94 protein-coding genes (2 of these 94 cut by a window edge) are annotated in these 115,343 nt (G+C 36.3%); 51 read left to right on the top strand and 43 right to left on the bottom strand.

Annotated elements, in window-relative coordinates:
* The 4 genes from WC623_RS08970 to WC623_RS08985 form a co-directional block, all read right to left on the bottom strand.
* Positions 1 to 190 carry the beginning of a long-chain fatty acid--CoA ligase gene (locus WC623_RS08970; RefSeq protein WP_372850113.1) on the bottom strand. The gene continues 1,724 nt to the left of window position 1, outside the view, so the window shows 190 of its 1,914 coding nt (coding positions 1-190); the start codon lies at positions 188 to 190; the stop codon falls past the left edge of the window.
* Between the two features lie 80 nt (positions 191 to 270).
* Positions 271 to 597, bottom strand: coding sequence for a HesB/IscA family protein (locus WC623_RS08975; RefSeq protein WP_372850115.1), 327 nt, complete (start codon positions 595 to 597; stop codon positions 271 to 273).
* 18 nt (positions 598 to 615) lie between these two features.
* Positions 616 to 1,029, bottom strand: a complete 414-nt coding sequence (iscU, locus tag WC623_RS08980) for a Fe-S cluster assembly scaffold IscU (protein ID WP_372850117.1) — start codon at positions 1,027 to 1,029, stop codon at positions 616 to 618.
* A gap of 36 nt (positions 1,030 to 1,065) precedes the next feature.
* Positions 1,066 to 2,277 (bottom strand): IscS subfamily cysteine desulfurase, encoded by a 1,212-nt coding sequence (locus WC623_RS08985; RefSeq protein ID WP_372850119.1) that lies wholly within the window; start codon positions 2,275 to 2,277, stop codon positions 1,066 to 1,068.
* Positions 2,278 to 2,401: 124 nt separating this feature from the next.
* Here WC623_RS08985 and mce point away from each other — a divergent pair, with 124 nt between their 5' ends.
* The 8 genes from mce to WC623_RS09025 all read left to right on the top strand — a co-directional run bounded on the left by mce (position 2,402) and on the right by WC623_RS09025 (position 8,104).
* A complete protein-coding gene (gene mce, locus WC623_RS08990) occupies positions 2,402 to 2,803 on the top strand; it encodes a methylmalonyl-CoA epimerase (protein ID WP_372850121.1) in 402 nt (133 codons plus the stop codon).
* Positions 2,804 to 2,821: 18 nt separating this feature from the next.
* Positions 2,822 to 3,109, top strand: a complete 288-nt coding sequence (locus WC623_RS08995) for a hypothetical protein (protein WP_372850123.1) — start codon at positions 2,822 to 2,824, stop codon at positions 3,107 to 3,109.
* A gap of 93 nt (positions 3,110 to 3,202) precedes the next feature.
* The gene (locus WC623_RS09000; RefSeq protein WP_099437417.1) at positions 3,203 to 3,451 is read left to right on the top strand and encodes a type B 50S ribosomal protein L31; all 249 of its coding nucleotides are present in this window, start codon (positions 3,203 to 3,205) and stop codon (positions 3,449 to 3,451) included.
* 70 nt (positions 3,452 to 3,521) lie between these two features.
* A complete protein-coding gene (locus WC623_RS09005) occupies positions 3,522 to 4,697 on the top strand; it encodes a putative sugar nucleotidyl transferase (RefSeq protein ID WP_372850125.1) in 1,176 nt (391 codons plus the stop codon).
* A 58-nt stretch (positions 4,698 to 4,755) separates the two neighbouring features.
* Positions 4,756 to 5,517, top strand: coding sequence for a triose-phosphate isomerase (gene tpiA / locus WC623_RS09010; RefSeq protein WP_372850127.1), 762 nt, complete (start codon positions 4,756 to 4,758; stop codon positions 5,515 to 5,517).
* Entirely contained in the window at positions 5,517 to 6,356 is an 840-nt protein-coding gene (prmA, locus tag WC623_RS09015) for a 50S ribosomal protein L11 methyltransferase (RefSeq protein WP_372850129.1), read from the top strand. Before tpiA ends, prmA begins: the two co-directional genes overlap by 1 nt.
* Before the next feature lie 15 nt (positions 6,357 to 6,371).
* Positions 6,372 to 7,739: a UDP-N-acetylmuramate--L-alanine ligase gene (murC, locus tag WC623_RS09020; RefSeq protein WP_372850131.1), complete on the top strand. Its 1,368-nt coding sequence runs from the start codon at positions 6,372 to 6,374 to the stop codon at positions 7,737 to 7,739.
* 29 nt (positions 7,740 to 7,768) lie between these two features.
* Positions 7,769 to 8,104 (top strand): helix-turn-helix domain-containing protein, encoded by a 336-nt coding sequence (locus WC623_RS09025; RefSeq protein ID WP_372850133.1) that lies wholly within the window; start codon positions 7,769 to 7,771, stop codon positions 8,102 to 8,104.
* On the opposite strand, the gene WC623_RS09030 is transcribed toward WC623_RS09025, so the two are convergent.
* The 5 genes from WC623_RS09030 to mqnC form a co-directional block, all read right to left on the bottom strand.
* A complete protein-coding gene (locus WC623_RS09030) occupies positions 8,101 to 9,219 on the bottom strand; it encodes a GNAT family N-acetyltransferase (RefSeq protein WP_372850135.1) in 1,119 nt (372 codons plus the stop codon). The genes WC623_RS09025 and WC623_RS09030 overlap by 4 nt on opposite strands.
* A gap of 92 nt (positions 9,220 to 9,311) precedes the next feature.
* Positions 9,312 to 9,503 (bottom strand): hypothetical protein, encoded by a 192-nt coding sequence (locus tag WC623_RS09035; RefSeq protein WP_349786351.1) that lies wholly within the window; start codon positions 9,501 to 9,503, stop codon positions 9,312 to 9,314.
* Positions 9,504 to 9,917: 414 nt separating this feature from the next.
* On the bottom strand, positions 9,918 to 12,938 hold the full coding sequence (locus WC623_RS09040) for a two-component regulator propeller domain-containing protein (protein WP_372850137.1): 3,021 nt from the start codon (positions 12,936 to 12,938) through the stop codon (positions 9,918 to 9,920).
* On the bottom strand, positions 12,856 to 13,629 hold the full coding sequence (locus tag WC623_RS09045) for a LytR/AlgR family response regulator transcription factor (RefSeq protein ID WP_372850139.1): 774 nt from the start codon (positions 13,627 to 13,629) through the stop codon (positions 12,856 to 12,858). The genes WC623_RS09040 and WC623_RS09045 overlap by 83 nt, the downstream gene beginning before the upstream one ends.
* Before the next feature lie 63 nt (positions 13,630 to 13,692).
* Entirely contained in the window at positions 13,693 to 14,817 is a 1,125-nt protein-coding gene (gene mqnC / locus WC623_RS09050; protein WP_372850141.1) for a cyclic dehypoxanthinyl futalosine synthase, read from the bottom strand.
* Positions 14,818 to 14,931: 114 nt separating this feature from the next.
* Here mqnC and WC623_RS09055 point away from each other — a divergent pair, with 114 nt between their 5' ends.
* Together WC623_RS09055 and WC623_RS09060 are read left to right on the top strand one after the other, a co-directional pair.
* Complete coding sequence (locus WC623_RS09055; RefSeq protein WP_372850143.1) at positions 14,932 to 16,176, top strand: M16 family metallopeptidase; 1,245 nt, start codon at positions 14,932 to 14,934, stop codon at positions 16,174 to 16,176.
* Positions 16,169 to 17,443: a M16 family metallopeptidase gene (locus WC623_RS09060; protein WP_372850145.1), complete on the top strand. Its 1,275-nt coding sequence runs from the start codon at positions 16,169 to 16,171 to the stop codon at positions 17,441 to 17,443. The genes WC623_RS09055 and WC623_RS09060 overlap by 8 nt, the downstream gene beginning before the upstream one ends.
* Before the next feature lie 23 nt (positions 17,444 to 17,466).
* On the opposite strand, the gene WC623_RS09065 is transcribed toward WC623_RS09060, so the two are convergent.
* From WC623_RS09065 to WC623_RS09080, 4 genes are all read right to left on the bottom strand, one after another.
* Entirely contained in the window at positions 17,467 to 19,365 is a 1,899-nt protein-coding gene (locus WC623_RS09065; protein ID WP_372850146.1) for a DUF3857 domain-containing protein, read from the bottom strand.
* Positions 19,365 to 21,365 carry a DUF3857 domain-containing protein gene (locus WC623_RS09070; protein ID WP_372850148.1) on the bottom strand — a complete coding sequence of 667 codons (2,001 nt, stop codon included), beginning with the start codon at positions 21,363 to 21,365 and terminating at the stop codon, positions 19,365 to 19,367. Before WC623_RS09070 ends, WC623_RS09065 begins: the two co-directional genes overlap by 1 nt.
* 70 nt (positions 21,366 to 21,435) lie before the next feature.
* A complete protein-coding gene (locus tag WC623_RS09075; RefSeq protein ID WP_372850150.1) occupies positions 21,436 to 23,268 on the bottom strand; it encodes a PQQ-binding-like beta-propeller repeat protein in 1,833 nt (610 codons plus the stop codon).
* 39 nt (positions 23,269 to 23,307) lie between these two features.
* Positions 23,308 to 25,557 carry a S41 family peptidase gene (locus WC623_RS09080; protein ID WP_372850152.1) on the bottom strand — a complete coding sequence of 750 codons (2,250 nt, stop codon included), beginning with the start codon at positions 25,555 to 25,557 and terminating at the stop codon, positions 23,308 to 23,310.
* A 196-nt stretch (positions 25,558 to 25,753) separates the two neighbouring features.
* Between WC623_RS09080 and guaB the strand changes: the two genes are divergently transcribed.
* Positions 25,754 to 27,223: an IMP dehydrogenase gene (gene guaB / locus WC623_RS09085; RefSeq protein WP_372850154.1), complete on the top strand. Its 1,470-nt coding sequence runs from the start codon at positions 25,754 to 25,756 to the stop codon at positions 27,221 to 27,223.
* 50 nt (positions 27,224 to 27,273) lie between these two features.
* On the opposite strand, the gene WC623_RS09090 is transcribed toward guaB, so the two are convergent.
* From WC623_RS09090 to WC623_RS09100, 3 genes are all read right to left on the bottom strand, one after another.
* Complete coding sequence (locus WC623_RS09090) at positions 27,274 to 27,987, bottom strand: hypothetical protein (protein ID WP_372850156.1); 714 nt, start codon at positions 27,985 to 27,987, stop codon at positions 27,274 to 27,276.
* A 19-nt stretch (positions 27,988 to 28,006) separates the two neighbouring features.
* Positions 28,007 to 30,001: a 7TM diverse intracellular signaling domain-containing protein gene (locus WC623_RS09095; RefSeq protein WP_372850158.1), complete on the bottom strand. Its 1,995-nt coding sequence runs from the start codon at positions 29,999 to 30,001 to the stop codon at positions 28,007 to 28,009.
* 102 nt (positions 30,002 to 30,103) lie between these two features.
* A complete protein-coding gene (locus WC623_RS09100) occupies positions 30,104 to 30,886 on the bottom strand; it encodes an HAD-IIA family hydrolase (RefSeq protein WP_372850160.1) in 783 nt (260 codons plus the stop codon).
* Between the two features lie 304 nt (positions 30,887 to 31,190).
* On the opposite strand from WC623_RS09100, the gene WC623_RS09105 reads away from it, so the two are divergent.
* On the top strand, positions 31,191 to 31,751 hold the full coding sequence (locus WC623_RS09105) for an NADPH-dependent FMN reductase (RefSeq protein ID WP_372850162.1): 561 nt from the start codon (positions 31,191 to 31,193) through the stop codon (positions 31,749 to 31,751).
* A gap of 19 nt (positions 31,752 to 31,770) precedes the next feature.
* On the opposite strand, the gene WC623_RS09110 is transcribed toward WC623_RS09105, so the two are convergent.
* A complete protein-coding gene (locus tag WC623_RS09110; protein WP_372850164.1) occupies positions 31,771 to 32,673 on the bottom strand; it encodes an aldo/keto reductase family oxidoreductase in 903 nt (300 codons plus the stop codon).
* Positions 32,674 to 32,837: 164 nt separating this feature from the next.
* On the opposite strand from WC623_RS09110, the gene WC623_RS09115 reads away from it, so the two are divergent.
* From WC623_RS09115 to WC623_RS09135, 5 genes are all read left to right on the top strand, one after another.
* Complete coding sequence (locus tag WC623_RS09115; protein ID WP_372850166.1) at positions 32,838 to 33,503, top strand: FadR/GntR family transcriptional regulator; 666 nt, start codon at positions 32,838 to 32,840, stop codon at positions 33,501 to 33,503.
* Positions 33,503 to 34,729: an MFS transporter gene (locus tag WC623_RS09120; protein WP_372850168.1), complete on the top strand. Its 1,227-nt coding sequence runs from the start codon at positions 33,503 to 33,505 to the stop codon at positions 34,727 to 34,729. The genes WC623_RS09115 and WC623_RS09120 overlap by 1 nt, the downstream gene beginning before the upstream one ends.
* 77 nt (positions 34,730 to 34,806) lie before the next feature.
* A complete protein-coding gene (locus tag WC623_RS09125; protein ID WP_372850169.1) occupies positions 34,807 to 36,114 on the top strand; it encodes a Gfo/Idh/MocA family protein in 1,308 nt (435 codons plus the stop codon).
* Positions 36,115 to 36,230: 116 nt separating this feature from the next.
* Positions 36,231 to 38,324 (top strand): RagB/SusD family nutrient uptake outer membrane protein, encoded by a 2,094-nt coding sequence (locus WC623_RS09130; protein WP_372850171.1) that lies wholly within the window; start codon positions 36,231 to 36,233, stop codon positions 38,322 to 38,324.
* A gap of 105 nt (positions 38,325 to 38,429) precedes the next feature.
* Complete coding sequence (locus WC623_RS09135; RefSeq protein ID WP_372850173.1) at positions 38,430 to 39,134, top strand: DUF1080 domain-containing protein; 705 nt, start codon at positions 38,430 to 38,432, stop codon at positions 39,132 to 39,134.
* Between the two features lie 49 nt (positions 39,135 to 39,183).
* Here the strand turns inward: WC623_RS09135 and WC623_RS09140 are convergent, their stop codons facing one another.
* Positions 39,184 to 39,648 (bottom strand): Lrp/AsnC family transcriptional regulator, encoded by a 465-nt coding sequence (locus WC623_RS09140; protein ID WP_349786370.1) that lies wholly within the window; start codon positions 39,646 to 39,648, stop codon positions 39,184 to 39,186.
* A gap of 218 nt (positions 39,649 to 39,866) precedes the next feature.
* On the opposite strand from WC623_RS09140, the gene WC623_RS09145 reads away from it, so the two are divergent.
* From WC623_RS09145 to WC623_RS09175, 7 genes are all read left to right on the top strand, one after another.
* Complete coding sequence (locus WC623_RS09145) at positions 39,867 to 40,916, top strand: PLP-dependent cysteine synthase family protein (protein WP_372850175.1); 1,050 nt, start codon at positions 39,867 to 39,869, stop codon at positions 40,914 to 40,916.
* Between the two features lie 12 nt (positions 40,917 to 40,928).
* The gene (locus WC623_RS09150; RefSeq protein ID WP_372850177.1) at positions 40,929 to 42,650 is read left to right on the top strand and encodes a protein-disulfide reductase DsbD family protein; all 1,722 of its coding nucleotides are present in this window, start codon (positions 40,929 to 40,931) and stop codon (positions 42,648 to 42,650) included.
* Between the two features lie 269 nt (positions 42,651 to 42,919).
* Complete coding sequence (gene fabF / locus WC623_RS09155; protein WP_372850179.1) at positions 42,920 to 44,173, top strand: beta-ketoacyl-ACP synthase II; 1,254 nt, start codon at positions 42,920 to 42,922, stop codon at positions 44,171 to 44,173.
* A 192-nt stretch (positions 44,174 to 44,365) separates the two neighbouring features.
* Positions 44,366 to 45,994 (top strand): acyl-CoA carboxylase subunit beta, encoded by a 1,629-nt coding sequence (locus WC623_RS09160; protein ID WP_372850181.1) that lies wholly within the window; start codon positions 44,366 to 44,368, stop codon positions 45,992 to 45,994.
* A gap of 102 nt (positions 45,995 to 46,096) precedes the next feature.
* The gene (gene trxB, locus WC623_RS09165; RefSeq protein WP_372850183.1) at positions 46,097 to 47,059 is read left to right on the top strand and encodes a thioredoxin-disulfide reductase; all 963 of its coding nucleotides are present in this window, start codon (positions 46,097 to 46,099) and stop codon (positions 47,057 to 47,059) included.
* 116 nt (positions 47,060 to 47,175) lie between these two features.
* Positions 47,176 to 49,080, top strand: coding sequence for a beta-N-acetylhexosaminidase (locus WC623_RS09170; RefSeq protein ID WP_372850185.1), 1,905 nt, complete (start codon positions 47,176 to 47,178; stop codon positions 49,078 to 49,080).
* 37 nt (positions 49,081 to 49,117) lie between these two features.
* Positions 49,118 to 49,747 (top strand): hypothetical protein, encoded by a 630-nt coding sequence (locus WC623_RS09175; protein WP_372850187.1) that lies wholly within the window; start codon positions 49,118 to 49,120, stop codon positions 49,745 to 49,747.
* A gap of 2 nt (positions 49,748 to 49,749) precedes the next feature.
* On the opposite strand, the gene WC623_RS09180 is transcribed toward WC623_RS09175, so the two are convergent.
* Together WC623_RS09180 and WC623_RS09185 are read right to left on the bottom strand one after the other, a co-directional pair.
* On the bottom strand, positions 49,750 to 50,382 hold the full coding sequence (locus WC623_RS09180; RefSeq protein WP_372850189.1) for a response regulator: 633 nt from the start codon (positions 50,380 to 50,382) through the stop codon (positions 49,750 to 49,752).
* A 69-nt stretch (positions 50,383 to 50,451) separates the two neighbouring features.
* Positions 50,452 to 53,295, bottom strand: a complete 2,844-nt coding sequence (locus tag WC623_RS09185) for a two-component regulator propeller domain-containing protein (protein ID WP_372850191.1) — start codon at positions 53,293 to 53,295, stop codon at positions 50,452 to 50,454.
* Between the two features lie 193 nt (positions 53,296 to 53,488).
* Between WC623_RS09185 and WC623_RS09190 the strand changes: the two genes are divergently transcribed.
* A complete protein-coding gene (locus tag WC623_RS09190) occupies positions 53,489 to 54,346 on the top strand; it encodes an AraC family transcriptional regulator (protein ID WP_372850193.1) in 858 nt (285 codons plus the stop codon).
* Positions 54,347 to 54,506: 160 nt separating this feature from the next.
* Here the strand turns inward: WC623_RS09190 and WC623_RS09195 are convergent, their stop codons facing one another.
* Together WC623_RS09195 and WC623_RS09200 are read right to left on the bottom strand one after the other, a co-directional pair.
* Positions 54,507 to 55,103, bottom strand: a complete 597-nt coding sequence (locus WC623_RS09195; RefSeq protein WP_372850195.1) for a hypothetical protein — start codon at positions 55,101 to 55,103, stop codon at positions 54,507 to 54,509.
* Positions 55,090 to 55,587 (bottom strand): RNA polymerase sigma factor, encoded by a 498-nt coding sequence (locus tag WC623_RS09200; RefSeq protein WP_372850197.1) that lies wholly within the window; start codon positions 55,585 to 55,587, stop codon positions 55,090 to 55,092. The genes WC623_RS09195 and WC623_RS09200 overlap by 14 nt, the downstream gene beginning before the upstream one ends.
* A gap of 132 nt (positions 55,588 to 55,719) precedes the next feature.
* Between WC623_RS09200 and WC623_RS09205 the strand changes: the two genes are divergently transcribed.
* The 4 genes from WC623_RS09205 (at position 55,720) to rpmA (ending at position 58,536) form a co-directional block, all read left to right on the top strand.
* Positions 55,720 to 57,150 (top strand): dicarboxylate/amino acid:cation symporter, encoded by a 1,431-nt coding sequence (locus WC623_RS09205; RefSeq protein ID WP_372850199.1) that lies wholly within the window; start codon positions 55,720 to 55,722, stop codon positions 57,148 to 57,150.
* 3 nt (positions 57,151 to 57,153) lie between these two features.
* A complete protein-coding gene (locus tag WC623_RS09210; protein WP_372850201.1) occupies positions 57,154 to 57,678 on the top strand; it encodes a hypothetical protein in 525 nt (174 codons plus the stop codon).
* An 82-nt stretch (positions 57,679 to 57,760) separates the two neighbouring features.
* Entirely contained in the window at positions 57,761 to 58,072 is a 312-nt protein-coding gene (rplU, locus tag WC623_RS09215; RefSeq protein WP_048904572.1) for a 50S ribosomal protein L21, read from the top strand.
* Positions 58,073 to 58,128: 56 nt separating this feature from the next.
* Complete coding sequence (gene rpmA / locus WC623_RS09220) at positions 58,129 to 58,536, top strand: 50S ribosomal protein L27 (RefSeq protein ID WP_372850203.1); 408 nt, start codon at positions 58,129 to 58,131, stop codon at positions 58,534 to 58,536.
* A 75-nt stretch (positions 58,537 to 58,611) separates the two neighbouring features.
* Here rpmA and WC623_RS09225 read toward each other — a convergent pair whose 3' ends face one another.
* The 3 genes from WC623_RS09225 to rnr form a co-directional block, all read right to left on the bottom strand.
* Positions 58,612 to 58,977 (bottom strand): helix-turn-helix domain-containing protein, encoded by a 366-nt coding sequence (locus WC623_RS09225; RefSeq protein WP_372850205.1) that lies wholly within the window; start codon positions 58,975 to 58,977, stop codon positions 58,612 to 58,614.
* A 140-nt stretch (positions 58,978 to 59,117) separates the two neighbouring features.
* On the bottom strand, positions 59,118 to 60,086 hold the full coding sequence (locus WC623_RS09230; RefSeq protein ID WP_372850207.1) for a polyprenyl synthetase family protein: 969 nt from the start codon (positions 60,084 to 60,086) through the stop codon (positions 59,118 to 59,120).
* A gap of 34 nt (positions 60,087 to 60,120) precedes the next feature.
* Positions 60,121 to 62,253 (bottom strand): ribonuclease R, encoded by a 2,133-nt coding sequence (rnr, locus tag WC623_RS09235; protein WP_372850209.1) that lies wholly within the window; start codon positions 62,251 to 62,253, stop codon positions 60,121 to 60,123.
* A gap of 101 nt (positions 62,254 to 62,354) precedes the next feature.
* Here rnr and WC623_RS09240 point away from each other — a divergent pair, with 101 nt between their 5' ends.
* Positions 62,355 to 63,254: a mechanosensitive ion channel family protein gene (locus WC623_RS09240; RefSeq protein ID WP_372850211.1), complete on the top strand. Its 900-nt coding sequence runs from the start codon at positions 62,355 to 62,357 to the stop codon at positions 63,252 to 63,254.
* Positions 63,255 to 63,257: 3 nt separating this feature from the next.
* Here WC623_RS09240 and WC623_RS09245 read toward each other — a convergent pair whose 3' ends face one another.
* Positions 63,258 to 64,943, bottom strand: a complete 1,686-nt coding sequence (locus WC623_RS09245) for an ABC transporter ATP-binding protein (RefSeq protein ID WP_372850213.1) — start codon at positions 64,941 to 64,943, stop codon at positions 63,258 to 63,260.
* A 97-nt stretch (positions 64,944 to 65,040) separates the two neighbouring features.
* On the opposite strand from WC623_RS09245, the gene WC623_RS09250 reads away from it, so the two are divergent.
* Entirely contained in the window at positions 65,041 to 66,354 is a 1,314-nt protein-coding gene (locus WC623_RS09250; RefSeq protein ID WP_372850215.1) for a nicotinamide mononucleotide adenylyltransferase, read from the top strand.
* Here the strand turns inward: WC623_RS09250 and WC623_RS09255 are convergent.
* Complete coding sequence (locus WC623_RS09255; protein WP_372850217.1) at positions 66,351 to 66,794, bottom strand: GNAT family N-acetyltransferase; 444 nt, start codon at positions 66,792 to 66,794, stop codon at positions 66,351 to 66,353. The two genes, WC623_RS09250 and WC623_RS09255, sit on opposite strands and share 4 nt — an antisense overlap.
* Positions 66,795 to 67,286 carry a YajQ family cyclic di-GMP-binding protein gene (locus WC623_RS09260; protein ID WP_372850219.1) on the bottom strand — a complete coding sequence of 164 codons (492 nt, stop codon included), beginning with the start codon at positions 67,284 to 67,286 and terminating at the stop codon, positions 66,795 to 66,797. It abuts the gene before it with no gap.
* A gap of 91 nt (positions 67,287 to 67,377) precedes the next feature.
* Here WC623_RS09260 and WC623_RS09265 point away from each other — a divergent pair, with 91 nt between their 5' ends.
* From WC623_RS09265 to WC623_RS09275, 3 genes are all read left to right on the top strand, one after another.
* Positions 67,378 to 68,169 (top strand): hypothetical protein, encoded by a 792-nt coding sequence (locus WC623_RS09265; protein WP_372850221.1) that lies wholly within the window; start codon positions 67,378 to 67,380, stop codon positions 68,167 to 68,169.
* A gap of 128 nt (positions 68,170 to 68,297) precedes the next feature.
* Positions 68,298 to 70,355, top strand: a complete 2,058-nt coding sequence (gene ppk1 / locus WC623_RS09270; RefSeq protein ID WP_372850223.1) for a polyphosphate kinase 1 — start codon at positions 68,298 to 68,300, stop codon at positions 70,353 to 70,355.
* 5 nt (positions 70,356 to 70,360) lie between these two features.
* Positions 70,361 to 71,248, top strand: coding sequence for an exopolyphosphatase (locus WC623_RS09275; protein WP_372850225.1), 888 nt, complete (start codon positions 70,361 to 70,363; stop codon positions 71,246 to 71,248).
* Here the strand turns inward: WC623_RS09275 and WC623_RS09280 are convergent.
* From WC623_RS09280 to WC623_RS09330, 11 genes are all read right to left on the bottom strand, one after another.
* A complete protein-coding gene (locus WC623_RS09280; protein ID WP_372850227.1) occupies positions 71,211 to 71,705 on the bottom strand; it encodes a 4'-phosphopantetheinyl transferase superfamily protein in 495 nt (164 codons plus the stop codon). The two genes, WC623_RS09275 and WC623_RS09280, sit on opposite strands and share 38 nt — an antisense overlap.
* A complete protein-coding gene (locus WC623_RS09285; RefSeq protein WP_349787380.1) occupies positions 71,702 to 71,956 on the bottom strand; it encodes a phosphopantetheine-binding protein in 255 nt (84 codons plus the stop codon). The genes WC623_RS09280 and WC623_RS09285 overlap by 4 nt, the downstream gene beginning before the upstream one ends.
* Entirely contained in the window at positions 71,957 to 73,225 is a 1,269-nt protein-coding gene (locus tag WC623_RS09290) for a beta-ketoacyl synthase (RefSeq protein WP_372850229.1), read from the bottom strand.
* Positions 73,218 to 73,664 carry a 3-hydroxyacyl-ACP dehydratase FabZ family protein gene (locus tag WC623_RS09295; RefSeq protein WP_372850231.1) on the bottom strand — a complete coding sequence of 149 codons (447 nt, stop codon included), beginning with the start codon at positions 73,662 to 73,664 and terminating at the stop codon, positions 73,218 to 73,220. Before WC623_RS09295 ends, WC623_RS09290 begins: the two co-directional genes overlap by 8 nt.
* 42 nt (positions 73,665 to 73,706) lie before the next feature.
* On the bottom strand, positions 73,707 to 74,759 hold the full coding sequence (locus WC623_RS09300) for a type III polyketide synthase (protein ID WP_372850233.1): 1,053 nt from the start codon (positions 74,757 to 74,759) through the stop codon (positions 73,707 to 73,709).
* Positions 74,749 to 75,501 carry a methyltransferase domain-containing protein gene (locus tag WC623_RS09305; protein ID WP_372850235.1) on the bottom strand — a complete coding sequence of 251 codons (753 nt, stop codon included), beginning with the start codon at positions 75,499 to 75,501 and terminating at the stop codon, positions 74,749 to 74,751. The genes WC623_RS09300 and WC623_RS09305 overlap by 11 nt, the downstream gene beginning before the upstream one ends.
* Positions 75,498 to 76,631, bottom strand: coding sequence for an FAD-dependent oxidoreductase (locus WC623_RS09310; RefSeq protein WP_372850237.1), 1,134 nt, complete (start codon positions 76,629 to 76,631; stop codon positions 75,498 to 75,500). Before WC623_RS09310 ends, WC623_RS09305 begins: the two co-directional genes overlap by 4 nt.
* Positions 76,632 to 76,698: 67 nt before the next feature.
* Entirely contained in the window at positions 76,699 to 77,676 is a 978-nt protein-coding gene (locus tag WC623_RS09315; RefSeq protein WP_372850239.1) for a type IX secretion system membrane protein PorP/SprF, read from the bottom strand.
* A gap of 2 nt (positions 77,677 to 77,678) precedes the next feature.
* Positions 77,679 to 78,626 (bottom strand): gliding motility-associated C-terminal domain-containing protein, encoded by a 948-nt coding sequence (locus WC623_RS09320; RefSeq protein WP_372850241.1) that lies wholly within the window; start codon positions 78,624 to 78,626, stop codon positions 77,679 to 77,681.
* A gap of 35 nt (positions 78,627 to 78,661) precedes the next feature.
* Positions 78,662 to 79,345, bottom strand: coding sequence for a hypothetical protein (locus WC623_RS09325; protein WP_372850243.1), 684 nt, complete (start codon positions 79,343 to 79,345; stop codon positions 78,662 to 78,664).
* Positions 79,346 to 79,376: 31 nt separating this feature from the next.
* Positions 79,377 to 81,245, bottom strand: coding sequence for a hypothetical protein (locus WC623_RS09330; RefSeq protein WP_372850245.1), 1,869 nt, complete (start codon positions 81,243 to 81,245; stop codon positions 79,377 to 79,379).
* Positions 81,246 to 82,036: 791 nt separating this feature from the next.
* On the opposite strand from WC623_RS09330, the gene WC623_RS09335 reads away from it, so the two are divergent.
* Entirely contained in the window at positions 82,037 to 82,486 is a 450-nt protein-coding gene (locus tag WC623_RS09335; protein ID WP_372850247.1) for a DUF1572 family protein, read from the top strand.
* A 52-nt stretch (positions 82,487 to 82,538) separates the two neighbouring features.
* On the opposite strand, the gene pgl is transcribed toward WC623_RS09335, so the two are convergent.
* From pgl to WC623_RS09355, 4 genes are read right to left on the bottom strand one after another with little or no spacing between them, the layout of a single operon-like run.
* The gene (pgl, locus tag WC623_RS09340) at positions 82,539 to 83,264 is read right to left on the bottom strand and encodes a 6-phosphogluconolactonase (protein ID WP_372850249.1); all 726 of its coding nucleotides are present in this window, start codon (positions 83,262 to 83,264) and stop codon (positions 82,539 to 82,541) included.
* Positions 83,265 to 84,776 (bottom strand): glucose-6-phosphate dehydrogenase, encoded by a 1,512-nt coding sequence (gene zwf / locus WC623_RS09345; protein WP_372850251.1) that lies wholly within the window; start codon positions 84,774 to 84,776, stop codon positions 83,265 to 83,267. It lies immediately after the preceding gene.
* A 12-nt stretch (positions 84,777 to 84,788) separates the two neighbouring features.
* Positions 84,789 to 86,204 carry an NADP-dependent phosphogluconate dehydrogenase gene (gene gndA, locus WC623_RS09350; RefSeq protein ID WP_372850253.1) on the bottom strand — a complete coding sequence of 472 codons (1,416 nt, stop codon included), beginning with the start codon at positions 86,202 to 86,204 and terminating at the stop codon, positions 84,789 to 84,791.
* Positions 86,205 to 86,207: 3 nt separating this feature from the next.
* On the bottom strand, positions 86,208 to 86,972 hold the full coding sequence (locus WC623_RS09355) for an ROK family protein (RefSeq protein ID WP_372850255.1): 765 nt from the start codon (positions 86,970 to 86,972) through the stop codon (positions 86,208 to 86,210).
* Between the two features lie 257 nt (positions 86,973 to 87,229).
* Between WC623_RS09355 and WC623_RS09360 the strand changes: the two genes are divergently transcribed.
* The 16 genes from WC623_RS09360 to WC623_RS09435 form a co-directional block, all read left to right on the top strand.
* Entirely contained in the window at positions 87,230 to 87,844 is a 615-nt protein-coding gene (locus WC623_RS09360; RefSeq protein ID WP_372850257.1) for a sterol desaturase family protein, read from the top strand.
* Positions 87,845 to 88,015: 171 nt separating this feature from the next.
* Positions 88,016 to 89,524, top strand: coding sequence for a PQQ-dependent sugar dehydrogenase (locus WC623_RS09365; protein ID WP_372850259.1), 1,509 nt, complete (start codon positions 88,016 to 88,018; stop codon positions 89,522 to 89,524).
* 133 nt (positions 89,525 to 89,657) lie between these two features.
* Complete coding sequence (locus WC623_RS09370; RefSeq protein ID WP_372850261.1) at positions 89,658 to 92,822, top strand: SusC/RagA family TonB-linked outer membrane protein; 3,165 nt, start codon at positions 89,658 to 89,660, stop codon at positions 92,820 to 92,822.
* 12 nt (positions 92,823 to 92,834) lie between these two features.
* Positions 92,835 to 94,694 carry a RagB/SusD family nutrient uptake outer membrane protein gene (locus WC623_RS09375; protein WP_372850263.1) on the top strand — a complete coding sequence of 620 codons (1,860 nt, stop codon included), beginning with the start codon at positions 92,835 to 92,837 and terminating at the stop codon, positions 94,692 to 94,694.
* Positions 94,695 to 94,710: 16 nt separating this feature from the next.
* Entirely contained in the window at positions 94,711 to 95,697 is a 987-nt protein-coding gene (locus WC623_RS09380) for a DUF5017 domain-containing protein (RefSeq protein WP_372850265.1), read from the top strand.
* 317 nt (positions 95,698 to 96,014) lie between these two features.
* Positions 96,015 to 99,059 (top strand): SusC/RagA family TonB-linked outer membrane protein, encoded by a 3,045-nt coding sequence (locus WC623_RS09385; protein ID WP_372850267.1) that lies wholly within the window; start codon positions 96,015 to 96,017, stop codon positions 99,057 to 99,059.
* A 22-nt stretch (positions 99,060 to 99,081) separates the two neighbouring features.
* Positions 99,082 to 102,339 carry a SusC/RagA family TonB-linked outer membrane protein gene (locus WC623_RS09390; RefSeq protein WP_372850269.1) on the top strand — a complete coding sequence of 1,086 codons (3,258 nt, stop codon included), beginning with the start codon at positions 99,082 to 99,084 and terminating at the stop codon, positions 102,337 to 102,339.
* A 15-nt stretch (positions 102,340 to 102,354) separates the two neighbouring features.
* Entirely contained in the window at positions 102,355 to 104,223 is a 1,869-nt protein-coding gene (locus tag WC623_RS09395) for a RagB/SusD family nutrient uptake outer membrane protein (RefSeq protein WP_372850271.1), read from the top strand.
* Between the two features lie 16 nt (positions 104,224 to 104,239).
* On the top strand, positions 104,240 to 105,196 hold the full coding sequence (locus tag WC623_RS09400) for a DUF5017 domain-containing protein (RefSeq protein ID WP_372850273.1): 957 nt from the start codon (positions 104,240 to 104,242) through the stop codon (positions 105,194 to 105,196).
* A 37-nt stretch (positions 105,197 to 105,233) separates the two neighbouring features.
* Positions 105,234 to 106,145: a hypothetical protein gene (locus tag WC623_RS09405; protein WP_372850275.1), complete on the top strand. Its 912-nt coding sequence runs from the start codon at positions 105,234 to 105,236 to the stop codon at positions 106,143 to 106,145.
* A 26-nt stretch (positions 106,146 to 106,171) separates the two neighbouring features.
* Positions 106,172 to 109,795: a hypothetical protein gene (locus WC623_RS09410; protein ID WP_372850277.1), complete on the top strand. Its 3,624-nt coding sequence runs from the start codon at positions 106,172 to 106,174 to the stop codon at positions 109,793 to 109,795.
* The gene (locus WC623_RS09415; RefSeq protein ID WP_372850279.1) at positions 109,795 to 110,529 is read left to right on the top strand and encodes a DUF1961 family protein; all 735 of its coding nucleotides are present in this window, start codon (positions 109,795 to 109,797) and stop codon (positions 110,527 to 110,529) included. Before WC623_RS09410 ends, WC623_RS09415 begins: the two co-directional genes overlap by 1 nt.
* A gap of 51 nt (positions 110,530 to 110,580) precedes the next feature.
* Positions 110,581 to 111,912: an acetylxylan esterase gene (locus tag WC623_RS09420; protein ID WP_372850281.1), complete on the top strand. Its 1,332-nt coding sequence runs from the start codon at positions 110,581 to 110,583 to the stop codon at positions 111,910 to 111,912.
* 125 nt (positions 111,913 to 112,037) lie between these two features.
* Positions 112,038 to 113,183, top strand: a complete 1,146-nt coding sequence (locus WC623_RS09425) for an alpha/beta hydrolase family protein (RefSeq protein WP_372850283.1) — start codon at positions 112,038 to 112,040, stop codon at positions 113,181 to 113,183.
* Between the two features lie 51 nt (positions 113,184 to 113,234).
* Positions 113,235 to 114,359: a right-handed parallel beta-helix repeat-containing protein gene (locus WC623_RS09430; RefSeq protein ID WP_372850285.1), complete on the top strand. Its 1,125-nt coding sequence runs from the start codon at positions 113,235 to 113,237 to the stop codon at positions 114,357 to 114,359.
* Positions 114,360 to 114,366: 7 nt separating this feature from the next.
* Positions 114,367 to 115,343, top strand: partial view of a hypothetical protein gene (locus tag WC623_RS09435; RefSeq protein ID WP_372850287.1) — the start only. 1,411 nt of this gene lie beyond the right edge of the window; 977 of the gene's 2,388 nt are visible here — the first part of the coding sequence; its start codon is at positions 114,367 to 114,369; its stop codon lies off the right edge, out of view.

Below are 115,343 nucleotides of genomic sequence, written 5' to 3' on the forward strand. Positions count from 1 at the left end.
CTTTTTTGATATCACGTGCTAAGAAAAATGCAGATATAGCATCGGCACAGTCCAATGTATGTTGATAGGAGATCTCTTCCCATTCTTTGTCCTTCTTGTGGATAAGGAATGTTTCTTCAGGTTTATGGATATTGGCTACTACATTTCGCAATAAAGTTGGAATGGTAGAATGCTCGTTAAATAATTCCATAGATAAGGATTTGGTTATTTATAAAAATAGGCCGGTACAGATTGAACTGTACCGGCCTATGCAAATATAATAATTGTATTTTAAACAGAAAAACTCTCTCCACAACCGCAAGAGCGACTTGCATTGGGATTGTTAAAATTGAATCCTTTTCCATTTAAACCATCAGAAAAGTCTAGTTCAGTTCCTGCCAGATAAAGGAAGGATTTCATGTCTAATGCTATTCTGATACCTCTATCTTCAAAAAACTGATCGCCTGTCTTCTCTTCATTATCAAAGTCCAGGTTATATGATAATCCTGAACATCCCCCTCCTTTAACAGATACACGCAAGAAATAGGTAGTATCCATTTGAGCCTCTTCCATTAACTGGTCGATTTTGCTTTTTGCTTTATCAGTGATTGTGATCATTTTTTTAATATCTAAATACTAGTGATGCGACTTAGGCAATTCAATTGGTTCCATGCCATTTTTAACACGGTAATCATTGATTGCTGATTTAATTGCATCTTCTGCTAATACTGAGCAGTGAATTTTTACTGGTGGTAAAGCTAATTCTTCTACAATATCCATGTTGTCAATTGTTAAAGCTTCATCAATACTTTTACCTTTTAACCATTCTGTAGCTAAAGAAGAAGAAGCAATTGCTGAACCGCAACCAAATGTTTTAAATTTAGCATCAGTAATCAGGTTGTTTTCATCTACTTCAATCTGCAAACGCATTACGTCGCCACACTCAGGTGCACCAACTAATCCAGTACCTACAGATTTGCTATCCTTATTTAAAGTACCAACGTTTCTTGGGTTGGTATAGTGTTCCATTAATTTTTCCGAATAGGCCATATTAATATTTTTAAATTTCTATCTTATTGATTCTCTCTAGTGTTCTGCCCACTCAATTTTGCTCAGATCAATACCATCTTTAAACATTTCCCAAAGTGGAGAAAGATCTCTTAAATGGTTAACAGCTTTTTTAGTGTTTTCAATTGCATAGTCAATTTCTTCTTCTGTAGTGAAACGACCAAGTCCGAAACGGATTGAAGAGTGTGCTAAATCATCTGAAAGGCCTAAGCTTTTCAACACATAAGAAGGTTCTAATGAAGCAGAGGTACATGCTGAACCTGAAGAAACCGCAAGGTCTTTCATTGCCATCATTAATCCTTCACCTTCTACATATTTAAATGAGATGTTTGATACATGTGGTAACCTATGTTCTTTGTTTCCATTTACGTAACTTTCTTCCATTTCACTTAAAGCTGATTCCAGCTTGTCTCTTAAAGCAGAAAGACGTTTCGCTTCAGCGTCCATTTCTAAACGACAAAGTTCACATGCTTTACCTAAACCAACAATACCCGGTACGTTTAATGTACCAGAACGCATGCCACGCTCATGACCGCCACCATCAATTTGTGCAGTAACTTTAACCCTTGGGTTTTTACGACGTACATAAAGTACACCAACGCCTTTGGGGCCATACATTTTGTGTGCAGAGAAAGCCATTAAATCTATGCCATCTGCATTTACATCTACAGGTATTTTACCTACTGCCTGTGTAGCATCAGTCATAAACAATGCGCCATATTTATGTGCAATTGCTGATATTTCTTTAACTGGCTGAACTACACCAATTTCGTTATTTCCATACATGATGGTTACCAGGATAGTTTGCTCTGTCATGGCAGCTTCAAGCTCCTGCAGATCGATTAGACCATCCTCTTTTACTTTTAGATAAGTAACTTTTGCACCTAATTTTTCAAGGTGTTTGCAAGTGTCTAAAACAGCTTTATGTTCAGTAGTAGCGGTAATAATATGATTACCTTTCTCCTGATACATTTCAAACACACCTTTAATACCTAAGTTATCAGCTTCTGTAGCGCCTGAAGTGAAAATAATTTCTTTTTCAGTACAGCCAATTAGTTTTGCGGCTTGTTCACGTGCATAGTCAACACCTTCTTCAGCAACCCATCCGAATGCATGATTACGGCTTGCAGCATTACCAAATTTGTTCGTGAAATAGGGCAACATCGCTTCCAGTACTCTTGGATCAAGAGGCGTAGTTGCGTTATTATCTAAGTAAATAGGAAGTTCCATTATAATATATTTGTTCTTATTAATATACAAAGATACAAAAAAAGATTGCCAACAATGATAGAAATGCCTATGATGGTATATGGAAAACATGCATTTTTACATTTTTTTAACGTTATAGACAAATATGAATAAGATAGAGCATATAGGTATTGCGGTAAAGGATATGGATAATTCCTGTAATCTCTACGAAAAGCTACTCGGAACTACATGTTATAAAAAGGAGGAAGTGGCTTCGGAGGGTGTAAATACGGCATTTTTCAAATCAGGAATAAATAAGATTGAGTTGCTCAGTGCCACCACATCTGATAGCCCAATTGCTAAATTTCTTGAAAAAAGAGGAGAGGGGATCCATCATGTCGCTTTTGACGTTGATGACATTGTATTGGAAATGGAACGATTAAAAGCAGAAGGGTTTGTATTATTAAACGAAGTTCCTAAGTTGGGAGCTGATAATAAGCTTGTTTGTTTTGTACATCCAAAGGGAACGAATGGGGTGTTGGTAGAGTTGTGTCAGGAGATCAGATAGATAAACGATTAAATATAAATGGAAGATTTTAAATCTTTAAGTAAGATGATCAGTACAGATTTTGAGGTTGAAGAAATGCTGACTGAAGATATGTTGAGGTTACGCTTAATTGAGGCGTTTGCTTATCTGTTAGATAATAATATCTCAAAAATGATGAATATTCTTTATCGCACTGATGTAGATGAAGAAAAGTTAAAAAAGCTGTTGATCAGTAATTCTGATTTGCCTTCTGCAGAAGTGATTGCTGATGCTTATCTAAGTAGACAAAAGCAAAAAATTGAAACTAGAAAAAAGTATAGCAGATAATTTTTCCACACATACTTGATATTGAAAAATAAATTACTGATATTTGCATCCTTAAAAATAAGCGACAAATAAGTATTAAGTATATAAAATATTATGAAAAAAGATCTGCATCCATCAAACTATAGATTTGTAGTGTTTAAAGATATGTCAAACGAGTATTCTTTTTTAACTAAATCTTGTGTAGATACTAAAGAAACTATCCAATGGGAAGATGGTAATGAGTATCCTTTATATAAATTAGAGATTTCACACACATCTCACCCTTTTTACACTGGTAAAATGAAATTGGTTGATACTGCTGGTCGTATCGATAAATTCAAAACTCGTTACGCTAAAAAGTAATTATATAGAAATAAGAATTTATTTGAGTCCCGATGCTGATGCTTCGGGACTTTTTTTATTTTTGTAGCTTATGATAATCAATTTATTTGATGATGCGGCCTGGCTTGCTCTAAGGCCGTTATCTTTTACAAGGCCGGTAGCAGATCTTCGTGTAGGAATTCTGACGATTGCTGAAAAATGGCAGAAATATTTGAATGCAGATTCTGGTTTTGTCGCTCAGGCCTATTTAGCTGATAAATTTCCTTTATTAAATGATGCAGAACTTTATATCAACGGTTCCGTTTGTCCGGATGAAGCATTAGTTGAGGCTGTTTTATCGCTTAAAACAGGAGAGGTACTTACAAAGAATGGTATGCATATCGCCAGCAGGCTGATGTTGACTGAAGCTTTTCATAATGAGCTGTATAAACGCTTTGATGCAAAAGAATATACTAGAGATTTTATAAGAATATCCGTTCCTGAAGATATATTCAGAAATAATGATACTGAGCTTAGAAAAGATTTTGCTTTATTAACCAAAGGAAAAACATCTGTAGCATTAAGTGGCACCAATACATTTCTGGGTGATGAAATATTTGCAGAGGAAGGAGCTGGAGCTGAATGCTGTACTTTTAATAGCTTGAATGGACCTATATATATTGGTCAGAATTCTCAGGTTTGGGAAGGGTGTCATATCCGTGGATCATTTGCACTATGTCATGATTCTCAGGTTAAAATGGGAGCCAAGATTTATGGCCAAACTACGATCGGACCTTTTAGTCGTGTAGGCGGAGAAATTAATAATGCGGTTGTCTGGGGTTACTCTTCTAAAGGTCATGAGGGATACCTTGGTAATTCTGTCGTTGGACAATGGTGTAACATTGGAGCGGATAGTAATAATTCAAACCTTAAAAATAATTATGCTGATGTGAAGTTGTGGGACTATGAAATGGAAAGTTTCCGGGAAACGGGGCTGCAGTTTTGTGGTTTAATTATGGCTGATCATGCAAAATGTGGTATCAATACTATGTTTAATACCGGTACTGTAGCTGGTGTGAGCGCTAATGTTTTTGGCCCTGGTTTTCCCCGCAATTTCATACCAGACTTTGCCTGGGGTGGTTCACAGGGGTTTGATGTGTATAAACTCGAAAAAATGTTTGAAACTGCAGAAAAAGTGTATGAGCGCAGAAACATACCTTTTGATAGTACCGAAAAGGCTATCTTGCAGGCAATTTTTGAAATCACTAAGATTTACAGACCTTTTTAGTTTTAATACATTTATACTTAGATTGAAAATATAACCTACTAAATAATAACAATACGTAATGAGAAAAAAAATAGTTGCAGGAAATTGGAAAATGAATTTGGACTATGCAAACGGCATATCTTTATTTTCAGAAATTGTAAATATGGTAAGAGATGAAAAAAAAGGCGATCAGATCGCAATTATTTGCGCTCCATATATTCATTTAAACAGCCTGGCTAAATTAGGTGGTGATGTTGTTAAGATAGGCGCTCAGAACTGTCACCAAAACGACAATGGTGCTTTTACAGGCGAGATTTCTGCTGGAATGATTAAATCTGTTGGTTGTGAGTATGTCATCATTGGTCACTCAGAAAGACGTCAGTATTTTGCAGAAAGCAATGAGTTGCTAGCGACTAAAACTGTTAAAGTATTGGAAAATGGACTTTCTCCGATTTTCTGTATTGGTGAAACACTTGAAGAAAGAGAAAATGGAACTTATTTTGATGTACTTAAAACTCAATTGGAGCAAGGTGTTTTTGGTTTAAGTGCAGCAGATTTTGCGAAAGTTGTTATCGCTTATGAACCAGTATGGGCTATCGGTACTGGTCTCACAGCAAGTTCTGATCAGGCTCAGGAAGTACATGCTTTTATTAGAAAAGAAATTGCAGCAAAATATAACAGTGAGATAGCAGAAGATACAACTATTTTATATGGCGGCAGCTGTAACCCTAAAAATGCTGCAGAGCTCTTTGCTCAGGCTGATATTGATGGTGGTTTGATTGGTGGAGCATCTCTGAAATCAAGAGATTTTGTAGATATCGTTAAAGCTTTTAATTCTTAATGAAATATATACAGGTAACTTTTAGGTTTAATACCATTGAGGAGTATCAGCAGGATTTATTAATTGCTGAGCTTGGAGATATAGGTTTTAATACTTTTGAAGAAGTAGATGGGGGATTTCTGGCATTTATTGATTTAAACACGTTTAGTGAAGATCAGTTAAAAAATGTACTGAAGCAGTTTGAGGATGATTTTGAATGTAATTATGCTATTTCTGAAATTGAAGGTAAGAACTGGAATGAGGAGTGGGAAAAGAATTTCGAGCCTTTGATTATTAATGATCAATGCTATGTGCGGGCAACCTTTCATGATGCGCAGCCCGCATATCCTTATGAAATTGTGATCGACCCTAAAATGGCCTTTGGGACAGGGCATCATCAAACAACTACAATGATGATGCAATATATTCTTGAAACAGAGGTAAAGGGTAAGGAAATTCTTGACATGGGGTGTGGGACAGCTATTTTAGCTATCCTGGCTGCCAAGAAAGGTGCTTCTAGTCTTGTTGCAATTGATAATGACGAAGTTTGCTATGAAAGCTCTGTTGAGAATGCAGCGTTAAATGGTGTAACGAACATGGAAGCATTTTGTGGAGGAAAGGAAGCTATTCCCTCAAAAGAATTCGATATCATACTCGCTAATATCAACAGGAATATATTGATTGATCAGATTCCCGTATATGCTACCGTGCTGAAATCGGGTGGCCAGATTTTCTTCAGTGGATTTTATGAATCTCCCGATCTGGATATGATTAAAGCAACTTGTTTGCCATTCGGTATTAAATATGTTAATCATAAAAAGATTGGTGAATGGGTTGCGGCTTCATTTATAAAAGATTAATTAGAACATCATAGTATGCGTATACATTTTATAGCTATTGGTGGCAGTGCTATGCATAATTTAGCTATTGCTTTACATAAAAAAGGTTATCAGGTGACTGGTTCAGATGATGCCATTTTTGAACCTTCACAAAGTAGGTTGGATAAATATGGTCTTTTACCTGCCAAAATGGGTTGGGACGAGGCCAGGATTAGTTCTGATCTGGATGCTGTTATTTTAGGTATGCATGCGTTAACAGATAATCCTGAATTGCTTAAAGCTCAGGAAATGGGCATTAAAATATATTCTTATCCAGAATATATTTATGAACAGACGAAAGATAAATTAAGAGTTGTAATAGGTGGAAGTCATGGTAAAACGACAATTACGTCGATGATTTTACATGTGCTTAACTATTACAAAAAAGATTTCGATTATCTGGTCGGGGCTCAGCTTGCGGGTTTCGATACAATGGTGAAAATTACGAATGAAGCACCTTTGATTGTGATTGAAGGTGATGAGTATCTGGCTTCGCCAATAGATAGGAGACCTAAATTTCATTTGTATAAAGCTAATCTGGCTGTTATTAGTGGAATTGCATGGGACCATATTAATGTATTTAAAACTTATGCAGATTATACCCTTCAGTTTGAGTTGTTTATAGATACAATTGTACCTGGAGGAAAATTAGTTTATTGCAGTGCCGATAAAGACCTTGAGAAGATAGTTAAGGAAAGTAAAGCTGATGTACAAAAAATTGGCTACGAGATTCCTGACCATGTTGTTAAAAATGGCATAAGTTACCTCTTGCCAGATGAAACTCCGCTTAAGGTTTTTGGTGATCATAATCTTATGAATATAAATGCTGCAAAATTAATTTGTTCAGAACTTGGTATTGATTATAAACAGTTTGATATTGCTATAGGTTCTTTCACTGGGGCTGCAAAGAGGTTGGAGCTTTTACGCAATAGTGATGAGACAAGTGTGTATAAAGATTTTGCACATTCACCGTCAAAGCTAAAGGCAACAGTGGACGCAGTTAAAGCTCAATTTCCCAATAGGAAATTAGTTGCGTGTATAGAGTTACATACATTTAGCAGTCTGAATAAGGATTTTCTGGTTCAATATGCAGACACCATGGCGACAGCTGATACGGCAATTGTATACATTGATGAAAAAACTTTTCAGCATAAACGTCTAGAGCCTTTTTCTAAGGAAGATGTTCAAATGGCGTTCAAAAGGGCTGATTTGCTGTTTTTTGATAATTCAGAACGGTTAAAAGAATATTTTTATAGAGTAAATTTTTATCGTACGAACTTACTTTTGATGAGTTCAGGAAATTTTGGGGGAGTTGATCTTGTTAATTTGGCACGTGAGTTGAATACAGTTGAGCAAGGAATATAAATACAAGATTACACACCTAAATTAATAATATGAATATCATTGGAAAAAACATTAGACAACTGCGCCAAAAAAATGGTTGGAGCCAAGGGGAAGTAGCCAAGCGTCTAAATATTTCAATCCCTGCTTTTTCAAAAATCGAGACTGGTATTACTGATATAAACATTTCCAGACTTGGCCAGATTGCAGGTCTTTTCGAGGTTTCTACGATGGACATTATCTCTAAGGAAGGAGAGAACCCTCAGTCCCTTAATTTTGAGGAAATTAATAATTTGAAAGAAAAGCTTTCACTTAGAGAAGAAGAAATCATTAAACTTCAAAAAAAGGTTATCGATCTTTACGAAGAAATCAGAGAGAAAAAAAATTAAAATATTTTACGCATCGTCAGGTGTCGCTTTCCAAAAGTGGCACCTGTTGCTTCATGAATCGAGAGCATCTTATCGTTGAAGTCTCCAACCCAGGAAAGTTCCAGCTCATCATACTGATTCATAGGTAAAACATACTCTTTCAGTTTAATGAACAAAGCAGATTCAAGACCATGTTTTTGAAATGCAGATTTTGTTCCCATTACAATTGCCCGCATACGGTTTACACCTACCCATCGTTTGTATACAAACTTCAATTTTTCTAATAAACCTAGTTTCCCGTTGAAATCTTTAATCATTTGGTTGGCATCTGGTATAATGACTACAAAAGATGCTGGTTCCCCATTAATATAGGCAAACCAGATTAGTTTCTCGTCCATAATGGTTTGCATTTTTTGAAAGCTTTCTTCAAGTGTTTCCTTTTTAATAGGTACAAAATTTTCAAAGTCTTTCCATGCATCATTGTAAATTTCCATTAGGTCAGCAACATATTTTGAAGCATTCTTTTTTGAAAAGTGTTCAAATGTATATCCTGGTTTATTAGCCACCCAATTGGCAATTTTCGTAAAGCGTTCCGGGAATGGTTTTCTAACTGCCAAATGATTGGTGATTTGCTCATACTCCTTTTTAAAGCCATAATCAATAAAAAACGAATGATAGTATGGGTGATGGTAATTCATGCCATAGGATGGAGGCGTAAAGCCTTCTACAAGTAAACCCCAGAATGAATCATTCTCGCCAAAGTTGATAGGACCATCCATTGCTTTCATGCCATTTTTCTGCAGCCATGATTTTGCAGTATCAAATAATAAAAAAGCAGCATCTTTATTATTCACACATTCAAAGAAGCCTATTCCTCCGGTAGGTTGTTCCCATTGGAATGCTTTTTTATCATTTATAAAGGCTGCAATACGACCAATTGGAATCCCATTATCATCTTTTAGTACCCATCTTACGCATTTCCCATGTTGGAAAAAAGGATTTTTATGGGAATCAAATATTTGCTCAATATCCTGATCAAGGGGGCAGATCCAATTTTTATCATCTTTATAAATCAATCTCGCAGTGTCTAAAAAATCTTTCCTGGAACGCTTTCCGGATACAAGGGTTATTTGCATTTCTCCTATTAGGGATTTAAAAAATGAACTAGTGGTTTTAAATTAAAAAGCATCCCGTTAAGGATGCTTTATTAATCAATATTTTTTTGTTGTTAATAGTCGTCATCATCATCATCCGAACCAAAACTATCAAAGGTGTCCAGATCATCTAATGGCATATCGAGGTCGTCATCTTCATCATCATCGTATGATTTCTTTTTACTTGTTCCTTCATACGAATCATCCAGATCATTTTCCGGATCTTCTGCTTTGCTTTTGTTAATTGGTTTTTTTGGAGTTTTCATTACAAAAAATATAATTCCGTAAGGGTTTTATTTGATAAGTTAAATTTACTAAAAATCTTTTTAAATCAAAAGAACGATGTTTTTTTAAATTTTCAGCAATCAAAAGTAACACAAAAAGGAAAACTCACAAAGAATTTATTTAAAATAATCTTACCAAATTTTTGATGAGTTGATGGCCTGAGAAATAGGGGTAAAAAAAATGGTAAAGCTATGAACTTTACCATTTTTTAACACACAAATGAAACCTGAATTGAGATATAGTTTTAGGTTAGGTAAAAATATCTTTGATCAATCCTATAAGAACGCTTTTTACAAACTTCTGTTTGTTTTAATATATATAACAAGTTTAATGCTAATTCTTTAATGATTAATGCAAACTTAGTAAGTGGTATGAATAATTGAGTAAACGGTAAATTAGTGTATCAATGGCACTAATATCGAAACATAGGTGCCCGATAAACCGTTTTGTTTAATGTCTATTTGTATAGGATTTGGTTCAACCTGGTTCAATAAGTTGATACGTTCTTTAGTCAGACTCATACCTTTACTGACATGGTGCCCCTTTTTGTTATTTAGTGAATTATCTATTCCTACACCATCATCAATAATCTGTATGAGCAACTGTTCTTTTCCCTGAAAATCAATATGGATGTTTAAATGACCGCCTTCTTCTTTAGGCATTAATCCGTGCCATATTGCATTTTCAATATAAGGTTGGAGGATCATAGATGGGATCATGGTTTCCTCTTTATCGATTTCAGGGTTTACACGGATTGTGTATTGGAACTTTTCCCCAAATCTCTTTTTCTCCAGGCTAAGGTACAATTCCAGGTAGTCAAGTTCTTCTTCCAGACTGATAAAGCTTTTAGTACAGATTTCCAGATTTTTTCTGATCAGTTTAGCGAATCCCGTTAATATTTTGTTTGCTGAATTTGTATCCTTGGTGTTGATGTAGTGCTGGATAGAGTTCATCACATTAAAAACAAAATGTGGGTTCATCATTGCTTGTAATGCCCTTTGCTCGAGCATTAAAATCTTGTTTTTTAGCAGGAGTTGCTGCTGTTCCTTATTTTTCTGTACTCTTGTTATTATCACTGCAATTTTATAGAATATAAAACCAGCAATAATAAAAACTCCTGCCAGAAACCATAATGTTTGCCAAAAATGACGTTTTAAGGAGAAGTTTACACTGTTTGGACTACTCCAGTTATTACCTGCAGATTTAGCACTGATTTCAAAAGTATAGTCACCCGGTTCCAATGAAGAAAATTCTAATCTGCGACTTTTGGTTTCAGTCCAAACAGCATCAGGTTTTAGACGATAGCGGTACAGAATGTTTTTATTCTGGAAGTCGATCGCACTATAGGTAAATGCAATATTGTTATGTGCTGGAGCAAGCGTGTGCATTGCGTAATTAAGCCCTAGTTTTTTCTTATTGTTTATAATGGATGTGATTAAAACTTTAGGAGCTTCATGAGGATTGTCTCCTTTGTGATAGGAAAAATATACCATTCCATTATTTGTTGCAAAATAGGCATAATGGTTATCAACATATAAGCCATTTACATCATCTGCCAATAAAGCATTCGTATATTCAAATGATTCGACTGCATATTTTTTATCATTTAATGCGATTCTGTTGATGCCACTATTGGTTACAATCCATAGGTAGTTTCCTTTAACAAATACCTTTTTACAGATGTTACTGGCAAGACCGTCTTTCTGAGTTATCAATCTGATAACTTTTTTATTTCTGAAGAATGCAACTCCATAACCATCAGTCGCAAGAACAATAGTTCCATCAGGGAGTTCTTGTATATCATTAATCCTTTTGGTTAATAGAGCCTGATCTCCATAATAACTATACAGAATGCCTCCTGAGAGTTCTGAAAGTCCATTTACATTTGAAAACCATAGATTTTGCTTGCTGTCGTGGAATACGCTGTATGCTCTATTACTAAAAAAATCTACACCTTGTTTGAAGTAGATGGAAGTGAATTGGAAGTGATTTACTCTGTCTGGCAAGATAAATACACCGGATGAAAATGCCATTGCCAGTGTATTGTTTTTGGGGATACTAAAACTTTTAATTACAAACATACTGTTGTTTGTTTCTTTCAGGTAATCAATATTTTTTTTACCGTTTACATTATTTATCCGACCTAAGCCATAATCAGAACTAAAATACAGGGTTTGGTGTGCAGTATCATAAACCATCTGTTTAATGGCATTATATCTTTTTTTATCAGGTAACTGAATTCTACTGATTTTGTTAGAGGCAAGGTTCAGAATATTAATCTGACCATCATCTAATCCCAACCATAAGTTATCGTTTGGGTCTTTAACTACACTTTTTACAATATCGGTACTTAAGCCATTTTCTTTATTGATGATGTACAAGCGCCTATCTTTTTGGGGCAGCATAAAGATGCCATTATTTGTGGTAAACCACATGTTACTTTTTGAGTCTTTGATTACCTGGCTGGTAGATATATTGTCTAAGTAAGTTGTTGTTATTCCGGAATGGTCTATGTGATGTGCACCATTCGCATTACTTAACCACAGGTCATCTTTTTCAAAGTAAAAATATCCTGGGTTATTGGTCAGCAATGCCGTATCAATTTTTAGGTGTAAATATTGGGTGGCACCTTTTCTTATATTCAGACCTTTTTTATCTAAATATCCAAGGCTTTTATCAGGCAGGTTAAGTATTGTTTTATAGGAGAGGGGTAACGTTCCGTGAGATGATACGGTAAAGGTTTTGTTGTTAAAAATGCGGATACATTCGTTGCTAAAAGCCCATATTGATCCATTTGTATCTTCATGTATAAATGTGTTTGTATATGGATGAATGGCACTGGCAGATATGTATTTTATGATGGCTTTACCATCCCACATAACCAATATATTTTTATTTGTACCAAACCAGATCCTTCCTTTGCTGTCTTCGAAAAAAGAGACAATTACTGCATTAACTTTTAATAGTTTTAATAGCTTATCGTTGTTTTCATTATATATTTTTCCATTGAGGAAATAACTAAGTTGTCCATTTAGTGCTAAGAACCAGATTTTACCACTTTTATCTTCCTTTAGCTGTAAGATTTGGTTATCAGGGAGCCCGTCATCTATAGAAAAGTTCTCAAATACTTTTCCGTCAAACCTACTTACTCCCGCATCTGTTGCTACCCAAATATATCCTTTGGAGTCTTGAATGGTATAATAGCAGTTGTTGCTTGGAAGTCCTTTTTTGGTGGTGAAGTGTTGTAAAAAGGTAGTTTGTGAGTATACTGAAAAGTTAGATATCAGCAATGTCAATACTGCAATTAAAAACCTCGTTGTCCGATATGTATTGCTATTTGTCAATATTTGTGTATGATTTAATCTTATCACTGAAATCTGCGGCACGTCTTCTGGATACGGCAATCTTTTCGCCATTTTTTAGGATCACTTCCAATCCGTTTTTTGAATTATACTCCTTTACATAATTGAGGTTGACGATACTTGATTTGTGTATTCTTATAAATTGGTAATCAGGTAATATTTCTTCATACTCTTTCAATACTTTAGATACTGTGATTTTATCATTGTTCTGAAGGTAGAAAACTGAATAATTACTATCTGCAGCAATATGGATTATATCGTCAACATTAACCAAGCTGTATCCTTGTCCGTTTGGCAAGCTGATTTTTCTGATTTCATTTCTGTCAGCAAGGTTTACTGCCAGATTTTGAAGGCTTTCTTTGTGATGATTATCTTTTTTATTGACACTAATGTATTTTTCTGCTTTATCGACCGCGACTTTTAGTTCATCAATATCAATAGGCTTTAATAAGTAATCAAGTGCATTCGCTTTAATCGCTTTTAGTGCATATTGATCGTATGCTGTAGTAAATATGACGTGCGCATTGTGCGATTGTGCATCTGGGATTAATTCAAAGCCATTTTCACCAGGCATGGCAATATCCAGAAATATTAGATCAATACTATTATTGGCAAGAAGTGTACGGGCTTCGGTCACAGATTTTGCTATGCCGGAGATGTGTATATGCTCACAATTTTCCTGTAAAAGAAAGTATAATGAAGAACGGGCGAATTCTTCATCGTCGACAATAATAGTATTTAGCACATTTTTTGTTTTTAATAAAGGTCAATTTATTAAAAAAAAGGTAAAAACAAGCGCTTTTAACTGTTAATAATCTATTACCTGTTCTTCCAGGTGGTCTGGTAAATCACGATAATTATACTGTTGGCCACGTAATTGCGGTTCAAAACCGGCTTCTCTGATTGCATCCTGAATGCCCTTTGCCGTAAAACGATGAGGCGCACCAGCAGCAGATACTACATTTTCTTCGATCATGATAGAGCCAAAATCATTTGCACCCGCATGTAGACAAAGTTCGGCAACATTTTTACCTACAGTAAGCCATGATGCTTGTATATTCTTAATGTTGGGAAGCATGATGCGGCTTAAGGCGAGCATACGGATGTACTCATCACCAGAAACATTATTACTAATCCCTCTTAAGCGTTTCAATAATGTACCATCATCCTGAAAAGGCCATGGAATAAATGCCAGGAATCCATTAGCATCAGCAGGCTTCTCACTTTGTACTTCTCTTATCCAAACCAGGTGTTCAAAGCGTTCCTCAATAGTTTCTACATGACCAAACATCATTGTTGCTGAGGTTGTAATATGAAGTTGATGTGCAGCTCTCATTACATCCAGCCATTCCTGACCACCACATTTACCTTTAGAAATCAACCTGCGGACTCTGTCGTTCAATATTTCAGCTCCGGCACCAGGAAGTGAATCCATCCCGGCTTCTTTTAGTGCACTTAAAACTTCGGTATGAGAAATTCCCTCTAATTTAGCTACATGTGCAATTTCCGGCGGACCCAATGCATGTAATTTAAGATCAGGGTACAATTCTTTAAGCTTTTTAAAAAGGTCTGCATAGAATTTCAGGCCCAGATCCGGATGATGTCCTCCCTGAAGAAGTAACTGATCTCCACCTAGTCTAAAGGTTTCTTCAATTTTAACTTTATAAGTTTCAATATCTGTAATATAGCTTTCTTCATGTCCAGGTCTTCTAAAGAAGTTGCAAAATTTACAGTTAGCAATACATACGTTTGTAGTATTCACATTACGGTCAATCTGCCAGGTAACCTTACCACTGGGTACTTGTTTTTTTCTCAGCTCATTAGCAACATAAGCAAGTTCAGCAGTTGAAGCATGATGATATAAAAACACACCCTCTTCTTTCGTTAAAAAGTCGAAACGTAGGGCCCTTTGTAGTAATTCGGCAGTATTCATGCTACAAATATACCATAACTTGTTTTTATCAATATAATTTGTTTGTCTTAATTAAAGATGAACTGAATTCCACTGTCCATTATTCCTATATTTGGCGCAAATATTTTTTAAAATATGGTAGATTTTAATCGTTTTACATTAGCCAACGGATTACGTGTACTTGTACACGAAGATGATACAACACCCATGGCGGTGTTAAACATATTATATGATGTAGGGGCAAGAGATGAAGAAGAAGGTAGAACAGGTTTTGCCCATTTATTTGAGCACCTGATGTTTGGTGGCTCGGTGAATATTCCAAGTTATGACGAACCATTGCAACGAGTAGGAGGTGAGAACAATGCTTTTACAAGTAACGACATTACCAATTACTACATTACTTTGCCAGCAGTAAATCTGGAAACTGCATTCTGGTTAGAGAGTGACCGTATGTTGAGTCTTGCTTTCTCTGAAAAGAGTCTTGAAACACAGCGTAATGTAGTATGTGAAGAGTTTAAACAACGTTACCTGAATCAGCCTTATGGCGATGTGTGGTTAAAGTTACGACCTCTTGCTTATACTACTCATCCATATAGGTGGGCAACAATCGGACAAGATTTGAAGCAGATTGAGGAAGCTAAAATGGAGGATGTAAAAGCATTTTTCCAAAAGCATTATAATCCTAAAAATGCCATTATGGTAGTAGGTGGGAATGTTAAAACTGCTGATGTAAAAGTTCTGGCCGAGAAGTGGTTTGCACCAATTCCTGCAGGGGAAAAATACCTGAGAAAATTACCCAGGGAACCGAAGCAAATAGAGGAGCGAAGAGAAACAGTTAAAGCAGATGTGCCTTTAAATGCTCTCTATATGACCTTTAAAATGCCTTCAAGAATGGATGCTGAATATCAGGCCTATGATCTGATGTCGGATGTATTGTCGCAAGGTCAATCTTCCAGATTATACAACAGTTTATTGAAAGAACAACAGCTGTTTAGTGATATTCATGCCTATATCACGAGTAGTATAGATGAAGGATTATTTGTAGTAGAGGGTAAATTGGTTGAAGGTGTTAGTCTTGAACAAGCAGAGATTGGCATATGGACTGAATTAAATAAGCTTATTCAGGAACCAGTTACTGATGAAGAGATTACAAAAGTAAAAAATAAGTCGGAGTCTATAATGGTTTTTGCGGAGATGAGTTTATTGGATAAAGCCATGAATCTTGCTCATTATGAATTGTTAGGCGATGCTGCGGGATTAAATTCAGAGATTGATAAATATCTTTCTGTAACGCCTGAACGTATACAACAAGCTGCAAAGAATACATTTACAAAAGAACAATGTTCAGTTTTACAATATTTAACTACACAAAATGCTTAACCGTACACTAGCCCCTGAATCAAAACTGGTTGATGAAATTAGTTTCATTGAACCTTTAAAACAAGTGCTGGATAATGGTATACCCGTTTTTACCATTAATGCAGGTAAACAGGAACTTGTTCGTATAGAATTTATATTTGAAAATGTTAATTGGGATGCTTCAAGACCTTTGGATGCTATTGCAACGAGTCATTTAATTAATAATGGTACCAGTACACTTAGTGCTAAAGAAATTGCTGATAAGGTTGATTACTATGGTGCTTTTTTGCAAACAGAATATGGTGCAGATCAAACCTGTATTAAGCTGTATACTCTAAATAAGCACTTACAATCGGTATTACCTATTCTACGTTCTATTTTAAATGACAGCATTTTTCCGGAACAGGAATTGGCTATTTTTATACAAAATCAAAAACAATCGCTACAGGTAAATTTGCAGAAAAATGATTTTCTTGCCAGAAAGCATTTTGCGAATGCACTTTTTGGCGAAACTCCTTATGGTTCTAATATTGAGCCATCCAACTATGATGTACTAAAAAGAGCAGATTTGCTTAACCATTTTAAAGTAGCTTATACCTCTCAAAACTGTACCATCTTCGTGGCTGGTAAGTTTGAAGATGCTGAATTTAATATCCTAAATGGTGTTTTTGGAAATAAATGGGATAATATTGAAAAGGCTAAACCTAATAAATTTGAGTTCTTAGCAGATCATAAGGGCGAAGTTTTAGTAGAACGTCCCGAGGCTATTCAGTCGGCCATAAGAATGGGTAGACTAGCCATTACAAGGAATCATCCAGATTTCCCTGGCTTCCAGGTTCTAAATTGCCTTTTAGGAGGTTATTTCGGTTCTAGATTAATGGCTAATATTCGCGAAGATAAGGGGTATACTTATGGGATTGGTTCAGCTGTGGCTTCTTTAAAAGATGCTGGCTATTTCTTTATTGCTACGGAAGTAGGAGCAGAGGTATGTAACAATGCGTTAGCAGAGATTGAAAAGGAGATTAGTATACTTAAAGATGAACTGGTAGTTGAAGAAGAACTGGCATTGGTCAGGAATTATATGTTGGGTTCCATGTTGGGTAGCCTGGAAAATGCTTTTTCACATGCAGATAAATTTAAAAATGTCTATTTCTCTGGATTGGATTATAGTTATTACAAGAATTATATTAAAACAGTAAAAACTATAACTGCAGAAGATTTAAAAGCACTGGCTAATAAATACCTGGACACGAACAGCTTTACTAAAGTTGTTGTAGGGAAGAAATAAATAATAATATAAAAGTATCCTGACTATTCTATTTTAGTCAGGATACTTTTTAATTTATCAGCCTGATACATCTTTTTAGAAAAGGCGACATAATCATTATACTTTTCCGGAGGATACTGCTTATTTACCATTGTTTTAACACGGGTATAAATAAGTGTATTGTCTTTAGCTATAACCTTTGCTGTATAGCTGCCAAATTCAGATTCTATTAGAACATCTTTAGGAATAAATTCTACTTTATATCCCTGAGGGATGGTGTAAACAATTTCATCGGTATCATAATAGCCATATTTAATGCTGAAAGGTGTTTTCCTGGCTTCAATAGCAGTCGGGGTACTTCCTTGTCTGTTTAATAGGTTTAAAGTAAGGAATAGCTTGTCGCCCCCTTTTGTGAGCATTTGTGTGCTTTTTAAATTTATCTTTTCATTTAATACAGGAGTATGTTTATCTGGTTGCGTATAACTAAGGTCTGTTATCTGCATATTTGGAATGCTCAGGTTATTCATAAGCTTTTTTCTTTTTTCTCCAGGTTCAATAATCATCATCTGAATATTGTCTTCATATTGAGAATTTCCATATTCTGTTTCAATTGCAATATTTGCTGAACCTTCTGCATCAAGATCAACTAGTGTTTTTCTTTTTTGATAATTACTTTTTGGGTTATATATCGGAGTTTGTGCCAGTTGCCCACCATTTTCAGTAATTAATAATACAGTTCTGTTTGAATTACCATTGCCAATAAAACCAGCGGGCTTGTATTGACTTGTACATTCCAACCAGGTTGTATCCTTTTCCATGGGTACACAGAGTATCATATGGTTTGCCTGGTTCATACTTGCATAGTTCTTGTTTAATGAAGGCATATCATTACCAATTACAACCAGGTTAGACTTTATTCCAGCCTCAAGTAACATTGCTTTCATATAGTTCGATAAGCCTTTGCAGTCGCCATAATTCACTGTTGATACTTTATCTGCTGGAATTGGCACATAGCCTCCAATGCCTAACTGTACGCCTACATATCTGGTATTAGATTGTAAGTAATGATATAATATTCTAATCTTTTCATGATCTGTTTTTGCATCTTTAATCAGATTTTTAATTTTAGCTTTTATAGCTTCAGGAAGTACTTGTCTACCATTACTTAAGGTAAATAGCCATGAACCCATATTTTTCCAGGTTTCAATATCAGCCTTCGAGTTATCGTACTCAAATTGATTTGGTGCAAGACTTACCCAAGACGTTATATTTTTTATACCTGTACTAATTGGTTCGTAATCTATTGCCGGCAAATTTTGACAAGCCCATTTATAGTGTGTTTTATCCTTTACCTTTATAGAATCAGTCTTTAAACCTTTACTTTTAAGCTGTTTAAAGCTCATCGTTTGAGGGATTTTAAAAGTGTATTCGGCTCGTTCTACTGATTGGTTCCATGAGCTTATTGGTTGCCATCCAGGATAGCTTAGTATTCCATTAAAGTCTAAAGCATAACTATACTCAATAGTATATGGGAAGTTTGTGTGTAAAAAATCCAAATATTTAACCCTGTCATCCTGGTATAAAGTTCCACCAGAAACAAAACTTTCATCCTTAAAATCACCACTTTTATAATCTTTTACTTTATTACCTCTGTCATCATATAGGGTAGCTCTTAAACTAGAAATACTGGAAAATTTATCATAATGCTGTTTCATCTTTGAAGCATATTCTCCATTTTTATTTAAGATAGTGATGGCAGTTTTATAAGTCATAACCGCGCTTCCTGGATTTTTAACCTCATAAACCATTTCTTCATTTCTGGTTACGACAGCTGCGTTCTCCTTTAAAGCAGCGGGGATTTTGCTTACATCGTAAATTCCCTGAGCATTTGATTTTGTAAAAGCAAGTATAACGCTTGCGAAAAGTAAGATCGATTTCCTCATTATCCTTTTTTAAATACGATTTGTTCTGCCTGTTTTCTTACTATATTTTTGAATAATTCTTTTAAAAGATGATATTCATCAGAAGTAAAGAATGCTTTAGATATAGCTATTTTACTATTGATCATTATTTTTCCTTCTTCGGCGGCGAACATAAATGTAAAAGAGGCTGTGTTATTAGGCAATACTATTCTTTCGTTTTTAGGGGCTTTATCAAGCGTATATCCTTTTGGAAGTTCTATTGTAATGCGATAGTTTTCTTCAGTTGGGAAACCAAAATCAACGGGGAACTTTCTTTCTTCTAATTTAAATGGATTTTCTTTGGTACGTTCAAATAACAGTGGGGTAAAATAAACCAGGTTTCCGGCTTCTTCAATATTGTCCTCAATCATTACATCCATTGACTCAATCAAATTTTCATTCAGATTATCCAGATTTTCAATTTTATAATTTTTAATACCCAGACCAGATTTTCCGGTTTTATAATCTTTTAGGAAATCAGATTCATTAGTAGCCGAACGATATTTATCTCTTCGATTTAAGGCTTCATAATGATTAGAGGATAGATATAACTTACCACTAAATTTATTCTCATTATCTAATGTTAACATCAAATTGATGTTTTTCTTGCTCAATTTTGTTTCATCGAGTGATATCCACTCAGCGTTGACATTTTTTAGGTTTACTTTTAGTCCTTGATGATTCAGGTTTTGATAAGCAATCATATCATGGCTATGGTCTTTATCCATTGCATCCAGAAGTATCTTTTTATCTCCAATTTCTACTTGAACAATGACATTATTGAACTCTGTAATCATTGGAACTCCAGGGTGTGCACCATTTTCCCTGGTGCTTAATAATATTGGGTAAGCAGTAATATTTGCCTCGGTTAATAAGGCTGTTAAACAAAGGTTAATGTCCGCTGAGTTCCCTGTTTTCTTTTCAAATACTAGTTTAGGATTTGATTCAGAGCTAAACATCCTATACTGATCATTCCATTTGATATTATTCTTCACGTAATCAAAAATCAATGCCGTTACCATTTCCGGATTAGTTTCCTCTTTAATGAGGTCTTTTAGAATCGTTTTACAATAGCTTCTTTTATTTAAAAATAAGCCAAAATTCTCTTCCTCTTTTAAACTGGTTACTATTTTCCCCCACGTTGTATTAAAGTCCTTGTAAACCTGTCCAGGTATGGTAAAAGAGCTAAGTTCAAAACCTATTTTACTAATGTAATCGTTCATAGTGGTTACGAAATTCTCTCTTTTTAGTCCAGGGACATTTTCAGCGATATAGCTCATCCTTAAAGATTGTGCATTTAACATCTGGCTGTTAATCAAGAAAGTTTGATTTATAGTTTCACGTTTAGGGTTTAAGTAGACATACCCACCTGTGCTAGGTTTATATCTATAATATTCAGGAATTGTAATATCAAATTCAGAATAAAGGGTTGGAATTGCTCGTTGGAAATACCAGGGACCAAGAGTATAAATGAAGTCGCTCGTTGTTCTATACTTATATTCTACAATTGAGCCTTCTTTTACATTGGGTAATGCAAATTTTTTGAGGGTGTAGTTTTTGTCTTCTTTTTCAGAGAATTTGGCATCTTTATTCAGTTTACTAATTACGATCTTACCGCCTTCCAGATTATAGGTAGCAGCTTCCATATTATCTAATTTAGATTCCGAATTGCTCCCTTTATAAAATCGTAGTTCCATATTGCCATAGTCATATCCACTTTTATTGATGATTTTATAGCGAGTATGACGTTCTAAAACATACATAAATTCTCCTGTTTTAGAACTAAACTCAAAGAATCCTCTGCCTACATCAAATAGGGCTACCGCAGAAGCTGCTGAATCTGCACCTGTAAGTTTGACATCGAAATCGGCAGGAGTAATTTTGCCATATTTAAATGTTTTAGGTTTTACGTTTGGATTGTTTTGTGCGAAAGAGTAGACATTGCATAGCAATAGCAATGCCATTAAGCGTAATTTATTCATGATTGCGATAATTTATTGTACAATTATATAAAATTATTATTACAATAATTATCTCGATGTGATATATATCTTATTTTACGTTCAGCAGGCTGATTACCCCATCCATTGTGGCGACCAAAATCTTATTTTTATTAATCACATTAACTGTGTTTACCATTGAGTTGTCGATTTTATGAGCCCAGACAGTTCTTGGTGTATCAGGATCAAAGGCATAAACTACTCCATTTCTTGTTCCGAAAAACACCTGATTATCCTTTGCAATAAGCATAGATGGAACATGTTCATAACCAAAGCCCATATTTAATCTCCAGGCAATTCCAGGATCGGTCGCTTGTGTTTTATAAGCAACTATATCATTATTCATGGTTTTGCCAAATATCATGCTCCCATTTTCTGCTATACCAATAGACTCTCTCACTGTTGCTTCTTTATTTCTCCAAAGGGATACTCCCTTATTTGCATCAATGGCATTGAGCACTCTATCAGGGGCTGCTACATAAATTACACTGTTGTGGGCAACTGGTGTACACATGGCAGGTGAAAACATACGGTTTGCATGACCATTATTCCATTTCCATAAGAGTTTACCATTGATTTGGTTTAGAGCATATAAGTGTCTACCCCAGGAACCAAAAATAACTTTTCCTTCATACAATAAAGGTTTGCCTACAATTGAACCCGCAACATCATTAAAAGTCCATAATTGTCTTCCGGTACTTAAATCAAGTGCTCTGAAATTATTGTCACTTCCACCAATGTAAACCACATTATTTGCAATTATGGGACTGCCAAGTACTGATGCCTTAGTTTTAAACTTCCAGATTTGTTTACCTGTCTGCATTTGCAAGGCGTAAATATTGCCATCACCTGAGCCAATAACAATAATATTCTCTGCTATTGCAGGTGATGAATAAATTGCCCCTTTAGTTTTAAATGTCCATTTTTTGCTTCCATTGTTTATATCTAAAGCTTCCACTTCGCCAATACTATTTCCAAATATGACTAGTTTACCATCAGTTGCAGGGGTGAGTACCACATTAGCAGGAGCATGGTAAGTCCAAACCTTGGTGACTTGTGGATAGGTAGAATTAATCTGATAAGATGGCCTTTCGCCTTGCGTACTGGTTGCCTTAAAAGTTCCAAGTGCAATTTTTCTCCATGGTTGTTCTATATTAAGACCTGGTTTTTTCACGGCAAAAAGGGCAGAGTCAGTATACATAGTTACAATATTATATCCACCTAAGGTATCTTTTGCTCGCAAGTTAGAGCGGCCCATTGTACCAGGTATACCTTCAAAGTCAAGTGCCTGGTTGGCATGGCCATGACCACAAATGGCATATTGAATATTGTATTTTTTTATTCTGTCAGTCGCTTCGTACCAATTGTCTAAACTATTGTCAATAGGGTAGTGGTTGATAAACACGATTGGCATATCTGCAGGTGTTTTTTTAAGAATTTTATCTAACCAAACAACAGCGTCACGAGGAATATGTCCATCAGACATCCTAACATATGGTCCAGATGCACATAAAATGAAGCGATAGCCATTATGATCAAAAGTGAATTTATCATCACCGAAAGCTTTAATAAAGTCAACCCCACCTGACTCGGACCATCCTGTGTCATGGTTGCCAGGTATTACATAATAAGGTTTCTTTAGTCCGTTTAGTATTGAATTCGCCAGTTTAATCTCTAGCTTCGTTCCCATTTCGGTTACATCGCCAGTTACCAATATAAAATCCAGATCGTGTTGACTATTGATGTCTTTAACTGTTCGACGCAAATCTTCTTCACCAGTCGCTGTACCTACATGGGTATCGGTAACAAAAGCATACTTAAAATCCTGTGCATCTACACACAAGAAATGGCATGTCAGGGATAAAATGAAAAATAGATACTTCATATATTGGTAATGATTTATTCGGCTAAATTTACATCTTTTTTATTTCAACAGTTCCAGTGCTTTTTCAAGATATTCATCCCGCCCCTCTCTAATAGCTTTTTGAGTTTCTGTAATGAAAATGTCTGGCTGGATGCCAATGCCTTGAAGTTGACTTCCATCTTGTTGCTTTACTTTCATTCCGGTAAAGGATATTGATATTCCACCTGGTATAGAAAATCTATTTACATTCCCATTTGCTCCCGCGGTAGGTTGCCCAACAATTGTAGCAAGTTGGTAGTATTTTATAAAACTCATGTAACTCTCAGCATAGCTGATCGCACCTCCCCCTGTCAGAAATATAACTTTAGCAGAAATATGTGGTGTTGATGGTTTTAAGTTCCAACCGATACCATCATAACTTACTTTTTCGAAATCCGGGTAGGTAATCTTCGGTACAAACATCCATTTGTTATTGTCGTTTTCAGTTAAAAGGTAATTAATAAATTCGTGATTGTTAGTTGGATAGCCACGCAAATCACATTTAATGCCTTTCGCCTTTACCAATTCTGGTAGAATCTTTTTTATTTCATCCATTTTAGTTGTACTGATATCGATGAAATAAATCCCACTGTCCAATTTTTTAATTGTAGTTTTTTTATTCGGGGTTCTATAGTTTTTTCTAGTCAGTTTTAATGTTTGTGTATCGTTATTTCTTTTAATACCCAGCAAAAATTCAGAGTCTTTTGTTCCACTAAATAGCTCCGGTAAGGCCCTTGCCGTTTTCCATTGATCTGATCCGGAGATTTGCCTTTTTAATGAATCTAATTTTTGGAGTGCTGACTTTCCATTAATACTAATGATTTCGTCTCCAGGCAATAAAGGAAGTTTGGCTTGATCTGGTATTGAGTCTATTTCACGAATGATCAGTTTGCCTTCAACCAGAGCCGGACCAGCAGTTATATTGTAAAAATCATTAAATGAAGGATTACTTACTCTAATATGCCCATCTTTTAGTTTTTCTGTTAAACGTCTGAGTACACTTACATAATCAGTTGTGGTTTTATTACTAAACACTGCGCCTAAGGCAATAGGTAATTGTTTGAACCAGTCGGTATTTATTTCTTCATGGTAAGGGTAAAAATGTTTAAAAGCATTCCATGTTATGGTAATTCCACTCAAACGAGTATATATGTCCTTTGTAGACATTGCTTGAGGAAGTGAACTTTTTATTTTAGTCATTAAGTTGCTTAGTTGAACTGGATTAGCTGTGGGATAGGTAATAGCTTCATTTCCCATAAGAACTAAAGGGACAAGACAAGTCAGCCCAGTTCCTATATCTTTAATAAAATATTCTCCAAATTTAGGTTTGTTATCAAAAATTTGTTTTTCCGTTTTGGTCATTGATCCTTCTTGTATGAGCAAGGAGTAATTTCCATTTGTTGCATCCCCAGAGACCATTTCATATTGATATCCCGGAGCATTAGCAAGCCAATCTTTAGGTGATTTTGCATCATCTTCAAAGGAGGCATTTTTAATGGGTATTTGCATCCATTTACCATTGTCTTCAACTTCTAAACTGAAGTCGTCAATCCATACCTTTCCAGAGCCTGCTAAGAAAGTTCCAAATACAATAGATACAGCGTCGCTATCAACATTTCCTATAATTTCATAAGTTCCCCAACTTTCTTTTTTAACAGGCCTGCTATCCATATTTTCAAAAAAGCCCATTATTTTGTTTTCTCGATCTACCCGGATCCACATTTGGCCTGTACCACCATCGGCTACCTTTATCGATGACTTTAAGCGGATTTTCATTCCTCTATAAGGCTTTGCATCTATATGGTTAATTGCATTGCCATAACCTCTTGATTTATCATTAACTATCTTATATGGTCTGTTTGTTCTTATGCTTTTATAAAGGATGTTAGCTACCCCCATTCCATAATGCTGCCAGGTAACAGTATCGCGCATAGCCATTGAAATTGCCGGAGTAATTGATTTAACGTTAAACTCATGAGCTTTTATACCTGGTTTAATAAGTATTGATGGTGCTATTGGAACAAATAATTCAATGAGCTTTTGATTTAAAATTATCGGGTTTGGTGCATTTTCCACAGTTTTAATTCCGTAATAAACGAATTCTTCCCAGTTGATTTTTGAAGCTTCATCTGATGGGTGGAAATATCTTACATAACCATATAAATTAGCGAAACTAACAATGTTGTTAATTTTTTGCTGATGGTTAATTTCTTGGGCTGACAAGCCTACATGAAAAAAAAATATCAGAATAATAGAGAGGCAGCTTTTCATGGTTTATAATGTTTAGTATAAATCTAATAAATAAAAGCCTTGATTACCTGTGTTTAACCGATTTTAACATGGAATTTGAAAAACAATCTGATTGTAATCTTTTTGCATGCATAGTGTTAATTGTTCGCCACTATTGCACAGTATCAAGAATAATCGTATTTTTGCCCGGCAAATAGTAACTCTTAAATTATTTGCTATGCAACTCGATCCCAATAAATTTATAGCTGAAGGACTAACTTACGATGACGTATTATTAGTACCCGCATATTCTGAAGTTTTGCCACGTGATGTGGATACCGGAAGTTTTTTAACAAAGAAAATACGTCTTAATGTTCCAATAGTTTCTGCTGCTATGGATACTGTTACTGAGTCTAGCCTGGCTATTGCCATTGCTCAGGCCGGAGGTATTGGCATGCTGCATAAAAACATGAGCATTGAACGTCAGGCCAATGAGGTAAGGAAAGTAAAACGTTCAGAAAGCGGAATGATTCAGGATCCGGTTACGCTAAATGCCAATGCAAAGGTTGCGGATGCTTTTCTTATCATGAAAGAGTATAAGATTGGTGGTATTCCTGTTGTTGATGTTGAAAACAAACTTGTTGGTATAATTACCAATAGAGATTTACGTTTCCAGAAAGATATGGAACGTCCGGTATCAGAAGTAATGACACGTGAAAATCTAATTACTGCTGCTGAAGGAACTACTTTATTGCAGGCTGAAGAAATTTTACAAAATTATAAAATTGAAAAACTTCCTGTAGTAGATAAAGAAGGCCGTTTGGCTGGATTGATTACTTTCAAAGACATTCAGAAGTTTAAAAATTACCCTCAGGCATGTAAAGACGAACAAGGTCGTTTACGTGTAGGGGCAGCTGTAGGTGTTGCTGCTGATAATATTGACCGTGTAGCAGCACTGGTACAAGCTGGTGTTGATGTCGTGACTGTTGATACAGCCCATGGTCACTCAAAAGGCGTAATAGATATGGTGAAAGCCATTAAAGAAAGATGGCCTGATTTGCAGGTGATCGCTGGTAATATAGCAACTGCTGATGCTGCACGCGCTTTAGCTGCTGCTGGTGCTGATGCAGTCAAAGTTGGTATTGGACCAGGCTCTATCTGTACAACCAGAATCATTGCAGGAGTAGGGGTACCACAATTATATGCTGTGTTTGAATGTGCCCAAGCCCTAATAGGAACTGGAATTCCGGTTATTGCTGATGGTGGTATTAAGCAAACAGGTGACATTGTGAAAGCAATTGCTGCAGGTGCCAATGCTATTATGGCTGGTTCATTATTTGCAGGAGTTGAGGAATCCCCGGGTGAAACGATTATTTATGAAGGTCGTAAATTTAAATCTTACCGCGGTATGGGGTCAGTAGAGGCTATGGCACAAGGTTCTAAAGATCGCTATTTCCAGGATGAAACAGATGTAGTAACTAAATTGGTTCCTGAAGGTATTGTTGGACGTGTACCGTACAAAGGAACATTAGCTGAAGTTATTTATCAATATGTAGGTGGATTGAGAGCAGGAATGCATTATTGTGGAGCATCAACAATTGATGATTTGCAGAAAGCTAAGTTTGTTCGTATTACGGCTGCAGGGATGAGAGAAAGTCATCCACATGATATTTCAATTACTAAAGAAGCGCCAAATTACTCAAGGTAATACTTCATAGGTATAGAAAGGCTGCATATGTAGCCTTTTTATACCTATGTCTATAAAAATTCGTTCGGGATCAACTCCCAGGTCCAAGGTTTTTTAAAACTATTGAACGTTCTTAATGTTTTAATATTTAAAGGCTGCTCGAAAGTTTCGCTTGCAAGTGTTCCATTATTAATGACACTGCTTATTATCTTTTTCTTGTTTTTTACGAAATCATATTGTTTATCATTCGTCTCACCTGATTCCTGCTGATAGGCATAGTTGTTTGCAGTAATGAGTTTCCAGTCTTTATCCTGAAATTTAAAGCTGTAGTTAAGTTTCCAGCGCCAATGCCCACCTCCTTCAAATGATAAAGTAAGTTTATTGTCTGCAATACTCATAGGCCGTAGTGGATCACCCATTTCACCACCTTCATCAGCTCTTAACATAAAATTATTATTTTGAACGGAAATACGATAAGAACCCTTTACTGATTTTCTAAAATAAATGGCCAGTATTCTTGGTTTTTGCATTTCAGTAATAATTTCTGTGGTGTTATCACCATAAGCTCTATTTTCCTTAACAGGTCTATAAAACTCAAGAACAAGTGCAATATCTTTAACGTTGTCGTTATTTAAATCGCCTGAAATGCTATCAATAATTTTCCAGTTTTGGGGAACAATTAAATCTGCCGATTTCCCATATTCAGGTAAAACAGGGAAAACAAATGGTTGAGCATATAAAGCAGTATGAAATAGCAAAAAAAATAGAGTGAGTTTAATCGTCATAATAATTTAACAACGATAATTAAGCGTAAATAGTGCCCGTTGAAACAACAAGTGGGAGTTTAAAGCCAAAAGACACTTGAGTACCATCAATCATTACTTCAAGTTCACTACCGTTGCTTTTGATGTATTCACGGCATAAATGGAGTCCTAATCCTATTCCTTTTTCATGTGAAATTCCGGAAGCTACTTCAAAGGCACTTTTGTTGGTCATACTTTCCAGATTGATTTCATTCTCATCTAAAACTGGATTGCTTACTGTAATCTTAAGTTGATCCTGTGTATTCATGGCACTGATATCTATGCTATAAGATGATGGGGTAAACTTAATAGCGTTGTCAATTAGGTTACGTAAAACCAGCTGGATCTGATTTTCATCTGCATATACGATATGTTGCTCACTAATTTTCAGGTTAATGGAAATACCTTTCGACTGAATTAGAGGGGCATAAACCAGATTTAAATCTTCAATGAGTGCTTTCAAATTGAATTTGGAGGGCTGGGTTTTAATTCCATCCATCTGGTTCACTGCCCAGTAAAGCAGGTTATTGAGTGTGTTGTGTATGGTGTCAATATTTTTTTTGTTTTCGTTCAGTAACATCTTTAGCTCTTCCAGTGATAGCAGGTTCATGTCTTTTAATGAAAAGATACTCATCAGACTATTAAAAGGACTTCGTAAATCATGTGCTATGATAGAGAAAAGTTTGTTTTTTACTGCATTTGAAGATTCCAATTGTAAAATTGTATCTGTAAGTTTTATTGTTCTTTCCTCTACCAGATTTTCCAAACGCTGGTTTTGTGTTTGTATCAGTTTAAAGTTCTCATCACGCATTTTCTGTTCATTTGTCATGATAATACGATACCGATCGCCTAATGCGAAAGCCAATAATAAAAGCTCTATAGTTGAGCCCAAAGGAACAAATTCGAATGTAAAATCATAAAAAGGAAGAACATTAGCCAGACTTAATACCAATGCCATGATGGTAATCGCTATAAATGACCAGGCAATGATGTAATATTTAGCTTGTTTGTGTCCATGTCTATATGCAACTAATCCTATCCACCATAAAACTATAGTTGATATCAGGGAGATAATTTGAGCTATATTAGATGAGATGCTTTTGAAGCCTAAGGCACTTGTTAAAAATAAAACAACAGCACCTATCGTGAGGATATTGTAAACTTTCATCCATATTTGAGGAAGACTTTTACTATTTAGAAGTTTCCGCGAAAAGAAGACGGATGCAATAATTGACAGACTTAGAAAAATATGAGGATGTTGGTTCAGTATTATTCTAAAATCAGAGCCAAGTAAATAGCTATAACCTCTTAAATATGTAATTACATATGTGCCTAGAAACAATACATATAGACTATAGTAGAAGTAGGTCCTGTCCTTTATGCTGAAATAAAGGAAAATATTGAAAATAAATAGAGTCAATAAAATCCCTATGTAGATTACTTCGAAGCTATTTTTTACAAATTTTCTTTCAATAAGGTTCTCTGAAGTTACCAGTTTAATAGGAACAATAAGTATGTTATTGGTTTTTAGTCTAAGCCATACAGTAGTTTTGACGTTGTTGTTTTGCTGTATGGGGAGATCGAAAGTATAATTGTTAGAGATGGTTACTCCTGATGATGGAGGTAAAAGAGCGCCTGTCTTGCGGTGAATAAAACCATGATCTGAGTCCACATAAAAATCGATGTATTCAATATTGGGAACATCCAACATTAAATAGTTCTTTTCTTTAGCTTTTCCACTATAATCAATTCTAACCCAGAAAGCGGATTTGGAATTTCTTAGATTAAGGATGTTTGTTTCTCCTTTTTTGAATTTTCCATTTTCAGATAAAGCTTTGATTTCGGTTATGGTGAGATTTGCTTTTTTATCTTCATAATAAGTTATTTGCTTTCCGAGATTGGAGAAAACCAGATTACTATCCAGGTTAATAACCTGAGCTGTTGCGTAGTTACTTAACTTGGCTATAGTTATGAATAGGATGATCAGAAAACGCATATAATTCAATAAGGGATATATCTAATATAAACAATTACCATAGGAATTAATGATATACTTTGTTTATCAGGTGATTTTTGGTATTGAAATATTTATTGTTTTTTAGTTTTCTAGCCAGAATTTTAAGGGGAATTCAATTTGATCAACTGAACTTACTATAAGATCTGGTTTAAAAGCGTAGTTAGTGAGATCTTCTTTTTTTGCAATGCCTGACAATACCAATATCGTTTTGTAGCCCATTTGTACACCGCCTTGAATATCTGTTTCCATGGTGTCACCAATTACCGTTGTTTCAGCAGTTTCCAGTCCAAGATATTTACGTGCCGATCTCATCATAACTGGGCTGGGTTTACCGATTACAAAAGCTTTTCGACCTGTAGCTTCTTCAATCATGGCTGTTGTTGCGGCTATCCCAAGATTGTTCCATCCTGGTTTTTTAGGAGATGGGTCACGGTTAGTGGTTATAAATTTAGCACCCGCAAGGATCATGTCAACGGCACGTTGAACCATTTCCAATGTGAAATTTCTTCCTTCACCTAAAACTACATACTCCGGGTCAGAATTAACCAGGTTTATGCCGTTCTCATGAAGACTGGTAAGTAAGCCCCCTTCACCCAGAACATATGCTGTTCCATGTTTGCCCTGGTCACCAAGAAATTTACCAGTAGCCATTGCGCTGGTATAGATATGATCTTCAGTAACTATGATGCCCAATTGTTTTAGTTTACGTACCGCATCGAGTCTGGTACGTTGGCTATTATTGGTCATGAAAGTAAAAGGGATATTGTTTTTAAGCAATCCGGCAATAAATTTATCCGCGCCTTCAATTAAATTTTCTCCGCTATAGATTACACCATCCATATCGATTAAAAGTCCGTGTTTCATAGTTCTATGTCTTATTGGTTCTTGGTAAAGTTTGCCAGTTCAGGGCAGACAAATATAGCTTTCTGAAAGGAGATAAATATGGAGAAAGGTCATTAAAAAAAAACACCCAGAAAAACTAAAAGTCTTCCTGGGTGCACTTGGGACCAATATGTAATTATTGAAATTAGGCAGCAAATATTCAATGATTTGAAGCTTAAATACCTGCTTAACCAAGCGCTGCAAACGTACGGAAAAAATCGAATAAATCCTATAGGGCAAAAAAATAATAGATAATAGTATATTTAGATATTTAACTTATATACTTATGCCACATATCGTCATCATCTCTTCCAGTATAAGGAAAGGAAGAGTCAGCCATAGAACAGCACTGTACTTCAGGAACTTCATAGAAACAAATGATCTTGGTTCTGTCGAAATTCTAGATTTATCGGAGTATAATTTTCCTCTTTTTGAAGAGCGATTACGATTTACTGAGAATCCGACGGATAATGTACTTGATTTTGCAGCGAAGATTAAGGCTGCAGATGGGATTATTATAGTTACACCTGAATATAACGGTGGATATCCGGCTAGTTTGAAAAATGTTGTTGATTTGCTTTATGATGAGTGGCGTAGAAAACCTATTGCTATAGCCAGTAACTCGGGCGGCCCATTTGGTGCAGCTCAAGTGCTAACCTCATTGCAATTTTCGTTATGGAAAATAGGAGCATGGACAGTTCCAGCTATATTTCAGGTTGCAAAAGTACAGGATACATTTGATGAAAACGGTATGCCTACTGAGAAGGTCGGAACAGATAAACGTGCAACAGTTTTTATAAATGAGTTATTGTGGTGCGTTGAAGCAAAAAAGAGGATGTCTATTTAGAGATCCTCTTTTTTAGATTTTACCCTTTTGGATCCTGATGCTCAACCGATACATTATACAGTTCGTACCAGTCCTGATGATCCAATTCAATTGTAAACGCATTAGCCGCATTTTTGATTCTTTGCTCATTGGTGGTACCAATAAGTGGCAGTGCGCCCAATTTAACCAGCCAGGCAACTGCAAGAGATTCAATATTGGCATTGTATTTTGCACTCAGTTCCTCTAGCTTTTGACGTACCTTCAGCGCCTGTTTGTCTGTGCCTGCAGCAATTCGGCCTTCGGCAAGTGGAGCATAGGCTAAAGGACGCATATAACGTTGTTTGATGTAATCAATCTGGCCATTGTCCAATGCCTGTGTACTTAATAAGTTTAACTCAATATGGTTAGTAACGATTGGTTTAGTGAGGTACGAAGCGAGCAGTTGATGTTGAAAAACAGAGAAATTTGCAACACCTATACTTTTCACTTTTCCTGAATCTTTTAGTTTTTCTAAGGTTAATGCGGTCTCTTCCAGATTAGAAACGGGATCAAGCTTATCCAGTAAAAAGATATCTAAATAGTCAGTTCCCAGTTTCCTTAGTGACGATTCAACACTTTGGGTAATGTGCGCAGCTGAAGTATCATAGTGTTTTACCCTGATATCCGGATTTAAAGGATGTGGTGTTCTTAATCCGCATTTACTGAATAAGATCACGTCCTGACGTTTAATTTCACCTTGCTTAAGTAAAGCACCGAACAGTTCTTCACATTTATAGTTTCCGTAACTGTCGCCATGTTCAAAGGTATTGATGCCTAATTCTAAACACAGTTGAACTGTTTTTTTTAAAACATCAGCAGCATCTTTTACCTCATCCCACCTGTAAAAACCGTATACCGCAGGTGAAACTTTAGGGCCTGCATCCCCCATATATATCTTTTTCATATGCTTGTCTATTTTAAGTTGGCTCAATGTCGGTTTTTTAGCTAATATATCAAAAACACGTGCGCTTTATTTTAAAAAACAAAAAATAATCACCATTCTTTTTGTGGAGCTTTTAAAACAAATTTATACCTTTGAAATTCATCTGATGATATGATGAATTTGATATGAGTATTATAGTTAAAAAGAAATCCCTTGCAGATGAAGTTGCGTCCAGATTACAAGAGCAGATTTCACTTGGAAAATATAGGGTTAATGAAAAGTTGCCTATCGAGCCTGAACTGATGAAGCGCTTTGGTGTAGGCCGTTCTACCATCAGGGAAGCCATTAAAATTCTCGCTAACTCTGGTTTACTGCGTGTGCAGCAAGGTATCGGTACTTTTGTAGAGTCGCTTGTAGTAAGCCGGGAGCCTATGGATCAGCGCTTAAAAAGAGCCGACGTTCAGGATCTGGATGAAGTAAGGCAATTGCTGGAAATGAAAATTGCAGAAAAAGCAGCACTTAACCGAACAGATTCAGATATCATTGCCATTCGCCATCACCTGGCCAACCGTAAAAGGGCTGCCGCTGAAGGTAAAATTGAAGAATGTATAGCGGCAGATGTTCAGTTTCATATTGCCATTGCTGAAGCTTCTAAAAATGAAATCCTGGCAGACCTTTATAAATCTACATCTATCCATTTAAAAAATTGGTTTTTTCATATTTATCCTGAAACCGGGGTATTTGAAGAAACCTATATACTCCATGAACAATTGTTGAAAAGTATTATAGCAGGTGATGCGAAGAAAGCATGGAGTTTTGCTGCAAAAATAACCGGACACGTATCTCAATAATGAAAATGAAAGAAACAACGACTACCATTGACACCAAACAGATCGCACAGCAAACTGTCTTTCCAATACTTTTTGCTATCAGCTTTTCACATTTACTAAATGATACAATACAATCGCTTATACCAGCTATTTATCCGCTGGTAAAGGATACTTATAACCTTAGTTTCTCACAAATAGGGTTAATTACACTTACTTTTCAGATGGCCGCATCTTTGTTTCAGCCATTTGTTGGTTTATATACCGATAAAAAGCCACAACCATATTCGCTGGCGATTGGCATGGGATTTACATTGATCGGATTGATCACCCTGTCTTTATCTACAGGGTTTTATTTTATGCTGTTGTCAGTAGCACTTATCGGCACAGGGTCTTCTATATTTCATCCTGAAGCCTCACGTATGGCACATGCGGCATCGGGAGGCAGGCGTGGACTGGCACAATCTATATTTCAACTGGGAGGTAATGCAGGAAGTTCTATTGGTCCACTGTTAGCTGCCTGGATCATTGTGCCATATGGACAGTTCAGTGTCATATGGTTTTCTATCATTGCCTTACTTGCTATTGTAATTTTGAGTTGGGTGGGGAGCTGGTATAAAGGCTATATGGTCAATCTAAAAGCTAAGCATGGCAGCAAGCTCCATGCAGGGATCAATAATTTCTCGAGGAACAAAGTAATCGGGGCAGTTATTATTTTGTTGGTGCTGATTTTTTCAAAGTACTTTTATATGGCCAGTCTGACTAGTTATTTTACTTTCTATTTGATTGATAAATTCCATGTTTCGGTACAGACGTCGCAGATTTACCTGTTTATATTTCTTTTCTCGGTCGCTGCGGGCACTTTGATCGGAGGGCCTGTAGGAGATAGATTTGGTCGTAAATATGTGATCTGGTTTTCTATTTTAGGAACAGCACCTTTTGCTATGATGCTTCCATACGCCAATCTATTCTGGACAGGTGTATTGATTGTTCCAATAGGTATGATCCTCGCTTCTGCTTTTTCCGCTATTCTTGTTTACGCTCAGGAACTGATACCCGGAAAAGTTGGCCTAGTTGCAGGTTTGTTTTTTGGTTTTGCATTTGGTATGGGTGGAATTGGGTCTGCATTACTAGGTAGATTAGCTGATAGTACAAGTATCAGTCATGTATATCATATTTGTTCTTTCTTACCTTTGATAGGTATTGTTACTGGGTTTTTGCCAAATATTGAGGGGAGAAAAAAGGGATAAAAAATAATAAGATCTTAGGTGAGTAGAAAATATTTTTCTATTTTTAGAATCACACACCTTTAAACCTTAAAAATATAATGAAAACTAAAGATTTTGATTCCACTGACCGTAGGGCATTCCTAAAGAAATCAGGTATCGTTATGCTGGGCAGTACACTTGCTTATCAAACAGGCTTCGGGTCACCTTTATTCACTTCTTCTGCGAAATCAACAATTAAAGTTGGTTTGATCGGTTGCGGTGGCCGTGGAACTGGTGCTGCAGCACAAGCGCTTCAGGCAGATCCTGATGTAGTTATCACTGCCCTTGGTGATATTTTTGAAGATAGACTTGAAACTGCGTACAATGCACTGACCAACATCGACGCGAAAAGAGTCAAAGTTGATAAAAAGAGAAAATTTATAGGATTTGATGCCTATCAAAAAGTAATAGATTCTGGTGTTGATGTGGTTTTGTTAACTACACCACCAGCCTTTCGTCCAGATCAATTAACTGCGGCTATAAATGCTGGTAAACATGTGTTTTGCGAAAAACCTGTTGCTGTTGATGCTCCTGGCGTACGTAAAGTATTAGAGGCTGCGAAAAAGGCAAAGGATAAAAATCTGGCCCTGGTTTCGGGTTTCTGTTTCAGATACGATTTACCAAGCAGAGGAGTATTTAGTCGTGTTTTGAATGGTGATGTAGGTGAAATCAGAACAGTTACAACTTTTAGAAATGGCTCGGGAAACTGGTCCAATCCTCGCCAGCCTGACTGGAATGATCTTACTTTTAAAATGCGTAACTGGCATTATCAAAACTGGTTGTCAGGCGACTTTATTGTTGAGCAAGCAGTGCATAGTTTAGATATGATGTCGTGGGTAATGGGCGATAAGATGCCACTTAGTGCTACCGGAACGGGTGGTAGACAGGTACGTGTTAATGAAATATATGGCAATATTTATGATCACTTTGCTGTGGAGTTTGCCTATGCAAACGGCGCTAAAGGTTATCATTTTTGCAGACAACAAGAGGGAACTTCTCATCGAAATACTGTAGATGTCCTTGGAATTGATGGTAATGCTTTTGTGAATGTAGGAACACGTTACGAAATTTCCGGAAAGAATCAGTGGAAGTATGATGGGCCTAAGAAAAATATGTACCAGGTTCAGCATGATGAATTGTTTGCTTCTATTCGTAGTGGAAACCCTATGAATAATGGGGAGTTTATGGCAAATAGTACTTTGTTAGCAATCTGGGCACGCATGGCAGCTTACACCGGACAAACAGTTAGCTTTGAACAGGCGTTAAACTCAAATGTAGAATTAGGGCCGAAGATTGATGAATATAACTGGGATCTTAAATGGGAAAACCTTCCTGTAGCCTTACCAGGTTCTACAAAGGTTATTTAATTAAGAAGACTTAACAGATGACAGCCTTACCCGATTAAAATACCCATATATGGGTATTTTAATCGGGTAAGGCTGTGTTTATTTTTGAGGGTTGAAAAAATCTAAATTAACTCACTATGAAAAGGAATTTACTATTTGCTTTTGTCTTGCTCTTCACTGTTACTTCCTGTAAAAAGGAAAAAGCTCCTGAGCCACAAAATGAGGATAGAAAGCCAGAAGTTATCATCAAAGAAATTACGTCTAAATTAGCTGGTGCGGATAGCATTAGTACTTTTACAGCAGCATTAAAAAATATTGCCCTTACTGCAGAAGAAACTGCACAAGGTATTACTGTTTTTGCGCCATTAAATCAAAATTCTAGTCCACAGGCACGACTTAGCAAAATGGCTTCTTTGGGTGGTAGAGGTAGTGGAAAGTTATCAGATACTAATCCAACAGACACTGGAAAAACGGTTCTAACAGATGTAGAACTAAGGGATCATATCATAAAAGGCGTCTTTAATTTCGCAGATCTTACAAATGGAAAGATACTAACTGGTCTTAACGGTAATCAGCTTAAGGTCACGAGATCGGCTGATACAGTTTGGATTAATGGTATAAGAATAGGTGGACAACAGATTGTGTCATCAAGTAATGAAGCTGTTTATGCAGTGAAATCTATGCTGACAGGAACGAAAGTAAACGACGAACCACAATCTACTTCATTAGAAGTTACCGTTTGGGATGCTACACTCTGGAGTGCAACAAAGCCTAAAGGTGGAGTGGCAATTGATGCATGGGTAACACTTTATAATAGTCAAAAAGATTATGCTGATAGTATTCCTGCGCAGGAAGGCAGAACTGATATTAATGGGAAGGTTATTTTTAAAACTGTTAGTCCAGGTATTTATTATATTAAAGTGACTCAGGGGGCTAAGAGTAATATTTTTAACAGATCTTCAAAACAAGGGGGCTTATATACAGGATATGCCAATGTAGGGATCTTTCAGAACCAGGCAGAAATAACAGTATCTCCAATGCAGGTGTTAGCTGTTCCGGGCGACTTCAAATGGGTTGATGGAAATGGTGATGGGGTGATCAATAACAGTGACCGGGTAACTTTGCCTAATGAAAAAGCAACGGTTGTTTCAGGTGCATTGAGAAAAGTAGAAGTGATGATTGGTAAGTTGAAAAATACACAAGACGAACCATATACTGAAGTAGCGTTTGATGCAAACCTTAGTATTGTTGAAAGTAATTTAGCTGCATGGCATAAGAAACTTGTTTTGTTAGATGGTATATTAGGACCTCAGGCTCCTCTTGATTCGATTCCAACGGCGTATAGAACTACTACCTATCAGGCTATCTCCAATTTTGCATTTAATGCTTCAAATCCATTGATTGAAGAGGTTTGGAGGAAGGGGTATGAAAGTATAGCTACATTAAGTATTCTGCAGGAACGTATTCCACTAGTAATGACGGATCGCACTGTGAAATTGGCTCGGGTTCGTGGAATGAGGGCATATATTTATTTGCAGTTGCTGACTTATTATGGTAATATATCATTGATGCAAACTACAGGAATGCTCAATAATCAGAATAGAGCTGCAGTGTATACTTATATTATAACTGAGTTGCAGGAAGCTGCAGCTGCACTGCCATCAAATAGTAGTGGTTCTGTTAATTTAAATTCACTTTCTGTTGGGGCATTATCAGCCAAAGCAGCTTTGTTAGATAAAAAATACGCTGAAGCAGCAAATCATGCAGAAGCTGTAATTAATGCCGGGAGATATGCCTTAGCTAATCTTGGAGCTCAATTTAATGCAAATAGTGCGGAAATCATTTGGGATAATTCTGCTGGTATGGATGCAGGTATAAAAAGCTATTTCTATCAGAGAGTTTCACTGCCTTATCTGAGATTGACTGAGGTTTATCTGATAGCGGCTGAGGCAAATCTTTTATTGGGTAATACAACAAAGGCACAGAATTTTTATACTACAATTGGACAAAGATCAGGTTATGGCGTTTCTACTGTAAGTATAGCGAATATCAGGTCTATGTGGAACAATGAGTTGCGTAGGGAAGGAAGTATTTATTCAAGTATGTTGAGATGGGGAACTGCACAATCTTTATCATCAAGAGGCTTTATAGAAGGTAAACATAATCGTTTCCCTATTCCTCAGAATGTAATTGACACTAATCCTCAGATGCGACAGAATCCGGGGTATTAAATATAACTTATATAACAGGAAGCCGTTCAAGTTAAATCTTGAGCGGTTTTCTTTTTTGTAAAAGCTTAATTGTCCTATATTAGGGTAATCTAAACAAACCACACAATGAAAAAAATATTAAAATTTGTTAACCTGTGCCTTGTCATGTTTATACTCGGTACAACAACATTATTCGCACAGAAGGTAACACTGCAGTTCGGAAAAGAAATTAGTCCTGATGAAAGGGGACGGATAAAAGAAAAAAATATTAGCTGGTTTAATGTAAATACGGCACCTGACACCTGGAGGAAAGAAAAGGGCCTGCTTATTTGTTCAGGAAAACCTATTGGTGTAATGCGTTCTGAAAAATTATATGAGAATTTTATTCTTGAAGTAGAATGGAAACATATGGAAGCTGGAGGAAATTCAGGTATGTTCGTTTGGAGTGATGCTATACCAGGGGCTAAAAATCGTTTGCCGGGAGGAGTAGAGGTTCAGATGCTTGAACTGGATTGGATTAATATTAATGCTAAAAATGGGGTACAACAACCTATTGCCTATGTTCATGGCGAGCTATTTGGAGTTGGTGGAGTGACTACCGTTCCTGATAATCCCAGGGGCGAACGGAGTAAATCGATTGAAAACCGTTGTAAAGGAAAAGGGGAGTGGAATAGCTATAAGGTAGTCTGTGTAGATGGAACTATAAAACTTTCTGTTAATGGGAAGTTTGTAAATGGCATCAGTAAATCTACTGTTAAAAAAGGTTATTTGTGTCTTGAATCTGAGGGGGCAGAAATCCATTTCAGAAATTTAAAAGTTACTGAACTCTAAAAGGAGTTATAATTTCCATTAATCATATCCCTTATGCAATTATACATTTTTATAAGGGATATGCTGTGTCACTTTTCGTTTCTGAAAGCACAAAAAAACTTTGAACTGTACTTACATTTGGTAGTGTAGCCAATTTGTTCCTTAAAAATAGATGATAAGCATCCATATCACTAGTTGCAATTCGTAAGATAAAATCGTAAGCACCAGTCATCTGAAAACACTCCATAACTTCACTAAACTTAGCCACCTCTGTTTCAAATTCTACTAAAGTTTCGGCAGTATGTGCTTTTAGAAATACGTGTGAGAATGCCAGGAGGTTTCTGTCAATCTTTTTGCGGTCTAATATCGCAACAACCCGTTTAATATAGCCCTGCTCTTTTAATCGTCTTACTCTTTCATGTACAGTAGCTATAGATTTATTGAGTTTAAAAGAGAGCTCTTTATTGTTTAGAGTAGCGTCTTTCTGTAAAAGTCTTAAAATTTCCAGATCTACCGGGTCCAGATTGTTTTGCATATTAATGAGTTAAAAATATTTTGTGTTTCGAATTTTAATTTTTGTAGAAAAAGTAAGTGTTAATGAAAAAAAAACAGCCCAACTTATGAAAATGAAGTCGTGACTGAAATTATTCATTGTTTTTTGCTCTTTTTCTGAAAAATTTTCGGAAATAAAGGTAAGCATTGTTAATATAACTTGCATTATGGATTTTTACCGAAAATTATTTATAAAAAAACATGTTAGTTGAAACTCAAGAGCAGGCTTGTTTAACTGCTGATCTTACCAATAAATTTGCCCATCTATGGCATTTAGTAGGCAATACGCCTATGTTGGAATTACAGTATGTATACAAAGGAAAACCAGGAAAAGTTTATGTGAAATGTGAACACTATAACCTGACTGGAAGTGTGAAAGATAGAATGGCTCTTAACATTATGTATGAGGCCTATAAATCTTGTGCCATTAAACCAGGTGATACTATTATTGAAGCAACTAGTGGTAATACAGGTATTGCATTTGCTGCAATCGGTAGAGCATTAGGTCATCCTGTTAAAATCATTATGCCAAACTGGTTAAGTAAAGAGCGTATTGATATTATCAGAAGTATGGGTGCTGAAGTCATCTTGATTAGTAAAGAAGAAGGCGGATTTTTGGGGAGTATTAAATTATCTGAAGATCTTGCTGCTGCAGGAGGTGTATTTTTGCCTAAGCAATTCGAAAACAAATATAACGAAGAAGCTCATGAGAAAACTACTGGTATGGAGATCTGGGAACAATTGAAATTAAATGGCTTAAAACCTGATGCATTTGTTGCAGGTGTGGGTACTGGTGGTACTGTAATGGGAGTTGGTAAAGGATTGAAATCTTATAATCCGGCAATTAAAATTCATCCCTTGGAGCCAGCAGAAAGTCCGACTTTAACAACTGGATATAAAGTTGGTAGTCACCGCATTCAAGGGATTTCTGATGAGTTTATTCCTGCTATCGTGAAATTAGAAGAGATGGATGAAGTAATCCAGGCAAATGATGGTGATGCAATTATTATGGCACAAAAATTAGCTAAAGAACTTGGCTTAGCTGTAGGAATTTCATCAGGTGCAAATGTGATTGGTGCAATTAAGTTAAAAGAGCAAATGGGTGGCGATGCTGTTGTGGTTACCATTCTGAGTGATAGCAATAAAAAATATCTGAGTACTGATTTGGTTAAAGAGGAAGCTATAAAAGATTCTTTCATTTCAACAGATACTGTATTTACAGGTTACCAACCGATTTGTCGTTTGAAATAAAAAATATAATAGATGAAACTAAACCACCATTTGTTTTTAAGTTTACGTGTTTTGATACTGGGGTTTTTCCTGTTTTTAGGCTCGGCAACTCTTGCCTTTGCTCAGGAAGCAGATACTTCAGTAGATGATCTTGTATTTACTGAAATGGGTTCTGAAACCGATACAGCAGCGGTTGCTCCTGTAAAAGCGGATAGCCTTAAAAATATTGATAGCGCAAAAAGCGCTGTAGACACCACAAAAAATGCGACAGCAACAACTGCTGGTGTAAGTTCAAATACTTCTGAAGCAGAAAAAACCCTTTGGGAAACCTTTATTGCGGGGCTCATTGGTGGCTTTTTAGCTTTCCTGATGCCTTGTATATTCCCAATGGTGCCTTTAACCATTAGCTATTTTACTAACCGGGCTGGGAGCAAAAGTAAAGGTATTGGTCAGGCTTTAATCTACGGACTTTCTATTATTGTAATTTATGTGGCTTTCGGCTTATTGATCACTGTGATCTTTGGCTCTGCAGGATTAAATGCTTTAAGTGCCAGTGGATTATTCAACTTCCTGTTCTTTATCCTCCTGGTGGTATTTGCGGTTTCCTTTTTTGGCGCCTTTGAGATTACTTTACCGAGCTCTATTGTTAACAAGATCGATAGTAAGGCAGACAACAGTAAAGGTTTAGGCGGTATTTTCTTTATGGCCGCTTCTTTGGCTTTGGTATCTTTCTCTTGTACAGGACCAATTATTGGGACTTTATTGGTGCAGGCCAGCTCTAAAGGGGAGTTGTTAGCTCCGGCAATTGGTATGTTCGGATTTGCACTGGCTTTAGCTTTACCATTTACTTTATCAGCAATCTTCCCTGGATTTTTAAGCAGTATGCCTAAATCTGGTGGATGGTTAAATAGTGTAAAAGTATGTCTAGGCTTCCTGGAACTGGCTTTAGCTTTAAAATTCCTTTCATCTGCAGATCTGGCCTGGCATTGGGAATGGTTTGACAGAGAGATTTTCTTAGTACTGTGGATTGTGATCTTTACACTGATGGGAATGTACCTGTTGGGCAAACTCAAGTTTGCACACGATAGTGATTTGAAATATGTTTCTGTACCAAGGTTGTTCTTTGCTATCCTGTCGTTCTCTTTTGCGGTATACATGGTTCCTGGATTATGGGGAGCTCCTGTAAGTGTATTGAGTGGACTTGCGCCGCCAATGAATACCCAGGATTTCATCTTAAATGCACATGGACCGGCAGCTTCAAGTGGTTCAACAGATTTCCCCTCTAAGGTGAAACATAGTGAATCCTTAAAAGCACCAGTAGGCTTCAATGTATTCTTTGACCTGGATGAGGGAGTGGAGTATGCGAAGAAAGTAAACAAACCTGTTCTGTTAGACTTTACTGGACATACCTGTGTAAACTGTCGTAGAATGGAAGATCTGGTATGGATTGACCAGGAAGTTGGACGACTGATTAAAGAGGAATATGTACTTATTCAATTATATGCTGATGACCGTAATATTAAGATGCCTGCGGAGAAAGTTCATTATTCTAAGATCCTGAAACGCAATACCGATGACCTTGGTTATTGGAACCTTGATTTCCAGGCTACAAGATATGCTTCCAATGCACAGCCTTTATATGTGCTGGCCGGACAAGACCTTAATCCTTTAGTTGCCCCACAGGGTGCAAACTTTAATGCTAAAGAATATGCTGATTATTTAAGAAGCGGCGTTGCTGCCTTCAAGAATAAGTAAACAATACTATCCATAAAAAAACTAAAATGGTAGTTAATAATTAGACAATGGCCGGCATCCACCGGCCTTGTTTATTTTAGAAGTTTTCGATTTGATATAATTTATCGCTAATTCATTAAAAATCAGCGCGAAAGAGATAAGGGGTAAAGTGATAATAGCTTTAATGGTGAAAAACAACTATTTTTGACCAGAGAAAGAGTTGGCAGGGTGATAAATATTAAGATAAATTGTTCAAAGCAAATTGTTTTGACATAATGTAACAAGTAAATATGAAAAGAGTAGTAGTGACAGGATTAGGTGCTGTAACTCCGGTGGGAAATACAGTAAAAGAATTTTGGGAGAACATTGTAGCCGGTAAAAGCGGTGTAGGTGCGATTACAAAATTTGACACTTCAAAATTCAAAACTAATTTTGCTGCAGAAGTTAAAGATTTTGATGCTGAGGCATATATCGACAAGAAAGAGCTGAAAAAATACGACGTGTATACTCAATATGCTATTGCTGCGAGTGATCAGGCTATCAAAGATGCAGGACTGGACTTTGAAAATATGCCAGAAGTGGAGCGTTATGAAGTAGGAGTAATCTGGGCATCAGGTAACGGTGGTATTGGTACATTTGAACAACAGCTTAAAGAATATCACTTGGGTGATGGTACACCAAGATTCAGTCCTTATTTTATTCCTAAAATGATTGTTGACATCGCTGCAGGTGTGATTTCAATTAGACATAAATTACATGGACCAAATTATGCTACGGTTTCTGCATGTGCATCTTCAAACACCGCTATTATTAGTGCATTTGATACCATTAGGTTAGGCAAAGCAACTATTATGGTTGCTGGTGGTTCTGAGGCGGCTATTACTGAGTCTTCTGTAGGTGGATTTAGTTCTGCACAGGCATTATCTAAAAGAAATGATGATCATGCTACAGCTTCTCGTCCATTCGATAAAGATAGAGATGGTTTTGTGATTGGTGAAGGCGCTGGTGCATTGATTCTGGAAGAATATGAGCATGCAATTGCTCGTGGTGCGACTATCTATGCCGAAATGGTAGGTGGCGGTATGGCTGCGGATGCATATCATTTAACGGGTACACCTCCAGATGGTTTAGGAGCTTCTTTAGGTATATCAAAGGCATTGGCTGATGCGGGAATTACTCCAGATAAAATTGATTATATCAATGCGCATGCTACTTCAACTGGTTTAGGTGATATTGGTGAGCTGAACGGTATTAAAAAGATCTTTGGTGATCTGCCTGTTGCTATCAGTGCTACGAAATCTATGACAGGTCACCTTTTGGGTGGAGCTGGTGCAATAGAAAGTATCATCAGTGTTATGTCTGTAAAGGATGATATTATTCCAGGTACGATTAATACACAGGAGCTGGATGAGGCTATACCTGCAGGACTTAAAATAGTTTTAGGGAAGTCACTTCACCAACCAGTTAATTATGTGTTGAATAATACGTTTGGCTTTGGTGGTCATACTGCTACATCAATATTTAAGAAATATACTGGTAAATAAAGTAAAGCTTTATTGCTGTAATTTTAGAGGCCTGGTAGAAAAACCAGGCCTTTACTTTTTATATCATTTTACTGAAATTACCTTTGCTGAAGAGAAATAGAATTTTATCGCCTAAACTACCTGAATCTGTAAATTATACCAAAGCCTAAAACGGACTTTTGTTCCATAAAAAATATAATTTAACTTGCCTTCATGAATATAGAATTCAATAAAAACGAAGATGTCAATAAGCAATCGGTTTACGAACTCAAAACCAGGCTTAAAAAAATATATAAAGGTGGGGGAGATAAGTCTGCAGCAAAACAAAAGGAGAAAGGGAAGTTACTTGCCAGAGAGCGCATTGCTTATCTGATTGATCCAGAAACTGACTTTCTGGAAGTAGGTGCATTTGCAGCTGATGATATGTATGCAGAACAAGGTGGTTGTCCTTCTGCTGGGGTCATTTGTGGAATCGGTTATGTGTCGGGCCGACAATGTATGATTGTTGCCAATGATGCTACAGTTAAGGCTGGAGCATGGTTTCCTATGACAGCTAAAAAGAATTTGAGAGCACAAGAAATTGCAATGGAAAACAGACTTCCAGTCATTTATCTCGTAGATAGTGCTGGTGTTTACCTACCGATGCAAGATGAAATTTTTCCTGATAAGGAACATTTTGGAAGGATGTTCAGAAACAATGCCCTGATGTCTTCTGATGGTATTGTACAAATTGCAGCTATTATGGGCTCTTGCGTTGCTGGTGGTGCTTATTTACCGATTATGAGCGACGAGGCAATGATTGTTGATGGAACAGGTTCCGTGTTTTTAGCGGGTTCATATCTGGTTAAATCGGCAATTGGTGAGGAAGTAGATAATGAATCTTTAGGTGGGGCGACTACACATTGTGAAATATCAGGTGTAACGGACTACAAACATCCAAATGATCAGGCTTGTCTGGATAGTATTCGTAATATAATGAGTAAGCTTGGGGCTCCACAGGTAGCAGGTTATGATAGGATTAAATCTGTGTTGCCTAAGTTAGATCAAGAAGAAATTTATGGAGTATTGCCTGAGAATAGAGAGAAACCATATGATATGTTGGAGATTATTCATCGATTGGTGGATGACTCAGATTTTGAGGAATACAAGCAATTATATGGGCAAAGTATAATTTGCGGGCTTGGGAGGATTGATGGATGGGCAGTAGGTATTGTAGCCAATCAGCGTAAGGTGGTAAAATCTAAGAAAGGAGAGATGCAGTTTGGCGGAGTAATTTATTCTGACAGTGCGGATAAAGCTACACGATTCATCATGAATTGTAATCAAAAAAAAATTCCTCTTGTGTTTTTACAGGATGTTACCGGCTTTATGGTTGGGAGTCGCTCTGAGCAAGGTGGTATCATTAAAGATGGTGCAAAAATGGTTAATGCCGTAGCTAATTCAGTAGTGCCCAAATTTACCATTGTAGTAGGTAATTCTTATGGTGCAGGGAATTATGCCATGTGTGGGAAAGCTTATGATCCGAGATTAATTTATGCCTGGCCAAGTGCTAAAATAGCAGTAATGGGTGGTTCGCAGGCTGCAAAGGTTTTGTTGCAAATTCAGGAAGCGTCATTGAAAGCTAAGGGGGAAGTCATTACTGCCGAAAAAGAAGAGGCACTGCTGAATGAAATTACTGATAGGTATAACCGTCAGACCACTCCATATTATGCTGCAGCAAGGTTATGGGTAGATGGAGTAATAGATCCTAAAGATACCCGAAAAGTTATTTCTATGGGTATTGAGGCTGCAAATCAGTCTCCGATCAAAAAGCAGTTTAATGTTGGGATCATCCAAACCTGATTCCATTTATAATCCTGATATCACAATGTTGCATTTGTTACATTTTTGTTATTTGTGTATCGCGGGAAAATGGGTAATTTTGTAATACAATTCGTAAAAAATATGTCAGAAGAAATAGAACACGTAGAATGTTTAATTATAGGTTCAGGACCTGCAGGATATACCGCTGCAATTTATGCTGCCCGTGCAGATCTTAAACCAGTTATGTATACAGGTATGGAGCCTGGAGGTCAGCTTACCCAAACTACTGAGGTAGACAATTTTCCTGGCTACCCTGGTGGAATAACAGGACCTGAGATGATGGAAGATTTTCGCAAACAAGCTGAGCGATTCGGTACAGATGTTCGTTTCGGTTTCGTAAGTTCAGTTGACTTTTCTTCATTGCCACATAAAGTTGTAGTTGATGAAATAAAAACCATTACAGCTGATACAGTAATTATTTCTACTGGTGCTACCGCTAAATATCTTGGGTTACCAAGTGAACAAAAGTATAGTGGTTTCGGTGTATCAGCATGTGCTGTTTGTGATGGTTTCTTTTTTAAAGGACAGGATGTAGCTATCGTTGGTGCTGGTGATACAGCTGCAGAGGAAGCAACTTACCTGGCTAAACTATGTAAGAAAGTTTATATGCTGGTACGTAGAGATGAATTCAGAGCTTCAAAGGCAATGGTTCACAGGGTATTGAATACACCAAATATTGAAGTGATTTATAATACTGAAACTAAGGAAGTATTGGGTGACGGTAAAACTGTTACTGGTGTTAGGGTTGTAAATAATGAAACTGGTGTTGAACAGGATTTAGATGTTCAGGGCTTCTTCGTTGCGATTGGACATAAACCTAATACTGATATCTTTAAAGGCCAGTTGGATATGGACGAAACTGGTTATCTTAAAACAGTTCCAGGTTCAACGATAACTAATGTTGAGGGTGTTTTTGCAAGTGGTGATGTACAGGATAGCTATTACCGTCAGGCTATAACAGCAGCCGGTTCTGGTTGCATGGCAGCATTAGACGCGGAGCGTTATCTGGCGGCTAAAGAACACGGTGTTAGCGCAACAGCTTAATTATTAAGAAAAAATAATATTGAGCAGGATCATTTAATGGTCCTGCTTTTTTTGTGTAATCATTATTAAGTTTTTTTCTAACTTAGATTGTAAATCATAATCTTAGCAAGCTAATAATGAAGAAACTATTATCGATTGTTTTATTGGCATTTTTGTATGTCGGCACTTCTGCTCAAAGTGATTTAAATATGGGAATTATTCCAGCTCCGGTATCTGTCAAAAAGAATTCAGGTACATTTAAATTGGATAAAACTGTTGTGTTGGTATCCAATGATGTTAAAAATGCTAAATCTGCGGATTTGCTTAATGCATTTATCGTTACAAGGGCTGGTTTTTCATTAAGGGAAGCTAAGTCGGCGACTGCTAGTGGTCGTAGTATTGTTTTGAGCTCTGTAGGAGCCGAAAAATTACCTGATGAAGGCTATACTATTCATGTCGACAGCAAAAATATTACCGTTACAGGTAAAGGGGCTGGTTTGTTTTATGGCGTTCAGTCTTTAATACAGATGATGCCTGAAAAACAAAATAATGAGATTTTGATTGGTGCAGCAGAAATCAATGATTATCCGCGCTTTAAATATAGAGGTATGCATTTGGATGTAAGCCGTCATATGTTCCCTTTGGCTTTTATCAAAAAGTATATTGACTTAATGTCGACTTATAAATTGAATACCTTTCATTGGCATTTAACGGATGACCAAGGTTGGAGGATTGAAATTAAGAAATATCCAAAATTAACTACTATTGGTGCCAGTAGAAATGGAACGATCATTGGGCATCATCCAGGTGTAAATACTGATGGGAAACCATATAAAGGTTTTTATACCCAAAATGAAGCGAAAGAAGTAGTAGCTTATGCAGCTTCAAAATTTATCAATGTAATTCCGGAGATTGAAATGCCAGGTCATGCATCGGCTGCGATTGCTGCTTATCCTGAATTAAGCTGTTTCCCGAATCGGGATACATTTGTGGCTGAGGGAGCACCTTGGTCAGGTTCTCGAAAGGGTAAACAAGTACAACAAACCTGGGGTGTTTTTGATGATGTTTTTGTGCCATCAGAAAATACCTTTAAGTTCTTGCAAGATGTGATTGATGAAATCCTTCCAATTTTTCCTTCTAAATATATTCATGTTGGTGGGGATGAGAGTCCGAAGGAATACTGGAAGGAAAGTGAATTTTGTCAGAAATTAATAAAAGACCTTGGTTTAAAAGACGAACACGAATTGCAGAGTTATTTTATTCAACGAATGGAAAAGTATGTGAATTCTAAAGGTCGTAGTATCATTGGCTGGGATGAGATTTTAGAGGGGGGACTCGCACCAAATGCTACTGTAATGTCCTGGAGAGGGACCGAAGGTGGTATTGCTGCTGCAAAACAGAAGCATGATGTAATCATGACACCAGGAGGACCCGTTGGTCTTTATTTTGATCATGCACAATCTGACTCTAAAGATGAACCAACTAATATTGGCGGTCATGCACCATATTCATTAGTATATAATTATGATCCGGTACCTACTCAATTGAGTGTTGATGAGCAGAAATATATTGTTGGTGTGCAGGCAAATTTGTGGGCAGAATATCTGCCTACGCCTAAAAAGGTAGAATATTTTCTTCTTCCAAGGATGTTAGGTTTATCAGAAACTGCCTGGAGTCAACCTTCACGTAAAGACTTTAAAAACTTCTCGGAAGAACGCTTACCCATACACCTTTCAAATTTAGATAAAACAGATACAAATTACTGGGTACCAACTCCATTAGGGCAAGACAAGAAAGTAATGAATGGCGAACAATTTGAAATTAGTCTTAAGGAGCCAATGCCAGGTTCTAAAATTTATTATACTTTTGATGGTACAAGACCTTCTGAACTTGCTGCTTTGTACACTAAGCCGATAAAAACTATGGTATCGAAAGGTAAAAAAATGGTTTTGAAAACGATCGTAGTGACACCTTCCGGAAAGCAAAGTGTAGTAAAGGAAACTATATTAAACAATGGTGCTGCTGATGTGAAAACAAAGTAATACACATTGTATATTTAGAACAGAATTAATTAGATAGATGAAAAAAATGATAAATGTAATAAAGCATTCCCTACTATTTGCTGGGGTGATTTTAATGGCTTCCTGCGGTAATAATAATGAAAAAAAAGTAGCAATTGAAAAGCCTGTGGCTACACTTGCTGATAGTAAGGCAGGAGGACAATTTACATTTTATAAAGATATTAATGTGAAACCTGGTCTTAACTTCGAGATAGTAAGTTGGGGTAAAGGAGTTGATAGTATAGGAGGATATTTAATTCTGATGTCAGATTCTGTGAAAAATAAGTACAATTCATTTTCTGCTGAACGTAAAGGGATTATTACCGATGCATGGAATATGGATATGGATAATGACGGAAACCCTGAAATTTATATCGAGTTGCTTAGCAAGAAAAATGTATTGGACTTAAATGTTTATGAATATTCTGGTGGTGATTTTAGAAAAATCAATTTCCCGCCTTTAAGTAGTAATACGAAAAAAGATTATGCAGGTAATGATAAATTCCTGATTAAAGATGGTAATCTCTTCCGTTCTTTTCCCTTGGTTAATGCAAAAGATACGTCCATCAAAGCTGGCGATGTTAAGATGTTGGTGTACCAGTTAAATGGTAATAGTTTTAATGTAAATGAGGTTAAACAAGAAAAGTAAAACTAAACAAGTCTATTTTTTCTGGCTACTTTAATAGCATCGGCTTTTGAATTAACATCCAGCTTAGCGTAGATATTTTTGATATGTGTTTTTACCGTCTCGGTCTCTATAAATAGTTCTGATGCAATTTGTGAACGGTCTTTCCCTTTTGTAATGAGGTTAAGGATTTGGGTTTCTCTTTTTGTGAGTGGTGAATCAAAATTCTTTTGTAGCGATGTAATTACCTTTTTAGCTACGTTGGGACTCATCGGTCCACCTCCTTGCATTACCTCTTTAATTGCTTCAATGATTTTTGAAGAGGGGGTATTTTTGGTGAAGTAGCCGTTTGCTCCATTTGCTAATGCTTCGAGAATGACCTTCTCTGTATCATGAACGGTTAACATAATGATGTATGCTTGCGGAAGCAGCTTTTTTAATATTGGAAGTGCATCTATTCCGTTAGTGCCTGACATTTGTATATCAAGGATAATCACATCAGGATTATCTTTTACAATTAAATTTCTAGCATTATCAAATGATGGATAACAATTTACTACCTGGTAAGGGGATGTATGGTTAATCAGGTACGTATATCCTTCTCTAATAGTCTGGTCATCTTCTATAAGTACAATTCTTGCTTCTGCTTTTATATCCATCTTTACATTTTTAATATTTTAATTTAACGTAGGACGTTAAAATATTTGAGAACGTTAAGATCGAGTGCGTTAAAGTAAAATAGAGAGTGTTATGGTTGTTCCTTCGGTGTTCGAAGTTACTTTTAAGTTTCCTTTTATTCGTTCCGCCCTTACCCGCATATTGTTTAGTCCTCGGCCACTCTTTTCTATGCTGGCATCAAAGCCTTTTCCGTCATCCTTAAGTTGAATTTCTAAAAGACGGCCACTCATTCTTGCAGTAAAATCAATTTGCTCTGCTTTTGAATATTTCAATACATTATTTATGGCTTCTTTAAAAATCATCAATATATTCCTACTTAGTTCTAACGGAAGCCTCTTGCCTGTATCATTGACAACTATTTCATCTTTAAAACAAATTGAGGTATCACCAAACATTTCAGAACCGAAGTCTTTAATGTTGGATAATAGCTCTCCTAAAGTATCATTCTTTGGATCAAGTGACCATAAAATGTCTTTTGCTCCATTATATAATTCGTTAACATTGGTTTTTATTTTTTGTATAATGGCTCTTTTTTCATGATCGTTATTATCTGTCATGCTACTTAACACCTCTGATAAGACTGTTATCCTGGTTAATTTGTTACCGATATCATCATGAAAATCTTCTGCAGTTTGTTTTCTGACTTTAAACTGCTCTTCCAGCTTAATTTTGAGTCTTAATTTACGCTGCCTCTCATTTAGGTTAATGATTATATACACAGAAATCATTATAAATAATAAGATAATCACTAAAATGAAAACTTTGAAAATGGAGCTCTGGTAATAAGGTGGAGTAATCTCCAAATGGAATGATGCGTAGCTTTCCGATCTAATGCCTGACATTGTAATTGCTCTTACCTGAAAGGTATAATTTCCGGGAGGAAGTGCAATATAATTAACAGAGGAGGTTGTACTGGGCTTACTATACTTATGGTCTAATCCCCGAAGTTTGTATTGGTACATCACACTTTTGGGATTACTAAAATAGATACCCGTAAAGCTGATGTTCAGATGGTTGTGGTTGTAAGGAAGCACAATTTTTTTATCCAGTTCATGCTCTTTGTAAACTACTTGAGCTAAATTTTGATTGCCAATTTTATTTTGAGCTAAAATGCTTACCGAATTAATGAAAATATGAGGCTTATTAGATGTAGAGCTTATATTCTTATTGTTGTAAACCAGAGCACCTTTGGTTGTACCGATCCAAATGTTATCTCCATTTTCTAGTATAGCATTTTGATTACATTCCATCAACAAAGAATTCTCGTTTTTTAAAATTCTGAAACCTTTTGCCATTATTTTATTTATTCCTCGGCCAGTTCCAATCCAGATTATTCCTTTTCTGTCAAGGAGTAAGCTGTATATGTGGTCAGAGGATAATCCGTTTTTAGAGCTGATTTGCTTTGTGGTCCCTTTTGTAATGTTCCAAATAATCAATCCATTATCTGCTGTTCCGAAAATTACATGATCTTCATATTTAAGCATTGATAAAATATTGGATCCTTTTAAAGGCTGAAATAATAAAGGCGTTAAGTTCATTTTATTCCGGACTAATGTAGCACCATCCTGACTACCTATTATCATCATGTTGTTGCCAATTTCAAGTAAACTTGTGCTTGCCTTTTGTGTAACTCTGCTTATATTTTTCATATTGCTATCCATTAAGAAGCAGCCCATGTTAGCGGATATCCAAATGTTTTTATGTCTGTCTTCCAATATTGCATTACAATAGAACGATCTGCTTCCTTCATCTATCCGTTCAAAAAAATTGTTCTTGTAACGCCATAATCCGCCACCTGCAGTTCCAATCCAGATGTGGTTTCTGCTATCTTTAAACATGAAATTGATGCGTTTTGTGTCATCGTTTTCTGAAGGAATAGAGATCGGTTTAACTTGATTATTTTTATGTGAAAAAATGCCACTGTAAGTTGCTATCCAGATCTCGTTAGGGCTGGGGCCATTAATTATGCTCATTACAACATTACTTTTCAGGCCCTGTGATTCGTCGTAGCTTACGTAGTTATTGCTATTAAATTTAAATATTCCAGAGCCATCTGTGCCTAGCCAGATATTATTTTCCTTATCTCTAAAAATCCTGTTAACAACATTATCAGTAAAACCATTCTTGGCATTAAAGTGAATGGACTTGTCTTTAGACATAAACCATGCACCACTGTTTGTGCCTAACCATAAATTGCCTTTTTCGTCTTGGTTTATAGCTGTTATTTTTTTTATTTTGTTTGCAAAAGCGGATTTCATTTCCGCATTTTCAGATAAGAAAAAGCCGCTATTTGTTAGTATCCAGATTCTGTCTTTTGCAAATGTATCTACAAGGAAATTACCAATAATTAGCTGATCATCCTGTTTAGATAGAACTTTCTTATGCCATTTATTTCCATGTAGATAGTATAAACCATTTTTATAAACTGCGGCCCATATTTTTCCTTTTGCGTCTATTTTTAACGCAGTTACAATTTCATTCGTATCACCGGTAATGTATACAAGCTCAGCTTTTTTACCATTTATTTTAATTAGTTTTTTACCAGACAAACCATACATTTCGCCTGAAGATGAAAGAGTTAGGTCTTCAGTCCAGACTTTTATATCTGGATAATTGTAAAGACTATCGTTTTTATAAATGGATAAACCTTTTTCTGTTCCAATAAATAAGCTGCCGTCTTTATTAATGGCGCAGGAAAGAACAAAGTTGCTATTCAATCCATCTGTTTTACTCAAGTTTGTAAACTCGTTACCATTAAACCGGCTCAAGCCACCAAGAGTAGCAATCCACAGTCGATTTTGTTTGTCCTGAGCAATGGATGTAATCTGTGATTGGACTAATCCATCTTGTATATCATACTGTTCAAAATTATAACGCTGCCCAAAACTTCTCATGCTATAGATGAGTAAGAGCAACATAATAAATATTGATTTGAGGTAAGTCACGAGTTTAAATAAAATAAATTTATGTGATTGTAAATATAATTAAAAAGAAAAATACCCCTTCAGGGGTTAGGGTTTTTTATTTATCTTATATTAAATTTGTTTCATCCACAGTTAGTTATAGGGACTAATTCAGCGTGAATATATGAAGTATAATAAGATATTGGTTAATGGAGCCGAGATTATAAGAGAATGCACTTATAGTTCTGTTTATCATGAACTTACTGGAAAGTATGCTTTGCATGTGGTGTTGACAGGTGAGGTAAACTTCAGCATTGAAAAGCGTAATATAACACTGGTGCCTGGTAGCTTTATTTTTATTAACCCTGATACTACTTATACTAAGGGAATAGCTTCTGAAAATGAGGCGAATATGCTTACGGTACTTTTTGAGCCTGATTTTATACAGGAATTTGAATGCTCTAATCTTTTTAAAGAATATTTATCTTCGGAATATTCAGTGAGTTTTGATCATAGGGAAACACCATTGCTTGAATTTATTTGCCCTCTTTTGGGTGATATGAAATTTAATGTGATGCAGTTGATTAAACACATGGAAACTGAAAATGCTGATCCTCTCGTTTTAGGAGAATATTTAAATCATGCTTTGCTAGATTATTACGAGTTGTATGATATAGAAGTGATAAAAAGAAAAGCTGCTTTGCCTTTTTTGAACGGGAATACCAAAACTGAAATTTTGAGGCGTTTGTCCGTAGCTCGAGATTACATGATCAGTAATTATAAGGAACGTATTCAGCTAGATAAAATAGCCCAAACATCCTGTTTGTCAGTAAACCATTTGTTACGTACTTTTAAACAGGCCTACCAGCTTTCTCCACATCAATTTTTGACTAAAGTAAGGCTTCATCAGGCAAAACATCTACTAAAAAATACGGATTACCCCGTTAGTGAGATTGTGGATATTGTAGGCTTTGAATGTCCTAGTTCATTTATCAGATTGTTTAGGAATTCTTTTAATGTAACACCAGGCCAATACAGGTAAAATTCAGCTTAATGGTGATTTTCGCTTATCGTTAAATGAAAGTTTAGAGCTAGATTTGAAACAGGAAACCCAGTATATAGATTTGGATGAATTTAATTTGGGTTAGTTAATAATAAAGTCATCCGACTAAGTTCGGATGACTTTTTTTATAAACATATTTTTACTGTTCCTTGAACTGATTTTCAATACGTTCAAATTTTTCTATCAAGAGTGCAATTCTTTCTTTTTCCTTTTTCATAACTGATTTACGTACTAATGTTGAGCAGAAAATAATCCATCCAAAGCAAAATAATATAATCAGTAATTGTGCCCATAAGTCAAAATAGCTCAGGATTTCAAAAAAGTACATGGCAATTCCTAAACTTAGGAGTATTGCATAAACCCAATACATTTTACTGTAAAGGTTATACCTGCTTATCTGGTAGCTTTTTAGGTTATTTAGAAAGTCATTAGGATCTGTTGTAAAATCGTGTTGCGCGAGGAGGCGATGACTTCTATATAATGTAAATGTAGAGACAGCAATGGCAGATAGGAAAAGAGTCAATCCTGCATGTGTGGTCCAGGAATTGAAGTCAAAAAATAGCCATAGTATGGCTATTGCCACAAATGATACCATCATTCCTATAATGTTGAAAAGGGATTTATTGCGAATTGCATTTACCTCTTTTTTTGCCTGCTGAAGCATTTCATCAGATGAGATCTTAACCTCAACCGAATGTGATTGCCAAAGCGATTGTATGTGATCAAATTCTTGCATGCTGATTGTATAATTCGGTAAGTTTTAATTTAATACGGTGAATTTTTACCCTTAGGTTTCCTTCACTTATTCCTGATATCTCTGCTATTTCATTGTATGGTAGCTCATCAAGCACCATGGTAATGATCAAACGGTCGTTTTCTTCCAGTTTGGAAATTGACTTATAAAGGAGCGCTATTTGTTCATTTTTTTCTGAAAACTCTTCTGGTCGGTTTTCAATGATGTTATCTGTGAGCTCATCTTTCGCTTGTCTCTTTTCTGACCTTAAGTAGGTTAAGCAGGTATTTACTGCAATTCGGTATATCCAGGTAGATATAAGAGACTTATTTCTGAATTTATCCAGATTTTGCCAGACTTTCAAAAAAGTTTCTTGCAATAAATCGTTTGCAGCATCCTCGTCGCCAGTATAACCATAACATAAATGGAATATCTTTTTAGAGTTTGTGTCGAAAATCTGCTTAAATAGTTGATCTTTTTTTTCCATTAATTAACGGCTAATGGTGGTTTGATTGGAATAAAGCTATTTTGTTACAAGCCAGCTTAGTCCAAAAATAATAAATGTTTGCGGGCTTCATGCAATTAATTACTTTTGTTGCGAATCAAACAAACCTCTTTTATGAAAAAAAACCGTGTCGGGTTGATTACTTTTTTGTTTATTACTATAGCTTCGTTGCTTGGCGTATTAAAAGACTTCAATATCGCTGATATTCCTGATAATGTGATGATGGCCACACGATGGATACTTGCTGTACAACTTGTTATTTTTGCCTTGTTTAGAAAAAATCTTACAACCTGGATACTGGTATGTATGGTATTAGGAGTTTTTGTTGGAATAGATTACCCACATGTAGCAGTAGCTTTGCAACCTTTAAGTAAAGGCTTTATTAAATTGGTAAAAACCATTGTTGGGCCTATTTTGTTTGCTACTCTTGTGTATGGGATTGCGGGACATTCAGATTTAAAGCAAGTCGGTAGGATGGCCTGGAAATCTATGCTTTATTTTTATTGTGCTACTACAATCGCTTTATTCATCGGACTTGCTGCAATTAATATTACTCATGCAGGCGTAGGGGTGAATATACAGAATATGCCACATAATGAGCTACCCAAGCCTGTTAAAGATCCTATTGATGAAAGCATATTAAGTACACTGCCAGATAGTGTACATTGGCTGTATAAAACATTGGCATTCTTCAGAAATATTTTTCCTGAGAATATTGTGAAGTCAGTATACGATGCACAGATTTTACAGATTGTAATCTTTTCTGTTATTTTCGGTATCGGCCTTGCTATGGTGGATGAAAAGAAACGGAAACCGATGGTTGATTTCTGCGAGAGTTTATCAGAAACGATGTTTAAATTCACCAATATCATTATGTATTTTGCGCCGATTGGTGTGGGGGCGGCGATGGCATATACGGTAGGACATATGGGAGTCGATATCTTGAAGCATCTTTTTATGCTGGTTGCTACACTTTATATGGCTCTGATCGCATTCATTTTGATTGTGTTGTTACCTATCGCACTGTATTTGAAAATACCAATATTAAAATTTATAAACGCTATTAAAGAGCCGGTGTCTATTGCGTTTGCGACTACAAGTTCTGACGCTGCTCTGCCTAAGGCAATGAGTGCGATGGAGAATTTCGGAGTACCACGTAAAATTGTTTCCTTTGTAATTCCAACAGGGTACAGCTTTAATCTTGACGGCACAACATTATACTTATCGCTTGCTTCAATTTTTGTGGCGCAGGCGGCAGGCATGCATTTGACTTTTGGCGAACAGTTACTGATTGTATTTACACTGATGATTACGAGCAAGGGGGTGGCAGCAATACCAAGAGCATCGTTAATTATCTTAATTGCAACAGCAGATCAGTTTGGATTACCAACTTTTATTATTGCTGCAATTTTAGGGATAGATGAATTAATGGATATGGGAAGAACATCATTAAATGTAATAGGAAATTGTTTGGCAACAGTAGTAATTGCCAAATGGGAAGGAGAATACAATCCTGATCAAGTGGTTGAAATTAATGAAGCATAAATTATGAGTACAAGAGCAAAGAAAATATTCCTGGCACTAACGATTGTCGTTCCTTTTTTAATCTATTGTGTAGTTTATTATACGCCAATGTTGCGTAATGCACCGTTTAAGCTAAAGGAATTTGAGTCTATCGAGTTTAAGTGGGGAGAGGGAAATAATCTGGAGAATTCTTATAATTCTGCAACAGGTGATTATCAGTACGTAAATGCAAAAGATTCTATTATTAAAACTAATGTGAAATTGAGGAAGGACGACATTTTATATTTGCATTCAAAAGCAAATGAGTTGGGTTTCTGGAATTTTCCTGATTTTATGGCTAATTCAGAAAGTGATCTTAAAACATCTAAAGTACCACGTTATGTAATGACTTTCAATTATAAAAAGAAGTCTAAAACAGTCGTTTTCTTAGTAGATTATAATGGCGATCCGAAGCTTAAAGGGCTTGCAATGCAGATGAAAACTCTTTTGACGCAGAGTATTAACGAAGCAGAGGAGCGTTATGGTAAACAAGCAGCATCAAAAAACTAATTCGTTTGTGAATTTAGAAAATAAAGTTCTATATTTGCACCTCAATAAAAATAAACAATTTCAAATAAATAACTAATTAACAATGTACGCAATAGTAAATATAGCAGGACAGCAATTCAAAGTTGCAAAAGACCAGCACCTTTTTGTACACCGTTTGCAAGGAGATGAAGGCGCTAGTATTGAATTTGACAATGTATTGTTGGTTGAAGATGGTGGTAAAATCTCTGTAGGAGCTCCTACATTGAAAGGTGCATCGGTTTCAGCTAAAATCGTGTCTCATTTAAAAGGTGATAAAGTAATCGTTTTCAAAAAGAAACGTAGAAAAGGTTACAAAAAGAAAAACGGTCACCGTCAGTATTTCACCAAGATCCAGATCTCTGGTATCAGTTTATAATTATTGTTGAACAAAAAATGCCGTTCATTTCGGTAGTTAATAAAATATAAAACAAGATGGCACATAAAAAAGGAGCCGGTAGTTCCAGGAACGGACGTGAATCGCATAGTAAACGCCTTGGTATTAAGATCTTTGGTGGGCAAGATGCAATTTCTGGAAATATCATTGTACGCCAACGTGGTACAAAACATCATCCTGATAAAGGAGTAGGTATTGGTAAAGATCATACTTTATTCGCTTTAGTTGATGGTACTGTAATTTTCAAAAAGAAACAAGATAACAAATCTTATGTTTCTGTTTTACCTGCAGCAGTTGTTGCTGAAGTGGTAGAGAAAAAAGCACCTGCAAAGAAAGCTGTTGCGGCGTCTGCTGCTAAAGCTGAAAAAGCACCTGCTAAAAAAGCACCTGCTAAAAAGGCTGTTAAAGCTGAAACAGAAGCTACTGACACTGCATCAGCAGAATAGTCAAACTTCTTATATAAAACAAATAAGGTCTGATCATGTACATGATCAGACCTTATTTGTTTTTGCATTTTTGGACTAGTTACGTGTTTTATATTTTCTGGACTTAACCAGATTTAGTTCATGCTCTAGCTTCTTTAAGGAAGAACTAAAGCTTTTAAATGCGGTTTCCAGTTCATTTAAAATCAGGCCTATCTTTTCGGGAGTTTCATTCGATTGTTCAATGGCAGTCCCATGAAGAAGCCATTCATAAGTCTTTGAATAATATGTTGCTATTTCGTGGAGCGTGTTGAAAGTAGGGTATTGGTTACCAAGTTCAATTTGTGAATAATTACTTCTTGATAAGTTTAAGATGTTCGCGATGAACGCTTGTGATAACCCGTTATTCACCCTGAGTTCTTTAATACGTTCGCCTATGTTCTTTTTGGACAGAATTTCTTGCATAGTTCATACAAGACAATTTTGGAACCACAAATTAAACGCCTTTTGAAGCGTTTAATTTGGGTATTATCCATTAAAAGTCCCATAATTGGGGTATTGGTTGTGGAAAATATTACTCAATAGTAAAATGGATTTAATTAATCCTAATGTTCTCTGTTGAGAATTTGTTCTGCCAGTTTAAATAATTCGGATTTACGTTCTTTAGTAAGATCTAATGATTCTAAAGCATGGAATGCTTTGTTTGAATAGTTTTTCATTTCGGCAATGGCCAGGCTTTTGATGTCATATTTGTCATATAAGCCTTTTACATTATTTATTTTTTCTGTAAGATTTTTATTTTCGCTTTGTATTGCAAGACTTTCAAGGTCTATGCTATTAGCTAATTCTCGTAGTTTTAGTAATAATAAGGTTTTTTTATTGGCAATGATATCACCTCCAACTTGTTTCCCAAATTTATTAGGGTCACCATAAACATCCAGTAGGTCGTCTTGTAGTTGATAAGCAATTCCCAGGTTTTCACCGAAATCATACAACTGTTCCGCTTGTTGTTCTGTCGCACCTGCAACTTGTGCACCGAGCTTCATTGCACCACCTAATAATACTGCCGTTTTTAGACGAATCATATTGATATAATCAGCAATGCTCACCTTTTCCTGTTCCTCAAATTCCATGTCAAGTTGCTGCCCTTCACATACACCCTGTGCAGTAGCATTAAAAGTATGCAATGCAGCCTTCAATACCTTATTGTCTAACTCTGAAAGATGCTTATTGGCTTCTACCATCATTACGTCACCACTTAAAATGGCATTATTCACACCCCATTTTTCATGTACAGTCTGCTTTCCTCTTCTCAGAGGGGCGTTATCCATAATATCATCGTGAATCAATGTGAAATTATGAAATGTTTCAATAGCCAAAGCAGCAGGCATTGCTTTATCGAGATTATCTTCAAATAGTCCAGCTGCCATTAAAGTCAGTGCAGGCCTGATTCTTTTCCCACCTAAGCTCATTATATATCGGATAGGCGCGTAAAGCCTTTCCGGATGTGCAGGATATTTAATGTTTTGAACAGCGTTTTCTATAGCTTCTTGTAATTGATTAGGAGTATACATTTTTTACAAACGGATTAACCGGAATATTATATTTTTATTGTTGAATCAGTGAAAAGTCTATCTGTCGTTTTGACAGGTCTACTTTTTTTACTTTTACCATTACCTCATCACCTAACTGGTATTTTTTCTGTTTACGCTGTCCCACTATACAGTAGTTTTTTTCATCCAGCACATAAAAGTCATCGGTTATGTCACGCAAACGAATCATACCTTCACATTTGTTTTCGGTTAGCTCTACATACATACCCCATTCAGTAACCCCTGAAATGATTCCTGCAAAAGTATTGCCTACATTTTCTTCCAGATACTCAGCTTGTTTGTATTTAATAGAAGCACGTTCTGCATCTGCAGCACGTTTTTCCATGGCCGAAGAATGAGATGCTGCTATTTCATACTCTTCCTCATTGGCAGACTTCTCGTTATTTAAATAAGCAGCAAGTAACCGATGGACCATTACATCTGGATATCGACGGATAGGGGAGGTGAAATGTGTATAATGGTCAAATGCTAAACCATAATGACTAGTCTTTTTAGTGGTATAAATTGCTTTTGCCATGGATCTAATTGCTAGTTGTGTCAGCACATTCTGCTCTTTTTTACCTTCTACATCTTCCATCAGGTAGTTCAGCGATTTCGCAATCTCTTTATCTGATTTCATGTTTATTTTATAGCCAAATCGGGCAGCAAACAAGGCGAAACTGTTTAAGTTTTCCAGGTTTGGAGAATCATGAGATCGATATACAAAAGTATATTTTTGTTTGCCTTTACCTTTTTTAGCTATAAATTCAGCTACCTTACGATTGGCCAGCAGCATAAAGTCTTCAATAAGTTTATGTGCATCCTTACGTTCTTTTACATAAACGCCAATAGGTTTACCATGTTCGTCCAGTTTAAATTTTACTTCAGTGCTTTCAAAACTGATTGCACCATTTTTAAACTTTCTTTCACGTAGCGTATGTGCTAACTCATTAAGTTTTAAAATTTCTTCAGCATGGCTTCCTTTTTTCTCTTCAATAATAAGCTGTGCATCTTCATAGCTAAAGCGCATATTCGAATGGATAACTGTACGTCCGAACCATTCTGTAACAATATTTGCCTGCTCATCCATTTCAAATACTGCAGCAAAGCATAATTTATCTTCATTAGGACGTAATGAACATACACCGTTACTCAGTCGTTCTGGTAGCATAGGGATCACTCTGTCTACCAGGTAAACAGAAGTTGCCCTGGCATAAGCTTCTTTATCGAGATCACTATTTGGCTTTACATAATGTGATACATCGGCAATGTGTACACCTACTTCATAATTGCCATTTTCTAAAGTTTTGAAAGATATGGCATCATCAAAGTCTTTGGCGTCTGCCGGATCTATAGTGAAGGTTACCGTGTTTCTAAAGTCCCTGCGACCTTCCATTTCGGCAGGGCTGACTTTTTCAGGAATGGCATTGGCTTCATTCTCTACCTCCGGTGGAAAACTTAGAGGGAAGCCGTATTGCGCAAGGATGGCGTTCATTTCGGTGTTGTTTTCACCTTGTTCGCCCAGGATATTCATAATTCGTCCAATTGGATTTTTAGCACCCTCTGGCCATTCTGTTATGTTTACCTGTACTTTTTGACCATTTTTAGCACCATTTACATCACTTAAAGGTACAAATATGTCATGCAACATTTTGCGATCATCGATGTTTACAAAAGCATAACGGTCTGATATTTTGATGACTCCAATGAAATCAGTTTTATTTCGGGAAATAATCTCCACAACTTCACCCTCATTCTTTCGGCCTCTCTTTTTTGCATAAACATATACCTTTACCTTGTCGCCATGCAGCGCATTATGCAGTTTCCTGGCAGATACAAAAATGTCTTTTTCAAATTCATCATCCGGAACAACAAATGCTGATCCATCAGCAGTCATATCTACTTTACCAGTCAGGAATGTTTTTAAGTCTTTTAACTTGAATTTCCCCTTTTCGGTTTCTGTGAAAACACCCTTTTTAGCTTGATCTTTCAGCACCTCAAGGATGGTTTCTCTTGACGCTGCATCAGTAATGTTTAATTTAGCAGATACCTGCTTATAGTTCAAAGCCTCATTATTACTTTTTTCCAGTACGTCGCTAATTAATTGTGTTAAAACGAGTTCTAGATGAGAAGATTTCTTTTTTGCCATAATCTATGTATGAATCACCCGAAGGTAACAATTTGAAGCGAGTATTGTTGGATTTTGTATCTTTGATTACTCAGATATTGACGAACTTAAAATGATTTGACATGATTGAATACAGAGAAAGGAAACCGGGTAAAGAGCTCCTCATTATTGGGATAAAAGCTGTTATTTACTTATTTCTAGCCTATTTATATATTAATAAACCTAGCTTTTATATTGAATATCCGAGCATAAGGAAGGTTGCCGGCGCTGCAATGGTGTTCTTTGGCCCTAGTTTGCTGATTTCTATTTTGCGAATGGTTATCATTTATTTGTATATCCGTAAACAAAAGTTTAAAAGTAATATTAAGGATAATTTTATTCTGGGGATAGATCGGATTGCCTCAATTCTTGATACTATATTCTTAGTGATGGCCTTTGTATCGCTACTCGATGTGACTTTACAGGAACTGGTTTTTAGTGTTTCAATTGTTGCAGCAGCTGTAGCGCTGACGTTTAAAGATTATGTTACCAATATGATTAACGGTCTGATCATTATGTTTTCTGATCGTTTATCACTGGGGGATCATATCAAAATGGGAGAACATGAGGGGAAAATTCTGGATATTACCCTGATCAATATGATTCTGCAAAATGAAGATAGTGATATGGTAATTATACCTAACTCTGTTGTTTTTAGTTCTGTAATCATCAATCAGTCTAAACAGAATATTAAAAAACTAAGTATCGAGTTTGATATGTCTTTGAAAAACGGATATACTCCAGAATTTTTAGAGAATTATCTGAATAAAGTAATTGCGGGTTATTCTGCAAATGTGATGGAAAATGGTTTGACAATTAAAACCATTCAGATAAACAAGGATGCTGCTGTTTTTAAAGCGATGGTATTGTTAAGACATTACAATAAAGTTAAAGAAAGAGAGATAAGGAGAGCGATCAATACAGCATTGATCCGTCTTTCTGCACAGCTGAAAGAAGATGAATACATTGGGGAAAGGGCGTAGTATTTAGGTTCCCGGGATAGCAGCAATTAGTCTTTTTGTATATTCAGCTTGCGGGTTGTTATAAATCTCTTCCGGAAAGCCCTGTTCTTCGATTTTACCTTTGTTCATGACAATCATCCTATCAGAAATGTGTTTCACTACAGCCAGATCATGAGAGATAAATATATAGGTTAGTCCAAATTCCTGCTGGAGTTCTCTAAGCAGATTTAGTACCTGAGCCTGCACGGAAACGTCTAAAGCAGAAACTGATTCATCACAAATGATAAATTTCGGTTGTAAGGCCAATGCTCTGGCGATTACGATACGCTGTCTTTGTCCTCCGGAAAATTCATGTGGATATCTGTTAAAATGTTCGGGTTTTAAGTCTACACGGCTTAATAAATTTAGTACATGAGCTTTACGTTCATTGTTTGTTTGAAACATATTATGTACTTGTAATGGCTCCATCAATGCATTGCCTACTGTTAAGCGTGGATTAAGTGCTGAATAAGGATCTTGAAAAATAATTTGTACATCACGTCTCAGCATTCTTAATTCAGCAGCTTTTAAATTGGTTATATCTTTATTCTCAAAAATGAGTTTTCCAGAACTTGGTTCTACCAATCTGATAATGCTTCTGCCTAGCGTAGTTTTGCCGCATCCAGATTCGCCAACCAAGCCGAGTGTTTCACCTGGAAATACATTAAAAGTAACATCATCAACTGCTTTTACATACTCTTTAGCCTTACCAAATAAACCTTTTTTTATAGGATACCAGGTGCACAGATTTTTGATTTGTAATATGGGGTCTGAACTATAAAGTAATGTTCTGCGAGCTTCAATTTCATGGACTGTATAGTTGTTTATTTCTTCTTCATTTTTTCCTTCTAAAAAATCAGCTACTACAGGTAGTTTTTTTAGTAACCGATGTGGATTTGGGCGGCAGGCAAGTAGCCCTTTAGTGTAAGGATGCTGAGGGGTTTCGAATATTGTTTTTGCTTGGCCTTGTTCTACAATTTGACCTTTATACATCACTGCTACCTCATCCGCAATTTCGCTGATTACAGAAAGGTCATGAGTAATAAAGATCATAGTCATGCCACGCTCATTTTTAAGTTTCAGTAGCAGTTCAAGAATCGTTTTTTGCACCGTCACATCGAGTGCCGTGGTAGGTTCATCTGCTATGAGTAACTCCGGATTACAACTCAAAGCCATTGCAATCATTACCCTTTGCTTTTGTCCGCCCGATAATTGGTGGGGATAACTATCAAAAATGTTTTCAGGCCTTGGTAATTGCACTTCTTTAAACAAAGCAATTGTTTTCTTTTTTGCCGTGTGTTTATCAACTTTTTGGTGCAACATTATAGCTTCCCTTACCTGATTACCACATGTGAAAACGGGATTTAAGGAAGTCATAGGTTCCTGAAATATTATGGCAATTTTATTTCCACGATATTTTCTGATCTCATCTGTCGTTAAATTAAGTAGGTTAATCTTCTGAAAATTGATTTCACCAGTAATTTTTGTGCTTTTTCTATCATGTAGTCGCATAATGGAAAAAGACGTTACAGATTTTCCTGAACCCGACTCGCCAACTATTCCTAACACTTGTCCCTTGTCTATGCTGAAACTAACCTGATTTACAGCCTTAAGCCATGACTGATCTTCTTTATTTAGAAATTGTATGTCGAGATTTTTAACGTCTAGCATGGTTAAAGTATGATCATAATATAAGCACAACAGAAGAAATTTGAGATCAAGATAGTTATTTATCGTCTAAACCCGGTGTTTTGCTTAATTTTGCAAAATGGAAAGAGAAATTCTTGATACGAAGCGCAAGGCTTTAAAGATTAACTTAAACCCTAAAATTTACGGAACTTTTGCGGAGATTGGGGCAGGACAGGAAGTGGCACGTAATTTTTTTACCGCCGGTGCGGCATCCGGCACTGTTGCTAAAACTATGTCAGCCTATGACATGACCTTTAGTGATGTAATTTATGGCGCTGAAACCTCTGGAAGGTATGTGAGTGAGTCAAGGTTATTAAAAATGTTAGGCCATGAATACAGTTTGTTGACTGAACGTTTAAATGGAACTAAGTATGAAGACCGTACTTTTTTTGCTTTCGCAGACACGGTTACAACATTAAATTACAATAAGTCAAATGATCCACATGGCTGGATTGGTATCCGGTTTCAGGTAGAACCAGGAGGAGAGCCCAATGAAATATTTTTCCATGTACGTTTGTTAGATACTGATGCTGCACTGCAGCATAATGTATTGGGAATTATTGGTGTAAATCTAGTTTATGCAGCCTTTTACTTTCATCAGGATCCTAAGACGATGATCGAATCTTTAGCAGATAACCTTACTGTAGGTTCAGTAGAAATTGATCTCATCTCAGTAAATGGACCTGCATTTTCGGGTATAAATAACATACTGCTTAACTTATATCTAATTGTTAAAGACTTCTCTGATGCAGCTATATTTGATTCAAAAGGTAAACCTTGTCTACCTAAAGACTTGCTGTATAAGAAAGATATTATGATTCAGCGTACTAAATATGCGCAGAAATCGAATCCTAACTTCAGTATGTTGAATAAGGCTGTTGATCAGTTTGTGCGATCGGAAACTGTAGAACAAGATAATTTGAGTGTATTGATTGAAGTACTGATGTCGAACGTATTAAATGCTAATCATGAATTGCCTGAGAATATCGATTTAAGAGCTGTTGCAAAACGTGCCGAAGAGATGTGTAATACAGGCAACCTTGTTATTGTATCCAATTTTGCGAGGAACAATAAGCTTGCAAAGTATCTTGATCGTTGTCGCCCGAAAAGTGTTGGGATTTCCACGAATATTAATAACTTAAAATTTGTATTTAATTCTACTAATTTTGGTGATAATTACTCCAGTCAGTTACTTAATTATGTAAGTGATATGTTTAGTAAGAATGTTAAGATTTTTGCGTATCCATTCCTTGATAAGAAAACAAATCAGGTTATTACCACAGCAAATATGCCAGTAACACCTGATGCAAAACCACTTTTCGACTTCCTAATCATCAATGGTTATATTACAGATATTGAGGATTATAGTGACAGCGACGTAAAAACTGTTTAATCCTTTTTTTTGTAAGGGTCAGGTACAACAACTGCCATCAGTCTTTCGGGATGTTCTATCGCTTTAAAACCAAACTGGGCATATAAACCATGTGCGTCTAATGTGCCCAGCATGTATCTCCTAAGGCCTTGCAGGTCTTTATGAAAAAGCATTAGTGACATTAATTTTTTAGATAAGCCATTTCCACGATATTCTGATTTAACATATACATCAGCCAGGTAGGCAAAAGTGGCTTTATCAGTAATCCATCTTGCAAAGCCTACCTGCTGTTTATCTTTGTAAATTCCGAAGCATAATGAATTGTTTATGGATTTCTGTACAATATCTAAAGGAATGTCCTTTGCCCAATACGATTCTGTACTTAAATAATGATGAACTGCGGAAACATCTATCTTCTGTTTGTCATCAGAGAAGATAAAGCCATTATCTTCGATTTCCATTTAGTTACGCATATTAATGAACTGTAATGGTTGTCCAAAATCTTCACTTCTGCAAAGTGCAATTACGCTTTGAAGATCATCAATATTTTTGCCTTGTACACGCACTTGATCATCCATCATAGAAGCCTGAACTTTCAATTTGCTGTCCTTAATTTTAGCAACAATTTTTTTAGCAGTTTCTTTGTCTATACCTTCTTTAATTGAAATTTCCTTTCTAATCATGTTACCAGAAGCATATTGTTCCTTGCCAAAATCCAGACTCTTGGGATCTAGTTTTTGTTTCATCATTCTTGAAATAATGGAATCTTCAATAGCTTTCAACCTCATGTCATCCTCTGTAACTATGGTAATCACATTTGTTTTTTTATCATGATCAATGGTGCTTTTTGAAGAGCTGAAATCGTAACGGTTCAGGATTTCTTTTTTAGCATTATTCATCGCATTATCAAGCGTCTGTGCATCTATTTTGCTTACAATATCGAAAGTGGGCATGATTATTATGGCTTAAGTATTAAATAATTAGTAATTTTTAGCTGTAAAAGCAAAAGTATATCACAAATATAAACAATTAAAGTAAAAGCGTATGAAAACCAAAAATCCAAAAGTGCAAAAAAAGGTGGCAAAGAAAGCCGTTAAGAAGCAATTTGAGAAAAGTCTGGCCGATAAAATACTTGAAACAGTTAAACAGTTAGGGCAGGATGCAGGAAAGATTGGTGAAGATATTGCTTTGGTAAGTAAATTTGTAACGAAAAAATTATCAAAGAAGTTTAAAGGTGTTAAGGCTATCGTAGATAGTAAAATTGATACAGCTAAGTCAGCAAGTAAAAAAGATATTAAAAAAGCTAAGAAGAAAGCTGAAGCAGTTAAGAAAGAAGTTAAAAAAGAGCTGACTAAGGATGCTAAAAAAGCTAAAAAAGCAGTTAAAGTTATAGCTGCAAAGGTTAAGCCTGTAGTACATAGTGTTAAAGTTTCTGCAATAGCCACAGAGAAAAAAGCTGCAGATGCTATTGCTAAACCTGTGGCAAAAACTGCTAAAGTGTTGAAAACTAAGTCTAAGCCAGCAGTGAAAGCCGCAGTTAAAAAGGTTGAAAAAGTTGTTGAACCAGTGGTAAAATCAGTTGTAAATGCAGCAAAACCAGTCGCAAAAGCTCCGGTTAAAAAAGTAAGTACTGCAAGTAAAGTGATTGGGGCAAAAACAACAGCTGCTAAATCAGTAACAGCTAAGACCACAGTTGCTAAAACTGTTGCAAGCAAAACAACTGCTAAGCCTAAGCCTGCTACTACAGTAACACAAAAAGCAGCCAGTGCGCCTGTTGCGTCTGCAAATGGAACAACTGAAAATAGTGCTGTGAAAAGTGATGCTGAAGTTAAATAGACAGAGGTTATTAAGGTATGTTTAATTAGCTGATAATTAACAATTTCTTAACAATAAAATTCGCAGTTTTGTACCAGGTTGTATCATAGATTCTTGTTTATGATGCCATCTGGTTTTTTGATTTAATAATGACGAAAAAAAAAGCTCCATTTCTAAACAGAGAGATTAGTTGGTTGTATTTTAATGAACGTGTATTACAGGAGGCTGCAGATGAGACAGTTCCTTTAATAGAGCGCATTAAATTCTTGTCCATCTTTTCTTCCAATTTAGAGGAATTTTACCGCGTTAGGGTAGCTACTTTGAGTCGGTTGTCTAATCTTAATGATAAAGCTAAGGCTTTGCTTGGTTTCAATCCTAAAAAGGTATTAAACGAGATCAAAAATATTGTTGTAAAACAAGAACGTAAGTTCGAACAGTTATTTAAAGCAACATTAATTAATGAGCTTGCACAAAATCGTATTTTTATTTTAAATGAAACACAGCTCAACGTTTCCAGGGGAGAGTTTGTAAGAAATCATTTTAGAGACAGGATTCTTTCAAATCTTGTACCGATTATGATCGATCCCACGAGACCATTTCCGGAACTAAAAGACCGATATCTGTACTTCTTTGTGCGTCTTTCCAGAAAGTCGTCGGCCAAGCATGAAAAATATGCGCTGATTGAGTTACCAAATGATTTGCCAAGGTTTCTTGTATTACCAGAAACTAATGGTTTAAAGTTTATTATTCTGGCAGAGGATATTATTAAGTACTGTCTGGATGATATTTTTTATGTTTTTAACTATGATATTCTTGAAGCTTTTTCAATTCAGCTGACTAGGGATGCAGAGTTGGACATAGACAAAAATGTCAGCGATAAGTTTGTAGAAGAGCTGAAAGCAAGTTTAGATAAGCGCAAAAAAGGTAAGCCAATGCGTTTGTTGTATGATGTTGAAATGCCTTTTGATATGTTGAGCGTACTCATCCATAAAATGAAAATTGATGCTGAGAATCTGATTCCGGGCAATCAATATCATCGCTTTGGAGATTTTATTGCATTTCCAAATGTAGGCAATCAGGAACTTGAATATAAACCCAATGTGCCCTTAAAGGTACATGGATTGCATCGTACTGAAAGTATATTTAACAAACTCCAGGAACGAGATTATGTGATCAATTTACCTTATCAGTCATTTGACTATATCATCTTGTTTCTTCGCGAAGCAGCAATTGATCCTAAAGTAACAGAAATCAATATCACTTTGTACCGTCTTGCTGAAAATTCTAGAGTAATCAACGCATTGATTAATGCAGTAAAGAATGGAAAAAAAGTAAACTGTCTGGTCGAATTGAAAGCAAGGTTCGATGAGAGTGCTAATATTTTCTGGACAAATCGATTGCAGGAGGAAGGGGTAAATGTAAATTATGGTCTGACGGACTATAAAGTTCACTCTAAAATTTGTCTGGTTAAAAGAATGGAAAAGGGTAGAGCTGTTTATTATGCAAACCTTGCGACAGGTAACTTTAATGAAAAAACAGCCAAGCTGTATTGTGATCATAGTATTTTTACCGCAAAGAAGGAGATTACAACAGATTTGATTAAGCTTTTTAAAGCACTTAATAAGAAAACTGTTACCAAGGGATTTAAACATCTGATTGTCTCACCACTGGAATCTAGAACGAAATTCTTTTTAGCAGTTGACCGGGAGATTAAAAATGCCAGACAGGGTAAACCAGCTTATATGATTTTAAAGGTGAACAGTCTGGCTGATGAAGGTATTGTATCTAAACTATATGAAGCCAGTAATGCCGGAGTGAAAGTGAAACTAATTGTTCGTGGTATTTGTTCGCTTGTTCCGGGAATAAAAGATTTCAGTGAGAATATTACTGTGATCAGCATTGTGGATAAATTTCTTGAGCATGCCAGAGTATTTATTTTTGGCAATAATGGCAAGGAGGAAATGTATCTTTCATCAGCGGACCTAATGACCCGAAATTTTGAACATAGGGTAGAAGTGGGCTTCCCTGTACTTGATGAAGAGGTGAAGCAGGAGATCAGGGATATTATAGAATTTCAATTACAAGACAATGTAAAAGCGAGAGATATTACTCGTTTAAACAATAACAAGTATCATAAAAATAACCTGAAAGTAAAAATCAGGGCACAGGTTCAGACCTATAATTACTTAAAAAATAAACACCAATAAATCCAATGTTAAGATACGCTGCCATAGATATCGGTTCCAATGCTGTCAGATTATTAATCGCTGATATTTCTAAAAATGAGAGTGGTTATGATTTTAAAAAAAATACATTGGTAAGAGTGCCATTACGCTTAGGTGATGATGCTTTTTTAGATGGACATATTTCAGATCGTAAAGTTGAAGAACTGTTGAAAACGATGTCGGCCTTTAGGAATCTGATGGACGTTTATCATGTTTCAGAATATCTGGCTTGTGCAACTTCAGCAATGCGGGAAGCTGATAATGGAGCTGAGATTATAAAAAAGGTAAAGGAGCTTTGTAATATTAAACTTGAAATTATTGCCGGACAACGTGAGGCTAATATTATTTATGCAAATCACATTGAGCATAAGTTGGATATTAAGAAAAGCTATTTATATATAGATGTAGGTGGGGGGAGTACTGAACTTTCTGTTTTCGTAAATAGGGTTCCAGTTGCCTCGAAATCTTTTGATATTGGTACCATCCGTATTCTAGATAACAAGGATAAGGACGAGACATGGGATGAAATGAGAGATTGGGTAAAGGAAAATACCAAGTCTTTGAAGAATATTGCAGGAATTGGAACTGGTGGAAATATCAATAAGCTTTTCCGTATGTCTGACGAGAAAGAGGGAATGCCTCTGACTTTTCTTAAATTAAAAGGACTTTACAATCAGCTCAATTCACATTCTCTAAAAGAACGGATAAGTGTTTTTGGTTTAAACCCGGACCGTGCAGATGTTATTATACCTGCATGTGAGATTTATATCACTTTATTGAAATGGACAGGTATTAAGCAGGTTTATGTTCCTAAAGTTGGCTTGGTTGATGGTATAATCAGCTTGTTGATTGAAGAGAACCTGACAGATTTATAAGGGCCAGATATCGGCCATGGTGACTTACTGAATCAGGTTTAAGGGCTTTGTATGACTGGTCTGTTATGTTATAAGTCTCAATTTTTAGAGAGATAAGTACTAATGTTTTTTCGCAGTCTGCTGCAATAGTATGTATATAGTCTGGCGTCAGACCGCTATGACAATAATATTTTTTGCCCTTATAATCTACTGTTCCGCAGGCTGAATTTTCATGCAAAATTAGATTGTTGCAGCTCAATGTACATGGAGCAAAAGTTTTTGTTTGTGTATTGTACTCTGCTGCTTTGTAGACAGCTTCTTTCATGGTCCAAAATAACCATACCATTACATTTGCGTCTTTAGAGACATGAATCAGAAACCTTTCTGCTTCTGTAAATATTTTTTCAAGGTAACCTTTTCGTTTCCAATTGCTTTCCACTGCAGCAGCGGCCAGATCAACGATGTCATTACCTATCAATTTTCATTTAATTTAGCCTGGATAATACTTATAGTTTCGTCAACATTCAGCATGCGTTCCATTTCCAGATTGTCTATTTCTATATCGAACTCTTCCTCTACATCCAGAATGATATCTACCATGTTAGAGGAGTTGATTTTCAGGTCTTTAATGAAGTCTGTTGCTGGACTAATGTTTGTTAAAGCCTCTTTGTCATGGGTGTAGGGGGTAACAATCTCTTTGAGCTTTGCTACCAATTGTTCTCTTTCCATTTAGTACTTTTTTAAGATTAAACAGGCATTCACATCACCAAATCCAAAACTTGCTTTGGCTAATATATTAATGTTTTGATTAACAATTTGATTTTTAATATTGTTTTTGTTAACTATTTCTGCTATTTGAGGATGTAGGTCTTCACAGTTTATAGAAGGAAATACAAAGCCATATTTTAGCTGTAATGCGGAGGCTACAGATTCTATACTTCCAGCTGCACTTAAACAATGTCCGGTCATAGATTTTAAACTGTTGATGTAAGGGAAGTTTTCTGGGGTACTGTTTAGAGCTATAGCCCAGTTTTGTACTTCCAAGACATCTTTTGTCGTCGCAGTGAGGTGTCCGTTGATGGCGTCTATTTGATTGGCAGTGATACCCGAATCTTGTATAGCAATACGGATGCATCGTTGTACAGCAATGCTATTTGGGGCTGTCATACTTCCGGTACCACGTTGACCACCTGAGTTAATGTGGCCGCCCAAAATTTCAGCATAAATATTTGCACCACGGTTTAATGCACTTTCCAGCGATTCTATCACCAATGCTCCTGCACCACTTCCAGGTACAAATCCACTAGCACTGGCACTCATAGGCCTGGAACCTTTTTCAGGATTCTGGTTGTGTTTATAAGTACAAACTTTCATGGCATCAAATCCGGCCCATATATAAGGCCCACTGTCGCTTGTACTGCCAGCAAGCATTCTAGTGGACTGTCCGCTTTTTATACGATCATAAGCCATTAAAATACTTTCTGTACCAGTTGTACAGGCAGAAGAGTTGCTGCTGACTTGATTGCCTAGTCCGAGTTTGCCAGATAGGTAGGCGCTAATTCCACTAGCCATAGTTTGTACAACGACGCTGCTACCTAGTTTACGCAACTGCAATTCATCAACTTTATAGATGGCTTCTCTGAATTTGTCAACGCCTGATGTTCCGGTACCGAATATTGTTCCGCTATCCCAATCCGGTTCATCAGTTGAAGCTATGGATAAGCCAGCATCATGCCAGGCATCCATTCCGGCTATAATGCCATACAGTATTCCGGTGCTGTTGAAATTTCTACGTTCCAGATCGTTCATGTATCTGGAAATAAGTTCGTCTGAAAGTTCAGGTTTACCAGCAATCTGACAAGCAAATTGTAATCTTTCCAGTTCAGGGTCGTGCTTAATACCTGAAGTTCCATTTTTAATAGCTTCAGTAAATGCAGTTAGTCCAACTCCATTTGGGGCAACTACCCCTAAACCGGTTATGACTACGCGTTTATGCATTCATTTTGTTGGTTACCATTCCGGCAATGGTGCCTTTACAAACCACTTCTCCCGAAGCATTGGTCATTTGAACAATACAGTTTAATTTTTTGAAACGGAAGTAAACTTTTTGTGCAGTTACAGTGACTTTCTCTCCAGGAAAAACAGGTTTCATGAAATCGATAGCTGTTGAAGTAAGCATCACATGTCCTGGCATTCCACCTTCAGCACTCCCAGAAAGATAAATGCCCAGACAAACTAATCCGATTTGCGCCATTGTTTCTGTTAAAATTACACCAGGAGTAACTGGGTTGTCTTTAAAGTGGCCTTTGTAAAAATCAAGACCTGCATCAAAAGTATAGGAGCCAGTAACGCCATTTTCGTCAATTTCATGTAGTTCATCTACAAATAAAAATGGTGAGGTATAAGGTAAATGTGATAAGATATCTGCTTTAGTCATGTTATGATTTCATTTAATATTTTCGCCTAATTTACCCCTATTCTACCATTTTAACAATATCCGTTGTGCAGAAAAGCCAGGTCCAAAGCTGAGCATTAACCCAAGTTCCCCTGTCCCCAATGGTCTTTTCATATACTGTTCCAATACATAGAGAACTGTGGCGCTCGACATATTTCCATACTCTTTTAATACATTTTTGGTTTCATTTATATTTTTGCCCAATTCGCTAAATAAACTTTCAACAGTATCGATAATTTTTCTTCCTCCAGGGTGGAAGATCAAGTGGTCAATGTTCTTAATTTCAAGTCCATTTTTTTCAAGAAAGGGGTTAATGATTTGGGGGAAGTGTTGCTCAATATTTTCAGGTACATCTTTATCTAAAACCATTTGTAGACCATTGTTTGTTAGATTAAAACCCATCATTGGTATAGCATCGTAAAAGTGATACATTTCTTCTGCGATTATTTCCGGTCCATTATCATCCTGATGTGATGATAACAAAACACATGCAGCACCATCGCCAAAAATAGCCGCACTAACGATATTGGCCATAGAAAAATCATTAAGCTGGAATGTTGCGGTAGGAGACTCGACTGCAATTACTGCTGCCCGTTTTCCAGGATTAGCTTTTAAAAAGTTTTTCGCATAGATCATACCCGATATACCTGCGGCACAACCCATTTCTGTGACAGGTAAACGAACAATATCCTGGCGCAAATTTAACGTGTTGATAATATACGCATCAATAGAAGGGATCATAATACCAGTACAACTAACCGTTATGATATAATCTATATCCTGAGGTTTCCAGTTCGCTTTTTTCAATGCAAGTTGAAGACAATCAGTCCCCAATTTAATACTTTCTCTAATGTAAATGTTGTTCTTTTCTTCGAAGGAAGTTTGAGTAAAAACCTCTTCTGGTGACATGATAGAATACCTTTTATCTACTGCGGCCTGTTCAAATATTTTTTTAACTTTTTTAATGAAACGAAGTTCCTGTCCGACTAGCCAGGTGTCCAGAAAAGGAATGATCTCAGCGGTATTTCTGGAGTATTGTGGCAGCTTTTTAGCTACTGTGGTTATTTTAACGCTCATATCGGCCTTTTATATTTGGAATTACCCATTGGTATCGGAATGCCCATTTCCATTTCAGGATATAGGATTTTAAGTTCAACTGCCGGGAATAGGATTGTAAATCATCTTTTTTAAAGCCTCTTAAAATAGAAATCAGTCCATCATCTTTAGACATCTTGTTCAATCTGAATGCAAAACAAAATATCGTAAACAGGTAATAAGCGGTTTTGCTTCTATGCAAATCGTTCACTACAATTCCTAAGGTCGACTGCTCATAAAAGGTATTCATCAGCGTTAAAATTTCTTCATTTTTAAAATGATGTAACGTCAGTGTACAAAGAATAACATCATAAACCTTTGCTTGTTTACATTCCTCAAAAATATCTGCACATAGGTAGCTGATATTATCATAATTAACTGACAATTGCTTAGCATGTTTTATGGTAAAAGCATTGGCATCTATGCCAATCAACTTAAAATTCAAATCCTTCTTTTCGGCATAATCGGCCAAGTATCTCAGCATATCACCATTCCCACAACCCACATCTAAAATGGTTATTTCTTTTTTCGCAGTATTGCTAATAATGGAGTTGCTATCATCTTTCAGCAAAAGTTCCAAACCCTGTAAAGTAACTTTATTACCACCTAGTAACCTGTTTATACTTGCAATTTTATCCAGGGCATCCCTTAATATTTCTCCCTTCAAGTTAAAATCATCCATTATTTCCGGAGCTTCAGACCTTGTTCTGGTATCTATTTTCATACAATAGGTTTTCCGTGAGTCATTTTAACAATCATTGGTAGTGTAGCAGGAAAGGCATGTAATAAACGTTGCATAGGGTTAAACAACTGATCTTTTCTCATCATTCCGGATAAAAACCTACCCATTAACAAACGATTTCTAAAGTTCGTATTCCAACTGCTGGAATATTTTTTTTCTAGCATAGTTCTGGAATTTATGGAACCACGCAAGTATTTTATACACTGTTCTGCCACAATTTTTGCACTATGAATAGCCATAGCCATTCCATTTCCGCAAAGCGGATGAATCAAACCTGCAGTATCGCCAATCATGAGCACATGATTACTTACCAATTCTTTTTTTGCGAAAGACACTTGACTAATTGTTAGAGGCTGATCAAAAAGTATCGTGCTTTCTTCAAAAATCTTTTGAAGCTGAGGATTTGAGTACAATACTTTTTTCTGGAAGTCATCCAGGTTTTTAAACGATTTAAAGCTATTATAGTCTGCCAGATAGCAAATGTTAATGAGTTTGTTCTCTACCATTGATACCCCACAATAGCCACCACTAAAATTATGCAGCTGCACGAGATCCGTTGGAATAATACCGCTGTAATGCGCTTTTACCGCCAGCCATGGCGATTTCTTCTGTATAAAGCTACGGTCCAGTTTTTGGTCTAATGCAGATCGTTTACCGAAAGCACCAATTACAAGTTTTGCCTTTAATAAATTAGTAGAGGTGGTTATTTCAAACTCATTATTTTTAAATACAATATCTGTTGCTCGGTCTTTGATCACTCTGCAACCACGCAGTATTGCTTTTTCATAAAGAAAATTATCAAGGGTAAACCGACTTAATCCAAAACCTCCCAGAGGCAATGAGCAGCCAATAATTTGTCCGCTTATTGAAGATATGGAAAGGTGGTTAATAAGAGAGGGTTTAAGTTCGTTAGGATCAACATCTAGCCATTGCAAATAGGGGAGAACTTCGTTAGAAATGTATTCGCCACAAACTTTATGATGAGGGTAATCATTCTTTTCAATCAGGGTAACATCTTGGCCTTCTTTGAGTAAGTGAAGGGCGCAGGTTAAACCAGCTAGTCCGCCACCTATAATTACAACCTCGTTACTTTGATTTACTTTGGCTTTCATGTTCTATAATTAGAAGTTATGGAATTGCCATTGACTTTTACCTAAGTTAACGAAAAAGGAATGATCTTTAGAACTTATAACATCTAAGCTGTCTGTCTCTGCTACTATTATTTCTGTTAATATAAAATCCTACAGAGATCTCATGACTGCCATAATTGTAATCGCGTAATTTATTAAGGGAGTAATCATATGAATAACCAATTCGTACATTTTCAGTAGCGAAAACCTCTAGAATTGCACCTATAGCATTCTGTTTAGAAAGCGTTGATTTCTGGTAGTCTTTTTTATAAAGATCAAAAGAGCTGCGGTAAAAACCGCCAATCCAGATTGTTTCTTTTAAGAGCAGGAAAGTATTGATATCCAATGAAGAGGGACCTTTAGTATCATCTTTAAATAACATAACGGGTTTTAGCTTTACATCTTCATTTAAATGAAGTAAAGCTCCTGCTGTGAAATAAAAATGTGGTTGAGGTACAGGAACCATCAGATCTTCCGTATTCTTTTTGGCCATATATTTAGCCAGCATATTAGTTGCAGAGAAACCCGCGAAATATTTTTTATTGGCGTAATAAACACCAAAACGTGCGTCAGGGACAATGTTTGATTGTGAACCTAGGGGAATTAAGGCATCACCAGGTCTATAGCCTTCTAATTTATTACCATCCAATCCTAATTGCATCATACCTGCGCCTATTCCAAATGCAAGTTGCGAACCCTCATCTATTCTGATTCGGTAAGCATAATTAGCGTAAGCGGTGAGGTAAGTCTGGGCACCTAGTTGGTCGTTTGACACCATTAATCCCAGTCCAACATTTCCATCATTAAATGCACCATCAGCGGCGAGAGAAAAGCTTTTTGGCGCAGCTTTTACACCTGCCCATTGTGAGCGGTAAAAGGACTGTACATAGATATCTTCTTTATAACCAGCATAGGCTGGATTTATATGCATACCATTAAACAAGTATTGTGTAAACTGGCTGTCCTGTTGTGCTTTAACGCTGAATATCAGACCTAAGATAAATAGTAAACTTAAAATTTTCTTCATATCTATTTACTTCGGAGAATAGTTACATAACCTTTATAAACTTCCCACTTGTTATCAGCGGTTTTAATTTTTAACAAGTAGTAGTATGTACCTTCATTAAGGTTTGATCCGTCCCAATCATTTTTATAACCCTTTTTGTCATATACTGTACCTCCCCAGCGATTAACGATCGTTAATTCATTGGTTTCATACATTTGTAAGCCTGGTATTTCGAATGTGTCGTTTAATCCGTCGTTATTAGGTGTAAAAACATTAGGGATGATTATTCCTGCTATTGATTTACTATCTGTTGCACTGTTGTTTTTCAGGTCGGGGTCAGTTTCATTGGCAGATATAGTAGCTGTATTTCTTATGATTCCAGCTTTTAAGGCAGTAACCTTAATCTTTAAATCGGCAGACTGTCCATTGTTTAGTTTAGTGATTTCCCATAAAATGGTTCTTGTACCACTGTTGTAACTCACAGAACCAAGACTAGGGAAAGTCCAGGTTTCCAGTTTTAACTCAGGTGGTAAAACATCTAATACTTTTATCTGGGTAGCATCGTCCATGCCTTTGTTACTCACGGAAATCAGATATTCGAAAGGATCATTAACAGTTAAAGCACGTTTTTCAGATGTTTTATCAATTTTAACATCAGCAACCAATAGTGGGTTAGGAGGACCTATACTGAGAATAACTTCATCAGAGATATCAGAAGCACAACCTTGCGCGTTGAAAGAAATAACACTGTATTTTCCTGCAAGCATTGCTGTATATTCAATTGAAGTTGAGCCAGTAATAAATACTCCATCTTTTATCCATTGGTAAGTAGATGCGTTAACAGAATTTGCCCGCAATTTCACTGAACCACCCGGAGGGATGATCACTGGTTGCGGACCAGATTGCGCAAAGCCTGCCATTGCTAAAAGCAACAGCAGGCTTGACACAAAACTTGTTTTTCTGTTAAGCATGAAAATAGAGTATCTTATTTGATATAGTTACCTTTTTACCAGGTAGCTGGAGTGTTAGAGATAGTAATTGTTGGTTTAGTTGGAGGTGTTGTTACAGTTACAGTCTTAGTCACCTCCCCTGGACAAAACTTATTTGCCCCCACTAAGTATCCAACTTTAAATTTATAAGTGGTGTTGGTCCCTGCAGTGTTTTCAGTTGGGGTATAGGTTAATCCTGTTGCTAAAGCAATTGGAGTTTCTGCATTAGTTCCATCAACTGTATACCATTGATATGCCAGAGTTACATAATCATCAGTATTGGTTACTGTTGCAGTAAGCTCTGCTGTTGAAGTATTTGCATTTTCAATACAATAAGCACTAACACCTGCTATACTTGCCGATAATGGTTTAAAAACATAAAATGGTATTTCTTGTGCTTCAGAAATACAACCTGTTGCAGTAGATTTGCTGTAAATATAATAGTAGCCGGTTTCAAGAGGAACATCTATCGTTAATCCGTCAGCGGCTAGGACAACTCCAGTTGTAGGTGTAAGTGTTTGAGTTGCACTATACCGAACTTCCCAGGTCGTTCCTGATGCTACTGCATCTAATTTAAATGTTCCACCTGAACAAATAAGTTTAACGCCTGGTGTTGCAGGTGTCGGAGCAGCTTGTGCGATCAGATTAATGCTGAATAACAATACAGTTATCATGGCGATTTTTAGTAGTGATTTTTTCATTTTTTTTGAATTTGAGATTTAAACGTTGTACTTAATATTGTGAATTGTTTAAGATGATTAGATGTGGAGCAGCAGGTTTTTGATTTACAGTGATATTGATTGGGTAAGAATTCATGCATCCATTTTCATTTTTGATAGTTAATGATCCGTTATGAATTCCAGTTGTAATAATAGTGGGCATTGTAAGAGGAATAGGGCTGACAGGCAAAGGTTGATATCCAATGTTTGGAAGATCATCCCAGGTGATGCTATATTCAAGTATACCTCCTGAAGTTGCACTATAAGGAATCGATGTTTGCACTTGTTCTTGGCAGATTGATGGCATGCTTCCTAATGTGATGGATGGTAGGTGATTTACCTCCACTGAAACGGGAACTCTCTCTGATTCAAGTGTACATCCTATCTTTTTTGATGCAACATAATAGATTGCATCTGAACTTAGGGCCAGTGTTGTATATTTCTCATTATATGCTTTTACAACAGGGGTTCCACCGGTTGGAGTAGTATACCACAAAAGCTCGTTTTCCGAGCTTGTAGTTGCAGATAACTCCGCTTGTGTATTACTACAAATAGACACATTTTGTGAAGATGTCGGGGAAGTAAAGGTTGGTTTAGCAGGTGATAATATTGCATCATATATCCTAAACGCATCTCCTAATAAGTTGAGGCCTAATAACCCAGAATTGAATTGGACGGCTATGTGAGTGAATTGTTGATTAGGATTAATGGTAACATCAAATTGACTATAACCTCCACCTATATCTATTAAGTTCAAAAGATTCAAATCTAAAACACTATCATTAAGTGTTTGAGTATTTACTAATTGATCTCCATTATAAGTTAAGAAAGTAATGCCATTTCCAAACAAACTAAGATTAATTAAGGAACTTGGTAATGCAAGCCGAAATTTAACACCATCATTTATGGTATTGTTACGTTCAAAAAAGAAATTCTGGGTTATTGTTGAGGCAACGCCAACACCAGCAACTCCAGTTGAAAAAGAAGAATAGTCAGATGTGTTGTTGTTTATTGCTCTCTCTGGATTTTTTATTAAGTCACTTAATTTTAGTCCAAGAGTTTGCGTGTTCAGACTAATTCCTGTAGCAGCCCCCCCATCAGTAAAAAGAGGTCTAGGATTACATTCTGTTCCAAGCACTTGTGTGTAAGCATTGTAAACATTAACCTTTATTTCTGCAGCCAAGTTTGCTAACGATAGATCTGGAGAAAAAGCAACAGTTAATCTTACTGAATTATAATCTTCATCTGGGGTAACTTTAGCATACCACTCACCTAAATCATTTATTATGATTTTTGTTGTTGTACCTTCAAGTGTACCAGCTATTGTACCATTATTTTCACTTCCATTATAAGGTTTAGCACATAAATTTAATCCTTCTGTCCATCCTCCTGTATGAAATTTATAATTTGTTGCTCCAATGTAACCAGTTCCCTTAATGCTTTGTAGTTCAGTTAAACCCAATAGTCCTCCAACAACTAAATTAAGTCCTGATATTTCAGGTCTTTCCTTTAATTTAATGTAAGTCGGGGTACCTTTTAGAATAGTCGTATTTCCGGTGTTTCTAATTTGAAGATATGTATCCCCACCAGTGTTCAATAGTGCACCAAGAACTCCTAAGTTGCGTGATGCAGTTATTGTCGTCTTATCAGTTGTCGTTCTAATTAAATTTGTATTATCTAAATAGTAGTATCTAAATGGATTAGATACTGATGAACCTAAGAGACAGCCAACCCCATAAGAGTTCATTGGTACAGATAGTCCTGACGTTCCTGTTCCAAGACCTAATAATCCAGGTATCTGAAATATGTTTCCAGTTTTGAAACCCTCTAAATAATTCTTGGTCTGCCCCCTAACCTCATTAAACCCACAAATTACTACCAAGAGCGTTAGCAACGTTAAAGTGAATCTTTGTATAATGCGAAATGAGTGCATGATAATTTAGTGTAGTCCCTACTACAAACCTAACTTACAATAGAGTCTTATTCATCGTTCATTATGTTCACTTTTAGCGTTTGGTTGGTTTTTTTTTGGTATTGAACAACACTGATTATTTATTTAAAATTTTGTAATTTGTTTATATTCATATGATTAATGATTTTAAAATAGTCTGTTCATTTTGTTCACTCAATAAATATGTAAGAATGTCCTATTCGTTTAGATGAAGTCTAATAGTTGATTAATAGGGGATGAGAATTTTCCATTGATGCAGATTTCTTTTGCTATTCTTTTGGTATCCTTTTGCTATTGTTTTGCTATTCTTTTGCTCAGACCAATAAAAACGTATAATCAGAGCATGTTAATTGGTATAGAAAAACAAATTAATATTTGAAGGATGTAAACGGAAGTGCTATGCTTATCTTAACTGTTAAGCATAATAATCTCATGATTAGATAATATATACATATGGCTAGAATGTTTTAAAATTTACATAAGACGTTGATCGGAATTGAGGCTATAAACTAAACCTTGTTTCTTGCTTTTAAACCAGCAAATAATGAAGCTGATTATTTGGTGAGCAGGGGCACGTAGATTTATTTCAGATGATCGTAATAGTATATTTGAGAGTATGTATGTGGGTAGGGTATCTGTTTAGTCTTTTTTAAATTGAGGAAGTTTTTGTAAAACTTGTTTATAACTTTGTTCTAGCTCTTTTACCTTTCAAGTTTTTTATCATGCTAAAAGAATCCTTAAAGTCACTTTTTACAAGAGACCTGAATAAATTAAAATCTGAGATAGAACAATATCAAAACGAGCAAGTGATCTGGCTTATTGACAAAGCAATATTAAACTCAGCTGGAAACCTCTGTTTACATTTGGTTGGTAACCTGAATACTTTTATAGGTGGAGAATTGGGAAAGACGGGGTATATAAGAAATCGACCTTTAGAGTTTTCTTTAAAAAATGTGCCTAGAACAGACTTGATCAATATGGTTGAGGCAACTATTAAAGTGGTAAATGATACATTGGATTTGTTAACAGATCAGGATATGGAAAAAGATTATCCGCTGGTAAAAGTGGTAGAAGGAGGGAGTTCTATTGCTTTTATGTTGATCCATTTAAGCACACATCTGGCTTACCATGTCGGACAAATTAATTACCATAGAAGATTACTTGATATTTAAAAAAGGAAGGCCGGATATTACCTGCCTTCCTTTTTAATAGGAAACTTTTTTATTAGCTATCCAATAATTTAGCTGCGGCATCATCTAAAAACCATGTAACCTTACCATCAATTGGTTTTATCAACTGAGCAGGGTATAACTTTGAATTTTTTTTATCTGCTTCAATTACATGTTTTACAGCCTCGGCTTTGCCGTCTCCAAATACCAGGAAAGCTATATTCTTAGCCTTATTGATTAGTGGTGCGGTGAAACTGATTCTGTAAGTGGATAGTTTTTCAACCCATACAGAGTCTATTTCGACATTGTTATTGTTCAGGATATCTGTTCCTGGGAACAATGAAGCTGTATGTGCATCATCTCCCATGCCCAATAAAATAAGGTCGAATACCAGGTCTGCACCATCAAAGTGCTTTACTATAGCTTTATTGTATTCTATAGCAGCTTTTTCCGGAGCAAGGGTCGTATCAACATAAAATATATGATCTGCTGCGATATTTAAAGGATCAAGTATCGCTTGTTTTGCCATTAAGCCATTATAGCTGTCATGGTTTGGCATTACGTTACGCTCATCACCAAAAAAGAAATATACTTTTTCCCAGTCTATTTGATCTTTATAAGTGGTGGCCAGCATTTCGTATAATGCTTTGGGTGAATTTCCGCCAGTCAGTACAAAATTAAAGCTTCCTTGTTCATCAATAGATTTGTTTGCTATGTTGATGATATAAGCCGCAATATCTTCCAGTAACTCGCTTTGAGTTTTATATATCAATAAATTCATTTATTCTTGTTTTAAAGGTAGGGTAAACCAATGGAATCCATCTCTTGCAATTAATGCTTCAGCATCTTCTGGTCCCCATGAACCAGCAGTGTAATTAGGAAAACTTAATGATTTTTTAGTCTCCCATGCATTGACAACAGGCATCAACAACTCCCATGCTATTTCTACCTGATCTGCACGCATAAACTGTGTTTGATCACCAGTCATAACGTCAAGTAAAAGTGTCTCATAAGCTTCAGGTGATTCTGTTGTATAAGTACCTTTGTAGTCAAAAACCATATCTACAGGATTCAGGATCATATCTAATCCCGGGCGCTTACCTTGTACTTGTAAACGGATACTCATTTCTGGCTGTATACTGATAATTAGCCTGTTTTGCTGCCAGTGCTCGGCAACTGCTTCAGGAAATACCTGGTGTGGCACATCTTTAAACTGAATAGTGATCAGTGAAGAGGTTTGAGCAAGGCGTTTTCCTGTACGGATATAGAAAGGAATACCTTTCCAGCGCCAGTTGTCAACAAAGAACTTAATTGCAGCAAATGTTTCGGTATTAGAATCATCATCTGTATCTTTTTCAGAACGGTATCCTGGAACCTCATCTCCTTTAATCCAGCCTTTGGTGTATTGTCCACGCACAGTATTGAAACGAATATCTTCTGCAGAGAATGGGCGCATAGCCTTTAGTACATCTACTTTCTTATCCCTGATTTCATCTGCATCAAAGTTAATTGGAGTTTCCATACCAATGATACATAGCAATTGCAGCAAGTGGTTTTGAATCATATCGCGTAAAGCACCTGAGCCGTCATAATAGCCACCACGATCACCTACACCTAATTGTTCTGTTACTGAGATTTGTATGTGATCTATGTAGTTTCTGTTCCAAAGCGGTTCTAAGAAAGAGTTGGCAAAACGGAAGGCCATGATATTTTGAACAGTTTCTTTGCCCAGATAATGGTCAATACGGTAGATTTGCTTTTCTGTGAAACGTTCTTTTAACAATGCATTTAACTCACGTGCAGTTTCTAGGTCTTTACCAAAAGGTTTTTCAACTACAATCCGGCAATTATCTTCGTTTTCTGCCATTTTAAACTTAGCTAAGCGTTTGGCAATTGAAGGAAAAAGATCTGGAGAAACAGCTAGATAAAACACGATCTGTGTATCTGCACCAAATTCCGCTTTAAACTGATCAACCATTACTTTAAGTTCATCAAAAGAAGCCGAATCCTGAACGTCAGTTGGTTTATAATGAATGTTTTGAGAGAAATTTTCCCATTTATTCTTGTCTACTTTTCCTGTACGTGAGAAACTGTTTACTCCATCCATCAGGGCTGTCCTGAATTTTTCGTTTGTAAGTGGTCTTCTGGCTGTACCTATGATAGCAAACTTATCTGGCATGTAGTTTTCAGCGTATAGGTTATAGAGCGCTGGTGCAAGTTTGCGTAGGTTTAAATCACCGGTACCTCCAAAAATTACGATTATGGTTGGGCTAAGGTTGATACTTGTCTTCATTATTAGGGGTTTTTACAAATTATTTGAATTCCAGTCAGCATGGAAAATTCCCGGCTCATCTGTACGTTCAAAAGTATGAGCACCGAAGAAATCTCTTTGTGCCTGTGTTAAATTAAGTGGTGAATTGGCTGTTCTTAAAGAGTCATAATAAGTTAAAGCCGAAGCAAAGGCAGGTAAGGCAAAACCGTTTTGTATGGCATTACCGATTACTTTTCTTGTACCTGGGACAATTTCTTTTAGTTTATTTTGGATTTCTGCATCGGCATATAAATGGGCTAGATCAGGTTGTTTGTGATAAGCCTTATAGATATCTTCCAGCAATGCGGCTCTGATGATACATCCACCACGCCATATTTGCGAGATTTCCTGTAAATTCAGTTCGTATTTATATTCTGAAGACGCCTGATTAAGCAAGTGTAAACCTTGGGCGTAGCAGGTAATCATGGCGAAATAAAAAGCTTGTTCCAGCTGTATCTCAAAATCTGATGGATTATCTACTTTCTCTACCTCATGTGGCAATGCATTAGCTAGGAAAACACGTAATTGCTTAAACTTAGAAAGATCTCTGCTACTTACGGCTTCATTAATAATAGGAATAGGCAACTGCAAATCCATAGAAACTTGTGAAGTCCATTTTCCAGTGCCTTTTGATTTAGCTTCATCTTTAATCACATCAATCAGATAGCCACCAGATTTAGCATCTTTTACAGTGAAGATATCTCTAGTTACTTCTAAAAGGAAGCAATGCAATCTGCCTTCATTCCATTTTTTAAAGGTGTTGTAAATTTGCTCATTGTTGTAACCCATCCCATTTTTAAGCATGTAATAAGCTTCGGCAAGGATTTGCATAATAGCATATTCAATACCATTATGTACCATTTTCACAAAATGGCCAGAAGCACCAGGACCTATATAGGCAACACAAGGATCGCCATTTACTTTGGCCGATACAGCTTCGAGGATAGGTTTAACAGTATTGTATGCTGTTTTATCACCACCAGGCATCATGCTAGGTCCAAAACGGGCACCCTCTTCACCTCCAGAAATACCCATTCCAAAGAAATGGATATCTTGTTTAGAAAGCTCTTCAGCTCTTCTGCTGGTATCGATAAAGTGTGAATTGCCACTGTCAATGATTACATCGCCTTTATCCAGTAATGGAACAAGTTCCTGAATCACGCTGTCAACGATCTGACCTGCAGGTACCAATAGCATAACCCTTCTAGGTAATTCTAAACTTTGTATAAAATCTCCCAAAGAAGAGAAGGCTTTTAAATTATGAGCTTTTCCATCTTCTTCAAGTTTTCGTAGCATATTGGCATCTTTGTCATAACCTGTTACTGCAAAGCCATTGTCGGCCATATTAAGTAATAAGTTACGACCCATGGTACCAAGGCCGATCATTCCTAAAATATACTTGTTATTCATTGTTTATTTTTTTGCTGGATGATTGGTGAAAACATGATATTTTTCTTCCAGATCCCATAGCTTTGCACCCCCTTTTATTCCGTCTTTATTTGTTGACAGATGAATGTTATGATCGAGTGCAAATGTAATATGCTTGGAATTACCACCACCAATGTATAACGTATCGTAATTAAATACTGTTTTATATATTTCTATAATATGTTGTAAACGCTCGTTCCATTTTTCTATACCAATTTTTTCAAAAGCTTTATCGCCTATATAATCGTCATAGTCTTTTGTTTTTGTAATTGGCATGTGTGCTAATTCCAAATGTGGTAATAGATCACCATCAAATACTAATGCTGTTCCGAAGCCGGTGCCTACAGTAAATACAATTTCAAAGCCTTTGCCTGAAACAATACCAAGAGCCTGCTGATCGGCATCGTTAATAAGCCTTACAGGTTTGCCGAAAAGATCACTTACATGCTGTGCAAGATCTATATCTATCCATTTATTTTTAGCAAGATTTACTGCAGTTTGTACTCTGCCACATTTAACATAGCCTGGAAAACCAATAGAAATTTTCTCAAAATTATCATTTAATGTAGCTACAAGTTCTTTGATACATTTTAGTACTGTAGCAGGAGTAGCATTTTTTGGTGTAGGTAATTTTTTGAATTCCGAAATCAGGTCACCCTTTGAACTTAAAATACAAGCTTTAATGCTGGTACCACCAATATCAATTGATAAAATGTTAGTGTTGTTTTTGTCTTTTTTGGTAACTGGCATGTTTTGTTTGTTGAATAAAAAAAGGCCTGTTCGTTAATATGTTTCAAAATAACAAAATTAAGATCAATATTCATCTATACAATCTGCTTAATCCTCAGTTATGATGATCTTTTTTTCGTATTTACTGCTTACAATGCCTATTTAAAGGTGGATCACGTTGATTAAAAATGACCGAAATTTAATAAATGAAACTTTTTCAAAACAAGAAAAGCTGTAAATTAGCATTTCTTGTTAGCAAGGCAGCAGAATTAGTTATTATGAAAAAGAATTTTGTATCCAACTCCCGGGAATCAATAAGAATGTTTAAGAATCCTTTGTTCGAAGCATTGTCTAAAGTACCGTTTTATGTTCCTTTAATTGTCTATATACCAGTGATATTTTATTTTAGCTGGATTTCTGTTCAGATGAATGGGGTAGGGCTGTTTCTAGGACAGCTTTTGCTAGGCGTACTGATCTGGACTTTAACGGAATATGTACTTCATAGGTTTGTCTTTCACTTTTATCCTTCTTCAAAATTGGGAAAACGGATTCATTTTATATTTCATGGGGTACACCATGATTATCCGAATGATGCACAGAGGCTAGTGATGCCGCCTTCAGCCAGTATACCACTTGCCGCTGCTTTTTATTTTTTATTTAAATGGATATTTCCGACTTATATGTTAGATGGGTTCTTTGTTGGATTTATTGGGGGTTACCTCTTTTATGATATGACTCATTATATGTTGCACCATGCTCAATTTAAAAATGGGGTATGGAAAAAGATCAAACAACACCATATGTTACATCATTATGATGATTCAACAAGGGGGTACGGGGTAACTTCAGCTTTATGGGACAGGATTTTTGGATCAGATTTTTTAAAGAAATAAAAAAATATAATATGTGTTTTGTGCCTTTTGAAAGGCTGAAAGGTGATTTATAAAAAAAGCATCGCTGTTAATAAACTTTAAATCAAAATTTTTGGTAAAAAAACTGTAAAAATAATTTGTTTTATAGTTTTTCTGTTTCTATCTTCGGGTACGTACCCATCATTTTGATATATGAAGAGACTTTTACCCTTTCTACTTTTAATCACTGCCTTTGTATTGAATGGTAATGTTAGTGGTGTGGACAATCAGAGTTCTGTTACTGATTCTGTTTACCTGAATACAAAAACTGTTATTTCTGGTTTGAATGTGCCATGGGAAATGCAATGGGGACCAGATAATTGGATTTGGTTTACGGAGCAGTCTGGTACATTAAGTAAACTTAATCCAGAAACGGGTGAGCGGAAAGTATTGCTCAGGCTTCCGGAAGTATATAGGTATCGCTCTTTAGGACTATTAGGTATGGCCGTACATCCTGATAAGTCAAAACCTTATGTTTTTCTTGACTATACATATAAGAATGGTACAGCTATTCTTTCAAAATTGGTTAGATATACTTATACTGCTGATACTTTAACAAATCCCTTGATCTTATTGAATGATATCCCAGGAAATACAGGACATAATGGCTCGCGTATTACGATTGCACCCGATGGAAAGGTGATAATGACTACAGGTGATGCTGTTAAAGGGGCGAATGCACAGAACGTAAATTCTATAAATGGTAAAATACTACGTATTAATATAGATGGTTCCATCCCAAAGGATAACCCTTTTCCTGGTAATCCTGTTTGGTCAATGGGGCATCGAAATGCACAAGGGTTGGCATTTACAAAGCATGGTCATCTTTATAGTTCAGAGCATGGTGATGCAATTGAAGATGAACTTAATCTGATAAAAAAAGCTGAGAATTACGGTTGGCCTAATGTAGAAGGAATTATTGATACCGAAAAGGAAAAGGAGTTCTGTAAGAACATAAAAGTGACTGAACCTGCAAAAGCATGGACACCGGTTATTGCTCCTGCCGGCATCTCGTATTATGGGTCGACAGCTATTCCAGAATGGAATAATTCGATTTTGCTTGTTACATTAAAAACACAAAGTTTAAGAGTACTGAAGCTATCGGAAGATGGAAAGACTGTAAAATCAGAAAAGATTTATCTGGATCATGAACTGGGACGTTTACGTGATGTATGTGTATCACCAGCAGGTGACGTCTACGTTTCAACTAGTAACCGTGACTGGAATCCTGGTGAGGGTTATCCAAAAAAGGATGATGATAAAATTGTAAAGGTATTTAAGGTAAAGAAACCTGTTACTTCCAAAGTAATTGTTAAAAATGAGGTGAAGCCAGTAGTTTTACCAGGTGCTGTAGTTTATAATAACTATTGTGCTTCCTGTCATAAAGCTGATGGTAAGGGGATTGCAGGAGTTTTTCCTCCATTAAAGGGAACCTCACGTGTATTAGGAGATAAGAATGCACTGATCTCTGTAATGTTAAAAGGTCTATCGGGGCCAATAGTTGTAAAAGGGCAGAAGTATGATCAGGAAATGCCATCATTTAATTTTTTAAGTGACAAGGATATTTCCCTTGTTGCCAGTTATATTAGATCCCAGTTTGGGAACAAAGCAACTGCTGTGACTGCAGCTGATGTTAAGTTAGTAAGGAGTGCAAAAAAATAACGCTTTTAAGGGGGATAATTTACAGCGGTTAAGCTACTGAATTATGCCTTTTGTTAATTTTCGTGTACGTACACTTTTTTGTGTACACATTATAAATAGGGAGATATCAACTAAAAACCAAATTAACCAAAGTATGGAGAGACACTTTACTCAACATGTAAAACCAATTCATTTGTTTTTATTGTTTGCACTATGCCTGATATTACCAGATATCAGTTATGCACAGCAACTAAAAAATATGACTGGTACTGTAACGGATGGATCCACGGGTGAACCTATGCCGGCAGTAAGTATTAAGTTAAGACGTACAAATGCAGTAGTTCATACTGATAAAGATGGAAAGTACGCAATTCGTGTGAATAGCGAAGACGTTTTGATTTTTTCATACGTAGGCTATCAAACCAGGTCTATTCTTATTGGCGATAAAAAAACGCTGAACGTGGCCCTTAAGGAATCTGAATCAAGTTTATCTGAAGTTGTTGTGGTGGGGTACGGACAGGTTGATAAGGTAGATCTGACGGGGTCTGTTGCACAGGTTAAGTTGCAAGACATGGAAAAGGCACCTGTTGGTTCTTTTGATCAGGCACTTCAGGGGAGGGTTGCAGGGGTGAATATTTCCGCTACCGATGGCCAACCTGGTGAGGGACTGAACATTGTGATCAGAGGTGGTAATTCATTAACGCAGAGTAATTCGCCATTGTACGTAATAGATGGTTTCCCCGTTGAAGATTTTAGTGCGGGTGCCATCAACCCTGATGATATTGAGTCGATCAATATCTTGAAGGATGCATCCTCTACTGCTATTTACGGTGCCAGAGGTGCAAATGGTGTAATTTTGATCGAAACAAAGAAAGGAAAAGTAGGATTGCCTATTATAACGTTTAATAATACTGTTGGTATTCAGCAACGACAGAAAACAATGGAAATGATGACTCCATATGAGTTTGTGAAATACCAGATGGAACTTGATATGAATTATGCAAATACATATTATTTATCCAGTAAAGGTAGAACGCTTGAGGATTATTTGACTACACCTGCTGTTGATTGGCAGGATCAAGTATTCAGAACCTCATTAAACCGTATTCATACCATTGCTTTACGTGGAGGAACTCAACAAACCAAGTATTCAATATCGGGTTCTAATCAGGAGCAAAATGGTATTTTGTTAAATTCTGCTTATACCACGTATCAAGGCAGAATTGGTTTAGACCAGGAAATAAGTAAAAAACTAACTGCAGGTTTCAACGTAAACATTTCCAAAAGGAAATCTGATGGTTCAGTGATTAGAGAAGGAGAAGGTACTACTTTGACCTCATATTTGTTAACAAGAGCCTGGTCTTACAGACCTGTTACTGGTAGTGTAGATGAGAATCTTTTGGAAGAAGATTTGGATGAAGATGCTTTAAACCAATTTGATGCAAGGTTTAATCCTGTTTCAACGAGTAATAATGCCTACAACATCCGAACTAATACAGACTTGTCAGCGAATGGGTATATTAACTATAAAATAAGTCCATCGTTATCATTTAAAACTACAGGAACTGTTTATAATAGTTTTATTTCTATAGAAAATTTTTATAACTCTAAAACTCCGCAAGGTTCACTCATTAGTTTGTTAAATTCCAGAAAGATCAATGCTTCTGTAAGTAATGGGGAGAGAATGACTTTATCTAGTAATAGTGTCCTGACCTATAATAAAACTTTTAGTAAATCTCATAAGATAACTGCGTTGGGAGGTTTTGAAATTCAGTCTTCTAATTATAAAGGGTACGGATTTTCTACTCAACAAATCCCTAATGAGGAGATGGGAATGTCGGGAATGGATCAGGGAAATCCGCTAAACACATCGGCTCTTGATGCTGAATATTCCTTACTTTCTGGTTTCGGTAGATTAAGCTATGGCTTTAAATCGAAATATTTGTTTACAGCAACATTTAGAGCAGATGCTTCCTCTAAGTTTTCTGATGAAAACAGATGGGGATATTTTCCAGCTGTTGCTGTAGCATGGAATATGCATTCTGAAAAATGGTTCAAGGATAATCTGAGCTTTATAAGTAATTCTAAATGGAGGTTGAGCTATGGGCTAAATGGTAACAACAGGGTATCGGAGTACACAAGGTTTACTAGTATTACACAACCTTTTGGTGCTTCTTATTCATGGGGAAATGGAACTCCTGTATTGGGGGCCTATATTTCTAGTCTTTCTAATAAAAAATTAAAATGGGAAACTACTGAATCTTACGATTTGGGATGGGATCTGTCTTTCCTGAAAGGAAAAATTGACTTAACTGCGGAGGTATATAGAAAAAATACACGTGACTTACTACTAAATGCATTGTTAGCCACTAGCTCTGGATATCCATCTGGAATGAAAAATGTAGGTAGTATTAGAAATCAAGGATTGGAAATATCATTGAGTACAAAAAACATTAAAACTAAAAAGTTCTCATGGAATTCTGATTTTAACATCACATTTAACGAAAGTAAGATTTTATCCTTAAATGACGCTCAGGACAAATTGTTTAGTACTCCAGCATATATCAGTCAATTTAATGCTAATCCGCTGTACATATCTGAAGTTGGACAACCAGTTGGTATGTTCTTTGGCTTTGTATGGGAAGGGACTTATAAATATGAGGATTTTGATAATCCCTCTCCTGGAGTTTACAAACTGAAAACCGGAGTTCCAAACAATGGTACCGATAATGTTCAACCAGGTGATATCAAGTATAGAGATTTAAACAATGATGGAACAATTGATCCTTTTGATATCACAATTATAGGTAGAGGATTACCCATTCATACTGGAGGTTTTAATAATAATTTTACATATGGCAACCTATCATTGAACGTATTTCTTCAATGGTCTTATGGTAATCAGATTTATAATGCAAATCGTAATCCATTTGATGGAAATTCGAATACTTTTCGCTTATTTAACCAATTTGCTACTTATGCAGATAGGTGGTCGCCAGAAAACCCTAACTCTGATATATACAGGACAAGAGGTCAGGGAGAAATTGGCTGGCATTCGTCAAGGGTAGTTGAAGATGGGTCATACTTAAGATTAAAAACTGTAGCATTGGATTATAGGATCCCGGCTAAATACTTAAAACCATTAAATATTAAAAGTTTAATTTTTGGTGTAGCAGGACAGAACTTATTTACCTGGACAAAATACTCGGGTATGGATCCAGAAGTATCGGTAAGAAATGCTACGTTGATGCCAGGATTTGATTATTCAGCGTATCCAATAGCTAGAACAGTAGTGTTAACATTGAAGACAACATTTTAAATCAGTAGCGTAATGAAATTTATTAGATATATTTTAATAGTTGTAGTCGTAATAACTGCAACATCGTGTAAAAAGTTTTTGGATAAAGAACCTAAAGATTTTTTATCAGATCCTAAAGCGTTTTATGATACCGAGGATAGGCTAAATGCTTCGATCGCGTCTGTTTATGACAAAATGGGGGCGTTACATGGTACGGGTTGGTTATATACTTATGGGAATGAGGCTGATGAAGGATTTTATGCCAGGGATAACACAATGACCATGCCTGCTTTTTTTGATTTTACAGCTGGCCATTCCTATGTGGCAGCTGTATGGAGAGATTGTTACGATGGTATTAATAGGGCAAATGCTTTCTTGGAAAATGTAGATAATAATCCTTCTATCCCTGAATCTTTTAGAAACAGACTTAGGGGAGAAGCTCACTTTCTAAGGGGATACTATTACTTTTTATTAGTTCAGTTTTATGGAGGAGTTCCTATTCGGACCGAATCTACTAAAGATGCTACTCAAAATTTAAATAAAAAGAGAAGTACTGTTGCAGAGGTATATGAGTTGATTCTTTCTGATATGAAAAAGGCAGAAACTTTAGTTCCAACGATAGATGCGATAGGCCACGGAGGAAGAATAAGTAAGTCGGCCGCAAGAGGATTACTTGCCAGAATTTGTCTTACAATGGCTGGGTTTCCGTTGAAGGATGAATCGAAGTATGTAGAAGCGAGAGATTGGGCAAAAATGGTTATGGATGATCCGATACATGGCTTGAACCCTGATTTTACAAATATTTTCGTGAAGTATGCCAGAGATGAATACGACATAAGAGAGAGTATTTTTGAAGTTGAGTTTTGGGGTAACAGAACGGATGTGTATACTGAAACAGGTTCTGTTGGTTTTGCAAATCAACCTATAAATACTAATCCAAATACTGGTAATGGTTTTGGAGGATTAAAGGTTACTTATAAATTGTGGAGACAGTTTGCCAGTCCAAATGATATGAGGAGAGACTGGACTATTGCTAATTTTGGTTATACGACTTCTGGGCCAAACGGGGCTAAATCACCAATTACTACGGCTTCGGAATCTACGATTTACAATAGACAAGTAGCAAAATGGAGAAGAGAATATGAAACTTTATTACCTAAGGCAATTGGGGCAACTCCACAAAATTTCCCTTTATTGAGATATTCAGATATCTTATTGATGTTTGCAGAGGCTGAAAATGCGGTTAATAATGGGCCAACACAAGAAGCATTCAATAAGATAAATGAAGTGAGAAGAAGAGCTTACGGTACTGGGTACAGAATTGCGACAATTACTAAAGTGGCTTCCGGAAGTGGCTATACAGCTACCCCAATGATTGTAATAAAAAATAGTGATGGACATGAAGGTGCTCAGGCCTATGCTTATGCAACTTTAGGTACTGGTGCAGCAGCGGGTACTATAAACACAGTTACATTGTTAAGCAAGGGAGCTTTTTATAGTGTAACACCTCCTACTGTTTCATTTGTATCTGTTAATGGAGTTGGATCTGGAGCTACTGCAACTGTTACTATGGAAGCTATAAATCCTGCAGATGCAAATATTCCAGTAGATTTAGGGCTTGATGAATTAAGCTTCCTGGAAATTATAAGAGCAGAAAGAATGAGGGAGTTATCTTTCGAACAAATGAGAAGATTTGACCTTATCAGATGGGGGATTTTTGGAGATGCGATGAGAGAAGTGGCGGACGCAATGTCTTCTACTCCACCTGCAGCATCTAATCTTTATGCAGCTGTCAGATTTCAAAAAGCACAAAATGTAAAGCATATCTTATGGCCAATTCCATCTGTAGAAATCATGATGAATTTAGATATGGTTCAAAATCCAAATTGGTAATTTAATTTATATAGATATGAAAATTAAATATTTAATAATATTGCTATTTGCATTTCAGTTGTGTGCATGTGACAAATCTTTAGACGTTAAGGAACCTAGCTTTGATGTTACTACGGATAAAACTACTTACAAAGTAGGTGATAATATACAATTCAATATTAGTGGTGATGCCAAGTATATTACATTTTATTCTGGAGAAGATGGCTCTAATCGTGATTTTGTTGGTGCGCCAAGAATGGTTGCTTACGATAAATTAAATCTGTATTATACCATATGGTATCAGCGTCGTTTGGCATATCCTCAAGTTTCCATATTAGTGTCTACAAACTTTACCGGCGACAGGTCTAATTTAAATGATGTAAAGGCTGCAACATGGATAGACATAACTGATAGGTATCCTTTTCTAATGGGACAAGCCGCTCTTGATGGACATACTGCATCTAATAGAGTAGATATATCTGATATAGTTAAACCAGGAGATAAAATGAATTTTGCGTTTAAATATATCAAAAATGCAGAGTCAACTACCTTTGCCACAGTTTGGTTAAGTAAAGTGAATTTGGCTTATAGTAAAGGCATTAAACAAGTAGATATAGGTGGGGAAACTGGTAAAAACCTGGGCGAACTTTTTCTTGTACGACCTGCGATGAATGAGAATAAGATTCCTGACAGATCTGATAACAGATGGTATACCAGAACTCCTCCTGTTGATAATATTATCCTATGGGCAAATGGTTCAAATGTAACTATAGATGGTAAAGCTTATACTACAACCTCATATCAGGAAGAATACTGGGTTTCTAAAACATTTGAAATTGCTGAAACCTTTGAAATTCAAGATGTAGGTTTACCTTTAAAAGGGTATTCAGATTCAAGAGTGAATTATCATACCTGGACATACACAAAGCCTGGGACTTATAAAGTGGTATTCGAAGGCTCCAATGCAACCATAAAACAGACTACTACGAAAACAAAAGAAATTATTCTCACTATAACTGAGTAGCTTTCTGCCTAAGCTTGATAATTTGTATTAAGTTTTAGGGTATAATACTACTGACCTTGTTTAAAAGAGTCAGTAGTATTTTTTATTATCATGTTTTCCTTTGAAAAAACAATCACGCTTACTACTACCAGTTGTTTTTACAACATAATATGCTTACTATTGATTTTCGTGTACGTACACAGTCTGTGAACGATTATCAGTAATGCCAACTAACCAAACCAAGTTTTAAACCAAACCAACCAAACTATGAACAGAAATGCTACTCAACACCTAACTCTTATAAAAGAGCATTCATTAAACTAACCAAATTAAACCTTATGATTATAAAAAAGAAAAGAAACCAAGGTTTTTTAGTGCTTCTATTTATTAGTTTTTTAATACCTGTAACCGTTGTTGGTCAACAGGTGAAGAATATAGTAGGAACAGTAACCGACGGTGATACTGGAAAACCAGTTGAAGGCATAAGTGTCAAAGTTAAAAGAACTAATGCTATAGTATTTACTAATACAGATGGTAAATATGGATTAAAAGCGAACAATAAGGATGTACTTATTTTTTCAGGTACAGATTATCAGACCCGTTCTTTAGTTCTCGGGACAAAGACTGTCCTGAATGTTTTAATGAAACAAAAACAAGATGATGAACTCAAATTAGTTGACATCGGTTATGGGGTAATCAGAAAGCGAGAATTGGGTAATGCTATGGCTCAGGTGAGAATGGGAGATCTGGTGAATATTCCTGTTGAATCTTTTGATCAGGCTTTGGCGGGCCGACTGGCCGGAGTTCAGGTATCTTCTACAAATGGACAGCCTGGGACAACTGCAAACATTGTTGTTCGTGGAAACAACTCATTATTGAAAAGTAGTACTCCTCTTTATGTTATTGATGGTACTGCGTTGGAAAATCCTGATCTGGGGGCTTTAAACCCAGAAGAAATCGAATCAATTAACGTTTTGAAAGATGCCGGTGCTACAGCTATTTACGGGTCAAGAGGGGCTAATGGGGTAGTACTGATTCAGACTAAAAGAGGCAAAGTGGCCACTTCCATCATTAATTTTAATGCTGCTGCTGGTTTTCAACAACCAGTAAAGCAAATTGAAATGATGAATCCATATGATTTTGTGAAATATCAGATTGAGCGGAGCGGGAATCAGGCTAAACAGATTTATACCCCAGCAGAACTAGCTACAAGTGATCCATTATATGTTGCAAGTGGCAGGAAACTTGAAGATTATAGATTTAAAGAAGGGATAGACTGGCAGGATCGAATTTTTAGAAATGCACCTATCCAGAATTATAATATTTCTATGAGGGGAGGGGATTTGCAAACCAGATATGCTTTATCTGGTTCTATGTTCGATCAGGAAGGAATCATAGTAAATAGTGGATCCAGACGTTATCAGGGAAGAGTTTCTTTAGACCAGGCCTTAGGAAAAAGTGCTCGAATTGGCCTTACCTTAAATTATAGCCGTAATACTAGAATTGGCGAAGCGGTTAGTGTAGATGGAAGCAACGACTTCTCCTCATATGTTTTGTATAGAGCTTGGGGATATAGACCAATTTCTAATGTGCGTGGAGAGGATCTGACAGCTTACAATACTGATCCGCTTTATAGCACTCCAGGTACGATAAGGATCAATCCAGAAGTGGCGGCTTTGAATGCTTATCGTCATTCTAATACCAGAAACTTATTTGCAAATACTTATTTGGAGATTGATATTGTTAAAAATCTTCAGTTTCGTACTACTGGTTCCATTAATTCAAGTAAAAACCGTTTAGAGATTTTCAATAATTCACTTACTCCTCAAGGAAATGCCAACAATACGTTAGGAGTGAATGGAACTTTTGGTAAGATTGAACAAAGAGATTTATCAGTAGAAAATACACTTACTTATACTAATACTTTTGAAAAAGTTCATAATCTGATAGTATTGGCTGGTTACTCCTATAGAGAAAGCCAGGACGAAGTGTATGGATTTTCATCAAGCAATCTTCCTCAGGAAAAATTGGGCATTTATGGATTATCGGAGGGAATTCCCTATGATGGTGTGTCGAAAGGCAGAAGATATGCATTTAAATCATATTTTGGCCGGGCGCACTACAACTATAAATCTAAGTACCTATTAAGTGCTACACTTCGTGCAGATGAATCCTATCATTTTGCTAAAAGAAGAGCTTTAGGATATTCACCTTCTGTAAGTTTAGCCTGGAATATGAAACCAGAAGATTTCATGGGAAGCTTAAAAGCTATTTCTGCTTCAAAGATTCGTTTTAGTTTTGGTGCAACCGGTAACAATAGAATTGAAGCAATGGATCATGATTCATTTTTTGCAAATTCATTTGTACAAGGTGGTGATTTATCAGACTTAAGTGTGTTAAGCTGGACAAACCCATATTTATTATGGGAAAGTACAAAGCAGTTAGATCTTGGATATGACTTGAGCTTGTTCAATGATAGGATTGGATTTAATTTTGACTATTATAGAAAAGTAACTGGGTTTAGCCGGTATTACACTGGTATGGCTACAGTTAAAAATTCTGGCTTTGAGTTTAATTTGAATACTGTTAATGTAAGAAGTAAGAACTTTAGCTGGTCATCTAATTTTAATATCAGCCTAAACAAAAATGAATTACTTGAATTAGGAAAAAGTGCATCTGCAATTCATTCGGGAGTAACCTCGACAACAAATGCAGATGCGTTGTACATTTCAAAAGTTGGAGTGCCTATCGGTCAATTCTATGGGTATATTTTTGATGGAATTAAACAGACAGGTGAAGCCCAGCCAGGATTTGTGAAATATAGGGACCTAGATGGAAATGGAATCATTGATGATAATGATAAAACGGTAATTGGAAGTAGCTTACCAATACATACTGGTGGTTTTTTTAATAACTTTTCTTACAAAGCATTTGATTTGAATGTTTTCTTGCAATGGTCTTATGGCAATGACATCTACAATGCCAATCGTGCAGTGTTTGAAGGGAACCCAGCTATGAATGATGTGAATCAGTACGCTGATTATGCAAACAGATGGAGTGTAAAGAATCCTTCAAATGAAATCCCTATGACTGGCGGTGCTGGTCCAGATAGGTTTCAGTCTTCAAGATTTATTGAAGATGGCTCATACTTACGTATAAAATCAGTTTCATTAAGCTATTCTATTCCTAAGAACTTAATCAAGCCGCTTTATCTAACTAGTTTAAAGTTTCATGTTTCAGGGCAGAATCTATTGACATTTACAAATTATACTGGTCTTGATCCTGAAGTTTCTGCCCGTCATTCGGTCTTGACTTCTGGTTTCGATTATTCAGCGTATCCACAGGCCCGTACCATTTCGTTCGGAATTAACGCAGCATTTTAACAGCTGATTATAACAAATTATTATGGGCTTAAAAAAAAATAAGAATATGCTGATTGAACTATTTAACATTCAAAATTATAAAGTACTCAACAAGTATATTGTAGCATGCTTTGTTTTAGTATTTACGGCTGGCTTTAGTGCTGCAGCCAATTTAAAAAGTATGCCATCACAGCAGATTGCAGTAACTGGTAAGGTTACAGATCAGGATGGTGTTGGTATACCTGGCGTAACGATACAGGTAAAAGGTACAACAAACACGCGTACTACTAATGAATCTGGGAATTATAGCATAAGCATCCCTAAACCTGGCTCTACGCTAGTATTTACTTATATCGGTTTTAAAACAGAATCGAGATTAATTACTGATCAGAAGGTTGTCAATATCAAACTTAGTTCTGAATCAACAACGTTGGACGATGTGGTTGTAATTGGATATGGATCCGTTAAGAAAAGTGACTTAACAGGTTCTGTGGGTAGGGTGGATATGAAAGATATCATGGAGGCACCGGTAGGTTCGATTGAAGAAGCTTTGGCTGGTCGTGTTGCAGGAGTTCAGGTATCGTCATCTGACGGACAGCCGGGAAGCAGGATGAATATAGTGATACGGGGTGCTAACTCGCTGACTCAGAGTAATGCACCTTTATATGTGATTGATGGTTTTCCTATTGAAGATCCTGATATTGCAGCAATTAATCCGGAGGATATTGAATCTTATGATATTCTAAAAGATGCTTCCGCGACGGGAATTTATGGTTCTAGAGGGGCCAATGGGGTTGTCGTTATCGAAACCAAAAAAGGGAAAATAGGTAAGCCAGTCATCAATCTTAGTACTTCATTTGGCTTTCAACAAGTACAAAAAAAAATGGATATGATGTCGCCTTGGGATTTTGTGAATCTGCAGAACGAAATTAGTCCTACCAGGACAAAGGAAATTTATACCAGAGGTGCTCTGGATCCTTCGAACCCCCTATATGACCCTAATGGAAGAACAAGTTTGGAAGATTATAGAAATATGAAAGGGATAGACTGGCAGGATATTATTTTCCGTAATGCATTGATGCAGAATCATAATGTGTCTATCAGAGGAGGAAATTCGAAAACCAAATATTCTTTGTCGGGGTCACTATTTGATCAACAAGGAATTATTGTCAATTCGGGATCCAAACGCGCTCAGGGTAGGATTACGATTGACCAAACAATCAGTAAAAAATTAAGAGGAGGTATTACGGCTAATTATAGTGAAAATATCAGATATGGCCAACCTGTTAATGCCGGTGGTGGTGGCACTTTTACTTCGTATTTGTTGTATCAAGCATGGGCATACAGACCTGTTGCCGGTACAATTGGTTTAAACCTGGAAGAGGTTGAAGATGATGATGCAGAGTATGTAAACCCATCTGATTTAAGGTTTAGCCCTAAGGTAACGGCAGAGAATGATTATACACGTTTGAATAGCACAAATTTTTCTTCGAATGCATATTTAGAATACGACATACTTAAAAACTTAAAACTTAAAATTACAGGAGCTATCAGTAATACTTTGAGTGAATCTAAACGCTTTTATAATTCACAAACACCACAAGGAAGTCCGAGAAATAACGGTTTGGCCAGACAGGTAAATGGTTCTTATTTGTATACCGAGCCTACACTTTGGTCTAACGAAAATTACCTGACCTATACTGCGACAATTAAAAAGCACCATAAGCTTAATATTGTTGCTGGATTGTCATACCAGGAGAATTTGAATGAAAACTTTGGTTTCTCATCTGAGCGTATAACACAGGAGTATTTAGGAATGTATGGTTTGGAAACCGGTACACTTTATGGCAAAAGTGCTGGCGCAAATGAATTCGGCTTAACTTCTGTATTCGGAAGAGCAGAGTATAATTATAAATCTAAGTACCTGGTTACTGCAACTATGCGTTTTGATGGTTCTTCGAAATTCGCGCCAGGAAATAAATGGAGTAGATTCCCTTCTGGAGCTGTGGCCTGGAACATGAAAAACGAGAATTTTTTGGCTGGTACGGACTGGCTTTCTGAAAGTAAGTTAAGGATTGGTTACGGAGTAACAGGTAATAACCGGATTGGAAGTTATGACTTCTATCCTGAAATGACTTACGCTGTAGGAACTACTTATCCTTTTAATAATAACGGTACTCCTCCAGGCGGAATTGTACCATCTAAAGTCGGAAATAGTGCTTTAAAATGGGAAAGCACTGAACAAATGAATATTGGTTATGACTTTGGTATGTTCAAAAGCAGGTTGAGTTTAACAGTAGATTATTATCGTAAAAAGACTAAGGACCTACTGCTAAATGCTGATCTACCGTCAGGGACAGGATTCTTGAGAACGTATAAAAATATTGGCTCGATTGGGAATAATGGGTTGGAATTTACATTAAGCACAACTAATATTCAATCCAAAAGCTTTACCTGGCGCTCAAGCTTCAATATCGCATTTAATGAGAATAAAATTCTAGGCTTAACAAGAAATCAGGAGAGTTTGTTTTCATTAATGAGTGTAGGGCAAAACTCGGCTAACCTTTATGTTTCAAGAATTGGTTATCCAGCTGGAATGTTCTATGGTTTTATATTCGACGGGATTTATCAGGTAGAGGATTTTGATCAGAGTAGTTCTGGAAAATATACCTTGAAAAGTCAATTGCCAACAAATGGAAGTTCAAGGGAAGATATTCAACCTGGTTATATCAAGTATAAAGATTTGAATGAGGATGGTGTCGTAGATACCAAAGACATGTCTATTATTGGTCGTGGGCAACCTTTACATACTGGAGGATTTTCGAATAATTTCTCGTATAAAGGTTTTTATCTAAATGTGTTTTTACAATGGTCATATGGTAATGATATCTTCAATGCTAACAGGATGATGTTTGACGGAAACTACATTAACCTGTATAACGTAAATCAGTACGCTAGTGCAAATGAAAGATGGACAGAGCAAAACAGGTCTAACACATTATTTAAAATTGGCGGACAAGGTCCGGCCGGAAATTTTTCTAACAGGGTTATTGAAGATGGTTCTTATTTACGTTTAAAGACAGTTTCTTTAGCATATACGATCCCAAGCTCTTTCACTAAACAGCTTAAGGTAAATAAAATCAGTTTTAGAGTTGCAGCTCAGAACCTGTTGACTTTTACAAAATACACTGGAATGGATCCTGAAGTTTCTGTTCGTCATAGTGTTTTAACACCTGGTCTTGATTATTCTCCATATCCTCAGGCCAGAACGATTACGTTTGGCTTAAATGTTACTCCATAATTAAAACTGAATATTATGAAAAGTAGATATTATATTTTATTGACACTATTGATTTTAAGTGTCAGTTCATGCGAAAAAATATTAGACAAAGAGCCACTGGATTTTATAGCTGATGTGAGTGAATATTATAATACTCCTGAAAAGCTGGAATCAAGTATGTTAGGGATTTATGACGTACTCCAATCTGGAGATTTATATGGTTTTCAGATGCTCTATATTACTGGTTTTGAAGCGGATGAAGGCTATTATAACAGAGAGTCTCCAACTGATGGCCCACATATGAATAATTTTTCTGCTGGAAATTCCAGAGTGAATAATTTCTGGGCAACCTTGTATAAAGGTATTGGTAGGGTAAATACCTTACTAAGGTTCGCAGACTCAAATCCAAGTATTGATGTGAAACTTAGAGATAAATATAAAGGCGAAGCAAAATTTTTAAGGGGATACTTCTATTTTATGTTAGTGCAGAACTTTGGTGGAGTGCCACTAATCCTGGAGCCTTTGGATAATGTGGAAGATGTTGATATCCCAAGAAATACAGCCAAGGAAATTTATAACCAGATTATTAAAGATATGGAAGATGCTGAAAAGGTGGTTCCAGGGATTAAAGAGTTGGGCTTTGGGGGTAGAGTGAGTAAATCAGCTGTACGTGGTATTTTAGCACGTGTATGTTTGCACATGGCTGGTTATCCTTTAAGAGAGACGGCAAGATTTGCAGATGCGAGAAAATGGGCTAAAATGGTGATGGATGATACAGAAGCTAAACACTCGTTAAATCCTAGTTTCAGTCAGATTTTCATCAACTATGCACAGGATAAGTACGATGTCAATGAAAGCATCTGGGAAGTTGAATTTACTGGAAACGGCACCGGGGGTGCGTATTCAGAAACTGGTGGTGTAGGTTATTTAAATGGTCCTCAATCTACAAATACTACTATTGGAGAGAGTTTTGGTGGGGTTAAAGTGACTTCTAAATTGTATAAAATATATGAACAGAATTATGCTGTTGCTACTGCTGTCGGTGATTTAAGAAGAGACTGGACGATTGCAAACTTTGCCTATAGTGCTGCAAATAAAGTGTTTATAACTTCTACAACTCCAGTAAATTTATACAATAGATTTTGTGGTAAGTTTAGAAGAGAATATGAAACTAATACGCCAAAACATAGAACACAAACACCTCAAAATTTTCCATTATTGAGATTTTCTGATGTATTATTAATGTTTGCGGAGGCTGATAATGAAGTGAATAATGGACCAGGTCCTGATGCTGTGGAAGCGGTAAATAAAGTAAGACGTCGCGCTTTAGCTGTTGGAGGTATTAAAAACTTCGGAATAAATGCAGCAGGATCTGGTTATAACTCGGCTCCGACTGTAGTACTTACAAACGGTGGTGGTACAGGTGCTTCTATTAAAGCTGTGGTTACGGCTGGTGCAATTACCGGTTTTACACTTGATCAGGATGCGGTTACTGGTGTTAAAATGGGATACAATTATGATACTCCTAAGGGGGTTGGCCTGTATGTAACTATAACTCCTACAAATGGTGGCACACTAGGAAGAGCAAATGCAAGAATCTGGCATGAAGATGAAGCTAGCATGACTGCAGCTCAGATCGCTTCAGCAGAATCTTTCCGTGAATTTATTCAGAATGAACGATTAAGAGAGCTTGCCTTTGAATGTCTTAGAAAAGGTGATCTACAGCGTTGGGGAAATTATGTTTTTGAAATGAAAGCTGTTGCTACGCATATTGAAAGTAGTGGCTTAACTGACAGATTCTATTACCTGCCATACAAAAACACATGGAGTAAACATAATTTATGGCCTATACCTGCAAGAGAAATGAATCTGAACAATAAGTTGGTTCAAAACCCTAGTTGGTAATCTTTAACTCTATATCATGAATGTAAAATATAAAAATATAATAATAAGTGCTACAGTGATACTGTTTAGTGCTTGCAGTAAAGATATTCCGGTAACGCCAGGTCTTGATCAATTTAATGTGACCTCTAATGCATTAACTTATAAATTAGGAGACACTACTAAGTTCACACTTAGTGGAAATCCGGACATGATTTCCTTTTATTCAGGGGAGCTTTATAAACAATATGAGTATAAAGGTGGTAGGGATATTGCTTTGGGTAAAGCTGAACTTTCATTCAGCACAGCCTATCCACCACTTGCTGCGGGTTCTCCAGTACCACAGGTAAATCCATTGTCGGTAATGCTATCCACAGATTTTAATGGCAATTACAATAGCTATGAAAATGTGGATAAGGCGAATTGGACAGATATTACAAATAAGTTTACCTACGGTACTGTGGCGACTTATGTGGCTTCAAAATCTTATGATATCACCAGTCATATTGTTCCTGGTAAACCACTCTATGTGGCTTTTAAATATACGACTAAACCTATTGCTGCTAATGGTCCTGCAAGATCATGGTATGTAAATAATATTGCGATGGTTAGTAATTCTATTTACGAGTCGCATTTGTTAGGGGATCTAATCAGTTCTGAATTTAAATTGGTGGAAAAACTACCAGTTATTGCACCTTCGATATCTACATATACGACAACGAGAATAACGTTAAGTGGATATAAATACGAGGGGCCAAGTGATCCGGATCCGGGAACTGAAACCTGGGCAATTAGTAAGGCATTCAATATGGAGATTTTGGACAAAGGCCCTGATAGGCCATTCATCATTAAAGGAAATGAAGATGCAAAAGTTACCGATTTTTCGCATGTATATACCGAGGAAGGGACATACAAAGTATACTTTATTGGAACAAATGCTAACGTAGATGGAAGCGATAAAAAGATTATTGAGATGACAATTACTGTTGTGAAATAATTTTTTGAAATCAACAAGTTGTAACTAAAACGAAAACATGAAAAAGACACTCTTAATATTATCATTATTGATAAATGGCTCAGTATGGGCTCAAACAGGTACCTGGACAAATAGTAGCAGCATTTGGGGTTATAATTTAGGAAAAGGTGATGGTACTTTAGGGAAAAATGTGAAAGGGGATGAAGTTCATCATGTTTCTACTTCTGGCAGTAAAGCAGCGTTTTTACCTACACCTCCATCAGGTTCTGTGATGATCTCATCGGTGACAGGTACACCATCCTTTACTTTAATGGGTTCAGGTGATGCTGCGGGATTAAAAATAAATGGATCAAGCAACAATGGATCTGCTGTCAAGTTTGCTGGTTATGATATTCAGAATGCAACTCAAGTAGTTAATATGTCTTTCACATTAGATCTGGATAAAACATCTGCAACGAAGGAAAATTGGTATTTCGTCTTGGGAAGAACTGCGGCGCTATTTAATCAGCCTAAAATGGGACTTGCGATTAATAGGACAGGTACATCATCGAATACTTCAATTTTTGCTTGCTTCAGATTAATAATGGATCCAACAAAACCTGATAACATGAGGTTTCAGGTCCGCACTCATTCTGATTTAGCTGATGAGGTAGGATGGACTGGAACGAATGCTAATGTGTTTAAAAAAGGAAGCTCACATAAAGTAGAGATTTTTTGCAATAATTCTTCGGCAGTTCAAAATTATAATATGGGAGGTAAGGAAAATAGTCTTGATGCAAGAAGTTATCATATCTGGGTAAATGGCAAACAGGTTGGTGGAATCTATGCCGGTAATGGAATGCCTGCCAAACGAAATATTGATGCCTTTTTGATGATGTCCAGAGATGCTAGTATGACTGGAGAAACAGCTGATAATGCTGCCGCAATTACTATCAAAAATGTAAAGCTTAATTATTCGGCCGTAAAATAGATTAATGCATTTTAAAAAATAAAGAGATGAGACAAATATGGCTCGGAATAATTCTGGCAGGGATGATGTGCCCCAGGCTAAATGCTCAAGGGATGAAGCAGCAGAATCTGCCAAAGCTGACTCAAACTATTACAAAGTCTTTGCCTGCAGAATTAAAGGCTTATTTTCCTCCTGAATTTATAGCAATGGCCAAAGGGAAAACGGCCAATGCTGTTATCGTAAAGGGTGATCGGGAAGGAAGTGCTGAAGCTGCACTAACAATTCAGCAAGCATTAAAGAAAAATTGGAAACTGGAATTCCCGATCGTAGATTGGGAAACCGCCAGAAAAACAAATGTGAATTTGATTTTATATGGTGGTGTAACGGATAATATGCCATTAAGACAATTAAATGCAAATTCAATTTTAGGTAATAATATCCTTGGGTATGAACTGCGAACTATACCTAATGCGTTAGATTGGAAACGCGATGTTATTTACATTGGAGCACGTACTGATCAGGAATTAAAAGAAGGGCTATCTGTTCTAACAGAAAAGATAAAAAACCCTGAAAAGATACCTTACCTGGTGGCTTGCAAAGGCTGGGATAAACCAGCTAATCCGGTAGCAGTTGCTGAAATGGTAGATAAAGTAAAAAAACATTACGAGAATAGTGGTAGTTATGTCCTTTCTCAGACGGTGATAAGTGAAATGTTAAAAGATGCTGCAAATTTGTATAAAATGACCGGTAATGATGTATATGCTAAGGCATTTGCTGATATGCAGGTTTTTATGTTTCAAAATTATGGCAAAACACTAAATGGACGTACAGAAACACCTCCTAGTTTCACCTTTCATTTATATCCTCAGTTTCTTTATACCATTGAAAATTCAAAAGCATTTACTGCCGGTGATAGATTGAAATCAACAGAATTTATCCGTAAAATGGTAGAGGAAATGATGTTGCACTGGGAAATGAAAATTCCTTTGGATTTATATAAAGAATCAAAACAGGATTATTTAACTAATCATGCTTGTTTTGCTTCGCGTTCTGTTTCTTCATCATCCAGATATCTGCTTGCAAGGTATGACTATGCACCTGCCATATTTTGGAAGGAAGTAGCGGATAATGCGTTTGCAGGTGTAGCACCAAATCCATTCTCTTCTGAGGATGCAGCTGGTTATCAATATCTGGTATATCAGATATTTATTGATTATGCAATGGCTAGTGGTAAATATGATCTTAGCTTTTTTAAGAATCCTCGTTTCGTAAGCTATCTTGATTATTCTAAATTTCAATTCAATCATCTTGGCTATACTGCAGGCTTTGGCGATGCTTACCCGATAGGACATAACAGTGCTTATCCCATTTTAAAGCAATCCATGGATATTTTAGGTGATAAAGAGTCTGAATATATCATTAATCTGATCGAGGGTAGAAGTCCACATTTGTTAAAAGGTCAAAAGCAAAATGAAACTATTCAGCCTCCGGGAAAGCATACTACTGGCTTAAATTATCAGGAAGTTGTACCATTTAAACAGAAACAATACGGTGTAGAAAATTTGTATAAAAAACCAACTCTGGATAAAGGGGTGATTAGAAGTGGATGGGATAAGTACGCAGATTTTATTTCACTAACAGGTATTAATGGAGATGGATATAATCATAGTCATTTTGATGCAAATGGGATTAGTCAGTATATTTCTGGCGATAGACTTTGGTTGTGGGAGGGTGATTATATAAAAAAATTCCCTAATGATCACAACTCAATCGTTGTAAGCAAAGATGGAGAACTACCTGATCAGAGTAGAAATTTAAGTAAGCGTAGAAAATCTTCATTATCGCAAGTGTTGGCAGCAGTAAATAATACTGAGAGGACATCTTCAATAATTTCCTTATTGCTTGAAGACTATAAAGGGCTGAACTGGACACGGAATATTAATTATGCTTCTAAAAATGGTTTTTGGGTAATTGATGAATTGGATGTGACACAAGATGGCCATTATATAATAGAAGCCAATTGGAGAAGTACAGGAACAATGGTTCAGCAAGGACAAACCGTAGCTTTCACGCAAAAGAAATCGGATGATAAACAGATTGCAAATCATTTCTTTATAACTGAGGGCAATGGCGCCGCCCAGTTAACTAAGTCGGTATGGGATGCTGGACATGGTCGTAAAGATGGGAATTTAACTGGTTATATGTTCTCTGACAGGAGTACAAGGTACGTCATTCAACGTATGGATGGTAATTATAAGAAAGGTGATAAGAAGTTGTTTGTTAATTTTTTACAAGCTATTCCTGGATCAGCACCTAAAGCTCCTGTAGTAAAAAAAATATCACCAACAGCATTCTTAGCTGAAAGTACAGGTGTATTACGTCTGGCTGTTATTAATAATTATATAGGAGAAAATATCGATATTCAAGCTGAAGCTTGTTTTGTTGGGCCAGAAGGAATCGTAGCACGTGGCGCAAGTCGGATTAAAGTAGGTAGTATCGATTGGAAATCAGATACAAAAAAAGATATAGCCCTTGATTTGCCGGCTGATTTTAATCAGACTCAAATGAGTCAGCTGTTAGGTAAAATCCTCCCCAATGCAGAAGAATTAAAACCAATAGCTACCACAAATTTACCAGTTAAGGAAATAAAAGTGGCAAACAAAGATGTTTATAAGTCAAATGTAAGTGTGATTGCTTCTGGGGATGAAAGATTTGCTATCGGATCCAGAGATGGGATCTTTAGCATTACTGATCTGCAGGGCAAAATGTTGGCTAGTTATAAGTTTCCAAGACCAGTAAGCGCGATTAGTTCTGTACAGACTCCTTCTGGATTGTTCTGGGCAGTAGCTACGTCGGCATCTGGTGATGGAAAGGTTTATTATTTGAATAGTGAAGCTGAAATTGTTTGGGAAAAGAAGATTCCTGTGTATCAGAAGCGTAATGGTACAGTAACTACTTTATTTACCGCTAATACTGGTGACTTAACTGGCCCCGCGATTATTGCTGGTTCTGAAGCATGGCATTATTATGCTTTTTCTGTTAGTGGTAAGCAATTGTGGAAGCAAACAATTTACCATGGGGCAACAATTGGTGCCGCAGGTGATATGGATGGTAATGGAGTGGATGATGTTGCGGCGGGTAGCGAATATTATTACCATTCGATCATACAAAATGGAAAAGTGCTGCCACATAAAGTTACTTCACCATGGGATTACTCTCTTGCAATTACTGATTTGAATAATGATGGGTTGAAAGAAGCAGTATTTGGAAGAGGAGATGGCTATATATATGTTCAGGCAGTTGATAAAAATCCGGTAAAAACATGGAGGTTAAATGTAGGAGGAAAACCGACAGCTATTGTTGCATTAACTGATCAAACCGAAAAATTAGCTATAGCAAATGAGCTTGGTAATATAGTTTTTGTTAATGGAATAGGAGAAGTTACAGGATCGGTAAACTTACCAGCTGGTTTAACTGATATGAAGATGTGGAAAAGTCAATTGCTCGCATTATGCATGGATGGCAATGTTTATTCTGTGGACCTTAAAGGAAAAGTTTTAGCGAAGTATGCTTATACAGTGGATAATATGTCGATTTATGAACCTAAAATTGCAGTGAATGATGAGGTGGCTCTTGTATTTTCTGGAAATATGACCTTTACAATTAAATAATGAAAGCCTGGTTAACTTTAATCTTGTATTTAGTCGTATTTAGTTCCTCAATGGCATCTGAGGCTCCTTTTCTCAAGTATCAATCTGGTTCTTTTTTAGATACAGTGTTAGTAGGAGCTGATAAGTATGAGGTTAAATGGTTGATCAAAGAAAATTTTAATGATAATAATTGGAAGTTAAGATGGGAAGTAGAAACTACCGATGCCATAATAAAAGTTTCAAATGGAAAGCTATTTATTACTGACCATGGTATTGGTACTACGCTTTGGAATAAAATGGAATTTCCTAAAAATTTGATTGTTAAATATAGAGTAAGAGCTGAAGGAAAAAAAGAAGACAATAAGACTAATTTTAACTTATTCTCTCATGCTAAAGGAATAGATGGGAAATCATTGGTAGTTGGAAAGGAAAGTAAAAGAACAGGTGCCTATAATCAATATCATAATATTCCTAATTATATCTCAACATTTACATTTAAACATTCAAGGATCAGGAAAGATCCTGGATTTATTTTATTAAGTGACAGTAAGGAGTATTCTGTAACAGATAAAATTTATCAAATTGTCTATGCGGTTAGTAATGGACATATCAGGTACTATGTTGATGGAAAAAAGATACATGATGTAATAGATGATACTCCACTTGAGGGAGGTAAAATAGGAATCAGAACCTGGGATACAGAAGCCTGGTGGGATGATATTGAGATTGGGATGATCGTAGGAAAAATTAAATGACAAATTGAGTTTTCAAAATAATAACTAGTCAATCAATTAAATAGTATAATTATGATTTCAAAAATTAAACTTCATCAACTGTTATACTTTAGTGCATTAATATTATTGATCATATTAATAATCTTTCAATGTGGTGCTTCATCAGCTCAGGCACAGCCTAAGCCGGAATTGGTAACGGTTAAAGTTTCTGCTGATCATAAAGATTGGATTTATAAACCAGGGGAACAGGTTAAGTTTCTTGTTAACGTCTCTCATAAAGATACTCCTCTTGAAGATGTAAAGATCAATTATGAGATTGGTCCGGAAAAAATGTCTCCTGTAATTAAAGACAGCACTTCATTGATAAATGGAAAGTACGAGATATCTGGTGGAACAATGGATAAGCCTGGATTCCTTAGATGTTTAGTTACAGTGAAGTTCCAAGGTAAAACCTATAGAGGCCTGGCTACAGCAGCTTTTTCACCAGAACTTTTGAGGCCAACGACTAATTTTCCCGCAGATTTTAAAGAATTCTGGGATAATGCAAAAGTTAAAAATGCAAAGATACCGATGGATCCAAAGCTAAGATTACTGCCTGAACGTTCAAATGATTCTATCAATGTATATGAAATTAGCGTTCAGAATTTTGAACCTGGTAGTCGAATTTATGGGGTTCTTTGTGTTCCGAAAAAAGCAGGGAAATATCCTGCAATATTAACGGTACCAGGCGCTGGGGTAGGCCCAAAAGCTGGTGACCTGGGAATGGCTGCCAGAGGATTTATTACGCTTCAAATAGGTATTCATGGAATTCCGGTAACTATGGCTGATAGTGTTTATAAGCGATTGGCTACGGAAGAAAAGTATAAACGCTACCGTGTATCTGGTAATGAAGATAGAGATAAATTTTATTTTAAAAGAGTGTTTTTAGGTTGTGTGAGAGCAATAGATTTTATTTATAGCTTGCCAGAATTTGATGGTCAGAATTTAGCTGTAGCAGGTGGTAGCCAAGGTGGAGCATTAACCATTGTAACTACAGCATTAGACAGCAGAGTTAAATACCTTGTCGCTTTCGCTCCTGCAATGTGTGATTTAACAGGTTATTTGCATGAAAGAGCGGGGGGGTGGCCACATACTTTTAATGCTAAAACTTATCAGACTAAAAATAGGATTGAAACCTCCAAATACTATGATGTAGCAAATTTTGCTCAGCTTATTAAAGTGCCAGGTTTTTATAGTTGGGGCTTTAATGATGAAACTTGTCCGCCAACTTCTATGTACTCAGCATATAACGTAATCACGGCTCCAAAAGAGCTATTTATAGCTAAAGATGCAGGACATTGGTATTATCCACTACAGAATAGAAAGAAAAGTGCATGGCTAGTTGATAAATTGATTAAAAAATAGAATGTATAAATAAAAAAATAACTATATTCGGGTACGCACACGAAAACGTTTAAAGACCAAAAATAAGCTTTTTCTTAGAGCGCTAAATGAGTATTGTTGCTGTACAAACGCTAAAATAAATTAAGATGACATTTAAAAAAATCACCCTCTTTTTTGTAATAGTTGTATTTTCCGTACAATTAAAAGGACAGGGAACTAAACACTCAGAATCTGCAGTTAAGAAAGCTACATGGGCAAAGATTTCACCGTATTTTTCACCATCAGCTAATTTTAAAGATGAATATGGTAAATTTAGATCACCTCTGAAGTTTTATAACGGTACAACAGTGAAGTCGGCGGCCGACTGGTCTAAAAGGCGCAAAGAGATTGCTGATCGTTGGAATGGTTTGATGGGCAAATGGCCTCCTTTTCTTAAAGATCAAAAGATGGAATATCTTGATACGATTAGAAAAGACGGGTTTACACAATATAAAGTGCGTTTTAAATGGACTCCAAATGAAGTTACAGAAGGTTACCTTTCAGTACCTGATGGCAAAGGTAAAAAGCCAGCTGTAATTACAGTGTTTTATGAACCTGAAACAGCTATTACCAAAGGATTAAAGCAACGTGATTTTGCTTATAGTTTGACTAATAGGGGTTTTGTAACTTTGTCTATTGGTACTAAACAGGCTTCATTGGATAAAACATATTCTATCTATTATCCAAGTATAGAGATAGCAGAGATACAGCCTCTTTCTGCTTTGGGATATGCCGCGGCAAATGCATGGTATGTGCTTTCAAAAGTTCCTGAAGTGGATGCTGAAAGAATAGGCATTATGGGACATTCTTTTGGTGGAAAATGGGCTATGTTTGCTTCATGCCTGTTTGATAAATTTGCTTGTGCAGTTTGGTCTGATCCAGGTATTGTTTTTAACGAAGCACGTGAGTCGGTTAATTACTGGGAGCCTTGGTATTTGGGCTATCATCCTAAACCATGGAGAAAAAGAGGACTAATTACTAAAGAGAATCCAGTTAAAGGGCTTTATCCAAAATTAGTTGCTGAAGGTTTTGACTTACATGAACTACATGCATTGATGGCACCAAGACCTTTTCTGGTTTCCGGAGGTTCTGAAGATCCTGAGTCGCAATGGATACCTCTTAACCATACTATAAAAATAAATAATTTATTGGGTGCTAAAAACCGTGTGGCTATGACGAACCGGCCTATGCACTCTCCTACTCCGGAATCAAATGAGATTGCCTATCTATTTTTCGATTATTTTTTAAAATAAAAGAATTAAGCCACTATAATAACCGAAACCAAACATACCAAATACACACACATGAAACTATTATCACTTTTCATCGGTTTTTTGATCGCTGGGATTTTCAACGTAAATGCTACAATTGTAAAATATGTAGCTCCTGCACCTTCGGGTAATGCAAGCGGTAACTCTGCAGCTAATGCAGCAGACTTCCTGGATGTTAAATTCTGGTCTGAAGTTCAAAGTGCCTTAAAGAAAGACCAGGTTACAGTAAAGTTTATGAGCGGAGATTATGTACGCGCATATACAGAGAGACCATTAGTATTAGATAAAATTGGAAATGCTAAAAACCTTTTGTTGTTAGAGGGGGATAAGAATAATACTTTGTTCACAGCTCCTGTTGGTCATCCAAAAAAAGATGTACTAATTGATGTTAAGAACTCAGAGAATATAATGATCAAAAACTTTCGTTTTACAGGTAATGGAAGTTTAGGTTATGCGCTCCGAATTACTTCCACCACTGGACATACAACAAAGAATATTCGTGTTGAGGATTGCACATGGACAGATATGCGTGGTATTATTTTCGGAACAACAGGTGTACATCAGAAAGGAACAAGTAATGTTACCTACAGGAACTGTACGTTTAAAAGGGTAGGAGTAGATAGTCACTCTCATTTTATGTATCATTCTTATCATTCTTCCAATATCAATGTATTAGATTGCTATTTTGAAGATTGTACTGGAGATTACGTGCGTTTCAGAGCAAATTGTGATCGTGGAACTGTAAAAGGATCAACCTTTGTAAGAACTAAGGATTTTCCTGTGTATCCATTTATTTCTATTCCATTATTTAATAATGTTGATCCCGGAGATGAAACTTTTGCTACCAATTATGTTTTTACCGGAAATAGTTTTAAAAACACAAAAAATGCAATTGCTTTTCATCATTATGGATTTGATCCGCAAGGTTATAATTACTTGCTAACTGCGGAAGAAGGTCAGATTTTAACGGCAGGAACAGATGCAGAGAAGAGAAGTATGGTGTTAAATAACTTCAAAGTTGATCTGGAGAAAGTAAAAGTAGGAAACAATAAATATGAGGATGTTACATCAAGAGTAGTTTTCGGAAGTTTTCCAAACTATGGGGCGAAAAGTAAGGGCTGGAAAGGCTGGGCTGATATTAGTTCATTGATTAAGTAATTTACACATGGAAAAGAAATTGAATCAGGACCAGTTACTGAGTAGAAGAAAGCTGCTAACTACACTTGGAATTGTAGGGGCTACTGCAGCTTCTGGAACTGCACTAGGAAATACTGGTGTTGCAATGCCTGCGAAAAAGGAAAGATTGGAAAGTTATGGTAGTGTTGTTGAAATGCTGAAAGACCAGTCACTTAAAGAAGGAGCATTAGTACAAACTTATGGTTATTATAATGCTGGTGATGGCGGTGCAACAAATTATAAAATTGAAAAGGCAAAGTCTGATGATAAGAAGGACATTGATTTAGGATTAAAATTAAACAATGGGTTGATTGCTGTTTTAATTAATGTTCAAAGTGTAAATTATAAGATGTTTGGTGCTGTGGGGGATGGAGTAAATGATGATAGCATTCAGATTAAAGCCGCGCATGATTATGCAAATGCACATGATATGCCTGTTATTAATTTTAGTGGTGAATATTGGCTCAAAAAAGCAAATAATGTAGAAATATATACAAATGTAGATTGGGGCAGTAGCATATTTCATATTGATGAGACTACAAACACCCCCGGTAATGGAAGGTTTAAAATCTTACCGCGTAAAGCCACCATAAAAATTGAACTTAGCGAAAGTGAGAAGAAAAGCTTTTTGAGTAGATTTAAACCTGGTGTTAAAGTGATACCAGAGCTTGCTGCTTTTAAGAATTGCCTGGTAAATATATCTGATAAGAACGATAAGATAGGTTTCCGTGCAGGAGCAAAGTTTGACGGGCAGTCCTGGGCCCGTGAAGAATTGTTTTATGTAGAAGAACATGGAAGTATTATAGGTGATATTGCCTGGTCTTTTAAGGATTATACTACTTTTACTGCATTCCCGGCTGATACTAGTTATTTAACCGTTAATGGAGGTACTTTTTATTTATCGGGCGACAGTCCGGGGACTAAATATGTAAGAAACGGATTTGCTATATCAAGGAGCCGTACCAT

This window comes from Pedobacter sp. (assembly GCF_041645105.1).
GTDB lineage: Bacteria > Bacteroidota > Bacteroidia > Sphingobacteriales > Sphingobacteriaceae > Pedobacter.

Coding starts and splice junctions, on each gene's coding strand:
- WC623_RS08975 (WP_372850115.1), bottom strand. CDS start 597: ATGATCACAATCACTGATAAAGCAAAAAGCAAAATCGACCAGTTAATG.
- iscU (WP_372850117.1), bottom strand. CDS start 1,029: ATGGCCTATTCGGAAAAATTAATGGAACACTATACCAACCCAAGAAAC.
- WC623_RS08985 (WP_372850119.1), bottom strand. CDS start 2,277: ATGGAACTTCCTATTTACTTAGATAATAACGCAACTACGCCTCTTGAT.
- mce (WP_372850121.1), top strand. CDS start 2,402: ATGAATAAGATAGAGCATATAGGTATTGCGGTAAAGGATATGGATAAT.
- WC623_RS08995 (WP_372850123.1), top strand. CDS start 2,822: ATGGAAGATTTTAAATCTTTAAGTAAGATGATCAGTACAGATTTTGAG.
- WC623_RS09000 (WP_099437417.1), top strand. CDS start 3,203: ATGAAAAAAGATCTGCATCCATCAAACTATAGATTTGTAGTGTTTAAA.
- WC623_RS09005 (WP_372850125.1), top strand. CDS start 3,522: ATGATAATCAATTTATTTGATGATGCGGCCTGGCTTGCTCTAAGGCCG.
- tpiA (WP_372850127.1), top strand. CDS start 4,756: ATGAGAAAAAAAATAGTTGCAGGAAATTGGAAAATGAATTTGGACTAT.
- prmA (WP_372850129.1), top strand. CDS start 5,517: ATGAAATATATACAGGTAACTTTTAGGTTTAATACCATTGAGGAGTAT.
- murC (WP_372850131.1), top strand. CDS start 6,372: ATGCGTATACATTTTATAGCTATTGGTGGCAGTGCTATGCATAATTTA.
- WC623_RS09025 (WP_372850133.1), top strand. CDS start 7,769: ATGAATATCATTGGAAAAAACATTAGACAACTGCGCCAAAAAAATGGT.
- WC623_RS09030 (WP_372850135.1), bottom strand. CDS start 9,219: ATGCAAATAACCCTTGTATCCGGAAAGCGTTCCAGGAAAGATTTTTTA.
- WC623_RS09035 (WP_349786351.1), bottom strand. CDS start 9,503: ATGAAAACTCCAAAAAAACCAATTAACAAAAGCAAAGCAGAAGATCCG.
- WC623_RS09040 (WP_372850137.1), bottom strand. CDS start 12,938: ATGGCGAAAAGATTGCCGTATCCAGAAGACGTGCCGCAGATTTCAGTG.
- mqnC (WP_372850141.1), bottom strand. CDS start 14,817: ATGAATACTGCCGAATTACTACAAAGGGCCCTACGTTTCGACTTTTTA.
- WC623_RS09055 (WP_372850143.1), top strand. CDS start 14,932: ATGGTAGATTTTAATCGTTTTACATTAGCCAACGGATTACGTGTACTT.
- WC623_RS09060 (WP_372850145.1), top strand. CDS start 16,169: ATGCTTAACCGTACACTAGCCCCTGAATCAAAACTGGTTGATGAAATT.
- WC623_RS09065 (WP_372850146.1), bottom strand. CDS start 19,365: ATGAGGAAATCGATCTTACTTTTCGCAAGCGTTATACTTGCTTTTACA.
- WC623_RS09070 (WP_372850148.1), bottom strand. CDS start 21,365: ATGAATAAATTACGCTTAATGGCATTGCTATTGCTATGCAATGTCTAC.
- WC623_RS09075 (WP_372850150.1), bottom strand. CDS start 23,268: ATGAAGTATCTATTTTTCATTTTATCCCTGACATGCCATTTCTTGTGT.
- WC623_RS09080 (WP_372850152.1), bottom strand. CDS start 25,557: ATGAAAAGCTGCCTCTCTATTATTCTGATATTTTTTTTTCATGTAGGC.
- guaB (WP_372850154.1), top strand. CDS start 25,754: ATGCAACTCGATCCCAATAAATTTATAGCTGAAGGACTAACTTACGAT.
- WC623_RS09090 (WP_372850156.1), bottom strand. CDS start 27,987: ATGACGATTAAACTCACTCTATTTTTTTTGCTATTTCATACTGCTTTA.
- WC623_RS09095 (WP_372850158.1), bottom strand. CDS start 30,001: ATGCGTTTTCTGATCATCCTATTCATAACTATAGCCAAGTTAAGTAAC.
- WC623_RS09100 (WP_372850160.1), bottom strand. CDS start 30,886: ATGAAACACGGACTTTTAATCGATATGGATGGTGTAATCTATAGCGGA.
- WC623_RS09105 (WP_372850162.1), top strand. CDS start 31,191: ATGCCACATATCGTCATCATCTCTTCCAGTATAAGGAAAGGAAGAGTC.
- WC623_RS09110 (WP_372850164.1), bottom strand. CDS start 32,673: ATGAAAAAGATATATATGGGGGATGCAGGCCCTAAAGTTTCACCTGCG.
- WC623_RS09115 (WP_372850166.1), top strand. CDS start 32,838: ATGAGTATTATAGTTAAAAAGAAATCCCTTGCAGATGAAGTTGCGTCC.
- WC623_RS09120 (WP_372850168.1), top strand. CDS start 33,503: ATGAAAATGAAAGAAACAACGACTACCATTGACACCAAACAGATCGCA.
- WC623_RS09125 (WP_372850169.1), top strand. CDS start 34,807: ATGAAAACTAAAGATTTTGATTCCACTGACCGTAGGGCATTCCTAAAG.
- WC623_RS09130 (WP_372850171.1), top strand. CDS start 36,231: ATGAAAAGGAATTTACTATTTGCTTTTGTCTTGCTCTTCACTGTTACT.
- WC623_RS09135 (WP_372850173.1), top strand. CDS start 38,430: ATGAAAAAAATATTAAAATTTGTTAACCTGTGCCTTGTCATGTTTATA.
- WC623_RS09140 (WP_349786370.1), bottom strand. CDS start 39,648: ATGCAAAACAATCTGGACCCGGTAGATCTGGAAATTTTAAGACTTTTA.
- WC623_RS09145 (WP_372850175.1), top strand. CDS start 39,867: ATGTTAGTTGAAACTCAAGAGCAGGCTTGTTTAACTGCTGATCTTACC.
- WC623_RS09150 (WP_372850177.1), top strand. CDS start 40,929: ATGAAACTAAACCACCATTTGTTTTTAAGTTTACGTGTTTTGATACTG.
- fabF (WP_372850179.1), top strand. CDS start 42,920: ATGAAAAGAGTAGTAGTGACAGGATTAGGTGCTGTAACTCCGGTGGGA.
- WC623_RS09160 (WP_372850181.1), top strand. CDS start 44,366: ATGAATATAGAATTCAATAAAAACGAAGATGTCAATAAGCAATCGGTT.
- trxB (WP_372850183.1), top strand. CDS start 46,097: ATGTCAGAAGAAATAGAACACGTAGAATGTTTAATTATAGGTTCAGGA.
- WC623_RS09170 (WP_372850185.1), top strand. CDS start 47,176: ATGAAGAAACTATTATCGATTGTTTTATTGGCATTTTTGTATGTCGGC.
- WC623_RS09175 (WP_372850187.1), top strand. CDS start 49,118: ATGAAAAAAATGATAAATGTAATAAAGCATTCCCTACTATTTGCTGGG.
- WC623_RS09180 (WP_372850189.1), bottom strand. CDS start 50,382: ATGGATATAAAAGCAGAAGCAAGAATTGTACTTATAGAAGATGACCAG.
- WC623_RS09185 (WP_372850191.1), bottom strand. CDS start 53,295: ATGAGAAGTTTTGGGCAGCGTTATAATTTTGAACAGTATGATATACAA.
- WC623_RS09190 (WP_372850193.1), top strand. CDS start 53,489: ATGAAGTATAATAAGATATTGGTTAATGGAGCCGAGATTATAAGAGAA.
- WC623_RS09195 (WP_372850195.1), bottom strand. CDS start 55,103: ATGCAAGAATTTGATCACATACAATCGCTTTGGCAATCACATTCGGTT.
- WC623_RS09200 (WP_372850197.1), bottom strand. CDS start 55,587: ATGGAAAAAAAAGATCAACTATTTAAGCAGATTTTCGACACAAACTCT.
- WC623_RS09205 (WP_372850199.1), top strand. CDS start 55,720: ATGAAAAAAAACCGTGTCGGGTTGATTACTTTTTTGTTTATTACTATA.
- WC623_RS09210 (WP_372850201.1), top strand. CDS start 57,154: ATGAGTACAAGAGCAAAGAAAATATTCCTGGCACTAACGATTGTCGTT.
- rplU (WP_048904572.1), top strand. CDS start 57,761: ATGTACGCAATAGTAAATATAGCAGGACAGCAATTCAAAGTTGCAAAA.
- rpmA (WP_372850203.1), top strand. CDS start 58,129: ATGGCACATAAAAAAGGAGCCGGTAGTTCCAGGAACGGACGTGAATCG.
- WC623_RS09225 (WP_372850205.1), bottom strand. CDS start 58,977: ATGCAAGAAATTCTGTCCAAAAAGAACATAGGCGAACGTATTAAAGAA.
- WC623_RS09230 (WP_372850207.1), bottom strand. CDS start 60,086: ATGTATACTCCTAATCAATTACAAGAAGCTATAGAAAACGCTGTTCAA.
- rnr (WP_372850209.1), bottom strand. CDS start 62,253: ATGGCAAAAAAGAAATCTTCTCATCTAGAACTCGTTTTAACACAATTA.
- WC623_RS09240 (WP_372850211.1), top strand. CDS start 62,355: ATGATTGAATACAGAGAAAGGAAACCGGGTAAAGAGCTCCTCATTATT.
- WC623_RS09245 (WP_372850213.1), bottom strand. CDS start 64,943: ATGCTAGACGTTAAAAATCTCGACATACAATTTCTAAATAAAGAAGAT.
- WC623_RS09250 (WP_372850215.1), top strand. CDS start 65,041: ATGGAAAGAGAAATTCTTGATACGAAGCGCAAGGCTTTAAAGATTAAC.
- WC623_RS09255 (WP_372850217.1), bottom strand. CDS start 66,794: ATGGAAATCGAAGATAATGGCTTTATCTTCTCTGATGACAAACAGAAG.
- WC623_RS09260 (WP_372850219.1), bottom strand. CDS start 67,286: ATGCCCACTTTCGATATTGTAAGCAAAATAGATGCACAGACGCTTGAT.
- WC623_RS09265 (WP_372850221.1), top strand. CDS start 67,378: ATGAAAACCAAAAATCCAAAAGTGCAAAAAAAGGTGGCAAAGAAAGCC.
- ppk1 (WP_372850223.1), top strand. CDS start 68,298: ATGACGAAAAAAAAAGCTCCATTTCTAAACAGAGAGATTAGTTGGTTG.
- WC623_RS09275 (WP_372850225.1), top strand. CDS start 70,361: ATGTTAAGATACGCTGCCATAGATATCGGTTCCAATGCTGTCAGATTA.
- WC623_RS09285 (WP_349787380.1), bottom strand. CDS start 71,956: ATGGAAAGAGAACAATTGGTAGCAAAGCTCAAAGAGATTGTTACCCCC.
- WC623_RS09290 (WP_372850229.1), bottom strand. CDS start 73,225: ATGCATAAACGCGTAGTCATAACCGGTTTAGGGGTAGTTGCCCCAAAT.
- WC623_RS09295 (WP_372850231.1), bottom strand. CDS start 73,664: ATGACTAAAGCAGATATCTTATCACATTTACCTTATACCTCACCATTT.
- WC623_RS09300 (WP_372850233.1), bottom strand. CDS start 74,759: ATGAGCGTTAAAATAACCACAGTAGCTAAAAAGCTGCCACAATACTCC.
- WC623_RS09305 (WP_372850235.1), bottom strand. CDS start 75,501: ATGAAAATAGATACCAGAACAAGGTCTGAAGCTCCGGAAATAATGGAT.
- WC623_RS09310 (WP_372850237.1), bottom strand. CDS start 76,631: ATGAAAGCCAAAGTAAATCAAAGTAACGAGGTTGTAATTATAGGTGGC.
- WC623_RS09315 (WP_372850239.1), bottom strand. CDS start 77,676: ATGAAGAAAATTTTAAGTTTACTATTTATCTTAGGTCTGATATTCAGC.
- WC623_RS09320 (WP_372850241.1), bottom strand. CDS start 78,626: ATGCTTAACAGAAAAACAAGTTTTGTGTCAAGCCTGCTGTTGCTTTTA.
- WC623_RS09325 (WP_372850243.1), bottom strand. CDS start 79,345: ATGAAAAAATCACTACTAAAAATCGCCATGATAACTGTATTGTTATTC.
- WC623_RS09335 (WP_372850247.1), top strand. CDS start 82,037: ATGCTAAAAGAATCCTTAAAGTCACTTTTTACAAGAGACCTGAATAAA.
- pgl (WP_372850249.1), bottom strand. CDS start 83,264: ATGAATTTATTGATATATAAAACTCAAAGCGAGTTACTGGAAGATATT.
- zwf (WP_372850251.1), bottom strand. CDS start 84,776: ATGAAGACAAGTATCAACCTTAGCCCAACCATAATCGTAATTTTTGGA.
- gndA (WP_372850253.1), bottom strand. CDS start 86,204: ATGAATAACAAGTATATTTTAGGAATGATCGGCCTTGGTACCATGGGT.
- WC623_RS09355 (WP_372850255.1), bottom strand. CDS start 86,972: ATGCCAGTTACCAAAAAAGACAAAAACAACACTAACATTTTATCAATT.
- WC623_RS09360 (WP_372850257.1), top strand. CDS start 87,230: ATGAAAAAGAATTTTGTATCCAACTCCCGGGAATCAATAAGAATGTTT.
- WC623_RS09365 (WP_372850259.1), top strand. CDS start 88,016: ATGAAGAGACTTTTACCCTTTCTACTTTTAATCACTGCCTTTGTATTG.
- WC623_RS09370 (WP_372850261.1), top strand. CDS start 89,658: ATGGAGAGACACTTTACTCAACATGTAAAACCAATTCATTTGTTTTTA.
- WC623_RS09375 (WP_372850263.1), top strand. CDS start 92,835: ATGAAATTTATTAGATATATTTTAATAGTTGTAGTCGTAATAACTGCA.
- WC623_RS09380 (WP_372850265.1), top strand. CDS start 94,711: ATGAAAATTAAATATTTAATAATATTGCTATTTGCATTTCAGTTGTGT.
- WC623_RS09385 (WP_372850267.1), top strand. CDS start 96,015: ATGATTATAAAAAAGAAAAGAAACCAAGGTTTTTTAGTGCTTCTATTT.
- WC623_RS09390 (WP_372850269.1), top strand. CDS start 99,082: ATGGGCTTAAAAAAAAATAAGAATATGCTGATTGAACTATTTAACATT.
- WC623_RS09395 (WP_372850271.1), top strand. CDS start 102,355: ATGAAAAGTAGATATTATATTTTATTGACACTATTGATTTTAAGTGTC.
- WC623_RS09400 (WP_372850273.1), top strand. CDS start 104,240: ATGAATGTAAAATATAAAAATATAATAATAAGTGCTACAGTGATACTG.
- WC623_RS09405 (WP_372850275.1), top strand. CDS start 105,234: ATGAAAAAGACACTCTTAATATTATCATTATTGATAAATGGCTCAGTA.
- WC623_RS09410 (WP_372850277.1), top strand. CDS start 106,172: ATGAGACAAATATGGCTCGGAATAATTCTGGCAGGGATGATGTGCCCC.
- WC623_RS09415 (WP_372850279.1), top strand. CDS start 109,795: ATGAAAGCCTGGTTAACTTTAATCTTGTATTTAGTCGTATTTAGTTCC.
- WC623_RS09420 (WP_372850281.1), top strand. CDS start 110,581: ATGATTTCAAAAATTAAACTTCATCAACTGTTATACTTTAGTGCATTA.
- WC623_RS09425 (WP_372850283.1), top strand. CDS start 112,038: ATGACATTTAAAAAAATCACCCTCTTTTTTGTAATAGTTGTATTTTCC.
- WC623_RS09430 (WP_372850285.1), top strand. CDS start 113,235: ATGAAACTATTATCACTTTTCATCGGTTTTTTGATCGCTGGGATTTTC.